This window comes from Nonomuraea sp. NPDC001636 (assembly GCF_040298265.1).
Taxonomy (GTDB): Bacteria; Actinomycetota; Actinomycetes; order Streptosporangiales; family Streptosporangiaceae; genus Nonomuraea.
The window spans coordinates 1-109,957 of the sequence record NZ_JBEOZT010000024.1 but is presented as its reverse complement, the minus strand read 5'-3'; the positions used below and the strand labels follow the sequence as shown (position 1 = coordinate 109,957).

The window sequence follows — 109,957 nt, the reverse complement described above, 5'->3', positions numbered from 1 at the left end:
CATGAACTTCTGCCCGGCCGAGCCGGAGGCGGCGATCCTGGCTTTGCCATCGGCCATGGCGGCGTCGAAGTCGGCCATCACCTTGGTGGCCTGCTCCGTCCTGCCGACGGCGGTGGCGAGCAGGGTGAGGTCGGCGCGCATGCGGGTGAGGTTCGCGGCGGCGTCGCTGCCCTTGGCGACGATGACCGGGGCGATCTTCTCCAGCTGGCCGATGAGGGCGGAGTCGTCGGACTCCATGACGACGAGGTCCGGCTCAAGGGCGGCGATGGAGTCGACGCTGGGCTCCTGGCGGGTGCCGACGTCCTTGACGGAGGCGTCGAGCGGGGCCGCGGTGACCCAGGTGCCGTAGCCCTTGACGTCGGCCGCGCCGACCGGCTGGACCCCGAGTGCGACCAGCATCTCGACCTCCCCCCATTCCAGGCCGACGACGCGGGTCGCGGGGCGGTCGAGGGTGACCTGCTTGCCGCGGGCGTCGGTCACGGTGATCGGGGCCGCAGCGCCCGCCGACGGCTCCCGGGCCGCGGGGGCGGCGGGGGGCTCCGTCGTGCCGCAGGCGGTCAGCAGCAGCATGGCGGCCATGACCGCCGGGAGGGAACGCATGGGGATCTTTCAGCCTTTCGTCGCCAGGTGGCGGCCCAGCGGCCTGGTGCGGACCAGTCCGGTGAGCGGATCGATCGTGGCCTCGACGCGGATGCCGTAGGCCGCGGTGAGCAGGTCCTCGGTGAGCACCTCGGACGGCGCGCCGTCGGCGCGGACCCGGCCGCCCTGGAGCAGCACGACCCGGTCGGCGATCTCGGCGGCCTGGTTGAGGTCGTGCAGGACGACGCCGACGGCCACACCGTGCCGGTCGGCCAGGTCGCGCACGAGTTCGAGCAGCTCGACCTGGTAGCGCAGGTCGAGGAAGGTGGTGGGCTCGTCGAGCAGGAGCACGCCGGCGTCCTGGGCCAGGCAGGTGGCCAGCCACACGCGCTGCATCTCGCCGCCGGACAGCTCGTCCACGGCGCGTCCGGCCATCGCGCGCACGCCGGTCAGCTCCATGGCGTGCTCGACCGCCGCCTCGCCGCCGGGGTCGCCCGCGCGCCAGCGGCCGCGGTGGGGGTGGCGGCCGTAGCCGACCACGTCCTTGACGCGGACGCCGGTCGGGGTGGGACGGCTCTGCGCCAGCAGCGTCACCCGGCGGGCGAAGTCGCGGGCGGACAGGGCCAGGGCGTCGGCGCCGCCGGCCAGCCGGACCTCGCCGGAGTCGGGGCGGTGCAGCCGGGCCAGGGCGCGCAGCAGGGTGGACTTGCCGCTGCCGTTCGGCCCGACCAGGGCGGTGACGGCGCCGGTGGCCAGGCTGATGCAGGCCCCGTCGACGACGGGACGGCCCGCGTAGCCCAGACACAGGTCAGTGCCGGTGAGCGCGGGGCCGGAGGGGCCCGGGAGCAGGGGGTCGGTCGTCATGGCGGGCTCAGGCGTCCTCGGAGCGGCCCTGACGCCAGTAGCCCATGAAGGCCACGGCCTTGCGGTCCATGCCGCGCTCGGAGACCAGGTGCCGGCGCAGCCGCTTGATCACGGCCGCCTCGCCGGCCAGCCAGGCGTAGCAGTGGCCGTCGCCGGTCTCGGGGATCTCCCACAGGATCTCGGCGTCGACGTCGATCTCCTCGGGCTCGGCGCCCGCCGCGCCCGAGGGGAGGAGCCTGGCGGCGGCCTCCGCGACGGCGGGCTCCAGGCGGGCGCCCCATGGGGCGTCGCCGCGGGCGAGCCAGGTGACCCGCACCCCCGGCGCGCCGGCGACCGGGAGGAAGTCCTCCTCGTGCGGCACCTCCAGCAGGGCCTCGCCGGTGACATGGGCGGGCAGGCGCTCCAGGATGCCGACGATCGCCGGGACGGCGGTCTCGTCACCGGCGAGCAGCACGGTGCCGAAGCCGGCGGGCGGCCGGAACTCCAGGCCGCCGTGGAAGCCGTCGTAGCGGCCGTTCGGGCCGAAGATCGCCGCCGCCGAGCCCGGCTCGCAGGCGGCGATCCAGCGGGCGGCCGGCCCGGCGGGCCCGGCGCAGTCGTCGTGCAGGACGACGTCGATGTCGACCTCGGCTGCCTCCGGGCGGACCGCGCGGACGGTGTAGGTGCGCAGCGGGTTGCGCTCGTCGCCCTGGGCGTACCACTGCTTGAACCAGTCGGCTCCGCGCGGGAAGCGCGTGACGCCCGCGCCCGGGGTCGGCAGGACCAGCTTGACGCGCTGGTCGTACCCGTTGTCCGCGAACTCGTGCAGGTCATCCCCGGTGAAGGTGACGCGGAGGAACGACGGGCTCAGCCGCCGCAGGCCCTGAACCCGGACGTCGAAGGCACGAAAAGGGTCAACCACCACAGAGCTCCTTAGTTAGGTTAGGCTAACCTACATTGAATCCTCCGATCAGGAAACCCGCCTCCGAGAGCCGTCGCCTTTACAACGTAGATCACAATCAGCGTGGAAAATTATCGCCGGAGTTGTCGGATCCGGGCCGCGTCGTTCGTAGCCAGGGTGAACAGTCGCCCACGAGGGGCTGTCACGACCAGCACGACCGAGGGAGACGCCGACCGATGCAGCACCACCCGCAGGCCAGGATCCACCGCATGTTCGAGCTCATCGAGCCGATCGCCACCGCCACCTTCTCCGAGGTGGCCAACGAGGCGTTCCTGGCCGTCGGCATGCGCAACTACTGGGACGGCTACTTCGCCGGCCGCGCCGCACCGCTGGGCCTGGCGCCGGCCGAGGTGGTCCACGCGGTCTTCTACAACTTCGCCGACGGCGAGGTGGCCCGCCACATCCCCTGGGTGTGGGGGAAGATCACCCCGCAGGAGGCGATCACCGTGCGCGAACAGGGCAGCACCGCCGCCCTGCGGCAGATGATCGGAGAGCTCGCCGGCTCCCCCGGTCTGGCGCGGGCCGCCGACCTCGCCACCCGCGCGGCGCTCAGCGCCCCGGCCGAGGGCCGGCCCCTGTACGCCGGGCTGCGCGCGCTCGACGTGCCCGAGGAGCCGGTGGCCAGGCTCTGGCACGCGGCGACGCTGCTGCGGGAGCACCGCGGCGACGGCCACAACGCCGCCCTTGTCGCCCACGGCATCGGCGGCACCGAGGCCCACGTCCTCATGGCCGTCTCCCTCGGGATGCGGGCGGAGGAGTTCGGCCGGATCCACCACCTGCCCAAGGCCCGGCTGGCCGCCGTGGTCGACGGGCTGCGCGACCGCGGCCTCGTGGACGCCGCCGGCGGGTTCACCGACGCGGGCCGCGAGACCAAGCGGCGGATCGAGGCGCTCACCGACGAACTGGCCGCGCCGGCGTACGACGTGCTCAGCGCGGACGAGCTCGACGAGCTGGCCGCGGAGCTCGAACCGATCGCCGCCGCGGCGTCGGCGTCCGACCACTGAAAGGACCGGGCCATGACCAGCTCTGCGGACTACCGGACGACCATGCGGGTGAACGCCGCTCCCGACGCCCTCTTCGACGCGCTCACCACCGTCACCGGGCTCGCGGCATGGTGGAACCCGGCGACCGGGTCCGGCACGACCGGCGGCGAGCTCCGGTTCCTTATGAACGCCCCCGAGCCGCTCGTGATCCACGTCGAGGAGGCGACCCGGCCGGCGTCGGTGCGCTGGACCGTCGTCGCCTGCCCCTTCCTGCCCGACTGGATCGGCACACGGCCCACGTTCACCGTCACCCCGGCCGACGGCGGCACGTCCGAGCTCGTCTTCCGCCACCGGGGCCTGAGCCGGGACCTGGACTGCTTCGGCATGTGCAGCCGCAGCTGGCGGCACTACATGACGAGTCTGCGCGACTACCTGGAGGCCGGGGGCGGAAGCCCGTTCGGCAGCCCCGCGGACCGGGCGCGCCGGCGAGCGCAGGCGGCCGGCCCGGCCTCAGGGGTTCTGGAAGGCCACTTCCGGGTCGGCGGCGGACGGGCCGTCCAGCAGGGGCTGCTGCTCGCCGCGGAGGTGCCGGCCGAAGAAGGCGCCGACGTACGACGTGGTGATCTCGCCTGACCGCTTGCCCGACAGGGGCGCGGCAGGGTCGACGATCCCGCCCTGGGCGCCCAGGATGGGCAGGTCGATGAAGGTGAAGTGGCCGGAGTCGGCCACGGTGAGCCAGCGCTTCCAGCCGTCCAGGCGGGGCCAGTCCCGGGTCCAGGTGGTGTCGGCGGCGCCGGGTGAGTGCTGGACCTTGGTGCCGAGCATGAGGAACGGCCGCCCGCCGAGGCCGGAGACCGCGACCGGGGCGAAGAACGAGCCGTCCAGGTTCACCCCGGCGCGGACCCGCCGGTCGGCGGCCATGACACTGGCCGCCGCGTTGCCGCCGAGCGAGTGCCCCGCGGCGCCGATCCGGCGCGGGTCGATCATCTGCCAGTGCCGCCAGGCGGGCGCGGACCGTGCGGGGCGGGTCAGCCGGTCGATCACGAAGGACAGGTCGGCTGCCCGGCCGACCGCGGCCTTGGCCATCAGCGCCTTCTCCGCCTCGTCGGAGGGGGCGCTCTCCACCGTCTCGCACGCGACGCAGGTCAGGGTACGGCCGCCGGGGAAGGTCGTGCCGAACGACTCGTAGGCGTGATCGACGAGGGCGACGACGTACCCCTTGGAGGCGAGGTCCTCGGCGAGCGTGGTCAGGGTGGCCCGGTTGAGGGTGAACCCCGGGGAGAGCACCACGAGGGGGTGCCGGCCGCCGACGGGACGGGCGTTCAGGTGGGCGTTGGTGGTGACGTCGGCGAGCTGCTCGGGCTTGAAGACGGTGTCGAGCCGCTGCCCCTTGAGGAGCAGCCGGGCCTCGTCCACGGTCATGTAGGGCGCGGCGCTCCCGCCGGTGCGCGCCGGGAAGTACACCGAGACCATCAGCTCGCGCGCGGCTGCCGGCACCCACGGGTCGCGGCGGTCGGCGTCGACGAGATGCAGGGTGTCGCGGCCCACTTCGTACTGGCCGGTGGGCTGCGGGATCGCGACGCGCACGTCGGAGGCGCCCGCGGTGGAGACAGCGGCGGCGGCGGGCGCCGCCGCCGCGGCCGCCGCCGGGAGGGCCAGGGTCAGGGCGAGGAGGAGGGGGGCGGGGTTACGGCGAGTTCTGATCATGCACAGAACTGTAGAAATGACGCCACCACCCCCCACATGCCCGAAAGGCAGGCGCGGACCCTTACTTTTGTCAGGGGTCAGGACATTTTTGTCAGGGGTCAGACCGAGCGGGCCGGTCACCCGGCTTGGAGCGGGCCGTGCGCCTCGATCGAGAGGTCCTGCCAGTCGGCCCAGGTCTTGAGCCGGTCGGCGTAGGCCTGCTGGATCAGCGGGTGGAAGCCCTTGCCGAACAGCACCCGCAGCGGCGGGCCGGCCGAGTCGACGAGCTTCAGGAGCGCCTGCGCCGCGGCGGCCGGGTCTCCCGCGGGCATCTTCCCCGCCATCGCACCGAGGCGCTCGCGGAGACCGTCGTAGGCCGGGTCGGTCGTGGCCATGTGGCCGTTGGCGAGCGGGTCGGGGTTGTTGCCGTTCCGGGTGGCGAAGCCGCCGGGCTCGACGATGGTCACCTTGACGCCGAACTCGGCGACCTCGCCGGCGAGCGCCTCGTTCAGGCCCTCCAGGGCCCACTTGGAGGCGTGGTAGGCGCCGCCGAGCGGCATGGCGATGACCCCGGCGGCCGAGGACAGCTGGATGATGTGCCCCGAGCGCTGCTCGCGCAGGTACGGCAGCGCGGCCTGGACCACCCACACCGCGCCGAACAGGTTGGTCTCCAGCTGGTCGCGCAGGTCCTGCTCGGTCAGCTCCTCGACCGCGCCGATCTGGGCGTAGCCGGCGTTGTTCACGATGACGTCGAGCCGGCCGAAGTGCTCCTTCGCCCGCCGCACGCTCTCGAAGACCGCGGCCCTGTCGGTCACGTCCGTCTCCAGCGGGAGCACCGCGTCGCCATGGACGTCGACCAGTTCCTTCAGGCTCGCGGTGCTCCGGGCGGTGGCGGCGACCCGGTCACCGCGCGACAGGGCGGCCGTCACGAAGTGGCGGCCCAGGCCGCGGGACGAGCCGGTGACGAACCAGACCTTCTGCATGCTGTGCTCCTTTCAGCTGTTACACCCCCTGGACGAGACAGCCCCGCACGGATGTGAGCTCAGCCGAGTGTGACCTGCGACACTTTGTCGCCTTTGTCCGGCCGTGGTGATACCAATGGTCGGCGTGACCCGCACCGAGGAGTTCCAGGAGCTACGGCCGCTGCTGTTCGCGATCGCCTACCGGATCCTGGGCAGCGTGAGCGAAGCCGAGGACGCCGTCCAGGAGACCTGGCTGCGCTACGAGGGCGCCGCGGCCCGGCCCGAGTCGCCCAAGGCGTTCCTGTCGGCGACGGTGACCCGGATCTCTATCGACGTGCTGCGCTCGGCCCGCGTCCGGCGCGAGACCTACGTCGGGCCGTGGTTCCCCGAACCGCTGCTGACCGACCCCTACCAGGACCCGGAGCGGTCGGCGGAGCTGGCCGACTCGGTGTCGATGGCGGCGCTGATCCTGCTGGAGCGGCTGAGCCCGCTGGAGCGCGCGGTCTTCGTGCTGCGCGAGGTGTTCGCCTTCAGCTACCGGGAGATCGCCGCCGCCGTGGAGCGGTCGGAGGCGGCCTGCCGCCAGCTCGCGGTGCAGGCGCGCCGCCACATGGACGCGGGCCGCCCCCGCTTCCAGGCCGATCGCCGGTCGCGGGACCAGCTCGCCGGGCGGTTCTTCGGCGCGCTCAGGGAGGGGGACGTCGAGGGGCTGCGGGAACTGCTGGCCGCCGACGTCCGGCTGGTCAACGACGGCGGCGGCAAGATCGGCAGTACGCTGCCCGTCCTCGGCCTCGCGAAGGTGGCCCGGGTGCTGTCCGTCGCCGTCGCGCCGTTCGGCCGGATCGGCGCGGTGCTGGAGGCGCACGAGGTGAACGGCCAGCCGGGCGCGATCATCCGCGACCGCGCCGGCCGGATCGTCAGCATCTGGACGCTCGACATCCTGGACGGACGCATCCAGACCATCCGCTCGATCGTCAACCCCGACAAGCTCCGGCATCTCGGCCCCATCGCCGACGCCCACGCGGTGATCCGCGAGAAGAAGCAGCAGGCACGCGCGGCGGCGCGGGGCGGTGTGCCGGTCACCGGCGTGCCGGACGAGCCTCGGTGACCGGCGGCCCGCCGGCGCAGCGGTCCGCCGGGGCTCGCGCCACGACGGCCGGACCGCCGCGGCCGGCGTTCTAGTCGGTGAGCAGGATGTCGTCCAGGCACAGCGTGTACGGCGCGTCCGCGCCGCCCACCTGGAACAACACCTGGGCCTCCTGGTCCGAGGTCCTGGCGGTGCTCTGGTAGGCGTAGGTCCTGGACCCGGTGCCGACCTCGGGGTAGCCGTCCACGATCGGGGCGGGCTTCGCGCCGCTGTCCTGGAGCACCGACCTGATCTTCACCGGCCGCGTCGCCGACGCCTTGAAGCTCAGCCGGTACGTCCTCCCGGCCTCCACGGCGATGCCGCTCTGCCCGACCATCGCGGCCCACACGTTGTCACCGCCCGCGGGGACCTGGGCGCACAGCCGCCCGCCCGTCACTTCGATCGGCGTGTTCTTGGACGCCCACCAGCCCTTGACCCCGTTGTCCAGCGAGCCGTTCACCACACTCTGGTGCACGGGCACGAGAGAGACGTTGTCCAGGCACAACGTGTACGGCGCGTCCGCACCGCCCACCTGGAACAACACCTGAGCTGCCGAGTCCGACACCTTGGCCGTGGCCGCGTAGGTGAACTTCTTGGAGCCGCCGCCGACCTCGGGGTAGCCGTCCACGATCGCGGCGGGCTTCGTGCCGCCGCCCTGGACCAGCGACCTGATCCTCGTCGTCTTCGTGGCGGTCGCCTCGAAGCTCAACTGGTAGGTCTGGCCGGCCCGGACCTCGATGCCGCTCTGCCCGACCATCGCGGCCCACACGTTGTCACCCCCCGCGGGCACCTCGGCGCACAGCCGCCCGCCCGTCACCTTGATCGGCGTGTTCTTGGACGCCCACCAGCCCTTGACCCCGTTGTCCAGCGAGCCGTTCACCACGGCGTCGCCGGCGGGCGCAGCGGCGTACGCGGGCGTGGCCGCCGCGGCCATCGCCACGAAGGCGCCCGCGGCGATGAGACGCATCGGAAGAGATTTCATGATCGTGGATCTTAGGGGGCCGACATCAGCGTCAACCTAGAGCCAATTCCCGGTCATTCGATTGGGCCAAGTCGCCGCGGGCGGCCGTCCCGACCTGGCGCTCGCACCACCGGAGCGTCAGTGCCGCCGGGCGCAGCGTGCATCATCGGCTGCTCCGGAAGCTCCGGGCCCGGCGGCGAAGCTCGGTCGAACTCACCGACGACACCGCGGAGCACGTACGACATGCCCGCACCCCCAGCTTCATGATCCACATCGCGCACGCCGTCGTGGCCCGGTCCGTCTAGGGTGGGCGCATGGCCGAACGGCGTCTGTTGATCGCACGCAGGCTGCGGCCGGGACACTGGGTCGCCGTCGACGTGTTCGCGGCCGTCGCCCTGAGCGCCGGGTTCTCGGTGGCGGCGGTGCTGGCGCCCGAGTCCGCCCGGGTGCCGCCGTTCGTGGCCGTGCCGGTGATCGCGCTGGCCTGCCTGCCGACGGCGGTCCGGCGCCGGTGGCCGGTGCCGGTGTGCGCGGCGGTCCTGGTGGCGGCGGTGATCGCACCGTTCGCCGGGTGGCAGGAGGCGTTCGTGCCCTTGGCCGTCGCCCTGCACGCGGTGGCGCTGCTGCGGGCGCGCCGCACGGCGGTGACGGCGCTGGTGGCCGCGCTCGCGGTGACCGCCGCCGGCGCCGCGATCGGCGCCCCCTCCTGGACGGAGGCGGCCTCGGCGTGCGCGTTCGCCTGGCTGCTGCTCGGCCTGGCCTGGACGATCGGGCTCGCCGTACGGGAGCAGCGCGCGTACGCCGCCCAGGCCGTCGCACGGACGGCGCAGGCCGCGGCGACGGCGGAACGGCTGCGGGTGGCTCGTGAGGTGCACGACGTCGTCGCCCACAGCATGGGCCTGATCTCCATGCGGGCCGGCATCGCCAACCACGTCGCCGCCACGCACCCCGAGGAGGCCGGGGAGGCGTTGTCGATCATCGAGCAGACCAGCCGCAAGGCGCTCACGGACCTGCGCGGCCTGCTGGGCCTGCTCCGCGACACCCCGGAAGAGCGGGACGACGGCGCGCCGCGCATGGTGGACACGCTGCGCGAGCTGGTCGCGGCGATCCCGGACGGTGACGTGCGGGTGGAGCTCGACGTCGAGCCCGGCCTCGCGCTCGGCGGCGAGGCGGCCCTGGTCGTCCATCGCCTCGTGCAGGAGTCGCTGACCAACGTGCTCAGACACGCCGGCCCGGCCCGGTGCCGGGTGACCGTCGTCACCCGGGCGCGGCGCGAAGTCGTGGTCGAGATCGTCGACGACGGTCGCGGGGGTGCGCCGCGTGCGGGCGGTCACGGGCTGGCCGGGCTGGAAGAGCGGGTCGTCCTGCACGGCGGGACGTTCTCGGCGGGACCGGAGCCCGGCGGCGGCTTCGCCGTCCGCGCGAGACTGCCCTTGCCAAGCGCTTCCGGGGAGGACGACAGGTGAGCACGTTCACGGTACTGATCGCCGACGACCAGGCGTTGCTGCGCGCGGGCCTGCGCAGGCTGATCGACACCGCCCCCGGCCTGACCACCGCCGGCGAGGCCGGCACCGGGCAGCAGGCCGTGGACCTGGCCCGCGACCTGCGGCCCGACCTGGTGCTCATGGACGTCCGCATGCCCGGCCTCGACGGGATCAGGGCCACCGAGCTGATCCGGGCCGACCCGGCGACCGCCGGGACGCGGGTGCTGATGCTGACCACGTTCGATCTCGACGAGTACGTCTACGGGGCGTTGCGCGCCGGAGCCAGCGGATTCCTGCTCAAGGACACCGGCCCCGGCGACCTGCTGGAGGCGCTGCGCATCGTCGGGGAAGGGCAGGCGCTGCTGGCCCCGTCGGTCACCACGCGGCTGATCGCGGAGTTCGCCCGGCGTGAGCCCGCCGCGATCCCGGCCCGGCTGGCGACCGGCCTGGCCCAGGTGTCCGGACGGGAGCGGGAGGTGCTCGTGCTGGTGGCCCGGGGGCTGACCAACCCGCAGATCGCCGAGCGGCTCGGCATCGGGCAGGCGACGGTCAAGACCCATGTCCGCAGCCTGCTGGCCAAGCTCGCCGCGCACGACCGGGCGCAGCTCGTCATCGCCGCCTACGAGGGCGGCGTGGTCACGGCCGGCGGGCGGGCGCCGTCAGCGGCGGTAGGAGACCTCGGGGAAGGCGGCTGACGGGCCCCGCAGCAACGCCTGCGGACGGCCGCGCAACGTCTGCTCGAAGAAGGCCAGCGGGTAGGCGCGCTGGAAGGCCAGCGCCCGCTCGGCCGGGATCGTGCCGACGACCTCCTCCAGCTGCTCCTTCCCCAGCCCCAGCGGCCCGGCCGACAGGGGGATGAGCAGGACGTCGTCGCCGAAGGAGTTGTGCGCCGCCCCCTTGAGCGTCACGTTGAGCCGCCATCCCCGCAACCCGTCCCAGAAGGCACGCAGTGTCGGATTGGTGGCCATGCCGCCCTTCCCGTCGGTGTCGACCACCATGTACGGCCGGTCCAGGCCGGACTTCGCCACCTTGCCGAACACGGCGCCGTCCAGGCCGAGCCCGGCCTTGATCCGCGGGTCGGCGTACATGGCGGAGGAGGTGGCCGCGCCGCCGAGCGAATGCCCGAACATCCCGATCCGCGCGCGGTCGAAGAGCGGCTTCCCGGCACGGCCGGGCACCTTCTCCTCCAGGGCAGGCAGGCTGTCCAGGACGAAACGCACGTCGGCCACCCGGACGTCGACCGCCTTGGCGAAGTCGGTCACCTCGGGCCCCGCCTCCACCCGTCCGCCGGGGAACTCCACGACCGCCGCGTCATAGGGGTGATCGACGGTGACCACCGCGTATCCCCTGCTGGCCAGCTCCTCGGCGACGCCGGTCCCGTAGGCGCGCGAGGCGTTGGCGCCTGGCGAGTACAGGACGACCGGCAGCTCGCCCAGGCTCGTGTCGGCGGGCGCGCCCTCGTGGCCGTCGGTCCTGTCCAGCAGCACCGAGCCCGGCTCCAGGTCGTTCATCTTCAGGTACCGGTCCGCCGCCGCCCTCGGCATCCAGGGGGCGACCGGGTGGGACTGCACGTCCCGGGCCGGGTACCACAGGCTGACCATCAGCTCCCGCCTCCTGCCGGAGCCGTTCCAGGGATCCGGGCGGGACTGATCCACCAGGTGGACCGAGACGGTGCCCACCGGATGCGGGCCCGTCGGCTTCGGGACGGTCAGGCGCTGCGGCGGGGCGGAGCCGCAGCCGGCCAGCGTGAGAGCCAGGACGGTGATGATGAGTGCACGTTTCACCCACTTCACGGTGCCAAGCGCGCACGTCCGCCGCCTCTGGCGTGAGGAGGACCCCCGGCTCAACCCAGGAGGGTAGAGCCCGACGAACCTCGTCTTCAGGGATGACGCCCCGCCGACTCCCTGCTGGGCGGGCCTGTGCAGCAGCCACTTCACGGGGCTCGTGCCCGTCGCCGCCCGCAGGTCGCGGTGAAGGCCGCGGCCGCTCATGCCGGCATGAACAGCCGGCTCCTCGACGGCGAGCGGACGATCGAGCCTCTCCAGTGCCCGGTGCAGCCGGGCGCGATCCCGTCGTCACTCACCTCGACGTCGCGTTCCACGACCTGAGCCTGGCCGCGGATCACCATCAACGGCGAACAGCCGACAGATTGAGATCCAAGCGCGACGGCCCCCGGATTGGCCCCCGAAATGCGAGAAGGGGCTTCGGATGATCTCCGAAACCCCTCCACCTGCACCTAACGAGTGGGCGATACTGGGATCGAACCAGTGACCTCTTCGGTGTGAACGAAGCGCTCTCCCGCTGAGCTAATCGCCCGCCCTGTCGGCGCCTTGCGGTGCTGACGGGGAAAACCATACCGCACTCTCGGGGTGGTGGCGAAACGGAGCGGTCGCGGGGCGATCTTCGGGGGCCCCTGGCGCGAGGGATTCGAGCGAAAGGCGGCGGTTGCCCATCGGCGTGGTGGGTCGGTGTCATACCATCGACGTGTCCCGGAAGACACCGATCGCGATCTTTTCGGTAGAAACGTTCTTGGTCGAGCCCGTCGGGGCAGGCTCTACAACAGCAAAACCCTCGCAAATACGACCCGATTGATGCCGTTTAGCCAGGTAGATGCCTAAATGTCCAGCTGTGATGTGCGTTACAGAAGGCCCTTGAGGCGGAATCTTTCCTACAGGTTTCTTCGTTCCGCGTCATAGCTCAGGACGAAGTCCGTCAGAGCAGTGAAAGCCCCGAAGAGGGGACCTACGACGAAAAGGTTTGGCTGACGATGAACAGCACCACCGTCTCCGCCGAGCTTGGCCTTCGGCTAGTGGTCCCCGACCGTACTACCGTCCCCCTGCTCGCCGGACTGAGCTACACAGCCGACGATCCGTATGCCATCCGCATGGCCTTCCACGTAGGGAACGACGAGCCGGTCGAGTGGATCTTTGCTCGTGAACTGCTGACCGTAGGCATCGTGCGGCGGGTCGGCGACGGCGACGTGCAGGTATGGCCCGCACGCGCCGATGGCGAGCGCACCCTGCACATCAGCCTCACCTCGCCGTTCGGGCAGGCGCTCTTCGAAGTGCCGCTGGCCCCCCTCACGGAGTTCCTCCACCGGACGTACGAGAAGGTGCCCGCGGGGCGCGAGACCGACTTCATGGACCTGGACGCCGAGCTCACCAACATGCTCTGGCCGTCCTGAACCGTCACACCCGAGGCCCCGGCGTCCACCCCGACGCCGGGGCCTCGGCATGTGCGGCGTCAGGACGGGAGGGACGGGAGGGACGGGAGGGTGGCCGCGGCCTGGCGCATGCGTTCGATCTCGATGCTCTGGCCGGAGTAGACGTCCCTGGCCAGCAGGCGCATGCGGTAGTCGCGGCCGCCGGCCAGCTCCTCCCCCGCCATCTTCACCGCGCCCTGGTGGTGCCGGGTCATCAGGCGCAGGAACAGCTGGTCGAACGCGGCCCCCTTGGCCCCTCGCAGGGCGTTCAGCTGCTGCTCGGTGGCCATGCCGTAGCCGGCCGCCGCGCCGTGGTCGTGGCCGGCGGGTGCCGGGCGGCCGAGTTCGGCGAGCCAGACGGTCATGGACCTGATCTCGGGGGTCTGGGCGGCGGTGATCGAGCGGGCGAGCGCGCGGACGACCGGGGTGGTCGTACGGGCCTCGACCAGGGAGGTCATCTCCAGCGCCTGCCGGTGGTGCGGGATCATCGCCTCGGCGAAGCGCACGTCGGCGGCGAGGGTGGGGGCCGGGCTCGGTCCGACGCGTTCCCCGGGGGTGGCCGTCCGGGCTGGGGCTCCGGGGTCGGCGGGCACCAGGACGGGGGCGTCCGTCCCGACGACCGGGATGACCGGGGCAGGCGGCTGAGAACAGGCCGAAAGCGCAAATGTCATCACAACTGTGATGGAGATCGTACGCGGCCACCAACGTGCTGGCATAACTTCCATAGTGGGCCACGAGCGATAAAGGGGACGCGTGTTGATCTTCGCCAAGTTGCGCGGAGCGGTGTTGTGTGCGGCGTTGTTGCTGACTTCGGCGGCGTGCGCGGCGGAACCGCCGCCGGCCGGTGATCCGCGGCCGGCCTCCTCGAAGGAGAGCGGCACGGCGTCGGGCACGGCCTCAGGCACGGGCGAGGTGCTGACCAGCGCCAACGTCAAGCACGTGGCGAACGTCCCGCGCTCCGGCCCGTTCGCCGGGGACGACAACTTCAACACCGACCTGGCCTTTCAGGGCGATTACGCGTTCGTCGGGAACTTCGCCGGGTTCACGATCTATGACATCAGCGACCCGGCCAAGCCCAAGACGGTGAGCCAGGTGTCCTGCCCGGCGCAGCAGAACGACGTCAGCGTGCACGGCGACCTGCTGATCCTCTCGGTCGACGAGCCACGCGGCAGCGCGGGCTGCGACTCCAACGAGGAGACCCGCAACTGGGAGGGTCTGCGCCTGTTCGACATCAGCGACAAGAAGCGCCCGCGCTACGTCGGCGCGGTGCTGACGGACTGCGGCTCCCACACCCACACCATGGTCCCCACCGACGACAAGCTCTACGTCTACGTCTCCTCCCCCGGCCCCGAGCCGGACTCGCGGACCTGCTCGCCGCCGCACCAGAACATCCAGATCGTGGAGATCCCGCTGGACGACCCCAAGTCCGCCAAGGTCGTGGCACAGCCGAACATCTTCCCCCAGGAGCAGAACACCGAGATGTTCGCCGGCTGCCACGACATCACCGCCTACCCGGAGAAGAAGCTCGCCGCGGCGGCCTGCTTCGGCGACGGCGTGCTGCTCGACATCTCCGACCCGGTCAATCCACGGGTGATCCAGCAGATCCGCGACACCGAGAACTTCCAGATCTGGCACTCGGCGACGTTCAACAACGACGCGACGAAGGTCGTCTTCGGAGACGAGCTGGGCGGCGGCAGCCAGGCCACCTGCGACGCCGGCACGCCGCGCACCAAGGGCGCCGACGCCGTGTACGACCTGGTGAACGGCAAGCTGGAGCGCCGGGGCTACTTCAAGATCCCGCGCAACCAGGAGCCGGACGAGAACTGCGTGGCCCACAACGGCTCGCTGATCCCGGTGAAGGGCAAGGACGTCATGGTCCAGTCGTGGTACCAGGGCGGGGTGTCGATCTGGGACTTCACCGACTCGGCCAACCCCAGGGAGATCGGCTTCTTCGAGCGGCGTCCGTACCCGGAGGGCGGCATCGCCGGCTCGTGGTCGGCCTACTACTACAACGGCTACATCTACTCCAGCGACATGCGCGAGGGCCTGGACGTGCTGCGCATCGACGACCCGATCACCGATCCGGCCAAGCAGGTGAAGATGGACGAGTTCAACGTCCAGACGCAGAAGTCGTACTGAGGGACGAAGGGACAGGGCCCCGGAGGCGGGGCCCTGTCGGGGGCGGGTCAGGGGTTGAGGTCGGCGGCGGCGCGCTCGGCGAAGATCCGCATGGCCTTGGCGGTGATCGGGCCGGGCGCGGTGGGCAGCTCGGTCCGGTCGACCAGCCTGATCGGCTGGATGTCGCGGGTGGTGGAGGTGAGGAACGCCTCCTCGGCCTCGTACAGGGCCTGCAGCGGGACGTCGGTCTCCTCGCCGCCGCACCATTCGAGCACCAGCGCGCGGGTGACGCCGGCCAGGCAGCCGGAGGCGAGCGTGGGGGTGATCAGGCGGCCGTCGCGGACGATGAAGATGTTGGAGCCGGTGCCCTCGCACAGGTCGCCCGCGAGGTTGCCGAAGATCGCCTCCCCGGCGCCCTGGTTCTTGGCGTGCAGCAGGGCCTTGGCGTTGTCGCCGTAGGAGGTGCTCTTGACGCCGGACAGCGCGCCGCGCTCGTTGCGCGGCCAGGGGACGACGGCCACGTCGGCGGTCTCGGGGAACGGCTTCTGCTCGTCGACGATGATGATCGACGTGGTGCCCTGGTTGCCCCGGTCGGAGCCGAGCGGGCCGGGGCCGCTGGTGTAGGTGATGCGGATGCGGCCGAGCGGCCAGGCGGGGGCGGCCGCCAGCAGCTTGCCGACGCCTTCGGCGATGGCCTCGACGTCGGGCTCGGGCAGGTCCATGCGCTGGGCCGAGAGGGTGAGCCGGTCGAGGTGCCGGGTGAGCGCGAACGACTCGCCGTCGACGATCTTGATCGTCTCGAAGACGCCGTCGCCGACCATGAGCCCGTGGTCGAACACGGAGACGGTGGCCTGCGCGGGGTCGATCAGTTCCCCGTTGACCCAGACAGGGATGTTCATGCGTTTCCTCCTGAGGATGCCAGTGAGATGAGCCTGGACGCCTTCAGCTCGGTCTCGGACCATTCACGCGCGGGGTCGCTGCCCCACGTGATGCCCGCGCCGGTGCCGAAGCGGATCTCGCCTGCTGAGATCCAGAATGTTCTGATGCCCACGGCCAGCGCCGCCCTGCCCCGGTCGGCGTCGACCCAGCCCACGGCACCACAGTAGGGCCCCCGGGGGACCGGTTCGAGCTCATTGATGATGCGCAGAGCGGACGACTTGGGCGCGCCCGTGACAGACCCGGGCGGGAAAGTGGCGGCGAACAGCTCCGGCCAGCCCGCTCCGGGCGCGAGCCTGGCCCGCACGGTGGAGACGAGGTGGACGAGACCCGGATGCTCCTCGACCGCGCACAGGGAGGGCACCTCGACCGAGCCGACCGCCGCGACCCGGCCCAGGTCGTTGCGGACCAGGTCGACGATCATGACGTTCTCGGCGTAGTCCTTCTCCAGCAGGTCGGCGGCGGTGACGCCGGTGCCCTTGATGGGGCCGGACTCCACGACGTCGCCCTCGCGCGACAGGTAGAGCTCCGGCGAGGCCGACACCACGCTCAGCCCGGGCACGTCGACGACGGCGGCGTACGGGGCCGGGTTGCCCTCGGCCAGCCGCGCGGCCAGCGCCAGCGGATCGGCGCCGGGCGGGACGGGTGCGGACAGGACGCGGCAGAGGTTGGCCTGGTAGACCTCGCCCCGCTCGATGTGGTCGCGGATCGCGCGCACGCCGCGTTCGTAGGCGGCCCGGTCGAGCGAGGTACGCCACTGGCCCGGATGTGGACCGTGCCAAGGGCTCCTGGGCGAGGGCAGCGCGGACGGGCGCACGCGGTCGAAGCGGGCGCAGGTCGCCTTGCCCTCGTAGTCGACGACAACGGCCCACCAGCCCGCGCCGTCGAGGGCGGCGAGGTCGGTCGTCACGTCGCGGAGTCCGGTGGCGAGATGACCGTTTAAGTGGGCGAAACCGTCGTACACATCTCCCATTGTCCCAGCATCTCGACCAGTTCCAGCGCGGAGGGCAGGGGAATCTCGGGAAGGGCCGCGTACACCGTGCGGACGGGGGTGGCCGCGCGCAGCGCCTTGAGCACCAGGTTCGGCGGCACCGCCCGCGCGGCCAGCTCGGGCACCAGCGTCACGCCGAACCCGGCGGCGACGAACCCGAACTTGCCCGACCATTCGGCCACCCGCAGCCCGCCGCGCGGCGTGAACCCGGCGGCGGCGCACGCGGCCACCAGCGGCGTCGGCTGCCCGCGCGGCGCGGCCTCGATCCAGCTCTCCTCGGCCAGGTCGCGCAGGTCCACGTCGGGCTCGGCGGCCAGCGGGTGGCCGGCGGGCAGCGCGACGAGCAGCCGGTCCTGGCAGAGCCGGACGAGCCGGACGAGCCGGGCGTCCTCGGCGGGCAGCCCGGCCGGATAGTCGCTGATCACGGCCACGTCGAGCGCCCCGGCGTGCAGGCGGTCCATCAGCCGCGAGGTCAGCGCCTCCGTCATGCGCAGCTCGACGCCGGGATGGGCGGCCAGGAAGCGCTTCAGCGTGGAGGGCATGAGGTCGACGTTGGCGGTGGCGAACGCGCCCACGCGCAGCGTGCCGCCGCGGCCGGCGTGGATGGCGGCCAGTTCCTCGCCGGCGCGGGCCAGCCGGTCGAGCACGGCGACGGCGTGCCGGTGCAGGGCCGTGCCGGCGGGGGTCAGGCGCACGCCGCGGGCCAGGCGTACGAACAGGGGGCCGCCGCCGGCCCGTTCCAGCGCGGCGATGCGCCGGGAGACCGCCGACTGGGTGTAGCCGAGCAGCTCGGCGGCGGCGGTGAAGGAACCGCTCCTGGCCACCTCGTCGAAGAGGCGGAGGGCTTGGAGGTCGAAGGCATTCGTCTCATGCATGGCTGCCATGCAATCTAGTCGGTGGTGGAATACCTCGCATCCCGGTTGACTGTTCCCGTGATTGCATTTCTCGGACAGGGACGCATGGGCGTCCCCATGGCTCGGCGACTCGTGGAGGCCGGGCACAAGGTGACGACGTGGCGGCGCGGGACCGGTGTGACGGCCGCCGAGGCGGTGGAGGGCGCGGAGCTGGTGATCAGCATGCTCAGCGATCCGGCGGCGGTGCGCGAGGTGCTGACGGCCGCGCTGCCCGGTCTGCGGCCCGGCGCGACGGTGGTGGAGATGTCCACGATCGGCCCGGAGGCGGTGCGCGAGCTGCGGGAGCTGCTGCCCGCGTCGGTCACGCTGGTGGACGCGCCGGTGCTGGGCAGCGTGGGCCCGGCGGCGGACGGCTCGCTGGTGGTGCTGGCCGGCGGTGACGTGTCGGGCTGCCGCGAGGTGCTGTCGGTCTTCGGCGGCGTGCGCGAGACCGGGCCGCTGGGGTCCGGCGCGGCGATGAAGATCGCCGTCATGAGCGCGATCGTGCCCGCGCAGGTGCTGGTCGCCGAGACGCTGGCGTACGGGGCGGCGCACGGCGTGGACCGGGACGCGCTGCTCGACGTGCTGGCCGGCACGCCGCTCGGCCAGGTCGCCGAACGGCTGCGCACGCCCGCCGCCGAGACCCGGTACTCGCTCGGCCTGGCCGCCAAGGACCTGGAGCTGGCGGCGTGGGAGGGCGCGTCGATGGCCACGGCCGCCCGGCGACGCCTGCAGGAGGCGCGAGCGGCCGGGCTCGGCGAACGCGACCTGACGGCGGTGGCCGAGCACGTCGGCGGGGCTCCGCCCGCGCGCGCGGTGCCGCTGAACCTGTCCACGATCCCGGCCACGAACGGCGCGTACTCGCACGCCGTCCGGGTCGGCGACATGCTCTACGTCTCCGGCCAGGCCGCCTTCGACGAGCAGGGGCACGTGGTCGCCCCCGGCTCGCTGAAGGACCAGGCCGAGCACATCTTCGCGGTCACCACGCGCATCCTGGCCGACCAGGGCGCGACCTGGCAGGACGTCGCCTTCATCCGCACCTACCTGACGGACATGGACGACATCCTCCAGCTCAGGGACGTGCGCAGCCGGTACGTCACCGGCACTCGCCCGGCCAGCACGACCGTCGAGGTGTCGAAGCTGTTCCGGCCGGGGCTGGTGATGGAGATGGACCTGATCGTCGCCCTCCCCCGCTGAGCGGGACGGGTTAGTCCAGCGGCCCGGTGACCGACTCCACCGCGGCCACGACGCCGCCCTCGGCCACCAGCCGCACGGCGGACTCGATCTCCGGCGCGAGGAAGCGGTCGGGGCCCGGCGCGGGCACGTTCTCGCGCAGCGCCCTGACCACGGCCGCGGTCGCCGGCGCGGGCTCCAGGGGGGCGCGCAGGTCGAGCGCGCGGGCCGCGGTGAGCACCTCGACGGCCAGCACCCGCGTCAGCCCGTCGACCGATTTGCGCAGCTTGCGCGCCGCCGACCAGCCCATGGAGACGTGGTCCTCCTGCATGGCCGAGCTGGGGATGGAGTCGACGCTGGCGGGCACGGCCAGCCGCTTCAGCTCCGAGACGATCGCGGCCTGGGTGTACTGGGCGATCATGTGGCCGGAGTCGACGCCGGGGTCGTCGGCCAGGAACGCGGGCAGGCCGTGGTTGCGGGCCACGTCGAGGAAGCGGTCGGTGCGGCGTTCGGACATCGAGGCCAGGTCGGCGGCCACGACGGCGAGGAAGTCGAGCACGTAGCCCACGGGCGCGCCGTGGAAGTTGCCGTTGGACTCCACCCGGCCGTCGTCGAGCACGGCCGGGTTGTCCACGGCGCTGGCCAGCTCCCAGCCGGCCACCGTGGCGGCGTGCGCGATCGTGTCACGGGCGGCGCCGGCGACCTGCGGGGCGCAGCGCAGCGAGTACGCGTCCTGGACGCGGGTGCACGCCTGCGGGTCGCGGTGGCTGGCCATGACGCCGGAGCCGGCCAGGATCCTGGTCATGTTGGCGGCGGACCTGGCCAGGCCGGGGTGCGGGCGCAGGGCCTGGAGCTCCGGCATGAAGACGCGGTCGGTGCCGAGCAGCGCCTCCACGCTCATCGCCGCGCTGATGTCGGCGGTCCTGACCAGCTTGGTGAGGTCGGAGATGGCCAGGATGAGCATGCCGAGCATGCCGTCGGTGCCGTTGATCAGGGCCAGGCCCTCCTTGGCGGCCAGCTCGACCGGCTCGATGCCGGCCTGCTTGAGCGCCTCCCCGGCGGGCCGGAGCTCCCCCGCGGCGTCGCGGACGACGCCCTCGCCCATCAGCGTCAGCGCCACGTGGGCCAGCGGCGCGAGGTCGCCGGAGCAGCCGAGGCTGCCGTACTCGTGCACGACCGGCGTGATGCCGGCGGTGAGCAGCGCGGCCAGGGTCTTGGCGGTGCCCGGCCTGATGCCGGTGTGGCCGGTGGCCAGGGTGTGCAGGCGCAGCAGCATGAGCGCGCGCACCACCTCGGTCTCCACCTCCGGGCCGCTGCCCGCCGCGTGCGAGCGCACCAGCGAGCGCTGGAGCTGGGCGCGCAGCGCGGGGTCGATGTGCCGGGTGGCCAGGGCGCCGAACCCGGTGGAGACGCCGTAGGCGGGCACGGGGCTCTCGGCAAGTTCGTCCACCCGCTGGCGGGCGGCCGCCATGGCGGCCACCGCGTCGTCGGTGAGCTGCACGGCGGCGCCGTGGCGGGCCACCTTGATGACGTCGTCGAAGCTCAAAGGCTCGGGGCCGACGTTCACGACTCCGTTGTCGCGCATGATCGTCTCTCTCGCTTAGGTAACCGGCGTACCCGATGTTAGCTCCTTACTCGGGAAGATCGCCGCCAGCCCCTCCCTCCCCTCGTCGGTGAGGACCACCGCGCGCGGCACCGAGCCCCGCCGGTACCAGCCGCGTTCCAGCAGGACGTCGGTGATCGCGGCGCCCAGGGCGCCGCCGAGGTGCGACCGGCGTTCGGTCCAGTCGAGGCATTCCGGAGCGAAGCGCCGCCTGGCCCTGCGGGCGCCCTCGACGTCCACGCCCAGGCCCGTCAGCAGCCGTTCGCCGTCGGAGGTGAGGTCCTGGCGGTCGTAGAAGCCGCCGTCCCTGAGCCGGTCGAGCAGGGCGACGCCGGCGCGTCCGGCCAGATGGTCGTAGCAGGTGCGGGCCTCCTCCAGCAGGCGCGCCTGCCGGGACTGCCGCAGGGAGCGCACCGGCGGGCGGGCGCTCACCCTGGCCAGGGTCTCCAGCACCTCGGCGATCTCGTGCCCGGCCAGCCGGTAGTAGCGGTGGCGGCCCTGCCGGACGACGTCGACCAGGCTGCCGTCGAGCAGCCGGGCCAGATGGGCGCTGGCGGTCGCGGCGCTCACCCCGGCGACCCTGGCCAGCTCGCCGGCGGCCAGGGCCCGGCCGCCGAGCAGCGCCGTGAGCATGGCGGCCCTGGTGGGGTCGGCGATGAGCGCGGCGACGGGCGCGATGTCGGCGTCACGGGCGATGTGCTCCATGCCCACGACGCTAACGCACCGACATTTCGCCCGGGGACGAAGTGTCAGCCGCTGCCCGGGGCCTTCCTTCAGCCGCTCCCCAGGGCCTTCCTGATGATCTCGCGGGCCCGGTCCATCAGCGCGAGGGGCGTGCCGATCAGCACGTTCTTCGTCGCCGACTCCACGCCGGGACGCGGCCGCAGCGGCCCGACCGCCTCGGCCGCCCGCACCGCCGCCGCCATGGCCCGGCGTTCCACGACGGAGGTGCTGTGGCGCAGCTGGGCGAACTCGTAGCGCTCCTCGCTGCGGGCGTGCATGGTGACCGCCGTGCGCAGCTCGGCCAGCTTCTCCCAGAACGCCGGGTCGTCCACGCCCGCCCGGTCGATCTCGACGAGCAGCCGCTTGGCCCGGTTCTCCTCGGCCAGCCGGTCGGCCACCACGCCGGGGCCGCCGTCCACCTTCCTGCGCGCGTAGGGGTGGATGATCTCCTCCTCGGCGGTCTCGTGCACGGCCAGCAGGCGGATCAGCCGCTCGAACGCCTCCTCCACCCGTTCCGGCGGCGCCTGCTCCACCTCGTCGAACAGGTCCCTGATCTGGCCGTGCTGGGCCATCAGCACGTCGATGACATCGTGTTCAGCCACGTCCAGCGGCCTACCCGGGCGCCGGTCGGGCACGCGCCTCCTTACCGAACGCGGATCGTTCGGCGACGCAACGCGGAGGTTGCCCCACCAGGGCGCGGGTAGGCGCAGCGACATGGCCTTCGACCCACTTCAGGAGCGGGGCATCCCGCTGGACGAGCAGCTGCGCGACTGGCGGGAGCTCGACGTCTCGCCCATCGATCCCGACCACGCCGACCCGTACACCCGCTGCCGGATCATCACGATGAACGGCATCGAGACCGAGGCGGTCCTGTTCAGCCACCAGCTCGCCCGCCACTGCACCGACCTGGAGCTGAAGCGGCAGCTCGCCCGGGTGCGCTATATCGAGGCGCAGCAGCAGAAGGCGGTCAACTGGCTGCTGCCCGGCGTCGCGTCGGTGCTGGAGACCACCATCGCCTACGAGCAGGTCGCGGTGGACCTGACGGCGTGGGTGGCGCGCATGGAGCCGGACCCGTACCTGACGCAGGCGTACCAGTTCGGGGTGCTGGAGGACTTCGACCACCTCTACCGGTACGCCAACCTCTACGAGATGATCGAGCACCGCAAGGCCGAGAAGATCGTGGACGGGGTCACCGAGGTCATGCCCGGGCGGCCGACGTACCTGCACCACCGCGACCCGGTCGACAACGTGCGCGAGCCGTACGACCGGCACCGCACCGAGCCGCTGTCGAAACTGCACGCCCTGACCGTCATGGCGGCCGAGCAGCAGACCATGAACTTCTACATGAACGTCGGGCCGCTGGCCATGGAGCCGATCGCCCGGCAGCTCTACCAGGAGATCGCCATGGTGGAGGAGGAGCACGTCACCCACTACGAGTCGCTGGTCGACCCGGGCGAGAGCTGGTGGGAGATGCTGCTCAACCACGAGTACAACGAGTGCTACCTCTACCACTCGTTCATGGAGACCGAGTCCGACCCCAGGGTGAAGGCCGTCTGGGAGCTGCACCTGAACATGGAGATCGAGCACCTGCGGCTGGCCTGCGAGCTGTTCAAGCGGTTCGACGGGCGGGACCCCGACCAGGTGCTGGCTCCCGAGCTGCCGCCGCCGGTGACGTTCGAGCCGAACAAGGCGTACCTGCGGGAGCTGCTGGCCACCCAGATCGACTGCACCACGCTGGGCACCGGGTACGTCCAGGAGGCCCACGAGCGCTTCACGCGCATGCAGGAGGCGGTCATGGGCGGGGAGAAGCCGCCGTCGGAGCGGGTCATCGACGACAATCGGGCGGTGTCGGGGCGGGAGTACCGGCTTGAGACGGAGGGGCCGCATCCGGCGGGCATGCAACTGGGCCGCTGACCGGGCCGCGCCCTCCTCGCGCCCCGCCCCGGGTCCCGCCCCGGGTCCGCCCCGGTTTCGCTCCGGGGCGGTGGGCGTGGCTGGGCCGTACCCGGGACGACCTGCGCGGAAGCGCTCCGGTTTGGGGACTCGGCGAGGATTCGCTAGAGTTCTCTCGTCGCCCGGCACGAGCGGGGCGCACGCGGAAGTGGCTCAGTGGTAGAGCATCACCTTGCCAAGGTGAGGGTCGCGGGTTCGAATCCCGTCTTCCGCTCGGAGCTTCCGGCTCGGTGGCGTGGCCGAGAGGCGAGGCAGCGGCCTGCAAAGCCGTCCACACGGGTTCAAATCCCGTCGCCACCTCTACGAAGGACGATTAGCTCAGCGGGAGAGCGCTTCCCTGACACGGAAGAGGTCACTGGTTCAATCCCAGTATCGTCCACCATCTCTCATCAGCCAGGTCGGCGGGTCGCCGGCCTGGCTGATGCCTTTTCGCAGCCCTTCCCCGGCGCAGGGCCTGGCGCTTTTTCGCGGTCCTTCGGCGCGGGACCTGGCGCCTTTTCGCGGTCATTCCCTGGCGCGGGGGCCTGGCGCTTGTAGCAAGCGTTTGGTTCGATCGGGGCATGGACGTTCAGGAGATCGCCGACCGCCTGGAGATCACCGACCTGCTGGCCCGGTACTCGCGGGCCGTCGACTCCGGCGACTGGGACCTGCTCGACGAGGTGTTCAGCCCGGAGGCGGTCATCGACTACCGGTCCGCGGGCGGGATCAGGGGCGGGCTGGCGGAGGTCAAGAGCTGGCTCGCCGAGGTGCTGCCGCACTGGCCCGGACGCCTGCACCTGATCGGGGCCCCGCGGATCGTCCTCACCGGGGACGAGGCGCGGGTCAGCGCGCCGTTCACCGACACCCTCGCCCCGACCCGCGACATGGCCGCGGCCGACGCCAAGGGGTTCCTGCACGGCGGCGGCTGGTACCACCACCGCATGCGGCGCACCTCCGGCGGCTGGCGCAGCCAGGAGCTGGTGGAGGAACAGAGCTGGCGCACAGCCCGGTGACCCCACCCTGAGATACCCGGCCCGGACGGCTTCCTGCCCCGGCCGCTCCCTGACCGGCCCGCCTCCCGGCTCGGCCGCTTCCCGACGGGGCCATTCCCTGGCCCGGTTGCGTCCCAACCGGGCCGTCTCCCAACCGGGCCGCCCCCAACCGGGCCGCCCCCGAGCGGGCCGTCTCCCGAGCGGGTGGTTTCTGGCCCGGCGGCTTCAGTGTGGCCGTTTGGCGTGGGTGGTGAAGGTGAGGAGGGGGATGGCGGTCTGCTCGGGGTCCTCCAGGATGGGGGTGTGGCCGAGGCCGGGCAGGAGCTCGATCTCGGCCCCCGGGACGACGCGGTAGCCGGACGCGGACGAGGAGCGCCACCGGCGGTCGTCCGCGCCGAAGATCACCAGCAGCGGCTTGCCCAGGGGCGCCAACCGGTCAGGGAGCGGCCGTTCCTGCAGGTACTCGCGGGTGCCCTGCATCGTGGCGGCGAGCGTGTGGAGGGTCATGCAACGCACCTCGTCCAGCAGTTCGTCCGGGGGCTGGTAGCCGGGACGGCTGAAGCCCGGGCTCGCGAACAGGCGGATCTGCTCGTCGGTCGGCGGCCACTGCGAGGGGGCGAACGCGGCCGACGCCGGGGCGATGAAGGCGTCCAGGTCAGGGCCGGTGTTGATGAGGACGAGCGCCGTCACCAGGCCGGGACGCCGTTCGGCCAGGGCGGTGGCGACCGCGCCGCCGCTGGAGTGGCCCACGACCACGGCCTCCCGCACGCCGAGCCGGTCCAGCGCCTCGCCGACCCGGCGCGCCTGGTCGGGGGTGGTGTAGCCGCGGTCGTCCGGTTTGGCGGAGCGGCCGTGGCCGAGCAGGTCGATCCGGATGACGCGATGGGAGCCGGTGAGCAGGGGGACCATCTGGTCCCAGGAGCGGGCCGAGGACGCCGAGCCGTGGATGAGGAGGAGGGCGGGGGCCTCGCGGGGGCCGTCCTGGCAGACGTGGAGGTCGCCGTCGTCCAGGGAGAGGATCGTGCTTTGGGTGGTGTCGCCGTGGGAACTGGTCATGGGGCCACTGTGGCGGCCGTCCGGCGCCGGAGGATTGGACGAATGTTCCCTCGGGTTGCTGCCGGGGCTACAGGTTCGCCGACATCGAGAACCAGATGTAGCCGACGGCGGCCAGGAGCAGGCACACCGATCCGATCGCCGCACCGGCCGAGAGCGCGAAGATCCGTACGGGCCTGGGCTTCCGTGCCGTGAACGCGTACCCGAGGGCGAGGCCGGCGCCGGGGAACACCGCGGCCGCGATGCCGCACTTGGCCAGGAGCTCGGTGGGCATCCAGTCCAACTGCCAGATGCTCCAGGCCACCAGTCCGTAGCCGGTGAGGGCCGCTGCGCAGAGCACGGTCAGCCCGAGGGTGCCGTACTTGCGCGTGCTGGGATCAAGGGAGGACGTCACGGGGCGATGATCGCACGGCTTCGCAGCCACTGGTAGACGCACGGACGGCGGCCGAGCCGGTGGGAGGTAGCAGGCCACACACCTCCGACATGGAGAAGGGGCGGGGTGGGTGGGGCGTAACAGGCCCACATGGCCGCGACGCGGAGAAAGGCAGGTGGAGGGGACGGGGCTAGAGACTTGTCAGGGGGCAGTGGGTGGCGTCTGTGGCGTAGGACAGGAGGAGGTCGCGGGCCGTTTCCGTGTCGAACGGCTGCACCGCGTCCAGCAGGTGCAACCCCAGCCCGTCCTCCAGCGCCACCAAGTTCCGGGCGATCGTCATCGCGTCCCGGGTCAGCGTGAAGACGCCGGTCGCCGAGCCCGCCTCCAGGATCGCGGCGTACAGGGCCACCTGCCGTTCGTACAGCCTGATGTGCTGGGCCGCGTACGCCGGGTCGCGCCGGGCGTGCGCCCCCAGCTCGTACAGCAGCACGCACAGTTCGTCGCCCGGACCGGCGGGCAGGCCGCTGCCGATGGTGATGACCAGGCGGCGCCGCAGGTCGGGCTCGCGGGCGGCGGCGGCCTCGCGGGCGGCGCAGAACCGGTCGACCGCCTCGCGCTGCACCTCCTGCAGCAGGCCGGCCATGCTCGGGAAGTAGTACAGCACCGACCCGGCCGACATGCCGGCGACCTCGGCGACGTCGCGCAGCCGCAGGTCGAGGATGCCGCGTTCGAGCACCGCCCGGCGGGCGGCGGAGACGAGTTCGGCCCGTTTCTCCCGGGCCCGGCTGGGTCGCGCCATGGCCGCGATTCTTCATAGACGCTTCAAAAAACGCAAGCCATCCTTGACGAACGCCGCCGATAGTTCTTTGATACTCGCTCAAGGAACCCCCCAAGGAGGCGTCGTGGCATCAACGGCCGCCCATCCACACCTGCACCGGGGACTCAAGCTCCTCGGCACCCTCCTCCTCACCCTGTCCGCCATCACCCCCGCGTCCTCGGTCTTCATCATCGCCCCCGGCGTGATCTCCCAGGCCGGCAGCGGCGCGATCCTCAGCTACCTGGCCGGCGCCGTCGTGGGCGTGTTCATGGCCTTCGTCTACGCCGAGCTGGGCTCGGCGTTCCCGCTCACCGGCGGCGAGTACGCCATCACCGCCCGGACGCTCGGCCGGCTGCCCGGCTTCGTGGTGCTCGGGCTGATCCTCATCACGCAGCTGCTCATCATCGCCGTCATCGCGCTGGGCGTGGGCGCGTACCTGTCGGTCGTCCTCCCGGGGCTGGACGGGCCGCTGGTGGCGGCCGTGACGTGCCTGCTCACCACCGTCGTGGCGGTCTTCGACATCAAGCTGAACGCCTGGGTGACCGGGGTGTTCCTGGCCATCGAGATGATCGCGCTGGTGGTCGTGGCGGCGCTCGGCCTGTTCGATCCGCAGCGCTCGCCGGTCGAGCTGATCACCCGTCCGGTGGTGGCCGGGGACGGCGGCGCGCTGGTGCCCGCCTCGCTGGGCCTCATCGGCGCGGCGACCGCGGTGGCGATCTTCTCCTACAACGGGTACGGCTCGGCGGTCTACTTCGGCGAGGAGGTGCACGACGCGCCGAAGAGCATCGCCAAGACGGTGCTGTGGGCGCTGGGCGTCACCGTGGCGGCCGAGCTGGTGCCGGTGATGGCGGTGCTGGTGGGCGCGCCGTCGCTGGAGGGCCTGTTCGGCGCGGAGAACATGATGCAGTACTTCGTCACCGCCCGCGCCGGGTCCGCGGCCAACACGGTGATCTCCCTGGCCGTGGCGCTGGCCATCCTCAACGCCGTGCTGGCCATCATCCTCATCACCTCGCGCATGTTGTTCAGCACCGGACGGGACCGCGCCTGGCCCGCGCCGGTCAGCCGCCTGCTGTCGTCGATCCACGCCCGGTACGGCTCGCCGTGGGTGGCCACGGTGCTGACCGGCGTGGTCAGCGCCGCGTGCTGCTTCATCGACGAGCGCTTCCTGCTGGTGGTGACCGGCACCTCGATCGTGGCCGTGTACGCGGCGCTGTGCCTGGGCGCGATCGCCGGGCGGCGCAACGGCACGACCGGCCACGCGGCGTACCGGATGCCGTGGTTCCCGCTCGCGCCGGTGCTGGCGCTGGCCGCGCTGGCGTACGTGATCTACCTCAACGCGCTGGACCCGGCGATCGGCCGGCCCAGCCTGTACGTCACCGCCGGGATCGCGGTGGTGTCGGCGGCGTACTATCTGGGGGTGCTGCGGCGGCGCGGCGGGTGGGATCTGGCTGAACCATGAGAGTGATCATCTTCGGGGCGACCGGCATGGTCGGGCGCGGCGTGCTCAGGGAGTGCCTGCTCGACGAGCGCGTGACGGCCGTGCTCACGGTCGGCCGGTCGCCCACGGGGACGGTCCACCCCAAGCTGCGCGAGCTGGTCCACGCCGACCTGTCGGACCTGTCGGCCGTCGAGGGCGAGCTGTCCGGCTACGACGCGTGCTTCTTCTGCCTCGGCGTGTCCGCGGCGGGCATGAGCGAGCAGGCATACCGGCGGGTCACCTACGACTACACGCTGGCGGCCGGCACCACGCTGGCCCGGCTGAGCCCGTCCTCGACCTTCGTCTACGTCTCGGGGGCCGGCACCGACGAGCACGGCCGCGCGATGTGGGCCAGGGTGAAGGGCGCGACGGAGAACGCGCTGCTCGCGCTGCCGTTCCACGCCTACGTGTTCCGCCCCGGCTACATCCAGCCGATGCACGGCGTGACCTCGCGCACCCGCTGGTACCGGCTGGCCTACGTCGTGGCCGGGCCGCTCTACCCGCTGCTGCGGCGGCTGTTCCCGGCGTCGGTGACGACGACCGAGCGCATCGGCCAGGCGATGATCACCGTGGCCGAGCGCGGCGCGCCCGAGCGGATCCTCGGCCCGGCGGCGATCAACGCCCTGTGACGGCGGCCCGCGGCACCGGTCGCACGGCCCCCGGCATCAGCGGCACGGCCAGCAGCGAGGCGAGCGCGGCCAGCCCCCACACCGCCTCCCACGGGGCGAGGCCGAGCACCACCGGGACGAGCAGCGGGGTCAGGAAGCCCGAGGCGAAGCAGGCGGTGCCCTCCAGTCCGAGCGCGGTGCCCGCCCTGGCCGCGCCCGCCATGGCGGCGATCTCGGTGTAGGCGATGCCGTGCCAGGAGTTGGCCAGCAGGCCGCCGATCGCCAGGGCGGCGACGGTGAGCGGGGTGGGCGCCGAGGTGAGCACCGCGGCGGCGGCCATGACGACGCCGGACAGCGTCCCGATGGCGCGGATCCAGGTGCGCCGCCCGCCGCGGCGGTCGGTGCGCCGGCCGGTCCAGATGCGCGCCGCGCCGCCGCCGAGCTGGGCGACGAGCACGGTGACGGCGGCCAGGCCGGCGCCGGCCCCCTTGATGTCGTGCAGGAAGATCGCGGTGAAGGACAGCACGGCGAACTGCGGCACGGTGAGCAGCCCGCTGGCCAGCGCCACCCGCCACACGTCCCAGCGGCGCAGCGGGGAGGGGCCCGGCTGCGGGGCGGCGGCCGCGGCGGCGGGCGCCGGCTCGTGCAGCCAGCGCCAGGTGGCCGCCGCCGCCAGCAGGCAGAACACCGCCGGTACGGCGTAGACGGCGCGGAAGCCGTACCGCTCGGCGAGCCAGGGCAGCAGGGCGACTCCGACCGCGCCGCCGACGGGGATGGCCGTCTGGCGGACGCTCATGGCCAGCCCCCGCTCGCCGCCGGCGAACCAGGTCATGACGGCCCGCCCGGAGGCGCCGTTCACGCTGCCGCCCAGCGCCCCGGCGGCCAGCAGGCACACCGCCAGCAGGGCCACCCCGGCGTGCTCGGCCGGCGTGACGGCGGCGGCCATCACCGCCAGCAGCGCGCCCGTGGCGGTCAGCCCGGCGAGCAGCACGCGGCGGTCGCCCCACCGGTCGGTGAGCATGCCCCACGCGATGTCTGAGGCGGCCACGCCCAGCCCCAGGCAGGACAGGACCAGGCCGAGCGAGCCCAGCGACAGATGGTAGCCCGAGCGCATGGAGACCGCGGTCAGCGGGATGCCGGAGAACATGGCCGAGAAGCTGGCCTGGGCGCCGACGCCCACGGACAGCACGACCCATCGGTGCCGCGCGCCGAACCGGCGCGTCCCGCCGCGGACGGTGACGAGTGTCGCCACGATGCCTCCAAAGTAACCGGATTCAATGGTTAGCAACCTTGGCAGCGCCGGAAGTAACTTGTCAACGCGGTTACGATGGGAGCCGTGGACTTCACCTTCGTCAGCGGCAACCTCGGCCTCGACCTCGCCGGCACCATCGGCCACCGCCGGGGCGCGCGCATCGACCTGCTGGCCTCCCCCGCCGACCTGGCCCGCTGGACGGTCGCCGCCGGGCTCCTCGACGAGCCGCCCGAGACCGGCGACGACGACCTGGCGCGGGCGACGGCGCTGCGCGAGGCGATCTACCGGCTGGCCACGGCCGCCCGCGAGGGCAGCCCGTACGGCCGGGCCGACCGCGACCTGCTCAACGAGACCGCCCGGCGCCCGCCCGCCGACGTCGCGCTCGAAGAGCGCGGCCTGCGGCGCGGCGGCGGCCTGCCCGGCGCGCTGTCCACGACGGCGCGCGCGGCGATCGAGCTGCTCGGCGGCCCGCAGGCGGAGCTGGTCCGCGAGTGCGAGGCCGACCCCTGCACCCGCCTGTACGTCGACGCCTCCCACCGCCGCACCCGCCGCTGGTGCGACATGCGCGGCTGCGGCAACCGCGCCAAGGCGGCGGCCTTCCGCGCCCGCGCGGGCGCCTGACCGGGATGATGGAATAACGGCGGAGGCCGGGACGCTACGGTACCTGTCAAAGATTCAACAGTCATGGATGGTGACTAAAGTGCAGTTCGGAATCTTCAGCGTGGGCGACGTGACCACCGACCCCACCACCGGCAGGACCCCGACCGAGCACGAGCGGATCAAGGCGATGGTGGCGATCGCGCTCAAGGCCGAGGAGGTCGGCCTCGACGTGTTCGCGACGGGCGAGCACCACAACCCGCCGTTCGTGCCGTCCTCGCCGACCACCATGCTCGGCTACATCGCGGCCAGGACCGAGCGGCTGATCCTGTCCACCGCCACGACGTTGATCACGACCAACGACCCGGTCAAGATCGCCGAGGACTTCGCCATGCTCCAGCACCTGGCCGACGGCCGGGTGGACCTCATGCTGGGCCGTGGCAACACCGGGCCGGTCTACCCGTGGTTCGGGCAGGACATCCGCCAGGGCATCCCGCTGGCCGTGGAGAACTACGCGCTGCTGCACCAGCTCTGGCGCGAGGACGTCGTCGACTGGGAGGGCCGCTTCCGCACCCCGCTGCAGGGGTTCACCAGCACGCCGCGCCCGCTCGACGGGGTGCCGCCGTTCGTGTGGCACGGCTCGATCCGCAGCCCGGAGATCGCCGAGCAGGCCGCCTACTACGGTGACGGCTTCTTCGCCAACAACATCTTCTGGCCCAAGGAGCACTTCATCCGCCTGATCAACCTCTACCGCCGGCGCTACGCCCACTACGGGCACGGCACGCCCGAGCAGGCGATCGTCGGCCTGGGCGGCCAGGTGTTCATGCGCAAGAACTCCCAGGACGCGGTCCGCGAGTTCCGCCCCTACTTCGACAACGCCCCCGTGTACGGCCACGGGCCGTCGCTGGAGGAGTTCACCGCCGAGACCCCGCTCACCGTGGGCAGCCCGCAGCAGGTCATCGACCGGACGCTGGAGTTCCGCGAGTTCTTCGGCGACTACCAGCGCCAGCTGTTCCTCATGGACCACGCCGGCCTGCCGCTGAAGACCGTGCTGGAGCAGCTCGACATCCTGGGCGAGGAGGTCGTGCCGGTGCTGCGCAAGGAGATGGCCAAGGACCGCCCGGCCGGCGTCCCGGACGCGCCGACGCACGCCTCGCTGGTCCAGGCCCGTACGTCCCAGGCCGTCGAGGTCTGACCCCTCCAGGGAAGGAGATCCCCCCATGAAGCTCGTCGTCGTCACGGCCGGCCTGACCCAGCCGTCCTCCACCCGCCTGCTCGCCGACCGGCTGGCCGAGGCCACCCGGCGGCGGCTGGACGGCGCGGCCGAGGTGCGCGTGGTCGAGCTGCGCGACCTGGCCGTGGACATCGCCAACAACCTGGTGACCGGCTTTCCCGGCGCCCGGCTGCGCGAGGTGGTCGAGGCCGTGACGCAGGCCGACGGGCTCATCGCGGTCACGCCGACCTTCAGCGGCTCCTACAGCGGGCTGTTCAAGTCGTTCTTCGACGTCCTGGACAACACGGCCCTGGCGGGCACGCCCGTGCTGATCGCCGCCACGGGCGGCACCGCCCGGCACTCGCTCGTGCTGGAGCACGCGCTGCGCCCGCTGTTCGCCTACCTGCGGGCCGTGGTCGTGCCGACCGCCGTCTACGCCGCCTCGGAGGACTGGGGCGGCGGCGGCGACTCCTTCACCGACGGGCTCGGCGAGCGCATCGACCGGGCCGCCGGCGAGCTGGCCGGCCTGCTGGCGGGCCGCGCTCCCCGGCCGGTCACGGCTGAGGAAGAGGGCGGGGCCGGGGCTGACGACGAGGTCGTCCCGTTCGCGGAGCAACTCGCGGCTTTGCGCCCACTGCGCTAGTTTGCAGCGGTGCTGACCGCTACATGCCTCTCGCTGTCCCTTGCCTTGACCTGCGTTTCCCCCGCAGACCTCAACAATCCACACAAGAAGGACATCGCCATGCAGCTGGTGTCCAGCGCGGAGAACTCCTCGCTGGACTGGAAGGCCCAGTACGGCTACATCGAGGACATCAAGGACGAACGCGGTTACACCGCGGGCATCATCGGCTTCTGCTCCGGCACCGGCGACATGCTGGAGCTGGTCGAGCTCTACACCCGGCGCAAGCCCTCGAACGTGCTGGCCAAGTACCTGCCCGCGCTGCGCAAGGTCAACGGCACCGACTCCCACAAGGGCCTCGGCAAGCCGTTCGTCAAGGACTGGAAGAAGGCCGCGGCCGACCCCGTCTTCCGGCGGGCCCAGGACCACGAGCGCGACCGCGTCTACTTCGACCCGGCCGTCCGCCGGGCCAAGAAGGACGGCCTGCGGGCGCTCGGCCAGTTCGCCTACTACGACGCCATGGTCATGCACGGCCCCGGCTCCGACAAGCTCAGCTTCGGCGGCATCAGGAAGGCCGCGCTGGCCAAGGCCGCCTCCCCCGCCCGCGGCGGCGACGAGGTGGCCTACCTCAACGCGTTCCTCGACGCCAGGAAGGCGGCGATGAAGGCCGAGGACGCCCACGACGACACCACCCGGGTCGACACCATGCAGCGCGTCTTCCTCAGGAAGGGCAACCTCGACCTCAGGCCGCCGCTGACCTGGAAGGTGTACGGCGACAAGTACACGATCAAGCACTGATCAGGCGATCAGGGTAGGTTGGCGTACAAGCCGAACAAACGGGGTTAATCATGTCCAACGGTGCCCGTCATGGTCTGGGAGTGGTCGCTGGGCTGCTCCTTCCTCCGCTGATCGCCGCCTGCCTCATGTACGGCATCGGCGAGCTCGGCCTGACCATGGCCACGCGGTTCACGGTCTCCTGGATCGGGCTGGCCGTGATCGCGGCGGCCGGGGCCGGACTGGCATTCCTGGCCGGCTCGCGCCTGTCGCCGATCGCCTCGCTGCTCGGCGGCCTGGCCTACACCGCGCTCGGCCTGGTGCCCGCGGTGGAGCTGGGCGCCGGGGTCCGCGTCCTCCCCGACGGGCTGGTCACCGGCAGCCTGGGGGCGGGCCTGCAGACCACGATCTACAGCGGGGTCATGCTGTTCCTCGGCGTGGCGCTGCTGGTCGTGTCGGCCTTCCCCTCGCGGTGGCGGTCCCCGGCGCGGCCGTCGGCCTACGCCTCCGACTACGGCTCGGCGGGCTCGCCGTACCTGCCGCAGGGCACGCCGCACGACGTCACCAGGCCGATGCACCGCGAGTGAGCCCGGCCGGGCCTGGCAGAATGCGGCCATGCGCGACTCGAAGATCGTCGACTTCCTGGCCGAGCTGGCCGACAAGGTGCCCGCCCCCGGCGGCGGGGCCACCGCCGCCCTGCACGCGGCCCAGTCCGCGGCGCTGCTCGGCATGGTGGCCCGCTACACCACCGGCGAGCGGTACGCCGGACACGCCGAGACCGTCGCCGCGGTGATCGAGGAGACCGACGCCCTCCGCGCGCGGACGCTGCGCCTCGCCGAGGAGGACGCGGCGGCCTTCACCGCAGTCTCCGACGCCTACCGGCTGCCCAAGGGCGAGGAGCGCAGCGTCTCCATCGCCCGCGCCCTGGCCGGCGCGGCCGAGCCCCCGGCCCTGGTGGTGGCGGCCGCCACGCGCCTGGTCGAGCTGTGCGAGCTGCTGCTGCCGATCGGCAACCGCAACGTCGTCACCGACGTCGCCGCCGCCGCCGAGGCCGCCCGCGCCGCGCTCACCACCGCCCGGGTGAACGTCGAGGTCAACCTGCGGGGCATCAAGGACGAGCAGGTCCGCGAGGAGCTGACGGCCCGCCTGGCGGGCGTGGACGAGGCCGTCGCCACGGCCGACCGGATCACCGCCGGGGTACGCGAGGAGATCGCCCGATGAGGACGCTGACCGGCCGCGACCTGGCCACCGCGATCAAGGCCCAGACGCAGGCCGAGGCCGCCGCCGGGCCGCAGCCCAGGCTGGCCGTCGTGGTGGCCACGGCCGACGAGGCCAGCCTGTGGTACGTCCGCTCGATCGCCAAGGCCGCCGCGGGCGTCGGCGTCGCCTGCGACATCGTCGACCTCGGCGCCAAAGCCGACCCCGGCAGGATCCACGAGACGCTGGCCGGGCTGAGCGCCGACGACGCCGTCCACGGGGTCATGCTCCAGACGCCGCTGCCCGCCGGGGCCTCGGCGCAGGAGCTGGCCGCCGCCATCGACCCGCGCAAGGACGTCGACGGCGCGAACCCGCTCTCGCTCGGCCGCCTGGCCGCCGGGCTGCCCGCGTTCCCGCCCGCCACGGCGGCGGCCGTCATGGCCCTGCTCGACCACTACGAGGTGCCGCTCGAAGGGCGGCGGGCGGTGGTCGTCGGCCGCTCGACCGTGGTCGGCAAGCCGCTGGCCCACCTGCTGCTCGACCGGCACGCCACGGTCACCGTCTGCCATTCGCGCACCCGCGACCTGGCCGCCGTCACCGCCGGGGCCGAGGTGCTCGTGGCCGCGGTCGGCCGCGCCGGGCTGATCGGCGCCGCGCACGTCGCGCCGGGCGCGGTGGTGATCGACGTGGGCACCAACCCGACCGACGACGGCGGGCTCACCGGCGACGTCGACTTCGCGGCGGTCGCGGAGGTGGCCGGCGCGCTGACCCCGGTGCCCGGCGGCGTCGGCCCGGTGACGACCGCGCTGCTGCTGCGCCACACCGCCCGCGCGGCGAACCTGCCCTGAGCCCCGACATCCGAGAGTGGAGACCATCGATGGGTGACGTCCTGATCGTGCAGAACAGCAGGAGCGGCGGCCCGAGCCGGCTCGGCGACTGGCTGGAGGAGGCCGGGTTGCGGCTCGACGTCGTGCTCGCGCACGAGGGCGCTCCGCTGCCCGACCGGCTGGACCGGCACGACGCCATGATCATGCTCGGCGGCGGTTACCTGCCCTCCGAGGACGACCGGGCCCCGTGGCTGGCCGGCGCCCGCCGGCTGGTGGGCCAGGCGCTGGCGGACGGCGTGCCGCTGTTCGGCATCTGCCTGGGCGGCCAGATGCTGGCCGAGGTGGCCGGCGGCGAGGTGACCGGCGACACCGGCGCGCCGGAGAACGGCAGCCTGCCGGTGACGATCCGGCCCGAGGCGGAAGGCGACCCGCTGTTCCAGGGCCTGCCGCCGGTGGTGCCCGCGATCGAGCACCACAAGGACGCCGTCACCCGGCTGCCCGCCGGCGCGGTGTGGCTGGCCGAGACGCGCGCCTGCCCCTACCAGGCGTTCCGGGTGGGCGAGCGGGCGTGGGGGGTGCAGTTCCATCCCGAGGTGCTGCCCGCGCGCGTGCGCGAGTGGACGCCCGACGGTTTCGACCCCGAGGAGGTCTACGCGGGCGCGGTGGCCGACGAGCCGGTCTCCACGCCGATCTGGCGCGAGGTGGCCACGCGCTTCGCCAAGATCGTCCACGCTTGACCGCCCGCCTCCGCGGCCGGAGGCGCTCTGCGGCCCGGCGCACCCGGCGGCCGGGCGGTGGCCGGGCCGGGCGGTGGGCGGCGGGTGGGACGAATGGCCCTAACGTGGGGGGAATGCGGGTAGACAGACTTCACCCTTGGCCGGCCGACGCAGCCGAGGCCGAGGCCGTCCAGGACCGGTTGCGCGGCCGCGTCGAGCTCGCCGGCCCCACGGACTTCCCCCTGGTGGCCGGCCTCGACGTGCACTACCACGGCGACGACGAGGTGACGGCGGCGGTGGTCGTCCTGGACGCGGCGACGCTGGAACCGGTCGAGCGGGCGGTGGCCCACGGCCGGGCCGCCTTCCCTTACGTGCCCGGCCTGTTCGCCTTCCGCGAGCTGCCCACCCTGGTGGAGGCGCTCGAACGCCTCGCCGTCACCCCCGACCTGCTGGTCTGCGACGGCCACGGCCTGGCTCACCCGCGCGGTTTCGGCCTGGCCTGTCATCTGGGCGTGCTGACCGGCCTGCCCGCGCTCGGCGTGGCCAAGACGCCGTTCGTGGGCGAGCACGAGCCGCCCGGCCGGGAGCGCGGGGACTGGACGCCGATCGTGCACGAGGGCGTCACGGTGGGCAGGGCGCTGCGCACGCGGCGGGACACCAAACCGGTCTACGTCTCCCAGGGCCACCGGATCGGCCTGGACACCGCGACGTCCCAGACGCTGCTGCTCACGCCGCGCTACCGCCTCCCCGAGCCGGTGCGCCAGGCCGACCACCTGGCCCGTCACCCCGCCGGGACCTGACCGCGCCCGCCGCAAGGCCGGCGGGACGGGGGCGGGACAGGGAGCGGGCGCGGGGTCAGCGGCGCCAGGCCCAGACGACGAGCCACACGCTGAGCCCGAAGATCGTCATGCCCAGCGGCACGTGCGCGGCCACCGCCCCCGAGCCGCCGAGCATCGACTGCAGGAACCCGAGCAGCAGCACCCCCAGGCTGACCAGGGCGGGCCAGCCCGCGCCGCGCCCCGGCCGCCACAGCAGCACGGCCGCGACGAGCTGGAGCAGCCCGAGCAGGTGGACGGCGCCCGCCCCGGCCCCGTGCAGGCCCGCGCCGGCCCCGCTCATGAGCTGCCCCGCCGTGACGGCCTGCAGGAGCACCGACAACATGCTGAGCGTGGCGAGGGCCTTGAACGCGGTCAGGTACCCGCTCCCCTTGACGACCTGGGTGACCACTGGACTCTCCTTCGACCTCGGGTGGACGCCCCCCAGGATCGCGCCGCCGCCGGAGCCGGGCATCCGCCGCCCGTCGTCATCCTCGCTACGCCCAGCGTCGTACGCTCACGCCGGGTCGTACGCTCACGCCGGGTCGTGCGCCCCCGAGGAGGCCAGCGGCGGCAGGATCGCCTGGGCGTCCGCGCCGCCGAACCAGAGCCCGATCACGAACGCGGCCGTCGCCTCCAGCTGGACGGCCCGGTCGAGGCCGCCGCCGTCCAGCGGGGTGCAGCCCAGGTCGCGGACCAGGCCCCGGACCAGGTCGAGCGCCCGGACGTCGTCGCCGCACAGGGGCACCGCCAGCGGGCGGCCGCCGAACACGGGCGGCGTCATCCGCCACACGTCCACGTGGCACAGGTTGAACGCCTTCACCACGTGCCCGCCCGTGAGGTCGGCGATCCGGCGGGCGAGCGGACGCGTGACGTCGTACCTGTCGGGGGCGGCGGCGTTCGTCACGTCGATGATCGGCTTGCCGCGCAGGGCCGGACCGGCGGCGGCCAGCACGTCACCCAGCCCCGCCTCCCGGACGCCCACCATCACGACCTCGCCGGACGCGGCCGCCTCCGCCCAGCTCCCCCACCGCGCCCCCGGGCGCCCGGCCTGGGCGTTCATGCTCTCCGCGCGGGCACGGGCGCGCTCGGGGTCGCGTCCGCTGACCGTCACCTCGTGCCCGGCCCTGATCCACTGCGTGCCGAGCGCGTCGGCCATGCCGCCGGCGCCCAGGATCCCGATCTTCATGTCGTCCTCCGTGCTGCGAAAGGGCTTTACTAGGACAAGGACTCTAGAAATCCCGTCACGCACCGATCGGTGCCTATCGGAGGCGTTACGTGTTCATCGCCGACTGCCAGGCCAGACTGGCCTTCGACCTGATCGCCAACACCTGGAACGCGGTCGTCGTCTGGTCGCTGCGCCACGGCCCGTGCCGTCCCGGTGAGCTTCGTGCGCGGATCGGCGGGATCAGCCCCAAGGTGCTCACGGAGACGCTGCGCCGCCTGGAGTTCAACGGGCTGGTCGCCCGCCGCGCCTACGCCGAGGCCCCGCCCCGCGTCGAGTACGCGCTGACCGACCTGGGCCGCTCCCTGCTCGGCCCGATCGAGGCGTTCGGCGCGTGGGCCCACGACCACGCCGAGGACGTCATGGACGCCCAGGACCGCTGGACGGGCTCGAACTCCCCCGCTTCATGAGGATTCTTTAACGCAGCGTTACTGAGTAATTACTCTGGGTAGTGAGTCGGTGGTTGTTCCCACCATCCCCAGGAGGTACTCATGCCTGACGTCCAACGCCGCCGCGCCGCCGTCATCGGTGGCACGCTCACCGCGGCCCTGGCCGCCGCGCTCTTCGCGGCGCCCGCGTACGCCGTCGTCGATCCCGCCACCGCGGTCCCGTGCGCGGCCGAGGCCGCCGCGGGCCTGGCCGCCCTGGTGGACCCGGCGGCCCCCCAGGCGCCGACCGAGATCCCCGCGGCGGGCTGCCTGCATCCCTGACCGGCCGGCCACCACGCGGGCGGTGCGGCGAGCCACGCCGCACCCCCCGCCACCGGCCCTCCCCCTCCCCCCCTCCGACAGCTCCGACAGCGCAATCCCCGTGTCCGACCAGCAGCAGTCGAGGAGTCCCCATTGAAGTTCCGAATCCTGACCAGCGCAGCGGTCCTCGCTCTGGCGGCGGCGGCCGCCGTTCCCCCAATCGCCCTCGGGTCAGGGGGCCGAAACGAACCGGGGAGCATCAATGTCCAGGCCATCGTCGACCGGGTCAACATCTTCACGTCGTAGTGAGGCCACCACAGTTGACCGTGGCCGAGTCCGAGTCCGCTCCCCGGCCGCGGAGCACGCTGGAGCACATCGGCTACGTCATGTTCCTCAGCCGGTGGATACAGGCGCCGCTCTACCTCGGGCTGATCGTCGCCCAGGTCGTCTACGTGTGGCGGTTCATGGTCGAACTCGCCCACCTGGTCGAACTCGGGTTCGGCGGCAACCCCCCGGAGACCACGATCATGCTGATCGTCCTCGGGCTCGTCGACGTCGTGATGGTCTCGAACCTGCTGATCATGGTCATCATCGGCGGCTACGAGACCTTCGTCTCACGGCTGCGCATCGACGGCCATCCCGATCAGCCGGAGTGGTTGTCCCATGTCAATGCAAACGTCCTCAAAGTCAAGCTGGCCATGGCGATCATCGGGATCTCGGGGGTGCACCTCCTGCAGATCTTCATCAACGCCGCCCGGCCGGCCATCACCGACAGGGAACTCGTATGGAAAACACTGATCCATCTCACCTTCGTGGTCTCGGCGCTGGCGCTGGCCGTGATGGATCGGATCATGGCGGGCGGGCGGCATCTCCAGCAGGCGCACCGGGACCAGCAGCCCGGCGGCGTCGCGCAGGAGCGGGTCGCCGCGGCCTAGCGATCGCACTGGCGGTCGGCGCGGGGCTGTGGGCCGGCGCGGGCTGGGCGGCGCCGGCGGCGTCCGCCTCGGCCGCGGCGCCTGCCCAGGGGCCGCGGCCGCTCATCGGCGACGTGGTCGTCTTCAACGACGAGATCGTCGAGCCGGTGTCGCTCCCGGTGAGCACCTGCGGCGGCCTGCTGCCGGTGCTCAGCGGCGCGCCCACCGGGTGCGAGGGCACGTCCAGGGTGTCGGACGACGACGCCTGAGCTCCCCGGCGCCCGCCCGCGGGGGCGGGCGGGCGCCGGACCCCGGCCGGATCAGCCATGGAGGCGTTCAAGAACCCTGGCCGGATCAGCCGTAGAGGCGTTCGAGAACCCCGGCCGGATCAGCCGTAGAGGCGTTCGAGAACCCCGGCCGGGTCAGCCGTAGAGGCGTTCGAGGACCTCGGCCACCCCGTCCTGGTCGTTGGAGGACGTGCGGTGCCCGGCCGTGGCCAGCACCAGCGGGTGGGCGTTGGCCATCGCGTAACCGGCCCCGGCGAAGGCCAGCACGGCCAGGTCGTTGGGCATGTCGCCGAACGCCACCACCTCGGCGGGCGCGACCCCGCGGGCCAGGCACAGCTCGGCCAGCATGCCCGCCTTGGTCACGCCCGGCGCGCTGACCTCCAGGAGCCCCGGCACCCCGGAGTGGGTGACCTCGGCCAGCTCTCCCACGGCCGCCGCGGCCAGGGCCGACATCTCGTCGAGGGTGTGCGCGGGCGAGAGCACCAGCAGCTTGACGATCGGCTCGCCCGCCTCGAACGCCGAGGCCACCTCCCGGTAGTGCGCCACGTCGTGCTCGACCCGTCTGGTGTAGCCGGCCTCGGTGAGCACGCCCGTGCCGGTCTCGACGGCGAAGGCCGCCCCGGGCAGGGCCGCGGCCAGGCTGTCGGCGACCTTCCTGGCGGCCTGCGGCTCGATCGTGCGGCTGGCCACGATCCGCGCGGCGGCCAGGTCGTACAGGAGGGCGCCGTTGCTGCAGATCGCCAGGCCGGTCAGGCCCGCCTGGCCGGCGATGGCGTGGATGGAGCGCGGCGGGCGGGCGGTCACGAAGACGATCTCCGCTCCGGCGGCGCGGGCCAGGCCCAGGGCCTGCCGGGTACGCGGGGAGACGACGCCGGCGGAGGTCAGGAGGGTGCCGTCGAGATCGGTGGCCACGATGCGGGGCGGGGTGGCGGGGGTCACGTCCCCACCGTAGATGCCGGCCGGAAGGGGCTCAGGGGTAGGGTGCCCTGGTGTCTTCCAATGCGGGGCGTTTCGCCCGGTCCGGGCCGCGTCCGGACGACCGGGTCGCCTCCGTCTTCCGGTTCGCCTCGGAGCTGGTCGCCTGGGTCGCGGCGCCGTGGGCGCTGCTTCCCGGGTCGGTGTGGCAGGCCGTGTTGTCGGTCGTGGTGCTGATCGGGCTGCCGACGGTGTTCGCCACGCCCGGCGACAAGCGGAGCGTGCTGGTCGCCGTGCCCGGGTTCGTGACCGTCGGGCTGGTCGCCCTGCAGCTCGTGGTGGCGGTGGCGGCGGCGTGGGTGGCCTGGCACGCGGTCGTGGCGGCGGTGGTCACGGTGCTGGCGGTGGTCACCGTGGTGCTGGAGCTGCCGCGCTGGCGCTGGCTACTGACGGGCTGAGCGGCCGCGCGTCCGCAGCTCTCAGAGGCGCATCTCGGCGGGGAGGCGGGTGGCGGCGTTGAGCAGCTCCAGGCCGAGCAGGTCGCCCGAGGCCCCGTAGTCGAGGACGACGTCCTCCGACACGGTCTGCCGTACCGCCTCACCTGGCACGATTTCGTGCTTCATCGCGATATAGGCGATGTTTTGTTCCTTGTTCCAGCTGACGTACACGGTCCGGGTGAGCTGGCGGTCCGGCGGGGCGTCGTCCGGCCGGAGCAGGCCCTCCTTGGCCTCGGGCGAGCCGGCCAGCGCCGCGCGCACCATGGCCAGCGCCACCTCGACCGCCTCCAGCGAGTCGCGCCCGGCCGCCCGGCGCTCGTGCTCCCACCCGGCCAGCCCGTCGATCCGGTACGGGCACGCCCACTCCCCCGCCTCCTCGTACGGCATGCCGACGGCGACGGTCACCTCGCGCGGCGGGACGGTCTCCAGCACCAGCACCCGCTGGGCGATCTCGTACATGCCGCATCATCTACCCAGGCGCCCGCTTCCGGAAGACCCACTGGCCGAGCCATATCATCCGGGGCCGATGCGTTCCGGCTTCCGGCAGCGGCGGGTTAGTGTGCGTTAGGGTCGCAAGGGGGCCTAGATGAACGAGTCGTTCGGCACACGTCTGCGTGCCAGGCTGGACAAATTCGGCCCGCTCTGCGTGGGCATCGATCCGAGCCCGGCGTTGCTCGACGCCTGGGGCCTCGACGACTCACCGGGCGGCCTTGAGCGCTTCAGCCGCACGGTGGCCGACACGATCAGCGACGTGGCCGCCGTGGTCAAGCCGCAGTCGGCCTTCTACGAGCGCTGGGGCAGCCGCGGCGTCGCCGTCCTGGAACGCACCATCGCCGATCTGCGCGAGGCCGGCACGCTGGTGCTGCTCGACGCCAAGCGCGGCGACGTCGACACCACGATGGCCGCCTACGCCGAGGCCTACCTCGACCGGGGCAGCCCGCTGGCCGCCGACGCGGTGACGCTCAGCCCCTACCTGGGGTTCGGCTCGCTGGAGGTGGCGATCACCTCGGCGGTGGCCAACGACGCCGGCGTCTTCGTGCTGGCCCGCACCTCCAACCCGGCGGCGGCCGGACTGCAGCAGCGGGTGGCCGACCTGGTGATCGCCGGAGCCGCCGCGGCCAACGCGGGCCACGAGCCGTTCGGGCCGGTGGGAGTGGTCATGGGGGCCACGCTGCCCGCGCTCGACCACTCCCTGGCCGACCTCAACGGCCCGATCCTGGCTCCGGGGCTCGGCGCGCAGGGCGCCTCGCCCGCCGACGTGGGCCGGCTGTTCGCCCCGGTACGCGGCTCCGTCGTGCCGTCGGTCTCCCGGGCCGTGCTCGCCGACCCGCGACGGCTGCGGTCGAGGACCCTGCAGTACCGGGACGAGTGCGTCACGTACCTGACGTACTGAGCCGGCCGACGGCGGCCAGCACCGCCCGTACCGACGCGGTGAGCACGGAGGTGTCCTGACCGGCGCCCCAGCCGATCACCCCGTCCACCCGGGCCTCCACGTACGCGACGGCGCTGCTGCCCGTCCCCGGGTCCACGGCGTGCTCGGCGTAGTGCAGGACGTCGACCTCGACGCCGTCCCCGGCCAGCGCGGCGGTCAGCGCGGACAGCGGCCCGTTTCCGGTGCCGCGCAGCACCCGCCCCGACTCCAGGACGCCCTCGAACTCGTGCGTCCCAGGCGCGGTCTCGGCCGTGCGCCAGGAGGCGAACCAGGAGCGCTCGCCGGGCGCGATGTAGGTGGCGTGGAACAGCGCCCGCAACTCGTCGGCGGTGATCTCCTCGCCGCTGTCGTCCGTGGCCCGCTGCACCGTCGCGGCGAAGTCGATCTGCAGGCGGCGCGGCAGGTCGAGGCCGTGGCGGGCGCCCAGCAGGTACGCGATGCCGCCCTTGCCCGACTGGCTGTTGACCCGGATGACCGCCTGGTAGCCGCGTCCCACGTCGGCCGGGTCGATGGGCAGGTACGGCACCTCCCACGGCGCCAGCTCCGGCGGCACGCCCAGCTCGGCGGCCCGCGCGGCGTGGTGGGCCAGGCCCTTGCCGATGGCGTCCTGGTGGGTGCCGGAGAAGGCGGTGTAGACCAGGTCGCCGGCGTAGGGGTGGCGGTCGTGCACGGGCAGGCGGTTGCAGTGCTCGACGACGCGCCGGATCTCGTCGATGGCGGAGAAGTCGATCATCGGGTCGACGCCCTGGGAGTGCAGGTTGAGCGCGAGGGTCACCAGGTCGACGTTGCCGGTGCGCTCGCCGTTGCCGAACAGGCAGCCCTCCACCCGCTGCGCCCCGGCCAGCACGGCCAGCTCGGCGCAGGCCACGCCGGTGCCGCGGTCGTTGTGCGGGTGCACCGACAGGATCACCGAGTCGCGGCGGTCGAGGTGGCGGTGCATGTACTCGATCTGGTCGGCGTACACGTTGGGGGTGGCGATCTCGACGGTCGCGGGCAGGTTGTGGATCACCGGGCGGTCCGGGGAGGCGTCCCAGAGGGCGGTCAGGCCGTTGCAGATCTCCAGCACGTAGTCGGGCTCGGTGAGGTTGAACACCTCGGGCGAGAACTCGAAGCGCACCGGGAGCCCGTCGGCCAGGCGGGCGATCTGGCCGGCCGCGTCCATGACGAGCTTGCGCAGGGCGTCGCGGTCGTGGCCGAGCACCACGTTCCGCCAGGTGGGCGCGGTCGCGGTGTAGAGGTGCACGACCACGTCGGGCAGGCCGCGGATCGACTCGAAGGTGCGCTCGATCAGGTCCTGCCGGGCGGCGGTGAAGGCCACCACGGTCACGTCGTCGGGCACCGCGCCGGGCTCGGCCAGCTCCCTGAGGAAGTCGAAGTCGAGCCTGCTGGCCGACGGGTAGCCGACCTCGATCTCCTTGAAGCCCATGCGCACCTGGAGGTCGAACAGGCGGCGCTTGCGCGCCGGGTCCATCGGCTCGGCCAGCGCCTGGTTGCCGTCGCGCAGGTCGACCGGGACCCAGAGCGGGGCGGCGGTGATGCGGCGCGAGGGCCAGGCGCGCTCGCCGGTCAGGGGCACCTCGACCCGCTCGTGCGCGGGCCGGTAGCGGTGGGAGGGCATCGCGCTGGGGCGCTGCCGGTTCCATGCGTACACGTCTTCGTTCCTTCTTCGGCGTTCGGACGACCGGCAGCACCTCGCACACCGCGGCGGGGTGCCGGTCCGGTCAGGCCCCGCCGCGGCGGCCGAGAAGAAGGAGACCGTACGACGACATGGCGGCTACACTAACCACAACACAGGTCCTCAGACAACCTGAGAGGTGCACATGCCGCTCGGCGCCCTCCGCCGCAGCCCCCTGGTCGACCAGGCCGTCCAGCACCTGCGCGAGCAGATCACCGAGGGCCACTGGCCGGTCGGTACCCGGCTGCCCGGCGAGAACGCGCTGGCCAAGACGCTCGGGGTGGGCCGGTCCACGGTCCGCGAGGCGCTGCGGGCGCTGGCCGGGGCCGGGCTGGTGCGGGCGCGTCAGGGCTCGGGGGTGTTCGTCATCGCCTCGGAGCCGGCCGAGGACTGGCCCGCGCGGCTGCGCCGGGCCGCGATCACCGACGTGTACGAGGTCCGCATGATGGTCGAGACCCAGGCGGCCAGGCTGGCGGCGGCCCGGCGTACCGACGAGGACGTCGCGGCGATGGAGGCCGCGCTCCAGGCCCGCGAACGGGCGGCGGGCGAGGACGACGCGGCGTTCGTCGACGCCGACATCGCGCTGCACGCGGCGGTCGTGGCGGCGGCGGGCAACCCCGTGCTCACGGACCTGTTCGCCGAGTTCGCGCCGGCGTTGCGGGAGGGGCTGATCGACATGGTGGGGCTGCTGGAGCTGCGCGGGCACGACCGCAACCCGGGGCACGACGCGCACGCCGCGCTGGTGGCGGCGGTCCGCGACGGCGACGCGGCGGCGGCCGGCGACCTGCTGCAGGCCGAGCTGGAACAGACCCTCGCCCGGCTGCACACGCAACCCGGCGCCTGACCGTCGCCGGGGCAGGCGGTCCCGGGTGCATCAGGCGGCCAGGTCAGGCGGTGGGGCCGGCGTCGGGGCGGATGACGTCCTCGCCTTCGTCGTCCTCCTCGGGCGGCTCCTCCGGGACGGGCTCCTCCAGCTCGTCGGGCGGGTCCGCGGACAGGGGGCGGCGGGTCCTGGGCGATCCCGAGGCGGACCGCTCGGCGACCACGTCGCTCTCCCCCTCCACGCCTCCCACCGCCGCGGGCAGGTCGTCGGGCTTTCGGTTCATGGCCCCCACCTGCCCGTGACGGCGTCCCATGACGCCCGGCCGGACGTCAAGGGACGGGCTAGGACAGCTCCCGCAACGCGTCCTCGATCTCGGCCCTGACCGGCATCGACGTGCTGGCGCCCGCCCGCTGCACCGACAGCGCCGCCGCCACCGAGGCGAAGCGCAGCGCCTCGGCCGGGGCCAGCCCGTCGGCCCGCGCGACCGCCAGCGCGCCGACGAACGTGTCACCGGCGGCCGTGGTGTCCACCGCCTTGACCTCGATCGCGGGCACCCGCAGCCGCTCGCCCGAGCGCGCGCCGTAGAGCGCGCCGCGCGAGCCCAGCGTGATGACGGCCTCCTCGACGCGTTCGAGGAGCGCGTCGAGGGCGGCGTCGGGGTCGGCCTGGCCGGTGAGGTCGGCGGCCTCGTGCTCGTTCGGGACGATCATGGTGACCGCGTCGAGCAGCTCGTCGGGCAGCGGCTGCGCGGGCGCCGGGGTCAGGACGGCGGGCACCCCGGAGACCCGGGCCGCCTCCGCGGCGGCCACGACGGCCTCCATGGGCAGTTCGAGCTGGAGCAGCAGGGCCCGCGACCCGGCGATCGTGGCCAGGTCGCCGCCGGACGGCCCGGTCACGGTGCCGTTCGCGCCGGGCACGACGATGATCGAGTTGCCGCCGGCGTCGTCGACCACGATGTGCGCGATGCCGCTGGGGCCGGGCACCTGGCGCAGGCCGCGGACGTCCACGCCGGCCTCGGCCAGGGTGGAGCGCATCTCGGCCCCGAAGGCGTCGTCGCCGACCGCGCCGAGGAAGGCCACCTGCGCGCCGGCTCGGGCCGCGGCGATGGCCTGGTTGGCGCCCTTGCCGCCGGGCACGGTCCGGAACCGGTGACCGGTGACCGTCTCGCCCCGCTTGGGGGCCTGGGATACGTACGCGACGAGGTCCATGTTGGCGCTGCCGAAAACCGAGATCATGGGGCCATCATCTCCTGAGTACGTCGCGCCAGTTCGCCGAGCCCCACCCCGTCGAAGCCGGTCAGGCTGCTGGCCAGGCTGTCGCGCATGAGCCAGCGGTCCGGTACGCCGCCGTTCAGCGCGCCCGCCACGGACCCCGCCGTGGCCCCGGCCGAGTCGGTGTCCCAGCCGCCGGCGACCGCGCCCGCGATCGTGGCGGTGAAGTCGCCCGCGCCGTGGACCAGCGTGGCGGCCACCAGCGCGGCGTTGTTGATCGTGTGCACCCAGTGCAGCGTGCCATGCCGCTGGTGCAGCAGGTCGATGACACGCTCGAAGTCCGGCTCGCGGGCGGCGTCGGCGACGGCCAGGCTGACCGCCTCGTGCAGGCGTGACTCGCGCGGCACGACCGACAGGCCCGCCTCGACGGCCTCCCGCGCCGATTCGGCGACCAGCGAGGCGGCGCACATGGCCGCGACGAACATCGCGCCGTAGATCCCGTTGGCGGTGTGGGTCAGCCGGGCGTCGCGCCAGGCCAGTTCGGCGGCCGTGGCGGGGTCGCCGGGGTTGGCCCAGCCGTAGACGTCCGTCCTGATGAAGGCGCCGATCCATTCGCGGAACGGGTTGCGGCGGGTGGCCGTCTCCGGCGGCTCGAAGCCGTCGAGCAGGTTGCGGTAGGCGACCCGCTCGGCGGTGAACGTGCGGCCGGCCGGCAGCTCGTCCAGCCACAGCTTGGCGACGTCCTCGGTGGTGAAGCCGCGGCCGTGCCGCTCCAGGACGGACAGCGCCAGCAGCGGGTAGTTGAGGTCGTCGTCCTCGGGGATGCCGTCGATGTTCTCGGCCAGCGAGTTGACCGCGCTGCGCCGGTTCCACGGCCACCTGCGCGCGATCTCCTCTGGCAGGCCCTCGGCGGTGAACCAGCCGGTGATCGGCCAGTTGCCGGTGGCCTCGGCGATCTGCCTGATGCCCGCGCGCGGGATCTTCTCCACCGGCTTGCCCAGCACGCAGCCGGCCGCCCGTCCCTGCCAGGCGCCCAGCAGCCGCGCCGGGTCCGCCTTCGCCGCGGTCCGGGCCGACGGCCAGTCGGGGCAGGCGGCGACGATGGCGTCCAGGTCGGAGGGCTCGGCCAGCGGCGAGGGGATCGCGGCCAGCTCGTCCAGCAGGCTCTCGGCCAGGGGACGCAGCCGGGCCGCTGCGGCCTCGGAGGCGCCGGCGCGCGGCGGGGCGTCGTGGCCGCCCGCCGCGTGCCACCGTCCGGCCAGCTCGCGCACCTGCGGCAGGTCGCCCCTGCCGTCCTCGCCGGCCTGGCGCAGCTCGTGGCCGACCAGGTCCTCCGGCTGGACCCAGGTGAGCCTGATCATCGAGCGTCCAGCTCGGCGAAGGCGGCCTCGTGGGCGCGCCGCCGCGCCAGGTCGTCGGCGTGCACCCGGCGCGCCACCTCGGCGATCGCCAGGCCGGGCGCGACCAGGTCGGTACGGCTGGCCGCCCCCACCTGCTCCACCCACTGCGCGGGCACCGCGGACAGCCCCCCGAGGGCGCCCGCGATCGCTCCGCCCATGGAGGCGATCGAGTCGGCGTCGCGGCCGTAGTTCACGCCGCCGAGCACGGTGTCGCGGACGTCGCCCTTGGCCGCGACCAGGAAGCCCAGTGCCAGCGGCAGCTCCTCGATGCTGTGCACCCGGCTCGGCCGGCGCGCGCCGAGCCCCTGGTCGCGGTAGGTGTCGGCGACCGTGTCGAAGGGCCGTACGGCCGCGCGCAGCACCTCGAAGGAGCCGTCCCAGTGGCCGACGCCGGCCGCGGCCTCGCAGACCGCCTCGATGGCGGCGCGGGTGCCGTCCTTGGCCAGGCGCAGGCAGGCGGCGACCACGGAGTCGACCGTGGCGCCCGGCCGCATGGCCTCGGCGACGGCGGCGGCCATCACGCCGGCGGCCTCGCGTCCGTAGCTGGACTGGTGGGCCCCGGTCAGGTCGACGGCCTCGGCGTAGGCGGCGTCGGGGTCGGCGGCGTTGACGATGCCGACGGGCGCGACGTACATGGCCGCGCCGCAGTTGACGATGTTGCCGACGCCGGCCTCGCGCGGGTCGACGTGCCCGTAGTGCAGGCGGGCCACGATCCACTTCTCGGCCAGGAAGATCCGCTGCAGCGGCAGCGCCTCGGCCTCCAGCTCGGGGATCCACCGCCGCTCGCCCATCAGCTCCGGCACGAAGTGGTCGGCCATCGCGTACGCGCCCAGGTGCCCGCCGACCTTCTCGTACACGCGGATCAGGGCGTGCGTCATCAGGGTGTCGTCGGTGATGTGCCCGTCGCCCTTGTGGTACGGCGCGATCGGCCGGGCGTTGCGCCAGTCCTCGTTGTACGGCGGCACGATGCCCTCGACCCGGCCCCCGTACCGCTCCACGATCTGTTCGGGGGTCCAGCCCTCGGTCGCGCCGCCCAGCGCGTCACCGACCGCCGCCCCCGCCACGCAGCCAGTGGCCCTGTCCTCAAGCGGCGTCATGCGATTCCCTTCGTCAGTTCGATCAGATCCTTGCCCGCCAGCTCCGGCAGGCAGCAGCCCGCCAGCGTGCGGGCCGGCGCGAGCCACCCCTCCGGGATCGCGCCGTACCCACCGGCGGCCCCCGCCAGCGCCCCGGTCAGCGCGGGCGCCGAGTCGGCGAGCGCCGACAGGCAGGCGGCGGCCGGGACGGCGCGGGCCAGGTCGCCCTCCGCCGCCTCGGCCAGCGCCAAGGCGACGGGCACCGTCTGGGCGGCGCCCACGCCGTAGCTGTAGACGTGGTCGAGCAGCGCGGCGTCCAGCGCGGGCACCGCGCCGAACGGGTCGCCCGCCTTCCGCGCCGCGGCCAGCGCCACCCGGGCGTTGTGCCCGATGGCGGTGTCGCCGGGCAGGACGGCGAGCGCCGCCTCCACGGCCTGGCCCACCGAGCCCGACGCGACCGCGGCGGCCACGGCGGCGGCCATGGCCTGGGCGCCGAGCAGGCCGTCCCCGGCGTTGGTCACCTGGGCGTCCTCGGTCGGGTCCTGGCCCAGGGCCCCGAACGCGACCGCGCGCACGGCGGCGGCGTCGTCGAAGTGGTGGGGGTTGTCGTGCCCGGAGGCCGGCGGCTCGACGCCCCTGGCCAGGTTGTCCAGCGCGGTGGCCACCGAGATGCGCGCCCGGACGCCGGTCAGCTCCCGGAACGCCGCGGCCCGCGGCCGGTCGATCGTCAGCAGTGTCCAGGCCAGCCATTCGGCGTCGTCGGACGGCCCGACGGCCAGCGGCGCGATCGGCTGGTTGAGCGCGAACGGCACCGGCAGCGTGGTGACCCGGTGCTCCTCGGCGAAGGCGTCCAGCTCGCGGTGCAGGCGCCGGCTCCAGGGCGCGTGCAGGGCGGCGCGGTGCCTGGCCGCGGGCCAGCCGGCGGCGTCGCCCACGGCGAGCCCGATGAAGGCCCCCCTGATTCTGTCCCCCGACATGATGATCTACAGTCCTTCCGCCAGTTCGTCGGCGACGTCCAGCACGTGTCTTCCGGCCACGACGGGCAGGCATTTCCCGCTCACCGGGCCGATCCGGGCGGCCCATCGGCCGGGCACGCCCTGTTCTCCCTGGATCGCGCCGGCGACCGCGCCGGCGATGGCGCCGATCGTGTCGGCGTCCCGGCCCAGGCTGACCCCGAACGTCACCGTGGCCTCCACCTCGCCGCCGCCCGCCAGGACGGCGCCCAGCGCCAGCGCGACGGCCTCGGGCGCGAGGTCGGTCCAGGGGTAGTGCCGGACCACGACGGCCTCGTGCAGCGCCTCGATGAGGGCCAGCTCGTCGTCCGCGCCCGTCGCGAGCACGTCGCGCGCCCTGACGATCGCGCGGGCCGTCCAGGAGTCGGCGGGGATCACCGACAGCGCGGCGGCCACGGCCTCGGCGGGCGTGCCGCCCGCCATGGCGGCGGCCACGGCCCCGGCGACCGCACGGCCGCCGAGTATGCCCTCGCCCGACCCGCTGACCAGCCCGTCCTGCTCGATCAGGCGGGCCGCCTCGGCCGGGTCGCCGGGGCAGAAGATCCCGTACGGCGCCGCCCGCATGGCCAGCCCGTCGGACCAGCCGTGCTGGTGGACGCGCCCGGTCAGCGGCGGCTCCAGCCCCCGGCGGAGCGCTTCGATCGTGCCCAGCTCGGAGAACCCGGCGCCGCGCATCGGCCCGGTCACCGACGGGATGATCTCCTGCCGGTAGGCCCGCGCGACGTCGGCCGCGGTCAGGGCGTGCCCGTGCCGGACGAGCAGGGAGGCGGCGAAGATGGCGTACTCGGTGTCGTCGGTGCCGCCGCCCTCGATCTCGGTGAGCCGGCCCCACCGCCGCCGGATCTCCGACGGCGACAGGTTCTCGGCGGGGGCGCCGAGGGCGTCGCCGGCCGCCAGGCCGAGCAGACACCCCCGGGCCCTCAGGCGATGAGTCACTGCTGGTACCGCTCCAAGACCTGGTTGCCGTCCTCGACGAGCCGCTTGGCCGCGTCGTCGATGGTGATCTTATTGGCGAAGTACTCCTGGAGGACCGGCGTGGCGACCTTGCTCTTCCACTCGTCGAAGCCGTTCACCTTCAGGAACGGGGCCACGACCAGGTTCTTGGCGGAGGCGGTGGCGACGTCCCAGCCGTTGTCCTGGGTGGTCATCGCCGGGTCGGCGGCGGCCGTCTGGGAGGTCGGCAGCAGCCAGTCGCCCTTGGCGAGCTTGGCCTGGTTGGCGCCGTTGAGGAAGAACGAGATGAACTTCATGGCCTCGTCCGGGTGCTTGCTGTCCTGGGCGATCGACAGCGTCTGCGAGACCGCGCCCTGCTGGGCGCTGGTGCCCTTCGGCGCGGGCAGCGTCACCCAGTCGAAGTCGTCCGGGGCCTGCTCGGCGACCTGCTGGCGCAGGTAGACGCCGGCCGGCAGCAGCGCGAACTTGCCCTTGTAGAAGGCGGGCAGCGGGTCGGCGGTGCCCTGGCCGAGCGCGGCCGGGTCGGCGGACTTGTCCTTGTAGAGCTGGTCGTGGATGCGCTGGAGCACCTCGCGCTCCTCCGGCCCGACCTTGACCGTGGTCTTGCCGTCGGCGGTCTGGAAGAACGTGCCGCCGAAGTTGAGCGCCAGGTTGAGCGTCTTGTTGACCGGCGACTTCATCGGCCAGGCCACGCCGAACGTGCCGCCCTTGGTCATCTTCTTGGCGGCCTCGGAGAACTCGTCCCAGGTCCACGGGTTGTCCGCGGTGGGGACGCGCACCTTGGAGGCGTCCAGGAGCTTCTTGTTGGCGATGATGACCTGCGACTCCTGCAGGAACGGCACGCCGTAGATGCCCTGCTCGCCCTTGCCGCCGTTGAAGGTGACGGTGTCCCAGGCGGACTGCGGGATGTCGCCCTTGAGGTCGGCGGGCAGCTTGCTCGTCAGGTCGAGCAGGTAGCCGTCGGAGGCGAACCCGGCCAGCGCCGGCGAGTCGTTGTGGATCACGTCGGGCGCGGTGCCGCCGGCGAACTGGGTGACGAGCTGGTCGTTGACGTTGTCCCAGCTGCCCTGCACGTAGGTGACCTGGGTCTTGGGGTTGGCCTTGTTCCACTCGTCGACGATCTGCTTGTTGGCCGCGACGGACTCCTTCTGCCAGGCCAGGCTGAGGAAGTTGAGCTTCACCGGCTCGCCGGACGAGGCGGCCTCTCCGCCGCCCCCTCCTCCGCTGCCGCCACACGCGGCGGCGAACGCGACGACGGCCGCCGCCGCCAATGCGGACTTGATTCGCATATGAGCCTCCTACTAGCCCTTCACGGCGCCGGCCATCAGGCCGGACTTCAGTCGCCGCTGAATGATTGCGAAGAAGATCAGGCTCGGGATCGTCGCCATGAGCGACGCCGCGGCCAGCGGGCCGAGCCTGGCCACCCCCTCGGGGCCGGTGAACCGCACCAGCGTGAGCGGGAGTGTCATCACGTCGGGGTCCTGGAGGATCACGAGCGCGAACAGGAACTCGTTCCACGACGAGATGAAAGAGAACAGCAGCGTGGCCACCACGCCGGGCGCGAGCAGCGGCGCCACCACGCTGGCGATCGAGCGCAGCCGGGTCGCGCCGTCGACGGCCGCGGCCTCCTCCAGCTCGCGCGGCACGGCCCGCACGTAGCCCTGGAGCATCCACAGCGCGAACGGCAGCGTGAACGTCACGTGCACGACGACGAGCCCCGGCAGGGTGTTCACCAGCTCCAGATCCCGCAGGATCATGAAGAGCGGGATGATGATCAGAATGAACGGGAAGACCTGGCTGACCAGCACCCACCCGATCGCGACCTTGTTGAGCAGGCTGCGGTAGCGGGCCATGGCGTACGAGGCCGGCAGCGAGATCAGCACGGTGATCACGCTGCTGAACAGCGCCACGACCAGGCTGCGGCCGGCCGCGCCGATCAGGTCCTGCTCGCCGAAGGCGTCGGCGAAGTTGGACAGGGTCGGCTCGCGCGGGAGCCACGTCGGGTCGGCCAGCGCCATCTCCTGGGGCGTCTTCAGCGCCGTCGACAGCAGCCAGAACAGCGGGAACGCCAGGAAGACGATGTACGCGACCAGCGCGACGTACTGCGGGGCGCGTCTCATCGGGTCTCCCTCATCTGGCGCCACAGGTACAGGCCGAGCACCGTGAGCACGACGATCGCCATGGCCAGGCCGAGCATCGAGGCGTATCCGGCCATCCGGTAGCGGAACGCCTCCTCGTAGGCGAACAACATCGGCAGCCGGGTCTGGCCGCCGGGCCCGCCCTGGGTGAGCACGTAGACCAGGCCGAACTGGTTGATGTTCCACACGAAGTCGAGCGAGGTGATCGACACGATCACCGGCCGCAGCTGCGGGAGCGTGATGCTCCAGAACCGCCGCCAGCGGCCCGCGCCGTCGACCTCGCCGGCCTCGTAGAGCTCCTTCGGGATGCCCTGAAGCCCGGCGAGCAGGACCACGGTGGTCTGCGGCATGCCGGTCCAGACGCCCACCACGATGATCGCGGGCAGCGCGAGCGAGAAGTCGGCCAGCCAGTTGACGTGCGTGCCGAGCAGGCTGTTCAGGATGCCCGCGTCGGGGTGGTAGACGAGCTTCCACATCAGGCCGATGACCACCGGCGGCATCGCCCACGGCACCACCGCGAGCACCCGGGCCAGGGTCCTGAAGCGCAGGTTCTGGTTGAGCAGCACCGCCAGGCCGAGCGCGGCCAGGAACTGCAGCACGGTCACCGAGACCGACCAGATCGCGCCGATCCGGAAGGAGGCCCAGAAGTCGTCGTCGGTGAGCAGCCGGCCGAAGTTCTCCAGGCCGACGAAGCTGGTCTCGTGGACGCGCGTGTTGCGGGCGTCGGTGAAGGCCAGGCCGATGCCGTACAGCAGCGGGCCGACGCTGAACAGCGCGACGGGCACCAGCGCGGGCAGCATGAGCAGCCACATCTCGCGGTTCCCGCGCGACTTGGGACGCCGCCGGGTAGGCGGGCGCCGGGGCGGTGCCGCCGTCGTCACGGTCGCGGTCACGTCCTGCCTCCCTCATGTCCGTAGGTCTCGCCCGCCGTCGAGGCCCGCACCACCAGGCGCGGCGGAACGGTGATCACGCGCGGCGCGGCGTCGTCGCCGTTCAGGCGGTCGAGCAGCAGCTCGGCGGCGGCCTTGCCGCGTTCGGCCGAGCCGAGCGAGACGCTCGACAGCGACGGCCAGGACGCGGCGGCCAGGTCGGTGTCGTCCATGCCGACCACCGCCACGTCCTCGGGCACCCGGCGGCCGGCGGCGCGCAGCACGTCGAGGGCGCCGAGCGCGATCAGGTCGTTGGCGCACATCAGCGCGTCGACGTCGGGGGCCCGGTCCAGCAGCTCGGCCACCGCGCGGCCCCCTTGCGCGCGGTAGAAGTCGCCGATCTGGACCAGGTCGTCGTCGTAGGGCAGGCCGAGCTGCTCCAGCGCCTCGCGGTAGGCCGCGCCGCGCGAGGCGCCGGGCCAGGTGTCGGGCGGGCCGTTGACCAGCGCGATGCGCCGGCGGCCGAGCGCGTGCAGGTGGTCGACGGCGAGCTTGACGCCGGTGCGCGAGTCGGCCCGTACGTTGTCCACCGGCGTGCCCTCCGGCACCGTGCCGATGATCACGACGGGCGCCCTGGCCGCGGCCAGCATCTGCAGGTGGGCGTCGGTGACCCGGAGCGGGCTCATGATCAGCCCGTCCACGTACCGCTCGCCCAGGCTGTGCAGCACGTCGATCTCGTCGGCCACGACGGCGTCGGTCGAGTGCAGGACGAGCCGGTAGCCGGCCGCCTTGAGCACCGGCTGGATCTGGCGCAGCATCGCCAGATAGGCGGGGTTGCCGACGTCGGCCATGGCGAAGGCGACCTGGTGGGTGCGCCGCGACTTGAGCGACCTGGCCACGGCGTTGCGCACGTAGCCCAGCTCGTCGGCGGCGGCCATCACCTTGCGCACGGTCTCCTGCCTGGTCGGCAGGCCGTTGAGGACCCGCGAGACGGAGGCGATCGAGACACCGGCGCGCTCGGCGATCGTGGTGATCGTGGGTCCGTCGGCCAAGGCTGTCCTTCCAAGAAGGTAAACGTTTACGGGAAAATGTCTGTAAACGTTTACCGTGTTTCGCACATGAAACCGGGCCCTCACTTCAGGGTCAAGTCACGATCCCATAACGCCAGGTCAGCGGGCATATGGAGGAAGTAGAGCGCCCGCTCCCCCGGGGTTCGGGGAAGCGGGCGCGTCAGCGGCTCAGAGCCCGGGGGACGTTCAGGCCGCCACGCGGGGCGTTCGGCCGCTACGCGGGACGTTCGGCGGGGACGGGGGCGGGCGGCGACTGCCGGGTGAGCAGGCGGATCCCCGGGGCGCCGCTGAGCGCGACCACGGCGGCCAGGACGGCCGGGATGATCAGGGCGACCGGCAGCGACTCCGTGGCCTCGGCCACGTACCCGAGGACCGCCGGGCCGAGCAGCAGCCCGCTGTAGCCGAAGGCCGTCACCATGGCCAGCGCGCGGCCCACCGGTCCACCCGCCGCGCCGACCGCGCTGAACAGCACCGGCACGACCGTGGCCAGCCCCACGCCGGCCAGCGCCCAGCCGGTCCACGCGCACACCACGCGCAGCGGCCCGCCGAGCGCCGGGGCGAGGAGCACCAGGACGTACCCCAGGGTGGCGAAGCCGCCGGCGAGCTGGATCGTGCGCACCGAGCCCAGCCTGGCCCTGATCGGGTCGCCGAGCAGGCGGACGGTCGTCATCGCGACCGAGAAGATCGTGTAGGCCAGCGGCGCGTCGGCCGGGTCGGTGTGCAGCACCCAGCGGGCGTGCAGGGCGGCCCAGTCGATGGCCGCGCCCTCGCTCAGGTGCCCGGCGAAGGCCGCCACCCCGAGCAGCGCGATCAGCGCCCACTTCAGCGTGCCGCCGCCCTCGCCGCCGTCCGCCTGCTCGCCGGCCTGCCGGGCGGCGTCGGGCAGCAGCAGGCGGCAGGCCAGCAGGTACAGGAACGGGACGACGACCGCCCCCGCCACCAGCAGCGCCTGCGGGTCGACCGAGGCCCGCAGCGCGAGGGACGTCAGCACGCCACCGGCCGCCCCGCCCAGGCTCCACGTGCCGTGGAAGGCCGAGATGATGGGCCGGCCGTAGACCCGCTCGACCTCGACGGAGTGGGCGTTGATGGCGACCTCGACCACCCCCAGCCCCATCCCGAACGCCAGCGCGAGCGCCATCAGCGGCCCGTACGAGGGGGCCAGCGCGGGCCCGAGGAGCAGCACGGCCGACAACGGCCCGCCGATCCAGGACACCCGCCGGCTGGACCACCTGTCCACCAGCCGCCCGGCCACCAGCATCGACACCAGCGCGCCGCCGGAGATCAGCAACAGGACGGTGCCCAGCCTGGCAGCGCCGAGGCCGAGGCGGTCGTTCAACGAGGGCAGGCCGGCCGCCCACAGACCCATCACGAATCCGCTCAGGGAGAAGAGACCGAAGACTCCGACACGTGCCCGTCTGGCATCAATGAGGCTTTTGTTCACGCCTAGAGCATAAGCTGGGAGTTGTGAAAAGTGCTACGACGAGCGGCGAACTTCGCGCGCACAACCGGGTCCGGCTGCTGCGCGCGGTGCACGACTGCGCGGCGACCCGTACCAGGTCGCAGCTCACCCGCGACCTCAACCTGGCCAGGGGCACGGCGTCGGTGCTGGTCGCGGGCCTGGCCGAGGACCGCCTGCTGCACGAGGAGCCCGCCGCCGGGCACACCAGGGGACGGCCCACCCAGGTGCCCGGCCCCCACCCGCTGGGCCCGCTGGCCCTGGCCGCCGACGTGCGCGAGGACGCCTGGGAGCTGGCGGCCTGCGAGCTGGGCGGACGGGTGAGCGTGCTGGAGGTCCAGCCGCACGACGGCACCCCGGAGGGCGCCCTGGCCTCGCTCGGCCAGGCGGTGTCCGACCACCTGTCGCGGCGGGTGGTCGGCCTCGGGGTGGCCCTCGCCGGCCCGGTCCGGCACGACGGGCTGGTGGACATCGCCCACCTGGGCTGGCGGTCGGTGGACGTGCCCCGGCTGCTGGGCCTCGCGTGGCGGCCGGCCGGCCCTGACCCGGTCCTGGTGGGCAACGACACGGGCCTGGCCGCCCTGGCCGAGGCCCGGCGCGGACGGCTGCGCGGCGTGCGGATGGGCCTGCACCTGCACGTGGACTTCGACCTCGGCGGCGTCCTCGTCGTGGACGGCCGGCCGCTGGACGGCGCGAGCGGCCCCGGCGCCGAGTTCGGCCACATGCCGCTGGGCGGCGGCGACCGGCCGTGCGCGTGCGGCGCGACCGGCTGCTGGGGCCAGGAGGTGGGCGCGAACGCGCTGCTGCGCCACGTGGGCCTGGCCCACGGCGGCGGCCGGGGCCGCGCGCAGGCGGAGGAGGTGCTGGCCGGCAGCCCGGAGGCGGTCGAGGCCGGGGCCCGCGCGCTCGGCCGGGGCATCGCCGCCCTGGTCAACGCGCACGACCCGGAGGTCGTCACGCTCTCCGGGCACGGCGTCGCGCTGCTGGAGCGCGCGGGCGAGGCCCTGACGGACTCCTGCCGGCCCGCGCTGATGGCCATCCGGCGGGAGCGTCCGCCCCGGATCGAGGCCGCCGCGCTGGGCTGGCGCGCCGCCCTGCTGGGGGCCATGGAGTCGGTGTTCGACGCCTTCCTGACCCCCGAAGGGCTGGAGAGATGGCGCGAAACAGGCCCCGACCAGGGCGCCGACACGCCCGGATCACGAAATGTGACGCATTCCACCCTCAAGAGGAAAATCTTGCAATAACTTCCAGCGGTACGAGCCCCGACCAGGCGATCTTGCGCCCCCCTCCCCCGGCGCTGTACGGATGGAAGGGCCCGGCGCGCTCATGATCATCGACGGGGGTGGGAACGCGTGGATCTCGAACTCGCGCTCCGCATGACCGAGGCCGCTCTGAAGCAGGCCGTCCGGGAGGGCGCGCTGGTCTCGGTGGCGGTCGTGGACGCGGGCGGAAATCTGGTGTCTTTCCAGCGTATGGCGGGTGCGGAGATCGCCGGGCCGGTGCTCGCGCCGGGCAAGGCGTACACGTCGGTGGCCCTTCGCGCGGCCACCGCGGACCTCGCTCCGCTGGTGGCGCCGGGCGGCGAGCTCTTCGGTCTGACTGGTGACAGATTCGTCTGTTTCGGGGGTGGCATCCCCCTCTGGGCGGACAACGGCGAAGGGGAACGGGTGGCCGGGGGCGTGGGGGTCAGCGGCGGCACGATCAGCCAGGACGTCGCGTGCGCCGAAGCGGCCGCCCTGGTGTGGCGGACTCGTTGAGCGGGCGCTTTCCGCAACACGAACCGCTGGTATCCGCCATGATTAGCCACTGCACCACGGGAAACAGTTTCCCGAACCCAACTCCCCGAGGAGAGAACGAGATGGCACTTCCCACTCTCACCCCCGAGCAGCGTCAGGCGGCTCTGGCGAAGGCGGCCGAGGCCCGTGCCGCCCGCACGGCTCTGCTCGCCAAGGTCAAGGCGGGCGAGCTGACCTTCGCCCAGCTCCTGGAGCGCGACGACGACATCGCCAAGAAGATCAAGGTGTCCCAGGCCCTGCGCGCCGTCAAGGGCGTCGGCCCGGCCAAGGCCACCGCGCTGATGGAGGAGGCCGGCGTCGACGAGAAGCGCCGTCTCGGCGGCCTCGGCGCCCAGCAGCGCAAGAAGCTGGTCGACGCGCTCGGCTAGGACCGGGCGGCCGGGTCCGCGCGCCACGTCGCGCGGACCGGCCGGCGACCCCTCGTAGGGCCAGGAGGGGCCGGAGAGCGGCGCACGCTCCACGGCGGGCCCGGCCGAGGGGTCAACCTCAGGCGGTCGGCCTCAGGACCTCAGGACCTCAGGACCTCAGGACCTCAGGTAGGCCAGCACGGCGAGCACGCGGCGATGCTGGTCGCTGTCGTCGGCGTAGAGGCCCAGCTTGTTGAAGATGCTCCTGATGTGCTTCTCCACGGCGCCGTCGCTGATGACGAGCTGCCGTCCGATGGCCGGGTTGGACTTGCCCTCGGCCATCAGCCCCAGCACCTCGCGCTCGCGCGGCGTGAGCTGCGCCAGCGGGTCGTCCTTGCGTCTGCGGACCATCAACTGGGACACCACCTGCGGATCGAACACGGTGCCTCCCGCCGCCACCCGCCGCAGGCCCTCCAGGAACTCGTCGACGTCGACGACCCGGTCCTTCAGCAGGTAGCCCACCGCGCCACGGGCGTCGGCGAGCAGGTCGTCGGCGTAGGAGACCTCGACGTACTGCGACAGGATGAGCACCGGGGCGCCGGGCACCCGGCGCCGGGCCTCGACCGCCGCCCGCAGCCCCTCGTCGGTGAACGACGGCGGCATGCGCACGTCGACCACCGACACGTCGGGTCTGTGCTCGACGATCGCCTCCACGAGGGCGTCGCCGTCCCCCACGGTGGCGACCACCTCGCAGCCGAACTCCTCCAGCAGCCTGACCAGGCCCTCCCTGATCAGAACCGCGTCATCGGCCACGACTACGCGCACGGCACCTCCGCCACGATCACCGTCGGCCCGCCGTCCGGCGACCTGACGGTGAGCTCCCCGTCGACGGCCCGGAGCCGGTCGGCCAGACCGGCCAGGCCGTGTCCCTTGGCGACGTGTGCGCCGCCCACACCATCATCCCCGATCGTGAGCATGAGGACGTCACCGATGCGGAGCAGCTGAACCGTGCAGATGGTCGCGCGGCTGTGTTTGGCCACGTTGGTCAGGGTTTCCGCGCAGACGAAGTAGATCGCGTTCTCGGTCGCCGCCTGGAAGCGGCCCACGATCTGCACGTCGAGGTCGACCGGCACCGTGCAGCGTCCGGCGAGGGCGGCCAGCGCGGGCGCGAGGCCGCGGTCGGACAGGATGGGCGGCGCGATGCCGCGCGAGAGGGCGCGCAGCTCGTCGAGCGTCTCGCGGGTGGCGCTGATCGCCGAGCTGATGGTGGCCGAGGCGGCTTCGGGGTCCTTGGCGAGCTGCCGCTGCGCCCTGGACAGCTCCATGGCCAGGGAGACCAGGCGCTGCTGCGGGCCGTCGTGGATGTCGCGCTCCAGCTTGCGCAGCGCGTTGGCCTCGGCCGACACGGCCGCCGCCCGGCCCTCGGCCAGGTCGTCGATGCGCTCCTGCAACTCGGCGACGCCGGTCAGCAGCGCCCGGCCGAGCCCGGCCCTGACCAGCGCGGCCCCGCGCACCATGAACGGCAGGACGAACGTGAAGACCAGGCCGAGCGAGACGTAGAAGATCGTGTTCACCACGTAGCCGGAGCCCAGCCCGAGCAGCTGGGGCAGCTCCGCGTTGCCGGGGATGCGCGAGGTGACCAGGCCGTAGAGCGGGTAGGTCAGCCCGAGGATCGGGATCGCCCAGAACACCACGGTCACCACGAACGACAGGACGGCGAACGGGAAGTTCAGGATGCCGTGCAGCAGGTCGAGCCACGACTGGCCGTTGGTCAGCGGGTTGACGATGCGGCGGAAGCGGCCCGCCCCCTCGGGCGCCGGACGGTAGCGCGGCCGCACCGGCGGGCGCTTGAGCACGTCGGAGAGCCAGCCGCGCTCGGCGTCGGCGAAGCCCCTCGCGACCAGGAGCGTGCCGGCCAGCAGCGGCACGCCGATCCACACGACCGCGGTGCCGACGCCCGCGGCGAAACCGGCGACCATGGTCACGAAGCCGATGACGGCCGTCGGGAAACCGACCAGCGTGTAGCGGGTGTCGAGAAGGACACGCCTCATCAGGGAGCGCATGCCATGAAGGCTAAGTCCCCCGGCGCAGCGGTACGAGCCGGTACGCAGGCGTCCGGGGGTAGGGCTGGCCCTACCCCCCATGGTGGTGTGATCTTGACCTGAAGACGGCGGCCCGCGGCAGTGTGCCGGAGCGTCCGGGACGGAAGCCTTGAGTCATCCGCTCCCCCGCTCGAAACGAGGCTCCCCCATGACCGTCCTGCTCGATCGTCCCGCCCCGGTACGGGCGCCGCGCGCGACGGCCAGGGACCCGTTCATCGACCTGCTGCGGGTGCTCGGCATGGCGCTCATCGTGCTCCAGCACTGGACGATCCCCGTCCTGTCCTACGAGGGCGGCCGGCTGACCACGGGCAACGCGCTGTCCACGCCGGGGGTGTGGGTGGTGACGTGGCTCAGCCAGGTCATGCCGCTGGTGTTCTTCGCCGGCGGGGCGGCCAACGCGATCAGCCGCGGCCGGTCGGTCAAGAGCGACCAGGCGTGGCTGGCCGGGCGGTTGCGCAGGCTGGCCTGGCCGTTGCTGCCGCTGGCGGCGGTGTGGATCCCGCTGCCCCACGTGCTGCTCACGCTGGGGGTGCCGGAGCAGCCGCTGGCGGTGGGCGCCAAGCTGACCGGGCAGCTGCTGTGGTTCCTGGCCGTGTACCTGATCGCGGTCACGGTCACGCCGTACGCGCTGCGCCTGCACCGCAGGTTCGGCGTGCTGGTCCCCGTCGCGCTGGCGGCCGGGGCGGTGCTGACGGACGTCGTGCGCTTCTCGACCGGCCTGGAGGCGGCCGGTTACGTGAACATCGTCTTCGTGTGGCTGGCCGTCCACCAGATCGGCTTCTTCTACGCCGAGGGCCGGGTGCGGCTGCCCGCGCTGCTGGCGGCCGGCGGGTTCGGCGTGGCGGCGCTGCTGGTCGGGTTCGGCCCCTACCCCGGCAGCATGATCGGCCTGCCCGGCGCCGAGGTGTCCAACATGGCCCCGCCCACGCTGGCCATCATGGCCGTCGGCATCGGCCAGATCGGCCTGGCCGTGCTGCTGCGCCCCTGGCTGGTCCGGCTGCCCCTGCGCCGCGTCCTGGACTGGGCCGGCCCGCGCATCATGACGGTCTACCTGTGGCACATGCCCGCGCTGTTCGCCGTGACCGGCGTGGTCGTGGTCCTGCTGGGCGTGGAGACGCCGGAGCCGGGCAGCCTGTTCTGGTTCGCCGGGTGGCCGGTGTGGTTCGGGATGTTGTGCCTGGTCATGTGGGGGCTGGTGCGGGCGTTCGCGAGGTTCGAGACGCCGCCGTCGCTGCCGTACGGGACCGCCGGCCGCGGGGTCATGCTGGTGGCCGCGGGGCTGGTCGGGGCCGGGATCCTGACGCTGACCGCAGGCGGCTTCGTGCCGGGCGGCGGCCCGTTCCTGGCGGTGCTCGCGGTGCTCGGCGGCCTGCTGCTGACGGCGCCGAAGGCCCGCCCGTAACACCGGCGAAACGCGTCCCGGCCACAATCGGGCGGCATGACGACGATCCGTGACCTGACCGAGGCCGACGTGCCCGCCGTGACCGCCATCTACGCCCACTATGTGACCGGCGGCGTGGCCACGTTCGACGAGACGCCGCCGGGGGCCGACGAGTGGCGGGCCAAGGCGGCGGCGCTCGCCGCGGCGGGGCTGCCCTTCCTGGTGGCCGAGGACGACGGCACAGACGGCGGCACCAACGGCGGCACCAACGGCGGCACGGACGGCGGCGCACTCACCGGCGCGGTCGCCGGCTACGCCTACCTCAGCCAGTACCGGCCCAAGCCCGCCTACCGGCACAGCCTGGAGGTCTCGATCTACCTGGCGCCCGGCCGCACCGGCCGCGGGCTCGGCCGCCTGCTGCTGGGCGAGCTGATCGAGCGGGCGTCGGCGACCGACGCCCGCTCGCTGATCGCGGTGATCGCCGACGGCGGCGAGCCCGCCTCGCTGCGGCTGCACGCCGCCTTCGGGTTCAAGGAGGCGGGACGGCTGAGCAACGTGGGGTTCAAGCACGGCCGCTGGATCGACACCGTGCTGATGCAACTCGACCTCCGGTAGGGGCGGCGGGTTCGACCACCCGGCAAACTTCGGCAGGATAGATACGTGAGCCTTCTCGTTGACCGCCTGCCGGAAGACATCGACGCCGACCCCGACGTCATATTCGACGCGTTCGTCGCCTGGAACGCCGAACGGGGGCTCACGCTCTATCCCGCCCAGGAGGAGGCCCTCATCGAGGTCGTCTCCGGGAGCAACCTGATCCTCGCCACGCCGACCGGGTCGGGCAAGTCGCTGGTCGCCGCCGGGGCCCACTTCGCGGCGCTGACTCGTGACGTGCGCACGTTCTACACCGCGCCGATCAAGGCGCTGGTGTCGGAGAAGTTCTTCGACCTGTGCGCCGTCTTCGGCACCGCCAACGTCGGCATGATGACCGGCGACGCCAGCGTCAACCCGGGCGCGCCCATCATCTGCTGCACGGCGGAGATCCTGGCCAACGTGGCCCTGCGCGACGGCGCGGGGGCCGACATCGGCCAGGTCGTGATGGACGAGTTCCACTTCTACGCCGAGCCCGACCGCGGGTGGGCCTGGCAGGTGCCGCTGCTGGAGCTGCCCAATGTGCAGTTCGTGCTGATGTCGGCCACGCTCGGCGACGTGTCGATGTTCGAGCGCGACCTGACCAGGCGCACCGGGCGGCCCACGGCGGTGGTCAAGCACGCCGAGCGGCCGGTGCCGCTGGTGTACTCCTACCGGATGACGCCGCTGCACGAGACGCTGGAGGAGATGCTCACCACCGGGCAGGCCCCCGTCTACGTCGTGCACTTCACGCAGGCCGCGGCCATGGAGCGGGCCCAGGCGCTCATGTCGATCAACATGGCGACCAAGGCCGAGAAGGAGGCCATCGCCGCGATGATCGGCGGCTTCCGGTTCACCACCCGGTTCGGCCGGGCGCTGTCGCGGCTGGTCAAGCACGGCATCGGCGTCCACCACGCGGGCATGCTGCCCAAATACCGGCGGCTGGTGGAGCGGCTGGCCCAGGCGGGGCTGCTGAAGGTCATCTGCGGCACCGACACGCTCGGCGTCGGCGTCAACGTGCCCATCCGCACGGTCCTGTTCACCGCCCTGTCCAAGTACGACGGCAACAAGGTCCGCCGGCTGCGCGCCCGCGAGTTCCACCAGATCGCCGGGCGGGCCGGGCGCGCGGGCTTCGACACCATCGGCTACGTCGCCTGCCAGGCCCCCGAGCACGACATCGAGAACGCCAAGGCGCTGGCCAAGATCGGCGACGACCCCAAGCGGCGGCGCGGCTACGCGCGCAAGAAGCCGCCGGAGGGGTTCGTCGGCTGGAGCGAGGAGACGTTCGAGAAGTTGCAGCAGGCCGAGCCCGAGCCGCTCAACTCCCGCTTCAAGGTGAGCAACGCGATGCTGCTGGCCGTGATCAACCGGCCGGGCGACTGCTTCCAGGCGATGAGACACCTGCTCACCGACAACCACGAAGACCGCAAGTGGCAGCGGCGGCACATCAGCCAGGCCATCGCCATCTACCGGTCGCTGCTGGCCGGCGGCATCGTCGAGCAGTTCGCCGAGCCCGACGAGCAGGGCCGCCGGGCCCGGCTGACGATCGAGCTGCAGGAGGACTTCGCGCTCAACCAGGCGCTGTCCACGTTCGCGCTGGCCGCCTTCGACCTGCTCGACCGCGAGTCGCCCTCGTACGCGCTGGACATGGTCTCGATCGTCGAGTCCATCCTCGACGACCCCCGCCAGATCCTGTCGGCGCAGCTGAAGAAGGCGCGCGGCGAGGCGGTCGCCCAGATGAAGGCCGACGGCATGGAGTACGAGGAGCGCATGGAGGCGCTCGCCGAGGTCATGTACCCGATGCCGCTCGACGACCTGCTGCTCGGGGCGTACGAGACCTACCGGCGCGGCCACCCGTGGGTCGGCGACTACACGGTCAGCCCGAAGTCGGTGGTGCGCGACATGTTCGAGCGCGCGATGACGTTCGGCGAGTACATCCAGTTCTACGAGCTGGCCCGCTCCGAGGGCACGGTGCTGCGCTACCTGGCCGACGCCTACCGCACGCTGTCGCGCACGGTCCCCGAGCACCTGAAGACCGAGGACCTGGTCGATCTCATCGAGTGGCTGGGCGAGCTGGTCCGGCAGGTCGACTCGTCGCTGATCGACGAGTGGGAGAAGCTGACCAACCCCGAGGAGGCGCTGGAGCGCCAGGCGCAGCTGGAGACCAAGGTGCGGCCGGTCACGGCCAACCCGCGGGCCTTCCGGGTGCTGGTGCGCAACGCCATGTTCCGGCTGGTCGAGCTGTGCGCCGTCGAGAAGGAGGACGAGCTGGAGGAGCTGGCCCCCGACGTCGACTGGGGCGCGGCGCTCGACGCGTACTACGCCGACCACGAGGAGATCTTCACCGACGCCGACGCGCGCGGGCCCGCGCTGCTGCGGATCCAGGAGGAGAGCGGCCTGTGGCGGGTGCGCCAGACGATCAAGGACCCGGCCGGCGACGGCGACTGGGGCATCGACGCGCAGGTCGACCTGACCGCCTCCGACGAGGAGGGCCGGGCCGTGCTGCACGTGCTCGGCCTCAACCGGCTCTGAGCGGCTGCGGAAAGAGAACAAGCCGTGTGCCGGAACGGACTGGCAAGGGCGTTCCGGCACCGGCTTGTCGCTTCATTGTCGGACGGCGAAGTTAGGCGTCCGGTCATGGCGATGTCTCAAGATCGAGACATTCAGCACTTCGCCAGCGTGCAGATCTTGGCGAGCATCGTGCCCGCGTCCTTCCGCTGCCGGCTGAAGTCGGCCTTGGCGGGCTTGCCCCACTCGCCGCCGGCCGTGTAGACGATCAGGGCGTTGGCGCGGCGGGTCACGACGGCCCGCTCGCCGCCGACGGCCGGCTTGCCGTGGTCGTAGGCCTGGCCGGTGACCAGCAGGCCCTCGTCGCCGAGCGCGATCTTGGCCGCGCCGTACCGGTACGCCGCGGTGCCGCAGGCCCGTACGGCCGCCCTGAGGTCGCCGACCGCCTTGCCGGCCGCCTCCGGCGAGGAGTAGAGGATCACCTGCTCGGACTTGGAGTAGTCGGGCACCGACGTGTAGACGATCGTCCTGGCCGCCGTGCGCCCGGCCTGGCCCAGCCCGGCCTTCTGGCACGGGTTCACGACGAGCCGGGCGTTCTTCTTGCCCGACACCGTCCAGCTGTGCTCGGGGTTGGGGTCCTTCTTGGCGGCGTCCTTCTCGTACAGCAGGAAGTTGCCCGGGATGGCCAGGCCGACGGCGACGAACAGTGCTGCGATCATGGGACAAAATGGTAGGGGTGAGCGACGAAGACCTCAGACGCGTGCTCGGGTTGCTCTGCCAGGACGACACCCTGCGCGCACTCGCGTCCCTGGTGCTCGGTGACACCGGCGACCTGCCCCCCAAGGCGCTCGACCGGCTGGCCAGCGGCGGCCTGGCCGAACGCGACGACGACGGCAAGTGGCGGGCCCGGCCGGAGCGCTTCCGCGAGCTGCTGCGGGAGCGGGCCGAGCCGCCCGCCGAGCTGAGCGCCGAGGAGCGGGTGCTGCGCACGTTCCTGGTCGACGGCCGGCTGACCACCATGGGCATGCGCCGCGACAAGCGGCTGATCGTGCTGCGTTACGTCTCGCGGGTGTTCGAGCCGGGCGTGCGCTACCCCGAGGCCGACGTCAACGTGGCCCTGCGGGCCTTCCACGACGACTTCGCGGCGCTGCGCCGCTACCTGGTGGACGAGGGGCTGCTGTCCAGGGAGGGCAACGTCTACTGGCGCAGCGGCGGCCCGGTCGAGGTGTGAGCCGGGCGAGGTGTGAGCCGGGCGAGGTGTGAGCCGGTCGAGGTCCGAGCCGGGCGGCTGACGGGGGTCAGGGGCGGCGCAGGCGGGCGCGGTAGTCGCGGGGCGGCAGGCCGTACTCGCGCCTGAAGGCGCGGCTGAAGTGGAACGGGCTGACGAACCCCGAGGCGGCGGCCACCTGGCCGACGTCCAGGTCGGTCACCTCCAGCAGGCTCGCGGCGTGCCGCACCCGCGCCCGGCGCACGGCGCCCATCGGGGTCTGGCCGGTCTCGGCCGCGAACAGGTGCGCGAACCTGGACGGCGACAGCGCCACGGCGCGGGCCAGCGAGGCGACCGAGTGCTGGGCGCCGGGCTCGGCGGCGATGAGGTCGAGCACCCGGCGCACCCGCTCGTCCCCGCCCTCGGCCCCCGGGGCGGGGACGGCCCCCGCCGAGGCCGTGGCCAGCACCAGCACCTCCTCCACCGCCCCGAGCACCAGCTCCCGGGCGGGACTGCCCATGACGACCACCGGCGCGGGCGGCGCGGCGGACAGCGGCCCGGCGGGCACGGCAGGGGCGGGGGGCACGGCGGGGGCGGGGTGGCCGGGGATCCAGCGGGCGTCCTGGAACGCGCGGTCGAAGGCCCGGTCGACGCGGTCGCGCACCCCGACCGGCACGCCCTCGACCAGGTGGCAGCCGGTGGCCGGCGGGTACGGCGCGAGCCAGGCCGTCCAGGACGGGCGCGGCTGGAAGTGCACCCACCAGAACCGCCATCTCCCCGCCCCCGGCGCGACCCGGTAACGCTGCGCCGAGCCCGGCCCGAGCACCGCCAGGTCCCCCTCCCGCACGGTGAACGCCGCCCCCGCCTGCTCGACCCGCCCCTCCCCCGCCTGGGTCCACAGCAGCAGCCAGCTCGGCGAACCGTGGGGGCGGCGGGTGCCGTACCCGGCCGGCTTGTCGTAGTGGCCGACGATCATCAGCTCGGCAGCAGGAACAGACAGGTTCTCAGCGGTCACGGTCATACCGTCCCACGAGCCGGATCCCTACGGTGAAGGGCATGAGGCTGAACGACTTCCACGACCGGGGGTACGTGCTCGTCCCCGCGCTGCTGGCCCCCGAGGAGGTGGCCGAGCTGCGCGAGGAGTTCATGGCCCTGCACGCCGCCGGCCCGATACCCGGGCATTTCTCGCCCGTCCCCCAGGAACCGGGCGCGCCCTACGACGTCCTGCGCGACTACCCCCGGATCATGCACCCCCACCAGGTGAACGACGTCGCCCTGCGCTACCTGCTCGACGCCCGCTTCGCCGCGATCCTGCGCGAGCTGCTGGGCGAGGAGCCGATAGCAGCCCAGAGCATGTTCTACTTCAAGCCGCCGGGCGCCCGCGGGCAGGCGCTGCACCAGGACAACTTCTACCTGCGCGTCGAGCCGGGCACGTGCGTGGCCGCCTGGGTGGCGCTGGACCGCGTCGACCGCGCCAACGGCGGCCTCGAAGTGGTCCCCGGCACCCACCTGATGGACCTGTTCTGCCCGGAGGAGGCCGACCAGGACCTCTCCTTCACCCGCGAGTACGTCCCGCCGCCCCCGGGCCTGGAGCGGGTGCCCGTGGACATGCAGCCCGGCGACGTGCTCTTCTTCAACGGCAGCCTGGTGCACGGGTCGGAGCCGAACAGCACGGCCGACCGGTTCAGGCGCAGCTTCATCTGCCACTACACCGGCCGCTCGGCCGAGCGCATCTCGTCCTGGTACGAGACGCTGACGATGGACGGCGAGCGCGTGCTGCTGGAGCCGTCGGCCGGCGGCGGCCCCTGCGGCACCGAGGCCACCGGCCCCCACTGATCGCGGCCGGTCAGCCACCGGAAACGTCCGACAGCCGGACGCCCGCTCCGCCCCGCCGTCAGCCGCCGGATATGTCCGACTCCGCCTCGTCCGGGACCACGCAGTCCCACGGGTCGTCGAGCCACCCGTCAGGCAGTTGCACCTTCTGACGCTCGCCCGACTTGCCCCGGGGCGTGTCGGTGTTCGGCGGCCACGGCTGGTCGTGGTCGAGCTTGGCCAGCCCCTCACGGAGCCCGTCGAGCGACTCGGCCGTGGCCAGCTCCCGCCGCAGCGCGCTCCCGACCTCGAACCCCTTGAGGTACCACCCGACGTGCTTGCGGAAGTCGGCGATCGCGTACCGCTCGGTGTCGAAGCACTCGGTGAGGCCGGCCGCGTGGCGCTCCATCGTCCCGGCCACCTCGCCGAGCGTCGGCCTGACCCGCTCGGGGCTGCCGTTGAACGCGTTCTCCAGGTCTTTGAACAGCCACGGACGCCCGAGGCAGCCGCGCCCCACCACGACGCCGTCGCAGCCGGTGCTCGCCACCATGCGCAACGCGTCGTCGGCCGACCAGATGTCGCCGTTGCCCAGCACCGGGATCTCGGGCACGGCCTCCTTCAGCCGCGCGATCGCCGCCCAGTCGGCCACGCCGCCGTAGTGCTGCTTCGCCGTGCGGGCGTGCAGGGCGATCGCCGCGACGCCCTCCTCGGCCGCGATGCGGCCGGCGTCGAGGTAGGTCAGGTGGTCGTCGTCGATGCCCTTGCGCATCTTCATCGTCACCGGCAGCGCCCCCGCGTTCGCCACCGCCGCCCGCAGGATCCGCCGCAGCAGGTTCCTCTTGTACGGCAGCGCCGACCCGCCCCCGCGCCTGGTCACCTTGGGCACCGGGCAGCCGAAGTTGAGATCGACGTGGTCGGCCAGGTCCTCCTCGGCGATCATCCGGACCGCCCGCCCGACGATGTCGGGGTCGACGCCGTAGAGCTGCAGGCTCCTCGGCCGCTCCGACTCGGCGAACCTGATCATCCTGAGCGTCTTGGGATTGCGCTCGACCAGCGCCCGCGTCGTGATCATCTCGCACACGAACAGCCCGGCGCCCTGTTCCCGGCACAACACCCGGAACGGCGCGTTCGTGATGCCCGCCATGGGCGCCAGCACCACGGGCGGCCATGCCCCAATCGGCCCAATCTTCACTCCGTCAGTTGTAGCGCAGCTCAGGCCGGAAGCGGTATTCGCCGATAGGCTGTGAACGGCATCACCAGGGAGGGATCGATGCTTCTTCGCGTGCGCGTGGCGCTGCCCGACCGTCCGGGGTCTCTGGCCCAGGTCACCAAGGCCCTGGGCACGGCGGGGGCCGACATCACCCAGGTCACCGTCCTCGACCGGGGGGCCGGCTCGGCGGTCGACGACATCACCGTCTTCTGCCCCGAGAGCACCCCGCGGGAGGTGCTGGTCAAGAGCCTGGAGAGCGTCGACGACGTCCGGGTGGAAGGCATCTGGACCACCCGCGAGACCGCCGGCACCTATCCCGAGCTGGAGATACTCAAGTACATCACCACGGCGGGCGACCGTGCGCTGACCACGCTCGTCGACTCGCTGCCGGTGCTGTTCAGCGCCGACTGGGCCGCCACCGCCGCCGACCACGGCGTGGTCTACGCGAGCTGGCGCGCCCCGCAGGGCCTGACCGTCCCCAGCCCGGCCCCGCCCCGCCCGTCGGCCCTCACGCTGGACGGCGGCGTGCACGCCATCCACGCCCCGCTCCCGCCGCTCGCCCTGACGTTGCTGCTGGCCCGCTCCGAGGGTCCGGCCTTCCACCGCATCGAGGTCCACCGGCTCACCCGGATCCTGGAGATCTTCCTGAGCCTGCCGGCCACCGAACGCGGCGTCGCCCGCCGGCTCCGCAAGTAGCGGGAAGCATCTGGTCGGAAAAGGCGCTAGAGTTAGGCACGCAACAGCGCGGAAGTGGCTCAGTGGTAGAGCATCACCTTGCCAAGGTGAGGGTCGCGGGTTCGAATCCCGTCTTCCGCTCGGAGTGGTTCGACTCGGTGGAGTGGCCGAGAGGCGAGGCAGCGGCCTGCAAAGCCGTCCACACGGGTTCAAATCCCGTCTCCACCTCCAAGGACGATTAGCTCAGCGGGAGAGCGCTTCCCTGACACGGAAGAGGTCACTGGTTCAATCCCAGTATCGTCCACCACACTCCAAAGGCCAGACCCGGGACAACGGGGTCTGGCCTTTCGGTTGTCCTAGCCCCGCCTGCCTCGATGCCGGGATCCAACCGGCCGCCCTCACGGGCCGGGGAGCTGACGGCCGCGGGGTGGCGGACGCACTTTCCGCAGCGTCCGTACCAGCGGGGTTGCCCGCCCGTCCGGACGGAAGCGGCGGGCCGCGGGACAGAATCGTCCCCATGGACATCGAACGTGCCCGCACGGCCCTCGCCGCCGCCTACCGCGAGTTCACGGCCGCGGTGACCGAGACCGATCCGCTCAGCCCCACCCGGTGCGCCGGCTGGGCCGGGGTGGATCTGCTCTTCCACGTGTTGTGCGACGCCCAGCGAGCGCTCGTCGCGTTCGCCACCCCCGCCGACGGGCCGCCAGACGTGGACCACGTCACCTATTGGAGCTCCTTCCAGCCCGTCCAGGACGCCCCCGAGGGCGCCGGGGGCGGCGCGGACGCTCACGCCTGGTGGGTGCGCAGGTCCGCGTCCGCCTTCACCCGGCCCTCCGGGGTGCTGCGGGTGTGGCAGGACACCGCCCCGGCCGCCGTGCGGGCGGCGCTCGCGGCCGACCCGGCGGGGCATGTCGCCACGCAGGGCCACGTGATCGCCGTGCCCGACTTCCTGGCCACGCTGGCGACCGAGGCCGCCGTCCACCACCTCGACCTGCGGGCCGCGCGGCCGCCCGCCCGGGAGGCGCTGGAACTGGCGGGCGAGACCCTCGACGGGCTGCTCGGCGCGGACCGCCCGGCCCATCTGGACCTGACGACGTACGTGCTCGAAGCCACCGGACGGCTCCCGTCCGCCGACGACCGCTTCCCGCTGCTGGGCTGACCGCCGCGGAGCCGAGGACGGCCGTGCCCTGGCCGTGATCATCCTGCGGCAGGATCTCGGCTCGTGAAGAAGACGATGATCACTGCCCTGGCGGCCTGCGCCTGCGTGCTGACGGCGACCGCGCCCGCCCAGGCGGCCCCCAAGGACCCCGTACGCGCCCTCAAGGCCAAGCTCGCCACCGGGCACGGCGTGCGGTTCACCGAGACGACCATGCTCTCGGGCCCGAACAAGGGCAAGATCCAGAGCCGCAAGGGCACCTTCCAGTTCGGCGCCAAGGGGGTGGCGGCCTCCGACATCACCGCCACCCCCGTGGGCCGGCCCCGCGAGCGGACGATCAGCATCGGCAATGTCAGCTACACCTCCGGCGGCATGTGGGCGGACCGCCTGCCGGAGGGCAAGTCGTGGCTCAAGGGCAAGGCCCTGCTCGGCGGCGGCAGCGGCTTCCACGGGCAGGTGATCAACCCCGTCGAGCCCGCCACGCTGGCGGCGCTGGTCAAGAAGGGCAGGCTGAGCGGCAGCACGCTCACCGGGAAGATCACCTTCAAGGAACTGGAGAAGGTGTCGCGCTGGTTCGGGGCCTCGATCCCGCTGCGCATGCACGACGACACGAAGGTCTCGTACACGCTCACGCTGAACTCCGCCGGGCTGGTGAGCCGGGTGCGGTCGTCGTACGCGGCCACGGGGATCCTCGACACCAACCGGTTCGAGGGCGGCACGATCACCATCGACAGCCGCTTCACCGGGTGGGGCGCCAAGGTGTCCATCAAGGCGCCCGACTCCGACGCGGTGACCACCGACACCGGCGAGTGACCGCCCCTCCCGGGCGCCGGCCGCGCCTGCGGGGTCAGGCGTCGTCCGGGTGCATGCGGAAGTCGTAGCGCGCGGGCAGCGGGTCGGTGGTCAGGCGCGACCAGGTCTCGTGCAGGACGGGCTCGCCCTCCCGCAGGTCATCGACGTCGAAGCCGGCGTCGAACAGCGCGCGGGCGCCGTCCCGGTCCCCGGCGGCGAGCAGGGCGCGGGCGCGCAGCAGGACGGCCCGGCCGGTCGGGGGCAGGGTGTCCAGGACGGCCAGGCACTCGGCGGCCCGGCCGGCCTCCAGCAGCGCGACGGCCGCCTCCGCCGCCAGGCGCTCCCGGACGAGTCCGGCCGTCCGGTGGAGGGCTGTGCGGTACAGGGTGGCCCGTTCGTCCGGGTTCGCGGTGGTGCGGGCCAGGCAGCGGGTCGCCCAGGGGTTCGGGCGCAGCTCGGCGGAGCGCCGCCACGCGCGTACGGCCTCCGCGCGGTCCTCCGCGTGCCAGGCGGCCACGCCCAGGTGGTAGGCCGTCACCCAGGTCTCCGGCGCCCGCTCCAGCAGCCGCCGCCACGGCGCGGACACGAGGCTGTGCCCGGGATCCGCGCCGGGAGAGGGCTCGGGACGGGGGAAGGCGCCGGTGGTGAGCAAAGTCAGCCAGGGCGACTGGCCGGGACCGAGGGTGGACCGGGGGAACGGGGTTCCGGGCGTGGTGAGGCCGGCGCGCGCCACCTCCAGGGCACCCCGGCCGGACCCCTCCGCCAGCATCCGGACGGGCTCCTGGTCGGCGTGCGGCCGCCACTTGCGCCAGGCGGCGGACACCTCGGCGGCCGGCAGCCGGGCCGCCAGCTCCTCCTCGGCCGCCCGCACCGCCTCCGTCCAGTCCGCGCCGTGCACGGCGGCGGGGTCGGCGCGCAGCGGCCCGTACGCCTCCAGCCAGGAGAACTCGCCCCCGCCGGGCAGCGGCACGTGTTCCAGCTGGGTGCGGGCCAGCCCCGCCTGGATCTCCAGGTAGCCGCCGGCGCCGGGCTCGGTGAGCCAGTCCTGCCAGCGGCGGCCGCCCGGCCCGCGTCCCCACAGGAAGAGCTTGCGCCCGCGCAGCGACCGGGTGGAGGTGTGCACGAGGCCCGCGCCGGAGCCGTCGAGCGCGGCGATCCACGGACGGCGGTCGCCGAGCTCGAAGAAGTAGTCGGCGGCGTGGTCTGCGCGGGCCGGGTAGCTGCGGTCCAGGCCGTCCCAGACCGGGATCGGGACCTGTTCGAGCCGCCCGGCGTAGCCGAAGTGCCAGGCGGTGCCGGCCGGGGCGAGCACGCGCGTCCGCCCGGTCTCGGGGACGGCGGTGTTCGACCACCAGTACGCCGGCACCTCGTGCGGGTGCGGGTTGCGCATGCGCACGCCCACGTACAGGAAGTCCGATCCGCGCGGCAGCCAGAAGTCGACCTGGTACGGCAGGTCCCGGGTGCGTTCCCACTCCCATATCCGCACCATCGGCGTGCCGTCGGGCCCCTCGGCGTCCCCGGCGAAGACCGGGCGGCAGGTCAGCGTGGTGTGCCCGGTCGAGCCGGAGTTCCACTCCACGCCGCCGGAGAACCAGGCGCCGGTCAGCCCGAAGTTCGCCGGTTGCAGCACCGGGTTCCGGTAGAGCAGCTCGCCGTGGTCGCGGTGGACCAGGGAGTACAGCCGGCCGCCCCAGCCGGGCAGCACGGTCGCGCTCAGCCGGTCGTTGGCGAGCTGGATCGCCTCGACCCGGCGGGGCCGGCGCGCCCGGTCGTAGCCGTCCTGGACGCGGCAGGGCAGCACGGAGCCGAGCCTGCCGTAGGAGAGCTGGAAGGCCATGTCGGGCGGCGCGCCGGCGACCGTGGCCGCGGGCCCGGCGACTTCGCCGAGGGGCGGCAGCGGGTTGTCCGGGCCGGGCAGCGCGACCGGCAGAGTGATCGTGGTGCGGCGGACGGTCGTCGTCATTTCCCCATCCCCAAGGTGATGCCTTCGGTGACGCGGCGTCCCACCCAGGCGAACAGCACCACCATGGGCAGCACGACCACGCAGACGCCGGCGAACATACCGCCCCAGTTGGTGCCGGTGTACTGCTGCTGCTGGGCGAAGCCGATCAGCGCCACCGGCAGCGTCTCCTTCTCGTCGTCCTGCATCAGCACCAGGGCGAGCATGGTCTCGTTCCAGGAGACGATGAGCTGCAGCACGAACACGGTGACCAGCCCCGGCCGGGCGACCGGCACCACGATGCGCACGAACGTCCGCCACACCCCGGCGCCGTCCAGCGCGGCGGCCTCCTCCAGCTCGCCGGGCAGCGACCGGAAGAAGCCGGTCAGCAGGAAGACGGTGAACGGCATGGCCGTGCCGACGTAGGCCAGGGTGAGGCCGGTCAGGGTGGAGGTGAGCTCCAGGGTGCTCAGCATGAGGAAGATCGGCAGCAGGATGACCTGCGTGGGCACGCCGGTCCCGAGCGCGAACAGCAGCGTCAGCGGCCGTCCCGCGCGGTTCGCCGTCCGGGTCAGCGCGTACGCGGCCGGCGCGGCGACCACCACGGCCAGCACCGAGGACAGCACGCCCACGACCGCGCTGTTGACCGCGGCCCGGCCGAAGTTCCCGACCTCCAGCGCGGTCAGGTAGTTGTCCGGCGTCGGCGGGATCGGCAGCCGCCAGGGATGGTCGAACACGTCGCGGGTGCTCTTCAGCGATGTGATCAGCACCCACGCCAGCAGCGCCACGTCGGCGGCGACGACCGCCCACACGGCCGCCTTCATGGGCGCGAGCCTCGTCGGTCTCATGGTCGTCCCTTTCAGAACCGGACGGCTTCACGGTCGAGCGCCCGCCGCAGCAGGAGCACCACGGCCGCCGCGATCAGCAGGCTGAACAGCGCGCTGGCGGCGGTCATCCCCAGCTCGGGCGGCGAGCCCGAGCCGCCGTACGTGGCCGCGTAGCTGTAGAGGGCGACGGTCCAGGTGCTGGTCGGCGGCGTGCCCGCGGTGCCGCCGCCGAACACCAGCACCAGCTCGAACACCTTGATCGAGCTGATGGTCCACAGCAGCGCGCAGACGCTGAGCACGTCCCAGGTCAGCGGGATCGTGACATGCCGCAGCCGCTGCCAGGACGTGGCCCCGAGCAGCGCGCAGTCCTCGTAGAAGGAGGCGGGGATGCGGTCGACGGCGGCCATGATGATCGTGGTGTAGTACCCGACGGCCGCCCAGATCGCCACGACCATGATGAGCGTGAACGTGTTGTCCACGGCCAGCCACTTGGGCGGGTCGCTCACCCCGAAGACGCCCCTCAGCACGGTGTTGACCAGCCCGTCGGGGTTGAACAGGAAGCCCGCCACGATGGCCGGCACCAGCGCGCTGACGATGTTGGGGAAGAACAGGATGTTGCGGGCGATCAGCCGCCCGCGCATCTCCCTGAGCACCATCGTGAGCGCGAACCCGGCGGCGAACGTCACGCCGCCGCCGACGACCAGCAGCTTCAGGGTGTTGAGCAGCGCGGTGTGGAAGACCGGGTCGCCCAGCAGGCGGGCGTAGTTGCGCAGGCCGACGAAGCGCGAGTCGCCGTACCCGGCGGTCTGCTGGAGGCTGATCCACACCGCGTAGCAGGCCGGGCCGAGGACGAAGAGGCCCAGCAGCGCCAGGGCCGGGCCGACCATGGGGACGAAGGCCCGCTGCCGGGCGCGTACGGCCGGGCCGGGCCGCGTCTCGGGTTCGGCCGCCATCAGCTGCCCTGGTTCTTCCAGAAGCCGGCCTGGACCGCGGTGATCTTGTCCACGAACCCCTGCGCGGTGAGCCTGCCGTTGAACAGCTCGCCCACGGTCGGGTAGTAGACCTTGTCGGTCCAGCCCGGCACGCTCAGCCCGGCCGCGAACGGGTAGGTCTCGGGCACGCTGTCGAGCTGCCGCTTCACCCCGGCCAGCGCCTCGGGCACGAACGCGTCCGCGCGCGGCGACAGCACGGAGGCGGTCCTGGCCAGGTCGTCGGCGAACTGCTTGGTCGTCAGGTACGCGATGAACCGCTCGCCGGCCTCGACGTTCCTGGCCTTGGCCGGCATCGCGAAGCCGAACTGCACGACCTCCTCGCCCTTGGCCGGCCCGCCGACCTCGGGGAAGGGCATGGAGGCGGGCTTGAACCCGGCCCTGGCGTACGAGCCGACCTCGCTGGGCAGCCAGGAACCCATGATCATGAACGCGGCCCGGCCCTGGGCCCAGTTCTTCTGCTGCTCGGGGTATTTGCCGGCGTCGTACCCCTTGAGCAGGTAGCCCTCCTTGGCGAAGCGCTCGATCTGCCGGGCGGCGGCCAGCACCTCGGGCTTCTTCCACGACTGCCCGGTCCGGTCCTCGGCGATGGCCTTGAGGCCGTCCGCGCCGATCGTCCGGTAGAGGTAGTAGTTCATCCAGTAGGAGTCGGACCAGTACTGTTCGCCGTCGGCGGTGAGCGGGGCCGTCCGGCCGCCGGCCTTGAGCCTGCCGAGCAGCGCCAGGAACGCCGTCCAGTCCTTCGGCGGCGTCTCGGTGAGGGTGGCGGCGTCGTAGAACAGGCCGATGCCGGCCACGCTGTAGGGCACCATGTACGGCTGGCCGTCCGGCAGCCGCAACGCCGGGCTCTGCGAGTACTTGGCCGGGATGACGTCCTTGACCTTCTTGCCCGCCTCGCCGGGCACGTCGGCCTCGTACACCTTGGCCAGCCCCCGGGCCACGCCCGGGGTCACCATGAACGGCCGGATCGTGTCGTCGGACTGGTCGACCACGTCCGGCACCTTGGACGTGGTGAGCGCGGCGGGCAGCTTCTGCTTGACCACGTCGCGGCCGGCCCACTCGACCCTGACCTTGATGCCGGTGGCCCGGGTGAAGCGGGTGATCGCGGCCTGCAGGGCCACCTGCTGGGGTTCGCCCTGCTTCCACATCGACCAGTAGACGAGCTCCTTGCCGGCCGCGTCCTGGGCGTCGCCGCCGCAGGCGGTGACCAGGCCGAGGGCCAGCGCGCCGGCGGCGAGCCCGGCGAACGTCCTGCGGATGGGGAGGGATCGGGATGAGCTCATCGAGCGGCACCGCCTGTCCTGTGAGTTTCGGGGGGTGGCCCGGCGGGGCCCGGACGGGGCCCCGCCGGAGGAGGTGTCAGCCGACGGTCCAGCGCTGCAGCGCCGAGCCGGTGTCGGCCTGCTGGGTGACGAGCGCGCCGTCGGCGGTGGAGGCCGTGGTGAGCAGCAGCCCGCTCTTCTGCGAGGCGATCCGGTAGCCGCCCGCGGGGGCGGGGGTGACCTGCCAGCGCTGGTTCGCGGCGCCGGTGCACGTCCACTGGATGATCTGGGCGCCGGCGGCGGTCGAGCCGCCGCCGACGTCCGCGCAGAGCTTGGACAGGCCGTTGGCGATCTGGTAGGAGCCGTCGGGCTGGCGGGTGAAGACCCAGCGCTGGTTGGCGCCGGAGTTGGGGGTCCAGGTGATGAGCTGGGTGCCCGGGGTGGTGGAGTGGTCGGGGTCGTCCAGGGCCTTGCCGGCGGCGGTCAGGGTGTGGGTGCCGCTCAGGTCGCCGCCCGCGGCGCCGGTGTCGGTCAGCGTCAGGGTCTGCTCGGCGGCCGTGCGGCGACCGCCGACCGTCCCGCCGGAGGTGTCGCTCCAGTGGCGTACGGGGGTGGTCTCGGCCGGTCGGGACGCGTCCGCCGTCAGGGCGAGCGCGAGGCCGCTGTAGCGGTTGACCAGCCGGTGGCCGCTTCCACCCGGCACCACGAACCACTGCTGGCCCGCGGTGGGCCCGCCGGCGCCGGGCGCGGTGACGACCGGTCTGGCCCCCCAGGCGCGGCCGGCCGTCGTGGCCGCGTCCACGCCGAGCAGCCCGCCGGTGGAGGCGTTGGCGATGCGGTAGGAGCCGTCGCCGTTGGGGGTGAACGTCCAGTTCTCCAGGGGCGAGCCGGTCGGGGCGGCGGCGGAGGTGGTCGCCGGGCCGCCGGAGACCTGGGCCAGGACGCGGCCCGCCCCGGTGCCGATCCGGTAGGTCCTGGCCGGGTCCGCCGGTGCGGGGGCGGGCGCGGTGGAGGTGACGGTGAGGTTCGCGTACTCGCCGCTGGAGGTCGCGCACTCGATCGAGCAGTACGAGCGGAACGTCCTGCCGACGATGGCCGAGCCGGTCCTGCTGACGTCGTCGAGGAACCAGCGGTACCAGGAGCCGGAGACGTAGCTGCCGGTGTCGCCGATCAGGCGCCACCGCTGGGTCGCCAGGTCGTCGGTGACGTAGAGGCGCTGCGGCTGACGGCCGGAGACGACCTCGGGCTCGCCGAGGTAGAGGCCGAGGTGGGCGTCGTAGGCGATGTTCATGATGAACAGGTCGGACTTCGGCGGCAGCTGCCCGGCGGCGATCTGCTGGTCGACCGTGCCGGTGTTGGCCGGGTCGTAGTCGTCGCCCACGGGCGTGTAGCCCCGGGGGTTCGCCGCGGTGACCGGGACCATGTTGCTCTCCTTGCCGCCCACGCCGGGCTGCGACCAGGAGCCGTCGTACCACTTGGTCCACGAGCCGGTCGCCATCTTGGCCGACATCGGCGCCCGCGCCACGTGCGCCAGGCCGCCGTTGCCGCCGCCCACGCCGCCCTTCGGGATGATCCGCGAGCCGTAGTAGACGTAGAAGTAGCCCGAGACCGGGTCGGCGAACAGGCGTGGGTCGCCGTCGCCGTAGGCGTAGGTCTGGTGGGGGAAGGCCGCGCCGTCGTTGCGCTTCGTGCTGTACGGCGAGGTGATCGCGTGGCCGAGGATGGTCCACACCCGGCCCTGGTTGCGGGAGACGGCGTAGTCGAGCGAGTCGTAGTGCAGGCCGTCGCCGAAGGGCTGGGGGGTGAACTCGTTGTGCACCAGGCCGTACCAGTCGCCGGTGTCGGGGTCCACCCAGACGCCGACCAGGTCGCAGTAGTTCTTGTGGGCGTACCCCGAGCCCGCGCCGGCGGAGGTCGCCTCGACGCCGGTCGGGCTGTTGTTGCAGCGCCAGGTCGTGTCGTTGTTGCGGTCGGCGGAGTTGGCCGGGTTGACCGCGTCGCTGATCGCGGCCGAGCGGGTGGCGGTCTCGAAGTTCGCGCCGGTGAAGAAGTCCCAGTAGCGGGGGTCGGAGGCGCCGTAGAGGGCGGCCGACTGCTGGAAGTAGAAGGTGCCGTCCTTGTCGATGTAGGTGGCCGCCGGGGTGTCGGTGGGATGGGCGTAGCGGCCGGTGGAGCCGACGGTGATCGTGTAGGTGGCGTCGGGCGGTGCGGCCGACGCGGCCGGGACGGCGAGGGAGCCGCCCAGGACCAGCGTCAGGGCCGCGGCGGCGGCGGTGAGCACGTTGCGATGGGGGGACACGGGTGCTCCTTTCTGTCGGGCACGCCACATCGGGCGGGCCCTTGGGGGAACCACGAGCCGGAACCGCGTGGCCGGACCATACGCCAGATTTGACCGCTCAAACAAGGCCCGAATTCGCGTTCCTGCTCTCTTGTCCGGTCAAAAGGCACGTAATGCGCACGACGGTTGACGAGCTCCGCGCCGGGCGGCTACGTTTCGGGGCGATGTCATTGGACCGGTCAAACCCCTTGGAGGCCGCGTGGTCACGATGCAGGACGTGGCCGAGCGGGCCGGGGTCACCAAGCAGACGGTCTCCAACGTGGTCACCGGCCGCGTACGCGTCCGCCCCGAGACCGAGGCCAGGGTGCGCGCGGCCATCGCCGAGCTCGGCTACACCCCCAACCTGGTCGCCCGCTCCCTGGCCACCGGCACCACCATGACCGTCGGCCTGTTCGTGCCGACGGTGGCCAGCTCGTTCTACTCGGCCGTGGTCGAGGAGGCCGAGAACGTCCTGGAGGAGCACGGCTACCACCTGCTGCTGTGCACCACCCGCCTCGACGGCGACCGGGCCCGCCGGCACATCACCGGCCTGACCAGCCGCTCGGTCGACGCCCTGCTGATCGCCGGCGACAACGGCCTCACCGAGCACCTGCCGCTGCTGGCCGACGCGCGTTTCCCCGTGGCGCTGTGCGCGTGGGAGAGCGAGGTGCCCGACACCCTGCCCGTCGTCACGATCGACTACGAGCAGGCCGGCTACCTGGCCGGGCGGCACCTGCGCGAGCTGGGCCACGAGCGGGTCGCGGTGCTGAGCAGCGCGCCGCACGCGCTGCGCGTGCAGGGGTTCCGGCGCGCGTTCGCCCGCGACGGCCTCGACGTCCCGGCCGCGGCCGTCTTCACCGCGCCGGAGCCGACGGCGATGGGCGGCTTCACCGCCGCCACCGCGGCCCTGACCGCCGACCCCGGCGTGACCGCGCTGTTCTGCACCCACGACATCCTCGCGCTGGGCGCGCTGGAGGCGGCCCGGCTCGGCGGCCGCTCGGTGCCCGGCGACCTGTCGGTGGTCGGCCACGACGACATCGACGAGGTACGCGTGACGCACCCCGCCCTCACCACGGTCGCCGTCCCGAGCAGGGAGATGACCAGGCAGGCCATCGAGCTCCTGCTGCGCGCCCTGGACGAGGGCCGCCCGCCGGTCAACTCCCTGCAGTTGCTGCGCTCGACCCTGATCGTCCGGGCCAGCAGCGGCCCCGCCTGACCTCCTGCGGCGCGGCGCAGGCGGCCAGCGTGCGGCGCAGCCAGCGTCCGCAGCCCGGGGCGCTCCAGCCCGCCGCCGCCCCGACGGCGACCCCGGCCAGCACGTCGCCCGGGTAGTGGGCGCCCACGTACACGCGGGAGGCGGCCACCGCGGCGGCGAGCAGCGTGACCGAGGTGGCGACCGGCAGCGGCGCGTCCCTGGCGACCGCCACCGCGAAGGCGACCGCGGACGCGCTGTGCCCCGACGGCAGCGACGAGGACGCCGGCACCCGGCGGCGCCGGATCACCGGGATGAGGTCTGTCAGCGGGCGCGGCCTGCGGATCGCCTGCTTGACGACCATGCTGGTCAGCGGGCTGGCCAGCGAGATCGCCAGCAGCCCGCGGACGCCCGCCCGCTGCAGCCGCGGCCGGCCCGTCATCATCAGGACGCCGGCCACCAGCCCCCACAGGACCGAGTGGTCGGCCGCCGACGACAGGTGCGGCAGCAGGGCGTCGAGCACGGGCAGGTCGGAGCGCGCGACCCGGTCGAAGGCCCGTTTGTCCCAGGCGTCGAAACGTTCGAGCAGCATCATCCAGCCGATCACCTCCGCGACGGCCCTACACCTGCCCGCCGATCATCAGGGTCATGCCCGGGACGGCCTGGCTCCCGTGCTCTCCCTGACCACGAGCTCGGGCTCGACCAGCCGCCGCGCCTCGGGCTCGTGCCCGGCCATGAAGTCGAGCAGCAGGTGGAAGGCGTGCCTGCCGACCTCGCCGAAGTCCTGGCGCACGGTGGTCAGCGGCGGCCAGAAGTAGGCCGACTCGGGGATGTCGTCGAACCCGGCCACGCTGACGTCCTCGGGCACCCGGCGGCCGGCCTCGCGCAGCGCGCGCAGCACGCCGAGCGCCATCTGGTCGTTGGCCACGAACACGGCGGTGACGTCGGGGTTCTCGCACAGGCGGCGGCCGAGCTGGTAGCCCGAGCGGGCGCTCCAGTCGCCGCGCAGCACCTCGGGCGCCTCCCGGCCGGCCGCCTCCAGCACGCCGCGCCAGCCCTCGATGCGGCCGTTGGCGTCGAGCCAGTCGGCCGGGCCGGCGACGTGCCAGACCGTCTCGTGACCGAGGCTGAGCAGGTGACGGGTGACCCGCCGGGCGCCCGCCTGCTGGTCGACCTTGGCCACCGGCACCGGGATGTCGTCGCCGGCGTCGACGGCCACCACCGGCATCTCCGGCGGCAGGTGGCGCAGGCCGTCGGCGGCCGACTCGTGCGGCGCCACGATGATCACGCCGTCGACCGCCTGGGCGCGCAGCCGCTGCACGCCCTCCTCCATCGACCTGCGGCTGAGCGAGGGCAGGCTGGCGATGCTGACGTTGTAGCCGGCTCGCCTGGCCGCCTGCTCGATGCAGTAGAGCGTGGAGGCCGGGCCGTAGAGGGTGGTGTCGATGCTGACCACGCCGAGCACCCCGGACCTGCCCGTGACGAGCTGGCGGGCGGCCTGGTTGGGCCGGTAGTCGAGCTCGCGCACCGCGGCCATGACGCGGGCCCTGGTCTCCGCGCGGACCCGGTCGGGCGCGTTGAGCACGCGCGAGACGGTCATGGCAGAGACCCCGGCGAGCACGGCCACGTCCATGAGCACCGCCGGCCTGTCGCCCTTCGCTTTCACCGCCGCCACCTCCTGTCAGCGGTAACGCTAACAGGCCCGGGGCCCTACCGCGCGACCGCGCGGGAGCCGCGAACGGCCCTCGCGAACCAGCGGCACGCCTGGTCGGCGGCCTGACGCTGCCAGGTAACTGCCAGGAACGGTAGGTAGTCTGCCTCGCCATGAACTGGCAGCGGCACGTCAACAAAGCGCTGGTCAGGTTCACCGGATTCCAGATCGAGCGAGTCGGGAACACGCCCTCTCCCCCGCCCGCTCCCGAGATCAGACCGCCCGCGGATCCGCTAACCGACCGGCTGCTCGAATCCCCGATCTTCCTCCTGTCCCCCGTGCGGTCCGGCTCCACGCTCCTGCGCGCGATACTCAACGCCCACCCCGACCTGCACGCCCCGCACGAGCTGCACGTACGCCGGTTGCGGGTGCAGTTCGGCACTCCGCTGGCGGCCAAGGCGATGGCCGCGCTCGGGCACAACCAGGCCGACCTGGAACACCTGCTGTGGGACCGGGTGCTGCACCGCGAGCTGGTCCGCAGCGGCAAGCGGTACGTCGTGGACAAGACCCCCGCCAACGCCTTCGCCCACCAGCGCATCGCCGCCTGCTGGCCGGACGCCCGCTTCGTCTTCCTGCTGCGTCACCCCGCCTCCATCGCCACGTCCTGGCACGAGGCCAGTCAGGACCGGCGCAGCCCCGACGAGGCCGCCCTCGACGCCCTGCGGTACATGAAGGCCGTGCAGCGGGCCAGGGCCGCGCTGCCGGGACTGACCGTCAGGTACGAGGAGCTGAGCGCCGAGCCCGAGCGCGTCACCCGCGAGATCTGCGCGTTCCTCGGCCTGGAGTGGGAGCCGCGGATGCTCTCCTACGGCGAGCAGCGGGTGCTGGAGAAGGGGCTCGGCGACTGGCGGGACAAGATCAGGACCGGGACCGTCCAGCCCGCCCGCGAGCTGCCCTCCCCCGAGCAGATCCCCGAACCCCTCAAGCCCATCGCCCGGACCTGGGGGTACCTCGCGTGAAGATCCGCTACCTGATGCTGCACGCCTACGGCATGGGCGGCACGATCCGCACGGTGGTCAACCAGGCGAACGCGATGACCGCGGCCGGGCACGACGTCGAGCTGGTCAGCCTGGTACGGCGGCGCGAGGCCCCGCAGTTCGCGATCGACCCCCGCGTCACCGTCACCACGCTGGTGGACCAGCGCGAGGGCAGACAGCCCGACTCCGTCGGCCGCAAGGCGTGGCGGCGGATCCGCGGCAAGATCGTGCCGCGCGGCGAGTTCGCCGCCGACTACTTCACCGAGCGGGTGGAACGCGCCGCGAAGGACTACGTCTCCGGCCTGTCCGGCGGCGTCCTGGTGACGACCAGGCCCGCGCTGAACCTGATCTCCGCCCGCCGCACCCCCGCCGACGTCGTCAGGATCGCGCAGGAGCACATGAACCTGTCCGCCTATCCCGACACGATCCGCAGGGAGATCGCCCGTCACTACGGCAGGTTCGCCGCGGTCACCGTGCTGACCAGGACCAACAAGCTCGAATACCAGCGCCTGCTGCCGGACACGCCGGTGGTGGTGATCCCGAACGCCGTCCACCGCGTGGAGCAGGAACCGTCCGGGCAGGTCAACCCGGTCGTGGTGGCGGCCGGGCGGCTGGTGCCGCAGAAGGGGTTCGACCTGCTCATCGAGGCGTTCGCGCAGGTCGTGCGGGTGCATCCGGAGTGGCGGCTGCGGATCTTCGGCACCGGGCCGCGCCGCAGCCAGCTCACCGGGCTGGTCGCGCGGCACGGCCTGGCCGGGCACGTGACGCTGCCCGGCCGTACCGAGCGGCTGGAGAAGGAGCTGGCCGAGGCGTCGGTGTACGCGCTCAGCTCGCGCTTCGAGGGCCTGCCCATGGTGATGATCGAGGCCATGACGCACGCGCTGCCCGTGGTCGCCTTCGACTGCCCCACCGGGCCGCGGGACGTGCTGACCGACGGCGTGGACGGCGTCCTGGTGCCGCCCAGGGACGTGGACGCGCTGGCCGCGGCGCTGATCCGGGTGATCGGCGACCGGGAGCTGCGGGTGCGGATGGGCGAGGCGGCGGCGACGACGTCGCGGGCGTACGGGCCGGAGGTGGTGATGCCGATGTGGGAGGAGCTGTTCTCCGGGCTGACGCGGGGGCAACGGGTGGCGGGCAACCTCTGGACGGGCCGCTGAGGGGCCCGGCACGGGAAAGATCTACCTGGTGGATCCTCCGGCGCCGACGGGGTTTCTAACGATTCGGTCACAAATTTTGCCTTAAATCGTTAAACGCACGTCAAATCGGACGGCAGCCTGGGGTGCATGCGTAACCGGAAAGCTCGACTCACCGCGTTCGCAGGCGCCTTCGCCCTGGTCACGGGGCTGGGCGTGCCCGCGTACGCGCAGACCACGCCCCCCTCGGTCGCGGCCCCTTCCCTCGCCGCCGCCACCACCGCCGACGCCGCCGACGCCGGGGCGCCCGCCGTGTACGGCCGGGCCGCCTACCTGATGGACGCCCGGTCCGGCGCCGCCCTGTTCGGCAAGGCCGCCGACACCCGCATGCCGATCGCCAGCCTCACCAAGACGATGACGGCGTACGTCGTCCTGCAGTCGGCCAAGCCCACGGACATGGTGGAGATCGCCCCCCAGGACGCGCGGTACGCCGAGGACGGCGGCGGCACCACCGCCGACCTGCGGCCCGGCGACCGGCTGCCGGTCGGTGAGCTGCTCTACGCGCTCATGCTGCCCTCGGGCGCCGACGCCGCCCACGCGCTGGCCCGTACGTACGGGCCGGGCGTGCCGGGGTTCGTCGACAAGATGAACGCCACCGCCCGCTCGCTCGGCATGAACGACACCCGGTACGTCAACGCCGACGGGCTGCCCACGCCGGCGGGCGACGGCTGGTCCACCGCCCGCGACCAGGCCGTGCTGGCCGCCAAGGCCCTCCAGGTGCCGCTGATCGAAGGCGTGGCCGGGACCCGGTACCACGAGGTCGCCGCGACCGGGGAGCACGGCGCGTACGGCTGGCGCAACACCAACCGCCTGCTCGCCGAGCCGGGCGTGATCGGGCTGAAGACGGGGTTCACCCGGGCGGCCGGGTACAGCCTGGCCTTCGCCGGCGAGCGGGACGGGCACCGACTGGTGGGCGTGATCCTGGGCGAGTCGGTCTCCAGCCGCCGCTTCGACACCGCCCAGTCCCTCCTCACCTGGGCCCCCACCCGCCCCGCCCCCTGACCCCTCCTGCACCCCCCACCCCCTCCACATGGCAGGCGTCGGCTGTCTGTCCGCATAATGGACGCTCGTGATCTCTTGGGTTAGTTTGCCCGGCATGAACGTTCGCATCGCGATGAGCGTGCTGTCCGCGGCGCTCGTGCTCGCCGCCCCGCTCCCCGCCCACGCCGCCACCCCTGGCCCCGGCCCGGACCTCGGCTGGGAGCTGAAGGAGACCGGCGTGACCGCCCGCTTCCGCGGTCTCGCGCCCGTGAGCAGGGACGTCGTGTGGGCCGCCGGCACCGGCGGAACCGTCCTGCGCACCGTGGACGGCGGCCGCACCTGGCAGAACGTCTCCCCGCCCGGCACCGAGTCCCTTCAGTTCCGCGACGTGGAGGCGTTCGACGCCCGCCACGCCCTGGTCCTGTCGATCGGCACGGGCACGGACGGCCGCGTCTACCGCACCGAGGACGGCGGCCGCACCTGGACCGAGTCCTTCAGGAACGACGAGCCGAACGCCTTCTACGACTGCATGGCCTTCTTCGACCGCCGCCACGGCCTGGCCATGAGCGACCCGGTGAACGGCAGGTTCCGCCTCCTGGCCACCGAGGACGGCGGCCGGAGCTGGCAGGTGCTCCCGTCCACCGGCATGCCGGACGCGCTGCCCGGCGAGGCCGGTTTCGCGGCGAGCGGCCAGTGCCTGGTGACCGCGGGCGGACGCGACGCCTGGATCGCCACCGGCGGCGGCGAGCGGTCACGCGTGTTCCGTTCGGCCGACCGCGGGCGTACGTGGACCGTCTCCGACACCCCGATCCCGGCCGCCGACCCGGCGAAGGGCGTCTTCGCGCTGGCCTTCCGCGACCGGCACCGCGGGATCGCGGTCGGCGGCGACTACCAGCCCGGCCTGCCCTCGCCGAACGCCGCCGCGGTCACCGGGGACGGCGGCGCCACCTGGCGGACCGCCACGACCCCGCCGCCCGCGTACCGGTCGGGGGTGACGTGGCTGCCGCACCTGCCGTTCGCGGCGATCGCCGTCGGGCCCACGGGCAGCGACGTGACGTACACCGGCGGAGCCCGTTGGGAGACCTTCGACGGCGGCTCGTTCGACACGGTCTCGTGCACCCCGGACCTGTCCTGCTGGGCCTCCGGCGAGCAGGGCCGCATAGCCCGTCTCCGCCTCCGCTAGCACGCGGGGCGCGCGGGCCCACGACGGGCACGGGGCGCGCGGCGGGCGCGGCGGGCCGGGTCAGCGGACGCCGCGGGGCCTGAACTGGATGCTGATGCGCGGCCCCGCGGGCCGGGCGGTCTTGGGGACGGCGTGCTCCCACGTCCGCTGGCAGCTGCCGCCCATGACGATCAGGTCGCCATGGCCGAGGTCGCGGCGGATCGAGGGGCCGCCGCCGCGCGGGCGCAGCAGGAGCGGGCGGGGGCTGCCCACCGAGACGATCGCGACCATGGTGTCCTCGCTGCTGCCCCGGCCGACGGTGTCGCCGTGCCAGGCCACGCTGTCGCGGCCGTCGCGGTAGAAGCACAGGCCCGCGGTGCGGAAGGGCTCGCCCAGCTCCTCGCCGTAGTGGGCGTCGAGCGCCGCTCTGGCCTGGTCGAGGACGGGGTCGGGCAGCGTCTCGCCCTCGTCGTAGAACTTGAGCAGGCGCGGGACGTCGAGGACCCGGTCGTACATGCGGCGGCGCTCGGCCCGCCACGGCACGGTCTCGGCCAGCCGCGCGAACAGCGTGTCGGCCCCCGTCAGCCAGCCGGGCCGCAGGTCGATCCAGGCTCCGTGATCGAGGTACGTCCGGCGGACCGTGGCGCCCAGCCGCCCGACGCCGAGCTCCTCGTCGAGACCCAGCAGAGATGCTTGGAACGCGGCTTTCATGAGGCCGAGTCTATGGCATTGTTCAAACACACATTCGACTAGGGGCGCTGGAAGGCGCCCGGCCTGTGCGGTACGCAGTCCGTACAGGCCGGGCGGGTCGCCGCCGGCGGGCGCGAGGCCCGCGCGGGACGATCATCCGAGCCCTTCCCCGCCCGGACCGTCCCTTAACACGGATCCTGTAACGTCTTGCTGGTGCTGACGCGTTACATGGCCGGGGTGGTCGCGGCCCGGACCGGCGACGAGATGTCCGGGCCCGCCCTCCTGGTGGCCGGGCTCGCCGCCACCGGGTCTCCGCTGCTGGGGGCGTCGCTGCTGGCCGGGCTGACCGTCTCGGCGGCCGTCGGCGGGCCGCTGCTCGGCGTGCTGCTGGACCGCGCCCGCCGTCCTGGCCGGTTGCTGGCGTGCTGCCTGCTCGGGTACGCGGCCGGTCTGCTGCTGGTGGCGGCCGGTGTCGGACGGGTGCCCGGGACGGCGCTGGTGGCGCTGGCCGTGGTGACCGGGCTGGCGGGCCCCGCGCTGACCGGCGGCTGGACGGGACAGCTCCCCCTGGTCTCCGGGCCCGACCGGGGACGGCTGGCACGGGCCACCGCGCTGGACGCCATGACGTACAACGTGGCGGGGCTGGCCGGTCCGGCGGCGGTCGGCGTGGTCGCGGCCGTGGCGGGCGGGACGGCCGCGGTCCTCGTCTCCGTGGCCCTCCTCCTGACCGCCCTCCCCGCCGCCTGGACCCTCCCCACCCGCACCCCCCGCCATTGGCCCACCCCCGCCCACCCCACGAGCGACCTCCCCGCAGGCAACCGGCCGGTCGGCGAGCGGCGGCGCTTCGGCCGCGTCGCCTCGCCGGTACGGGCGGCGGGAGCGGTCGGGCGGGAGATGGCGGCCGGGGTTCGGGCGGTGCTCGGGAACCGGGTGCTGGGGCGGGCCACCGCCGGGTCGATGGTCTCGTGCGCCGGGGCGGGCATGTTCGTGGTGTCGGCGCCGGTGCTGGGGCTGGAGCTCACGGGCGACAGCAGCCGCGGCACGCTGCTGCTGGCCGTCACGGCGGCGGCCGGCCTGGCCGCGAACGGGCTCCTGGCCTGGCGCGGCGGCCCCCGTCGCCGGAATACGGCACCGGCGTGGGACAGAACCCTGGCCTGGTCCACCGCGCTGGTCGGCGCGGGCATGGCGTTGGCCGCCACAGCAGGAACGGCCCTGGTGGGGGCGTACTGGATCGCGGTGGTCGCGGCGGGGCTGGTGGGCATGGGCGAGGGCCCGCAGTTGACGGCGCTGTTCGCGGTGCGGCAACGCGAGGCCCCCGCCGGGCTGCGCAGCCAGGTGTTCACGACCGGCGCCAGCCTCAAGATCACTTCTTTCGCCGTCGGATCGGCGCTGGCGGGCCCCCTGAGCACCCACTCGGCCGCCGCCGCCCTGCTGACCGGCGCAGCCTTACAGGCCGTGGCCGTCTGTGTCCTCCTGCGCCGCCGCGGCTAGCAGGCGTCAGCGGCCGGTCTGGGGGCGGGCGCGGTGGGCGGCGACGCGGGCGCGGGTGGCGCAGCGGGTGCCGCAGTAGCGGCGGGGGCTGCCGCCGCCCAGGTCGAGGTACGGCCGTCCGCACCCCGCGGCCGCGCACAACCCGCCCGGAACACGCTGATGGTCGGCGACCAGCACGGCCAGGGCCATCGCCGACGAGGCCAGGAACCACTCGGCCCACGGCGCGTCGTCGCCGCTGTCGACGTGCAGATGCCAGGACGTCGTGCCCCGGTGGCTGGTCAGCCTGGGCGGCCGGGCGGTGTCGGCGAGCAGGCGGTTGAGCAGGCCCGCCGCCTCCCCGGCGTCATGCGCGCCCAGCACGTCGCGCAGCCGGGCCGCCGCGGCGCGCATCGCGGCCACGTCGGAGTCGTCGAGGCCCAGGTCGCCGTGTTCGCCGTGGCGGCGCAGGACGTCCGTCACCGAGGCGGGCGTCGGCTCTTCGTGCAGCAGCGCCACGCACAGCTCGACGGCTCTGACGGCCATCGCCCTGGTCGAGTGAACCTCCACGCGGCAAGCGTATCCACGGCGGGGCTCCCCCTGCCCCGCCGTGGCACGGACTCAGCCGCCGCAGGCGGCGAAGACGAAGCTGTCCTTGAGTACGGTGTACCGGTCCCTGACCCGCACGACGCCCGTCCCGGTGTCGACCTGGACGATGGTCATCCTGGACGAGCCGGACACCAGGTGCAGCGTGACCTGCGTGTCCCCGGTCCAGTCGATCATGCTGAGCTCGCCGTCCGGCAGCTTGACCTTCCTGCGTCCGGTGACCTCGTCGGTGGCGAGGTCGTAGGTGAGCAGCTCGGTCTTCCTGCCGCGGATCACGACCGCCGCCGTGTGCCCGTCGCCGGCCAGCGCCTGCGGGCCGTTGGCGGCCACGACCTGCGGCGGCGTGACGCGTACGAGGTGCTCGCCCGTCTGGTCGCGGACGACCAGGTCGGTGACGGAGTCGTCGGACTCGATCGAGGACAGCACCTCGTCGCCGTCGCCGCTGAACCCGAGGAAGGTCTCGTCGGCGGGCACGGTGCCGAGCAGGGCGCCGGTCGCGGTGTCGAAGATCTTCGTGGCGGCGGGCCGGTCGCTCTGGACCACGACGGCCAGCCGCGCGCCGTCGCCGGAGAGCTGGAGCATCACCTCGTTCTGGGCGACCCGCGGCAGCGCGTCCCCGGGCAGCAGCGTGACGCCGCCGCCGAGCACGCGCACGGCCAGTCTCCCGGCCTTGGTGAGGTACGCCACGCGCTGCCCGTCGCCGCTGACCGCGATCGGCGCCGGCGAGGTGACGGTGGACCTGCGCCTGGCGTCGAGCGCGACGACCTGGGCGTCGGGCAGCGTCCTGCGCCCGCCGTCGTGCATGACCAGCCGCCACTGCCCGCAGGGCCGGGACGTGCCGTCCTTGTCCGGGCAGCCCTTGACGGAGGCGTACCGGATGCTGTCGTGGCCGTGGTCGTGCGGCGCGGCCTGGGCGGCGGCCGGGACGGCGGTGAGGGTGAGCAGCGCCGCGGTCAGCAAAGGGACGATTCTCATGATGGTCACTCCCCCGGGAACACGATGGTGTGAGGGTCGGGGCCCACCTTGTAGGTGTCGGTACGGCGGGCCTGGCCGGAAGCGGGGTCGACGGTGAGCACCCGTACCACCGTCGACTTCGTGGTGCTGCTGTCGTAGGAGTAGGCGGCGAGCCGTCCGTCCGGGGTCCAGCGGGTGTGGTCGGGCGAGGCGTCGCCGGCGAGGGGCAGGTTCACGCCGTCGGCGAGCCGGGCGGTCTCCAGGTCGTACGTGCGCATCCGGGGCGGGCCGCCCCGGCTGCCGCCGGTGCTGAACGCGGCGACGGTGTGCCCGTCGGGGGACAGCGCGAGGGTGGCGGCGTTGGCGACGAACTGGGGGGCCTGGCTCCTGAGCGTGCGGCCGTCGAGCCCGTAGGAGTACAGCCATCTGGTGCCGTCGCTCAGGTCGCGGGTGGTGAGCACCTCGTCCCCGTCGCCGCTGAGGCCGGCCGGTTCGCCCTTGACGGTCAGGCGGGTGACCCTGCCGGTGGCCAGGGTGAGCACGTCGACGTGGCCCTGGCGGCCGACGAGGAGCCGGTCGCCGGCCGTTGACAGGAAGAGGGCGTCGTCCTCGCCGGGCCGCAGGGACCTGGGCAGTTCCCTGACCGGGCCGCCGGCCGCCGCGCGGACGACCAGGCGGTGGTCGCGGGCCCGCTGGTAGACGATGGTCCGGCCGTCGCCGCTGAGGGCGAACAGGGAGGTCGCGCGGCCTTTGGCGCGGACGGCGGAGTCGCCGACGGTGACCTTGCGGCCGTCACGGAGAAGCAGGTGCCAGTGGCCGCACGCGGACGTGCCCTCGACGGGCAGCTCGCAGGCGGTGACCCAGGCCGCGCGGGCCTGCGGCGGCCCGGTGTGCGCAGGTGCGGCGGCGGCCGGGAGCCCCAGCCCGCCGACGACCGCCGGCGCGAGGAGCGCGGCGGCCGCTGAGGATAGCCTCATGAGTGGTGATCCTTTCGCTCACCTGGTTAGACCCATGGGCACGGTGGCGAGTTGGTCACAGGTAGGCCACGCTTCAGGGCAGCGGGCGCCGCCCGGCGAAGCCCAGATCCGTACGGTGGTACCAGGCGAGCTCGGGCTCCCCCTCGATCCAGCACAGCCGCACCGACGCCCCGCCGAGCACCGAGGGGAAGTCGATCAGCAGCGGCGCGACGCCCTTGACCTCGATCCCCTGCTCGCTCCACCGGGTCAGTGTCTCCTCGATGCGCGCCTCGATCGCCTTGATCTCGGGCAGCCCGCCGAGCCGCGACCCGCCGGCGGCCTCCCGGTCGAAGGCGATCTCGGCCAGGTCGGCGCGGCCCGCGACGATCTCCCGCGCCTCGGCGATGATGCCGGGCAGCAGGGCGCGCGCCTCGTCCAGGGTGAAGATCCGATCCATGCGGAAACGCTACCCGTTCGGCTGGTAGGCGTGGATGAGCAGCCGCTCGGCGTTCCTCATCGGCGTGCTTCCCGGCTACGCGAGCGTGGGGGTGGCCGGGATCGTCGGTGGCGCTGGCCCCGATCATCGCGCTCAAGCTCTTCGACCTGTACGGCACCACCCTCGCCGTGTCCCTGTACGTGGTTGTCGCGCCGGCCGTCACCGCCGTAGGTTTGGCCATCGCCCCGGAAACCCGCGACCTGGACATCGCCGCCGGCGAGAGCGGCACCGCCAGGAGGCTGCCCGGCCAGGTGGGTCCCTTCGCCTGAGTGCGGGGGGAAGACGGGAACGCCGCGAAGGTGTGGGCGGCGGCTGCCACCGCCGCCCACGCGCGCCCCACTCGGACAGCGCTCTCAGACGGCGGTCTCCGGCTCGGTGACCCGCGGGCGCCTGCGCCAGTCGCCCTTGAACGCCGCCATCGAGGCCAGGAACACGACCTGCCCGGCCAGCGCCACGGCGAGCCAGGTGCCCCAGCCGCCCGCGGAGACCACCATGGGCGAGACGACCAGCAGCACCACGATCATGACGCGGACGACCATGCCCCAGATGCCCAGCGCCGAGCCCTGCAGACGCGACTCGACGTCCTCGGCGTTCTCGGAGAAGTTGGCCATCCACGGCACGTACGCGACGCCCATGAACAGGAAGAGCAGCGCGAAGACGGCGGTGACGTGCCCCGGGGAGACGCCGGGGCCGACCATGCTGATGAAGTAGGCCAGGGTGAGGACGGTCAGCGCGGTGCCGGCGGCCGTGAACGGCTTGCGCAGCCGCAGCCGGTCGGAGACCCGGCCGACGACGACCACGGCCACCGCGTTGAGCACGATGCCGAGCGCCACCACCCGGTTGGCCCCCGCCGGCTCCAGGCCGAACGCCTCCACCAGGATCGTCTGCCCGAAGATCGCGAACGTCCAGTAGAGCACCTGCCAGCCGGTGTTGCCCAGGACGTGGGCCCACAGGTGGGGATGGCGGAACAGCTCGCGCACCCGTCCGGCGTCGATCTTCTCCTCCGCCGCGACGGCCTCCTCGGCGTCGAGCACCTGGGCCCGCAGCGCCGCCGACGGCTCGGCGATCTTCCAGACGATGACCGCGCACATGGCCAGCGAGACGACGCCCATGATGATCGCCTGCGACTGCCAGGCGTTGCCGAACAGCGGCAGCGTGAACCCGGCGATGAACGAGGCCAGGAAGGACGCACCGACCGGCCCCCACGTCCAGAACGCGAACGCCTGCGCCCGGCCGAGCCGCGGGGAGAAGTCGCGGACGAGGGAGGCGGTGATGGTGATCCCGGCGCCCTCGATGAACAGCATCAGGCAGCGCACCCAGAACAGGCCGGCCACGGTGTCCACGGTGGCGAGCAGGAAGTTGCAGGCCGCCGTGACGGTGAGGGTGGGCACCAGGAGCGTGACCCGTCCCCAGCGGTCGGACAGGATGCCGCCGACGCCCGCCGACAGGCCGCCGATCAGGACCGATCCCGCGGCGAGCAGGCCGTAGACCGTGAGCGACATGCCCAGGTCCTTCATCAGCAGCGGCAGGATCGTGGCGAGCGTGGTCTCGAAGTTGGCCACCAGGCTCGCCAGCACGGCTATCGCCAGCAGGAAGATCCGCCGGCGACCGACCGGGTACACGCTCAGCTCGCGGACATAGAACGGCTTCATTCCCATCCTCCGGGGACGGTGTGTGACGGTCGCTCTAGAACGCGTTTCTAGTTGCCTCAGAGTTGCCCTTCGCGGGGGTCTCCGTCAACGGCGGCGGCGGTCACGATGTGATCTCGATCACAGCCTTCCTGTTGTGACGGAATCGCACCCGATTCACAGAACAACCACCCGCGAATAGGCATAAACTGCGCGCCTGTGAGCCTGCCTGTACGTGAACGTTCCCCCCGGCCCGGCGGCGGCCGGCACCGCCGCCCCGTGCCCACGTCCCTGCCGCCGGACGCGCCCATGCTCGTGCTGGCCACCCCCGGCGGCACCGGCGGCGTGGCCGAAGAGATCGCGGCCGTGGTGCGGGTCGACAACCCGCAGATCGAGGTGCGGCTGACCGCCGTCGCCGACCTGGCAGACTCGCTGCCCGCGGGCCGCGACGCCGTCGTGGTGCCCCTGCTCACCTGGGACGACCCGGTCGTCATGGCCGAGATCGGCAAGGCCATCGCGGCGGCCGGATCCGGCGCGGTCGCCACCGAGGCGCTCGGCCCCCACCCGCTGCTCGCCGAGGCCCTGCACATCAGGCTGGCCGAGCGCGGCCTGGCCAGGGCCGACCGGGTCCGCCTGCTCAACGTCTCCAGCCCCGTCGACGCCGTCATCCTGGGCACGGTGGGCGGCGAGCGCGCGGTGCACGCCGTCCAGGCCACGGCCGTGCTGCTGGCCTCCAGGCTCACGCTGCCGGTCGTCGCCGCCTCGCTGGACAGCGAGCCCGGCGTGGACGTCGCCGCCCAGCGCCTGCGCGCCGCCGGGGCCGAGCGGCTGGCCATCGCGCCCTGCCTGATCGGCCACGAGGCCCCGGCGGAGCTCGTCGAGCGCGCCGCCGCCGCCGTCGAGGCCGGTCACGCCGAGCCGCTCGGGGCGCACAGTGCCGTCGCCGAACTTGTCGCGCGGGCTTACGGCAGTCAGCTGGCGACTTGACACCCTTGTGAAGATCGCTTCAGTCGCGTTACGTTCTGCGCATGCGGCGCGTGATGGTCATCGGCCAGCGAATCGGACTTCGTGACCTCACCGACGCCGACGTCGTCCCGCTGCACTCCGTCTACGGCGATCCGGCGGCCACGCAGCACATGCCGTTCGCGCCGCGCAGCGTGCAGGAGGTCGCCGCCCTGGTCGGCCAGGCCATGGAGGCGGCCGCCGCCGAGCCGCGCCGCCTCTACGTGCTGGCCGTCGTGGACGCCGACCGGCGGCACGTGATCGGCGTGGCCCGCCTGAAGATCGACCCCGACCTGCCCCACAGCGCCGAGATCGGCTTCGGCCTCCATCCCGACCAGTGGGGCCGCGGCATCGGCACCGACCTGGTACGCCTGCTGCTGTCGTTCGGCTTCAAGCAGCTCGGGCTGCACCGCGTCTGGGGCGCGAGGTCGCCGGCCAACCTGCCCGCCCAGCTCGCCATGCTGACGGCCGGCATGGTCGAGGAGGGACGGATCCGGCACCACGTGCACACCCCGCACGGCTGGCGCGACTCCATCGTGCACGCGGCGATCCAGGACGAATGGACCGAGCGCTAGCGGCGACGAGCGGCACGGCCGGTGGACGGTGAGTGGCGCGCCGCGGAATTGTCGGTGGCACGTCCTACGATGAGCCTCCTCACGGAGGGATAGCCGCATGCCTGACTCGCTGATCGTGCCCCTGTTCGTCACCACCGACCTGCCGCCGCACGCGGACCTGGCCGACTTCGGTGAGCTGCTGGCCCGCACGGCGCGGGTGCTCGGCCCCGACGGCTGCGAGGCGGTCCTGTCCGGCAAGGTGTTCTGGCTCGACCGGCCGGTGCTGCCGGCGCAGCGGCCCGCCGCCGACGACGAGCTGCGCTTCGCCGGGATGCTCGGGCACCTCGTCACGTCCGGGCCCGGCGTCCGCGAGGTGGTGGCCGGCGTGCGGCGGGCGATCGGCGCGGCGGTGACCGAGCGCTACGGCGACGTGGGCGCGGCGCCCGCCGTGTTCGCGATCCGCGACCGCGACGTGCGCGAGCGCACCCCCGACTCGGCCCTCCCGCTCGACAGCCGGCACGCCGCCGAGCTGGTCGGCGCGGCACGGTGAGGACACCCCCGGGCGGGGTAGTCCAGAGGCATGCTCTATGGCAAGGAACACGTGCAGCGCTATCAGGCCACCGACGGCGCGGAGGGGCACGACTGGAACAACACCACCGTCCTCCTCCTGACCACCAAGGGGCGTAACTCCGGCAAGCCGTACACCACGCCGCTGATCTACCAGCGGTTCGGCGACGACTTCCTCGTGGTCGCGTCCAAGGGCGGCGACCCCGAAGATCCCCAGTGGTACAAGAACCTGCTGGCCCATCCCGACGTCGAGGTGCAGGTCAAGGGCGACAGGTTCAAGGCGCGCGCCCGCACCGCCTCGGCGGAGGAGAAGCCCGAGATGTGGCGGACGATGACCCGCACCTGGCCCCAGTACGACGAATACCAGGAGAAGACCGACCGCCAGATCCCGGTGGTCGTGCTCGAACGCACCACGTAGGCGTCAGGCCCCGGTGGTCGTGCTCGAACGCACCACGTAGGCGTCAGGCCCCGGTGGTCGTGCTCGAACGCACCACCTGGGCGTCAGGCCACCAGCAGGGCCTCGTCGGCCTCGGGGAGCCAGGAGCCCGGCGGGCGGCGCAGCCAGTGGCGGGCCCGTCCGAGTTCGGCGACGGCGGCCAGGAGCGCGGCGAGGCCCGGGTGGCGCAGGCCCTTGGGATGCACCAGGTTCTGCAGGCCGAGCGGCACGGGCTCGGCCAGCGGCCTGTTCACCGCGCCCGGGACCCCGCCGATCCCCACGCTGGACAGCACGGGTTCGCGATGCCGGCGCAGGTAGTGCCCCATCTCCGCGGCCCCCTCGGGCGCGGCGTGCGGCCGGGCCAGCCGCAGCCCGAACGCCTCGGCCAGCCGCTCCCCCAGGTCGCTCCACTCCCGCGTGCCGGCGTTCCCGGCCATGACGTCCAGCGGGAAGGCGGCCAGCGCGGCGAGCGGCACGGCGGCCGGCTCCGCCAGCGGGTGGTCCGCCGGCAGGAGCACGGCCAGGGGCTGCAGGCGCACCGGGACCTGGGCCAGCCGGGCGCGCACGTCCGCGGGCAGCCCGGCGAAGCGCCCGAACGACACGTCGAGCCGTCCGTCCAGCATCGCCGCCGCCCCCGCGGTCAGGCCGCCGTGGAAGCGGGCCAGCATCTCGACCCCGGGGGCCAGTTCCCGGGCTCTGAGCAGCGGCTCGGGCAGCTCGGGGCCCTGCATGGTGACGTCCACGAGCAGCGGGCGATCGGCGCCGAGCGCGTCGGCGACGACCTCGTCGTGCAGCGCCACCAGCCGCCGCGCCCCGGGCAGCAGCCGGGCACCGGCGGGGGTCAGCTCCACCCGGCGGGTGGACCGGACGAACAGCGGCGTCCCGAGCCTGGTCTCCAGCGAGCGCACGTCCCGGCTGAGCGCCTGCTGGGCCAGGAAGAGCCGCGCGGCGGCGCGTCCGAAGTGCAGCTCCTCGGCGACGGCGACGAAGACGCGCAGCAGCCGGGGGTGCAGATCCACGACGCCACATTAACCACAAAAGCGCGTCAATCGCGATATTTCGGTGTTGGACCAGGCGCAGACGTCACCGCGACGCTGGAAGCATGATCCGCCGTCTCCTGACCCGCCTCCTCCGTCCAGCGCCGCCCGCTCCGGCCCAGGTCCGCGCGCTGTTCGGGCTGCCACGGCCGCCCGGCACGTGCGGCTGCCTGCTCGACCTCCCGCACGACCCGTCCGCCCATCCGGCGGGCCCCTGAGCCCGGCACGGAACGCGGGGGCACGTCCCGTTCGTTGACCGGGCATGGCTGACATCCCCTACGACCGCAAAGAGCAGTTCAAGCAGATCGAGAGCGGCCTGCTCCCCGGCGAGCAGATCATCGCCGTCTACGACGCGATCGGGGCGGGCACCGGGTTCCTGGGGCTCACGGACCGGCGGGTGATCGTGCAGGACAAGTCGTTCGTGGGCAAGCGGATCGCGATCACCAGCATCCCCTACGCCAAGATCTCGGCGGTGAGCGTCGTGAGCAACAAGTCGCTGGCCGGCGGGTTCTTCTCCTCCGGCGCCATCGCCATCCACGTCGGCACGCACACCTACGAGGTGGACTTCCGCGGCGACAACAAGGCCCACCACGTGCACAACGTCATCCTCCACTACATTTCGCAGGGCTGATCGGCGTCACGCGTGGTCTCCTGGGCAGGGTTGAGCGTATTCTGCCGATGATCACGAAGGGGGCGAGGTGCGGCGTTCCGTACGTGCCCGCGCGGCCGGTCTCGGCGTGCTGCTGGCGCTCCCGGCCTGCGCCGGGCCTCCCGGGCGGGACGTCCCGTCCGCTCCGGCGGTGAGCCTCACGGTCCAGGCCCGCTGCCCCCGGCCCGGCGGCGACGACCTGCGCGCCGAGCCCGTGCGGTCGCCGTGGCGGACGGTCCCGGCGGGCGACGGGCACGGCACGCTCGACCGGCTCGCGGTCGCCCCCGACGGGGCGGTGTGGGCGGTGCGTTCCGTCCAGCGCGAGACGTCCGCCGGGATGGAGACGACGTCCGGCGGGCTGGACCGGTGGGACGGCGCGCGCTGGCGTACGTACGCGCTGCCGTCCCGGATGACGGTCGCCGCGGTCGGGGCGGTCTCGGGCGAGCGGGCGTGGGCCTTCGGGACCGGCGACGACGAACGTCCCGGCCTGGTGGCCGGTGTCGCGGACGGCGCCGTGAGCGCCTCCACGCCGCTCAAGGAGAGCGCCTCGGCCATCGGCCTGCACGGCACCGCGGCGAGCGGCCCGTGGGCCGTGTCCGGGCGCGACGCGCTGCGCTGGGACGGCTCGGCCTGGCGCGCGTACCGGCTGCCCGCCCCGGCGCGGGCCCTCGGCGGCGAGGGCGCGGACGTGTGGACGGTCGGCGAGACCGCGCACGACCCCGCCGCCCGCTGGAACGGCGTCGCGTGGCAGGCGGTGCACCTGCCCGAGCCGGGCGCGCCCGAAGGCGCGCGGTCGGCCCGCACGGAGCTCGGCGACGTGGCCGTGCTCGGGCCGGACGACGTGTGGGTGGTCGGCGGGGTGTCCTGGTTCCCGCCCGACGAGTACGACGAGCAGGGCGAGCCCCTGGAACGCCGCCGCCCGCTGGCGCTGCACTGGGACGGGTCGGCCTGGCGGTGCCGCTGGGGCCCGGAGGGCGCGGCCTTCACCGAGGCCGAGCCCGACGGCCGGGCGGGCCTGTGGGTGCTCGACTCGACCCGCTCCCGGCTGCACCACTACGCGGCCGGCCGCTGGACGACGACGACCGTGCGCGGCACGGTCACCGCCCTGGCCCGCCGCCCCGGCACGACCGAGGTGTACGCGGCGGGCTGGACCGGCCCCGAGGGCGACCTGACCAGGCCCGCCCTCTGGCTCACCCGCTGACCCGCCGCCACCCCTACATGCAGGCGCCGTTGAAGCCGAGCAGGCACGCGGTCCCGGGGCCCACGCGTTCAGTCCCGGCGCAGCGAGGTGTACAGGTCGAGGGTGCGCCGGGCGATGCGCTCCCAGGAGAAGTGCTCGACGGCCCTGGCCCGCCCGGCGCGGCCCATCTCGGCCGCCCGCGCCGGGTCGGCCAGCAGCGCGTTGACCCGCTCGGCCAGGTCGGCGGCGAACGCCTCGGGGTCGTGCGGGGTGCCGTCGGGGCCCTGGTCGATCGGCACCAGCAGGCCCGTCTCGCCGTCGGCGACGACCTCGGGGATGCCGCCGGTCGCGGTGGCCACCACCGGCGTCTCGCAGGCCATGGCCTCCAGGTTGACGATGCCCATCGGCTCGTAGACCGACGGGCAGACGAAGACCGAGGCGTGCGTGAGGAGCTGGATGACCTCCGGCTTGGGCAGCATCTCCGAGATCCACAGCACGCCGTCGCGGTCGAGGCCGCGCACCAGCCCGGTCACCTCGGCGGCGATCTCCGGCGTGTCCGGCGCGCCCGCGCACAGGACGAGCTGGGCCGCCGGGTCGAACGAGCGGGCGGCGTGCAGGAGGTGCACCAGGCCCTTCTGCCGGGTGATGCGGCCGACGAAGATCACGTAGGGCCGGTCGGGGTCGACGCCGTGCTTCTTCAGCACGTCGAGGCCGGGGTCGGGGGCGTACTGGGCGGTATCGATGCCGTTGTGGATGACGGTGACCCGGCCGGGCGGGATCTCGGGGTAGGCGGCCAGCACGTCGCGGCGCATGCCCTCGCTGACCGCGATCACCGCGTCGGCGGCGGCCAGCGCCGTGCGCTCGGCCCACGACGAGACCGTGTAGCCGCCGCCGAGCTGCTCGGCCTTCCACGGGCGCAGCGGCTCCAGGCTGTGGGTGGTGACGACGTGCGGCACGCCGTGGAGCATCTTGGCGACATGCCCGGCGAAGTTGGCGTACCAGGTATGGGAGTGGACGACGTCCGCGCCCTCGCAGGCGGCGGCCATCTCCAGGTCGACGCCGAGCACCTGGAGGGCGGCGTTGGCCCGCTCCAGGCCGCCGGGCACCCGGTAGGCCGACACGCCGGGCTCCTCGCGATCGGCCCCGAAGCAGCGCACCCGGACGTCGGCCAGCTTGCGCAGCTCCCTGGCCAGGTACTCCATGTGCACCCCGGCGCCGCCGTAGACGTCCGGCGGGTACTCCCTGCTGAGCAGATCAACACGCATGCCCACGACCTTACGACGCGCCGGGCCCGGCGCCCTCCAGCGAGCGGCATGTTTTGCGCCGACCATCAACTCCGGCACCGCACTTGTGAACCGTCGCAAGCATAGGGAACACATCGATACAGCCCAATGTCGGTAAGTCCGGCCCCTGCTCAACGCGGATAAGTCAGGACACGGCGGCACAGCACAGTGCGCGGTTTCGTCGATAGATCGGCCATTTACGGGTAGCGTCCTGGACATGAGGTCCCGGAGGGTGCTTGCGGTTGTGCTGGCAGGTGGAGAGGGCAAGAGGCTCATGCCGCTCACGGCGGATCGGGCCAAACCGGCGGTGCCGTTCGGGGGGATGTATCGGCTGATCGACTTCGTGCTGTCGAACCTCGCGAACGGCGGCTTCCTGAAGATCGTGGTGTTGACCCAGTACAAGAACCACAGCCTCGACAGGCACGTCTCCCGTACCTGGCGGCTGTCGGCGATGCTGGGCAACTACGTCACGCCCGTGCCCGCCCAGCAGCGGCTCGGGCCGCGCTGGTTCTCCGGTTCTGCGGACGCGCTGTTCCAGAACCTGAACCTGATCTACGACGAGATGCCCGAGCACGTGATCGTGTTCGGCGCCGACCACATCTACCGCATGGATCCGCGGCAGATGGTCGAGCAGCACGAGGACTCGGGCGCGGACGTGACGGTGGCGGCGATCCGCCAGCCGCTGTCGCTGGCCGACCAGTTCGGCGTGATCGAGACCGATCCCGAGGGCCGCCGCATCGTGGCCTTCAGGGAGAAGCCGAAGGACGCCGTGGGCCTGGCCGACTCCCCCGACGAGGTCTACGCCTCGATGGGCAACTACGTCTTCAAGACCCAGGCCATGATCGACGCGCTGCGCGAGGACGCGCTCGACCCGACCAGCAAGCACGACCTGGGCGGCAACATCATCCCGATGCTGGTCAAGTCCGGCGGCGCGGACGTCTACGACTTCAAGAACAACATCGTGCCCGGCTCCAGCGAGCGCGACCGCGGCTACTGGCGCGACGTGGGCACCCTTGACGCCTACTACGAGGCCCACATGGACCTCATCTCCGCCCACCCGATCTTCAACCTGTACAACGACAAGTGGCCGATCTTCACCGGGCACGACCCGCTGCCCCCGGCCAAGTTCGTGCACAACGACGGCGACCGGGTGGGCCGGGCGATCGACTCGCTGGTCTCCCCCGGCGTGATCGTCTCGGGCGGCATGGCGATGCGCTCGATCCTGTCGCCGAAGGTCGTGCTCCACTCGCACTCGCTGGTGGAGGACTCCGTGCTGATGGAGAACGTCAAGGTGGGCCGGGGCGCGATCGTGCGCAAGGCGATCATCGACAAGAACGTGGTGATCCCCGACGGCGCGCGCATCGGCTTCGACCTCGACTACGACCGCACCCGCTTCGCGCTGACCCGCGGCGGGGTCGTGGTCATCGGCAAGAACGAGATCGTCGACCGTTGAGGCCAGGGCGGGCCGGTCCCCCGTCCGGGGCCGGCCGCGTACCGGGCGGCGGCGGTCCGGATCGGCTCCGGCGGCCCGCGAGGGTGCTCATCGCGTGGGCGGACGGGTCCGGGCCTCGGCCGGTCGGCGGCGGGGGTCGTGGAGCGCCGGACGCCGCGCGGGCCCGGCAACGCAGGATCCCGGGCCACGCACGGCGCGGCCCGGGCTCAGGTGATGCGACCTCAGATGCCGGCGCCCACGCCCAGGCCGTACGCCCAGCCGCCCGGCCAGTAGCCGCGGCCCGGCCAGTAGCCCCAGTTGTAGCCGTCGTGGGGACGCCCGTAGTAGTCCCTGCGGTGCTCGCAGGCGTCGGCGTCACGGTGTCCGGCGGACACGCCCCACGGCGTGATGCGGAGCGCGGTCGAGTCGTCGGACGTGCTCAGGTCGCACTTCTCGTCGTGGACGTTGGCGTTGGCCGCCCCCGCCATGCCGAACAGCGCGGCGACGGCGAACCCGCCGGCGACGATGAGGTTGGCTTTCATGAATCCCCCTGGATCACGAAGTGACATCGCTGCTCACTGTACGTAATCGCCTCCGTACCGCCGTGTAACGCCACGCCAGGAACGGACTCGGCGCTTTCCGGTGCCACCCGGCGAAGTCCGGCCTTCTCCGGCCACTCCGGAAGCCCCGCCGCGGCCCCGGCAGCCCGGCCTTCTCCGGCGGAAGCCTCGCCACGCCTCCGGAACGCCGGTCGGCGGGCCGGGACGCGTAGTCTGCTCCGGACGCCCGTCCGTTCACGGCGGGGTCGCCGTGATCCGTCCGGAGAGGACCTCATGCCGCCCACACCGCCCGGCCCCTTCACCGGCCGTTCCGTCACCGACCTGGCCCGTGACCTGCGCGCCGGCCGGACCACCGCCGGCGAGCTGGCCCGGCTGGCGCTCGACGCGGCCGTCACCCTGGATCCCGCGCTCGGCGCCTTCGTCACCGTGGACCCGGTGGGCGCGGCGGCCGCCGCCCGGCGGGCGGACCAGGAGCTGGCCGCGGGCACCGACCGCGGCCCGCTGCACGGCGTGCCGGTCGCCGTGAAGGACCTCATCGACGTCGCGGGCCTGCCCTGCACGATGGGGTCGCGGCACTTCGCCGGCCACGTCGCCGAGTCCGACGCCGCCTGCGTGACGCTGCTGCGGCAGGCCGGGGCGGTGATCGTCGGCAAGACCACGACGCACGAGTTCGCGTACGGCCCCACCGGCGACCGCTCGGCCAACGGCCCCTCGCGCAACCCGCGCGACCCCGCGCGCATGTCCGGCGGGTCGAGCGGCGGCAGCGCGGCGGCCGTGGCGGCGGGCATGGTGCCGCTGGCGATCGGCACCGACACGGGCGGGTCGGTGCGCGTCCCGGCCGCTCTGTGCGGGATCGCCGGGTTCAAGCCCGCCTACGACGCGATCCCGACCGCCGGGGTGTTCCCCCTGTCCCGGACGTTCGACCACGTCGGCGTGCTGGCCGCCGGCCCGCTGGACTGCCTGATCGCCTACCGGCAGCTGGCGACCGGCGGGCCGCCGCCCGTCCGTGACGGCGCCGGCGAGGCGGCGGCGGTGCGGGTGGGGTGGCTCGACCCCGCGGTCCTGTCGCCCTGCGATCCGCGCGTCGTGGAGGTCGTGCGGGCGGCGGCGGGCGCGGGGCTGGACGAGGTGCCGCTGCCCGGGGAGCTGGCCGAGGAGCTGCGGGAGACGTACGCGACCGTGCAGGGCGCGGAGGCGTCCGCCGTGCACGCCGACCGGATGGCCAGGGCGCCCGAGCTGTTCGACCCCGAGGTGCTCGACCGGCTGCGCGCGGCCATGGACCTGCCCGCCTGGGCCTACGTCAAGGCCCTGGACGAGCGGCCCGCGCTGGCCGCCGCGGCGGAGTCGCTGTTCGGCGAGCACGACGTGCTGGCGCTGCCGGCCGTGCCGCTCGTCGCGCCGCCGCTGGAGCAGCGCCAGACCGAGCTGGACGGGCGTGCCGTCGCCGTCCGGGCCGCGCTGCTGGCCCTGACCAGCCCGTGGAACGTGCTCGGCCTGCCCGCGCTCACCGTCCCGGCCGGCTCGGTGGACGGCCTGCCGGTCGGGCTGCAGCTCGTCTGCCGGCCCGGCCGGGAGGAGCTGCTGTTCCGGGTGGCCGGCTCACTGGGCGGCTGAGGAAAGGTGGGCCCCGGGCCGGCCCGGCGCAGGCCGGACCCGGGGACGGGGCTCGTGTCCGGCCGGGGGGCGCCATTCCCGTCGGCCAGGCCGAAGCCCACGGCCCTTTTCTTTCAGGGCCGTACGTCCGAGTGGCAGGATTCGAACCTGCGGTGCTCCTGCTCCCAAGGCAGGCGGGCTGACCAAACTGCCCCACACTCGGCCGGGAAAATCAACGAAGCCGCCCCGGAGGAGGCCCGGGACGGCTTTCCTGGTCGATTCTCCGCGGAATCACCGGGAAAGCCTTGGCCGCAGCTCAGGCCGGCTGCCGGACGGCCCGAATGGTCGAGGTCCGCACATGGCCGCCGCCTTTCTCGTCGTTCTCCGTGAATGTCGTTCCGGAACGAGATCAACGGTAGACCGGGGGCCGCCGGAAATGCCACGTATTTATCGCCGGTCGCGATCCCGGTCGTTGGTCCAGGCCACCCCGGCGCGCGTTTCCGGGGCCTCGACGCGGAACCGGGGAAGGGCGTCCGGGTAGTTGTCGCGGACGAAATTGACCAGGAATTCGCGGACGTCGCACTTGAGGTCCCAGGAGGACGGCGAGTCGGCGGCGCTCATCAGGGCGCGCAGCTCGACCAGGCCGTTGGGCAGCACGTCGGTGACCTGGAGCGTCCAGTCCTTCTGGTCCCACAGCGGGTTGCCCTGGAGGAACTCGTACAGGGCGTCGCGCAGTTTGGGCACCGGCACCGCCCAGTCGACCCGCAGGAACACCACGGCGAGCACCCGGCTGCCGTGCCTGGTCCAGTTCTCGAACGGGTTCTGGGTGAAGTAGGAGACGGGCAGCACCAGCCGCCGCTCGTCCCACAGGCGCAGCACCACGTACGTGAGCGTGAGCTCCTCGATCCTGCCCCACTCCTCCTCCACCACGACGACGTCGTCCAGCCGCAGCGCGTCGCTGAAGGCCAGTTGCAGCCCGGCCAGCATGTTGCCGATGGTCGGCTGGGCCGCGATGCCGACGATGGCGCCGGCGATGCCGGCCGAGGCCAGCAGCCCGGCGCCGAGCGCCCGCACCTGCGGGAAGGAGAACAGCATGGCGCCGAGCGCGATGACGATGATGACCGCGGCGGCGATGCGGCGCACCAGCGCGATCTGCGTCCTGATCCGCCGCGCCCGGCGGTTGCGCTCGCCCTCGACGAGCACCAGCCGGTCGAGCACGACGTCCGTCAGCGCGTACGTCGCCTGGATGATCAGCCAGGTCACCGTGCCGATGGTGGCCAGGCCGATGACCCGGTCCACCGACTGGGCCAGGCCGCGCTCGTCGGCCGTGTCGCCGAAGATGCCGGGGGCGAAGACCAGGTTGCAGGCCACCGTGGCGGCCACGCAGAACGCCGGCCACGTGCAGTGCTCGACCAGGTGGCGGGCCAGGGCCCATTTTCGTCCGACCCGGATCAGCACCCGGCGGACCACCTCCACCAGGAGCACCGCTCCGACCACCGAGATGACGAGGATCGGCCAGGCTGCCGGCGACTGCACGCTTCGCGCCCCCTATGTCGTAGAACGTCGCTGCAAGGTCACATTGCCCTCAAGCGCCGCTCCATACGCACGGACACGCCGTTTCGGCTAGTGGCCGTTGCCGCAACTGCCCCAGCACGTCGTGGCTCTGGTGCTGGCCAGCAGCCCGAGATCGCGCAGCACGGCCTGGGTGCGCTCGACCTCGGAGGTCAGCCAGAGCCGGAAGTCGTCCCCGCTGAGCGGGATCGAGATCCACCCCGCCTTCCGGCACGCCCGCCGCCACGAGGCCGAGGAGGTCACCTCGTCGCACATGCGCACGGCCGACTCCCTGCTGTCCTCCGGCATGTTCTCGGGCCCGACGGCGGCGGCCCAGTCCGCGAAGTCCACCCGTACGCCGGACTCCAGCAGGGTCGGCACGTCGAGCCCCGGCACCCGGCGGGCGCAGGAGACGGCCAGGGCTCTGACCCGGCCGCCGTCGATGGCCGCGCGCCAGTCGCCGAGCAGGCCCGCCGCGGCCGCCGCCTTGCCGCCGAGCAGTGCCGAGACGGCCTCGTGGCTGCTGGGGTAGCCGGTGTAGTCCATCTGCCTGGTGTCGGCGCCGAGCCCCTTGGCGATCAGGCCGAACAGCAGGTGGTCGGGCTCGCCCTGCGGCCCGCCGGCCAGCATCGTCCCGCTCGGGTCGGCCCGCAGGTGGGCGCCGAAGTCGTCGAAGTCGGCGAACCGGGAGTTGCCGGGCACGACGACGACCTCGACGTCGCCGGTGAGCCTGGACAGCGGGGTGGAGGTGTCGAGCAGCGTCTGCCCGTTGTTCAGCTCGGAGGCCGCCAGCGCGGGCAGGCCGGTCACGGTGATCCGCGTGCCGGTGGGCGACGCGCCGACGCCCGTGGCGCGCGCGGCGGCGGCGAACGCCTCGCCGACCCGGGCCCAGCGGTCGCCGCCCGCGACGATCGAGAACCGCCCCCTCGCGCCGGCGGGGCCGCCGACGACGTGTTCCGTCCCGCATCCGGCCGCGCACGCCGCCGCGCCCAGGGTCCATGCCAAGAACCGCCGACGGCGCATCCGCCCTCCCCCGACCTTCGCGAGTACCGCCATTACCTGAAGTTATTGACAGTTCACTCGCTGTTACACATCGGGATACGGTTAACCGAAATTTCGGCGTATGCCGGAGTCAGTCCTGCTTCGTGGCCACCCCTGCCATCAGGGACGACGGCAGCGACCAGTCGCCCACCAGCTTGGGCCGGTCCGGCCGCCAGTCCACGGCCTGCACCAGGCCGGGCGGGTCGAGCGCGAAGCCGCCGAAGAACGCGCGGATCTCGGCCGGGCTGCGGTCCGCCCCGCCCGAGCCGGACGAGCCGCGGCGGCCCCCGCGCGGGCTCTCCTCCTCCGACAGGCGTCCCATCGAGGTGGCGTGCGAGATCACCAGACGGCTGCCGGGCGCGACCGCCTCGCGCAGCGCCGCCACCGCGCCCTGCGGATCGGCCGCGTCGGGCAGGAAGTGCAGGATCGACACCAGCACGATCGCGACCGGCCGCGACAGGTCCAGGAACCGGCCCGCGCGGGCCAGCACCTCCTCGTGGTCGAGCAGGTCGGCCTCCAGGAAGGCGGCCCTGTCCGCCCCGGCGAGCAGTGCCCTGGCGTGCGCGGCGACGACCGGGTCGTCGTCGACGTAGACGACCCGGGCCGCCGGCGCGACCTCGTGCACGCTGCCCTGCGTCGGCAGCCCGCTGCCCAGGTCGATGAACTGGGTGATCCCCGCGGCGGCGACGTAGCGCACGGCACGCTGGAGGAAGGCCCGGTTCGCGCGGGCCAGCGGGACCGCCTCCGGGACCAGCTCGGCGAGCTGGTCGATCGCCAGGCGGTCGACCGCGAAGTTGTCCGTCCCGCCGAGCATGTAGTCGTACATGCGTGCGAGATTCGGAGTGTGGGGGTCGAACTGCCGCACAGTAATGAATTTATGTGGTACGCAGCCGGATAACACTACCCTGCGAGGATTGTGGCTGAATTTATTCCACAGTCACGCTCTTGGCGAGATTGCGAGGCTTGTCCACGTCCCTGCCGAGGGCGACCGCCGCGTGGTAGGCCAGCAGCTGGAGCGGGATCGTCAGCAGCATCGGGTCGAGCTCGATCTCGTTCTTCGGGATCACGATCACGTCGTCGGCCAGCTTGGCGTCGGGCTCGCGGTGGCCGACCATGAGCACCTGGCCGCCCCGGGCGCGGATCTCGCCGAGCGTGGTGAGGTTCTTGTCCAGCAGCTCGTCGTCGGGGACGATCGCGACCGTCGGCATGTCCGGGCCGATCAGCGCGAGCGGGCCGTGCTTGAGCTCGCTGGCCGGGTACGCCTCGGCGTGCACGTACGAGATCTCCTTGAGCTTCTGCGCGCCCTCGCGGGCCACCGGGTAGCCCCTGACCCGGCCGACGAACATCATGCTCGGGTGCTTGGCGTACTTCTGCGCCAGCTCGGCGATCTTGTCGCCCTGGGCGAGGATCTCCTCGATCTGGCCGGGCAGCCGGCGCAGGCCCTCCACGATGCGCCGCCCGTCGGCCGGCGACAGGTCGCGCACCCGGCCCAGGTGCAGCGCGAGCAGCGCGAAGGCGACCGAGGTCGAGGTGAACGCCTTGGTCGAGGCGACCGACACCTCGGGCCCGGCGTGCAGGTAGATGCCGCCGTCGACCTCGCGGGCGATGGCGCTGCCCACGGCGTTGACGATGCCGATCACCCGGCCGCCCTTGCGCTTGAGCTCCTGGACGGCGGCCAGCGTGTCGTAGGTCTCGCCCGACTGGCTGATCGCGACGTAGAGGGTGTCGGGGTCGACGACGGGGTTGCGGTAGCGGAACTCGCTGGCCGGCTCGGCGTCGGCCGGGATGCGCGCCAGCTCCTCGATGAGCTGCGCGCCGATCTGCCCGGAGTAGTACGCCGACCCGCAGCCGATGATCTTCACCCGGCGGAACGAGCGCGTCTCGCGGGCGTCCATGTTCAGGCCGCCGAGGTGGGCGACGTGGAAGCGCTCGTCGAGGCGGCCGCTCATCGTGCGGGTCATCGTCTCGGGCTGCTCGGAGATCTCCTTGAGCAGGTAGTGCTCGTAGCCGCCGGTGTCGTAATGGCCGGCGTCCCAGTCGACGGTCAGCGGCTCCTTGGCGGTCTCACGGGCGTCGCTGGCGAAGGTGTGGAAACCGTCGGCCTTGAGCACGGCCAGCTCGCCGTCCTCCAGGTGTACGACCTGGCGGGTGTAGCGGACCAGGGCGGCGACGTCGGAGGCGGCGAACATCTCCTTCTCGCCGATGCCGAGCACGATCGGGCTGCCGTTGCGCGCCACGACCACCTCGCCCGGCCGCTCGGCGTCGATCACCGCGATGCCGTACGTGCCGACGATGTTCTTGAGCGTCTTCCTGACCGCCTCCTCCAGGGAGTCGTTCTCCTCGGCGGCGCGGGCGATCAGGTGGGCCAGGACCTCGGTGTCGGTCTCGGACAGGAACGTGACGCCGTCGGCCTCCAGCTTGGCGCGCAGCTCGCCGGCGTTCTCGATGATGCCGTTGTGCACGACGGCGATGCGCTGGTCGGCCGACAGGTGCGGGTGGGCGTTCTCGTCGCTGGGCACGCCGTGGGTGGCCCAGCGGGTGTGGCCGATGCCGTGGTTGCCCTTGAACCGCACCGGCACGACCTTGGCCAGGTCGGCGACCCGGCCCTTGACCTTGCGTACCTTGAGTCCCTTGTTCGACACCACGACCCCGGCGGAGTCGTAGCCCCGGTACTCAAGCCGCTGCAGCCCTTCCAGCAGGATGGGCGCCGCGTCCTTGGGGCCCACGTAGGCCACGATTCCGCACATCGAGGTCTCCTCTTATCCGTAGACGATCCTGCGGAGCTGCCGCAGCGACAGCTCTGGTGCCGCTACCCGCCGTGCGGGTAACTCGGCGGCGATCCGGGGGAAGATCTCGTCGTTGGTCAGGCCGCGGGTCTTGAGCTCGCCGTGACGGCGGCGTACGAACTCCTCGACCGGCTCGGAGAAGTACGACAGCACGTCGGCGACCACGCGGGCCGCCTCTCCCGGATCGAGCGCGCTCGTCCGGGTGAGATGGGCGATGAGGTCTTCGTAGGGATGCCGCGCCGTGGACACAGACGAGGACATTACGCATCTGGAGCGAGACACGCCAACATCCTGCCCGGAATCGGGCAGGATTTAACTCCAGAGCGCTATCACTTCTCTTCGGCCGGTCGTCGAGGGGTGGGCGGCGCGGATCCCGGGATTCTCATCCGTATCATCCGACCCGTCTGACACATCCCTTTCTGGGAATGGTTACGGACGGTGATCGAACAGTGCCGTTCCGTGGGGAGATGTCATGCAGCTTCGGCTTGCCGCCGTCCTGGCCACCAGCTTGTCCGCCGGCGTGTGCGCCGTCGTCGGCGGCCCGGCCGTCCCGGCCGCGCCCGCCGTCACGGGCGGCACGGGCGGCACGGGCGGCACGGGCGGCACGGGCGGCACGGGCGTCCGGGAGCAGGGGCGGCAGGCCGACTTCGCGGCCGCCGCGGCGGAGTTCGGGGTGCCGGTGAGCGTGCTGCTCGGGGTGTCGTACCTGGAGTCGCGGTGGGACGCCAACGGCGGCCGTCCCAGCACGGCGGGCGGCTACGGCCCGATGCACCTGGTGGACGTCGTGCCCGCGGGGCAGGCGGGCCCGGCCGCGGAGGGCTACACGCCGGGCGACGCCAGGGGCGACGACAGCCGCCCCTTGCCCCGCTCGGCGATGCGCCCGGTCAGCCAGCCGGCCTCCCGGTCGCCACAGTCGGCTTCCCGGCCGGCCTCCCGGTCGGGCTCGCAGCCGGCTTCCCGGTCGGGGGCGCGGTCGGGGGCACGGTCGGCGGCGCGGTTGATGGCGGGGGGCGGCACGTCGGCGGCCGCTGTGCCGGACGCGGCCGCTGTGCCGGACGCGGCCGCTGTGCCGGACGCGGCCGCTGTGCCGGACGCGACGCTCGCGCTGGCCGGGCGGCTGGCCGGGGTCGCGCCGCGGGCGCTGCGCCCGGACCCCCGCCCCCACAACAGGGGGGGCGCCGCCCTCCACGCCACCA

General features: G+C 73.0%; 114 protein-coding genes, 8 tRNA genes and 2 pseudogenes (1 of these 124 cut by a window edge). 62 read left to right on the top strand and 62 right to left on the bottom strand.

The window, feature by feature from the left end; translation table 11 throughout:
• The 3 genes in view from ABT158_RS36130 to ABT158_RS36120 are tightly spaced (at most 9 nt apart) and all read right to left on the bottom strand, a layout consistent with a single transcriptional unit that may run on beyond the window.
• A protein-coding gene (locus ABT158_RS36130; protein ID WP_352361322.1) for an ABC transporter substrate-binding protein crosses the window boundary here: on the bottom strand, positions 1–600 show its 5' portion. Its footprint begins 372 nt before the window's first position; the window shows 600 of its 972 coding nt (coding positions 1–600); its start codon is at positions 598–600; its stop codon lies beyond the left edge, outside the window.
• Positions 601–609: 9 nt separating this feature from the next.
• Complete coding sequence (locus tag ABT158_RS36125; protein WP_352361320.1) at positions 610–1,443, bottom strand: ABC transporter ATP-binding protein; 834 nt, start codon at positions 1,441–1,443, stop codon at positions 610–612.
• A gap of 7 nt (positions 1,444–1,450) precedes the next feature.
• A complete protein-coding gene (locus tag ABT158_RS36120) occupies positions 1,451–2,344 on the bottom strand; it encodes a siderophore-interacting protein (protein WP_352361318.1) in 894 nt (297 codons plus the stop codon).
• 215 nt (positions 2,345–2,559) lie between these two features.
• Here ABT158_RS36120 and ABT158_RS36115 point away from each other — a divergent pair, with 215 nt between their 5' ends.
• Together ABT158_RS36115 and ABT158_RS36110 are read left to right on the top strand one after the other, a co-directional pair.
• The gene (locus tag ABT158_RS36115; protein ID WP_352361316.1) at positions 2,560–3,387 is read left to right on the top strand and encodes a MarR family winged helix-turn-helix transcriptional regulator; all 828 of its coding nucleotides are present in this window, start codon (positions 2,560–2,562) and stop codon (positions 3,385–3,387) included.
• Between the two features lie 12 nt (positions 3,388–3,399).
• Positions 3,400–3,792: pseudogene (locus ABT158_RS36110) on the top strand (SRPBCC family protein); the annotation flags it as partial.
• An 84-nt stretch (positions 3,793–3,876) separates the two neighbouring features.
• Here the strand turns inward: ABT158_RS36110 and ABT158_RS36105 are convergent.
• Positions 3,877–5,073: an alpha/beta hydrolase family protein gene (locus ABT158_RS36105; protein WP_352361314.1), complete on the bottom strand. Its 1,197-nt coding sequence runs from the start codon at positions 5,071–5,073 to the stop codon at positions 3,877–3,879.
• Positions 5,074–5,189: 116 nt separating this feature from the next.
• The gene (locus ABT158_RS36100; RefSeq protein ID WP_352361312.1) at positions 5,190–6,035 is read right to left on the bottom strand and encodes an SDR family NAD(P)-dependent oxidoreductase; all 846 of its coding nucleotides are present in this window, start codon (positions 6,033–6,035) and stop codon (positions 5,190–5,192) included.
• A 124-nt stretch (positions 6,036–6,159) separates the two neighbouring features.
• Between ABT158_RS36100 and ABT158_RS36095 the strand changes: the two genes are divergently transcribed.
• A complete protein-coding gene (locus ABT158_RS36095; RefSeq protein ID WP_352361455.1) occupies positions 6,160–7,122 on the top strand; it encodes an RNA polymerase sigma-70 factor in 963 nt (320 codons plus the stop codon).
• Between the two features lie 70 nt (positions 7,123–7,192).
• Here the strand turns inward: ABT158_RS36095 and ABT158_RS36090 are convergent, their stop codons facing one another.
• On the bottom strand, positions 7,193–8,122 hold the full coding sequence (locus ABT158_RS36090; protein ID WP_352361310.1) for a carbohydrate binding domain-containing protein: 930 nt from the start codon (positions 8,120–8,122) through the stop codon (positions 7,193–7,195).
• A 293-nt stretch (positions 8,123–8,415) separates the two neighbouring features.
• Here ABT158_RS36090 and ABT158_RS36085 point away from each other — a divergent pair, with 293 nt between their 5' ends.
• Positions 8,416–9,567 carry a sensor histidine kinase gene (locus ABT158_RS36085; protein ID WP_352361308.1) on the top strand — a complete coding sequence of 384 codons (1,152 nt, stop codon included), beginning with the start codon at positions 8,416–8,418 and terminating at the stop codon, positions 9,565–9,567.
• Positions 9,564–10,280, top strand: a complete 717-nt coding sequence (locus tag ABT158_RS36080) for a response regulator (protein WP_352361306.1) — start codon at positions 9,564–9,566, stop codon at positions 10,278–10,280. Before ABT158_RS36085 ends, ABT158_RS36080 begins: the two co-directional genes overlap by 4 nt.
• Here ABT158_RS36080 and ABT158_RS36075 read toward each other — a convergent pair.
• A complete protein-coding gene (locus ABT158_RS36075) occupies positions 10,245–11,369 on the bottom strand; it encodes an alpha/beta hydrolase family protein (protein ID WP_352361304.1) in 1,125 nt (374 codons plus the stop codon). The two genes, ABT158_RS36080 and ABT158_RS36075, sit on opposite strands and share 36 nt — an antisense overlap.
• 460 nt (positions 11,370–11,829) lie before the next feature.
• Positions 11,830–11,901: transfer RNA gene (locus tag ABT158_RS36070), tRNA-Val, on the bottom strand.
• Positions 11,902–12,352: 451 nt separating this feature from the next.
• Between ABT158_RS36070 and ABT158_RS36065 the strand changes: the two genes are divergently transcribed.
• Complete coding sequence (locus ABT158_RS36065) at positions 12,353–12,769, top strand: SsgA family sporulation/cell division regulator (RefSeq protein WP_020547189.1); 417 nt, start codon at positions 12,353–12,355, stop codon at positions 12,767–12,769.
• 59 nt (positions 12,770–12,828) lie between these two features.
• On the opposite strand, the gene ABT158_RS36060 is transcribed toward ABT158_RS36065, so the two are convergent.
• Positions 12,829–13,458: a DUF305 domain-containing protein gene (locus tag ABT158_RS36060; protein WP_352361302.1), complete on the bottom strand. Its 630-nt coding sequence runs from the start codon at positions 13,456–13,458 to the stop codon at positions 12,829–12,831.
• Between the two features lie 82 nt (positions 13,459–13,540).
• Here ABT158_RS36060 and ABT158_RS36055 point away from each other — a divergent pair, with 82 nt between their 5' ends.
• Positions 13,541–14,926, top strand: a complete 1,386-nt coding sequence (locus tag ABT158_RS36055; RefSeq protein WP_502911597.1) for an LVIVD repeat-containing protein — start codon at positions 13,541–13,543, stop codon at positions 14,924–14,926.
• A 47-nt stretch (positions 14,927–14,973) separates the two neighbouring features.
• Here ABT158_RS36055 and ABT158_RS36050 read toward each other — a convergent pair whose 3' ends face one another.
• Genes ABT158_RS36050 through ABT158_RS36040 form a run of 3 tightly spaced genes read right to left on the bottom strand, consistent with a single transcriptional unit; the run spans position 14,974 to position 17,707 of the window.
• Positions 14,974–15,804, bottom strand: a complete 831-nt coding sequence (locus ABT158_RS36050) for an aminotransferase class IV (protein WP_352361301.1) — start codon at positions 15,802–15,804, stop codon at positions 14,974–14,976.
• Positions 15,801–16,751 (bottom strand): chorismate-binding protein, encoded by a 951-nt coding sequence (locus ABT158_RS36045; protein WP_352361299.1) that lies wholly within the window; start codon positions 16,749–16,751, stop codon positions 15,801–15,803. The genes ABT158_RS36050 and ABT158_RS36045 overlap by 4 nt, the downstream gene beginning before the upstream one ends.
• Positions 16,752–16,780: 29 nt before the next feature.
• On the bottom strand, positions 16,781–17,707 hold the full coding sequence (locus ABT158_RS36040; protein WP_352361297.1) for a LysR family transcriptional regulator: 927 nt from the start codon (positions 17,705–17,707) through the stop codon (positions 16,781–16,783).
• A gap of 21 nt (positions 17,708–17,728) precedes the next feature.
• Here ABT158_RS36040 and ABT158_RS36035 point away from each other — a divergent pair, with 21 nt between their 5' ends.
• Positions 17,729–18,922 carry a Rid family hydrolase gene (locus ABT158_RS36035; RefSeq protein WP_352361295.1) on the top strand — a complete coding sequence of 398 codons (1,194 nt, stop codon included), beginning with the start codon at positions 17,729–17,731 and terminating at the stop codon, positions 18,920–18,922.
• A 10-nt stretch (positions 18,923–18,932) separates the two neighbouring features.
• On the opposite strand, the gene hutH is transcribed toward ABT158_RS36035, so the two are convergent.
• The 3 genes from hutH to ABT158_RS36020 all read right to left on the bottom strand — a co-directional run bounded on the left by hutH (position 18,933) and on the right by ABT158_RS36020 (position 21,826).
• Positions 18,933–20,483, bottom strand: coding sequence for a histidine ammonia-lyase (gene hutH, locus ABT158_RS36030; protein ID WP_352361293.1), 1,551 nt, complete (start codon positions 20,481–20,483; stop codon positions 18,933–18,935).
• 15 nt (positions 20,484–20,498) lie between these two features.
• Entirely contained in the window at positions 20,499–21,206 is a 708-nt protein-coding gene (locus tag ABT158_RS36025; RefSeq protein ID WP_352361291.1) for an ArsR/SmtB family transcription factor, read from the bottom strand.
• A gap of 68 nt (positions 21,207–21,274) precedes the next feature.
• Complete coding sequence (locus tag ABT158_RS36020; RefSeq protein ID WP_352361289.1) at positions 21,275–21,826, bottom strand: hemerythrin domain-containing protein; 552 nt, start codon at positions 21,824–21,826, stop codon at positions 21,275–21,277.
• A 112-nt stretch (positions 21,827–21,938) separates the two neighbouring features.
• On the opposite strand from ABT158_RS36020, the gene ABT158_RS36015 reads away from it, so the two are divergent.
• The 5 genes from ABT158_RS36015 (at position 21,939) to ABT158_RS35995 (ending at position 24,169) form a co-directional block, all read left to right on the top strand.
• Positions 21,939–23,138, top strand: a complete 1,200-nt coding sequence (locus ABT158_RS36015; RefSeq protein ID WP_352361287.1) for a hypothetical protein — start codon at positions 21,939–21,941, stop codon at positions 23,136–23,138.
• Between the two features lie 181 nt (positions 23,139–23,319).
• Positions 23,320–23,391, top strand: a tRNA-Gly gene (locus ABT158_RS36010).
• Between the two features lie 15 nt (positions 23,392–23,406).
• Positions 23,407–23,477: transfer RNA gene (locus tag ABT158_RS36005), tRNA-Cys, on the top strand.
• 7 nt (positions 23,478–23,484) lie between these two features.
• A tRNA-Val gene (locus ABT158_RS36000) sits at positions 23,485–23,559 on the top strand.
• A 178-nt stretch (positions 23,560–23,737) separates the two neighbouring features.
• Complete coding sequence (locus tag ABT158_RS35995; protein ID WP_352361285.1) at positions 23,738–24,169, top strand: nuclear transport factor 2 family protein; 432 nt, start codon at positions 23,738–23,740, stop codon at positions 24,167–24,169.
• A gap of 204 nt (positions 24,170–24,373) precedes the next feature.
• Here the strand turns inward: ABT158_RS35995 and ABT158_RS35990 are convergent, their stop codons facing one another.
• The 3 genes from ABT158_RS35990 to ABT158_RS35980 form a co-directional block, all read right to left on the bottom strand.
• Entirely contained in the window at positions 24,374–25,204 is an 831-nt protein-coding gene (locus tag ABT158_RS35990) for an alpha/beta fold hydrolase (protein ID WP_352361283.1), read from the bottom strand.
• Positions 25,205–25,271: 67 nt separating this feature from the next.
• The gene (locus ABT158_RS35985; RefSeq protein WP_352361281.1) at positions 25,272–25,595 is read right to left on the bottom strand and encodes a hypothetical protein; all 324 of its coding nucleotides are present in this window, start codon (positions 25,593–25,595) and stop codon (positions 25,272–25,274) included.
• A gap of 169 nt (positions 25,596–25,764) precedes the next feature.
• Positions 25,765–26,373 (bottom strand): TetR/AcrR family transcriptional regulator, encoded by a 609-nt coding sequence (locus tag ABT158_RS35980; protein WP_352361279.1) that lies wholly within the window; start codon positions 26,371–26,373, stop codon positions 25,765–25,767.
• 103 nt (positions 26,374–26,476) lie between these two features.
• Here ABT158_RS35980 and ABT158_RS35975 point away from each other — a divergent pair, with 103 nt between their 5' ends.
• Both ABT158_RS35975 and ABT158_RS35970 read left to right on the top strand, forming a co-directional pair.
• Positions 26,477–27,850 (top strand): APC family permease, encoded by a 1,374-nt coding sequence (locus ABT158_RS35975; protein WP_352361277.1) that lies wholly within the window; start codon positions 26,477–26,479, stop codon positions 27,848–27,850.
• Complete coding sequence (locus ABT158_RS35970) at positions 27,847–28,497, top strand: NAD(P)H-binding protein (protein WP_352361275.1); 651 nt, start codon at positions 27,847–27,849, stop codon at positions 28,495–28,497. The genes ABT158_RS35975 and ABT158_RS35970 overlap by 4 nt, the downstream gene beginning before the upstream one ends.
• Here the strand turns inward: ABT158_RS35970 and ABT158_RS35965 are convergent.
• The gene (locus ABT158_RS35965; protein ID WP_352361274.1) at positions 28,484–29,728 is read right to left on the bottom strand and encodes an MFS transporter; all 1,245 of its coding nucleotides are present in this window, start codon (positions 29,726–29,728) and stop codon (positions 28,484–28,486) included. The two genes, ABT158_RS35970 and ABT158_RS35965, sit on opposite strands and share 14 nt — an antisense overlap.
• Before the next feature lie 84 nt (positions 29,729–29,812).
• Here ABT158_RS35965 and ABT158_RS35960 point away from each other — a divergent pair, with 84 nt between their 5' ends.
• The 9 genes from ABT158_RS35960 to ABT158_RS35920 all read left to right on the top strand — a co-directional run bounded on the left by ABT158_RS35960 (position 29,813) and on the right by ABT158_RS35920 (position 36,471).
• On the top strand, positions 29,813–30,349 hold the full coding sequence (locus ABT158_RS35960; protein ID WP_352361272.1) for a CGNR zinc finger domain-containing protein: 537 nt from the start codon (positions 29,813–29,815) through the stop codon (positions 30,347–30,349).
• Positions 30,350–30,428: 79 nt separating this feature from the next.
• Positions 30,429–31,520, top strand: coding sequence for an LLM class flavin-dependent oxidoreductase (locus ABT158_RS35955; protein WP_352361270.1), 1,092 nt, complete (start codon positions 30,429–30,431; stop codon positions 31,518–31,520).
• Between the two features lie 25 nt (positions 31,521–31,545).
• Positions 31,546–32,181 carry an FMN reductase gene (locus tag ABT158_RS35950; protein WP_352361268.1) on the top strand — a complete coding sequence of 212 codons (636 nt, stop codon included), beginning with the start codon at positions 31,546–31,548 and terminating at the stop codon, positions 32,179–32,181.
• Between the two features lie 99 nt (positions 32,182–32,280).
• Positions 32,281–32,955 carry a chitosanase gene (locus ABT158_RS35945; protein WP_352361266.1) on the top strand — a complete coding sequence of 225 codons (675 nt, stop codon included), beginning with the start codon at positions 32,281–32,283 and terminating at the stop codon, positions 32,953–32,955.
• Between the two features lie 80 nt (positions 32,956–33,035).
• On the top strand, positions 33,036–33,518 hold the full coding sequence (locus ABT158_RS35940; RefSeq protein WP_352361264.1) for a hypothetical protein: 483 nt from the start codon (positions 33,036–33,038) through the stop codon (positions 33,516–33,518).
• Positions 33,519–33,546: 28 nt separating this feature from the next.
• The gene (locus ABT158_RS35935) at positions 33,547–34,152 is read left to right on the top strand and encodes a cyclodeaminase/cyclohydrolase family protein (protein ID WP_352361262.1); all 606 of its coding nucleotides are present in this window, start codon (positions 33,547–33,549) and stop codon (positions 34,150–34,152) included.
• Complete coding sequence (locus tag ABT158_RS35930) at positions 34,149–34,976, top strand: bifunctional 5,10-methylenetetrahydrofolate dehydrogenase/5,10-methenyltetrahydrofolate cyclohydrolase (RefSeq protein WP_352361260.1); 828 nt, start codon at positions 34,149–34,151, stop codon at positions 34,974–34,976. The genes ABT158_RS35935 and ABT158_RS35930 overlap by 4 nt, the downstream gene beginning before the upstream one ends.
• A gap of 29 nt (positions 34,977–35,005) precedes the next feature.
• A complete protein-coding gene (locus tag ABT158_RS35925; RefSeq protein ID WP_352361258.1) occupies positions 35,006–35,692 on the top strand; it encodes a type 1 glutamine amidotransferase in 687 nt (228 codons plus the stop codon).
• A 113-nt stretch (positions 35,693–35,805) separates the two neighbouring features.
• A complete protein-coding gene (locus ABT158_RS35920; RefSeq protein WP_352361256.1) occupies positions 35,806–36,471 on the top strand; it encodes an endonuclease V in 666 nt (221 codons plus the stop codon).
• Between the two features lie 55 nt (positions 36,472–36,526).
• Here the strand turns inward: ABT158_RS35920 and ABT158_RS35915 are convergent, their stop codons facing one another.
• Together ABT158_RS35915 and ABT158_RS35910 are read right to left on the bottom strand one after the other, a co-directional pair.
• Positions 36,527–36,898: a hypothetical protein gene (locus ABT158_RS35915; RefSeq protein ID WP_125635486.1), complete on the bottom strand. Its 372-nt coding sequence runs from the start codon at positions 36,896–36,898 to the stop codon at positions 36,527–36,529.
• 123 nt (positions 36,899–37,021) lie between these two features.
• Positions 37,022–37,675, bottom strand: a complete 654-nt coding sequence (locus ABT158_RS35910; RefSeq protein WP_352361254.1) for an NADPH-dependent F420 reductase — start codon at positions 37,673–37,675, stop codon at positions 37,022–37,024.
• 89 nt (positions 37,676–37,764) lie between these two features.
• On the opposite strand from ABT158_RS35910, the gene ABT158_RS35905 reads away from it, so the two are divergent.
• The 4 genes from ABT158_RS35905 to ABT158_RS35890 all read left to right on the top strand — a co-directional run bounded on the left by ABT158_RS35905 (position 37,765) and on the right by ABT158_RS35890 (position 39,583).
• Positions 37,765–38,121, top strand: a complete 357-nt coding sequence (locus tag ABT158_RS35905; RefSeq protein WP_352361252.1) for a winged helix-turn-helix transcriptional regulator — start codon at positions 37,765–37,767, stop codon at positions 38,119–38,121.
• An 81-nt stretch (positions 38,122–38,202) separates the two neighbouring features.
• Positions 38,203–38,421, top strand: coding sequence for a hypothetical protein (locus tag ABT158_RS35900; protein WP_352361250.1), 219 nt, complete (start codon positions 38,203–38,205; stop codon positions 38,419–38,421).
• A 305-nt stretch (positions 38,422–38,726) separates the two neighbouring features.
• A complete protein-coding gene (locus ABT158_RS35895; protein WP_352361248.1) occupies positions 38,727–39,335 on the top strand; it encodes a TIGR00645 family protein in 609 nt (202 codons plus the stop codon).
• A 113-nt stretch (positions 39,336–39,448) separates the two neighbouring features.
• On the top strand, positions 39,449–39,583 hold the full coding sequence (locus ABT158_RS35890) for a hypothetical protein (RefSeq protein WP_352361246.1): 135 nt from the start codon (positions 39,449–39,451) through the stop codon (positions 39,581–39,583).
• A gap of 153 nt (positions 39,584–39,736) precedes the next feature.
• Here the strand turns inward: ABT158_RS35890 and ABT158_RS35885 are convergent, their stop codons facing one another.
• Positions 39,737–40,540 carry an HAD-IIB family hydrolase gene (locus ABT158_RS35885; RefSeq protein ID WP_352361244.1) on the bottom strand — a complete coding sequence of 268 codons (804 nt, stop codon included), beginning with the start codon at positions 40,538–40,540 and terminating at the stop codon, positions 39,737–39,739.
• Between the two features lie 50 nt (positions 40,541–40,590).
• Here ABT158_RS35885 and ABT158_RS35880 point away from each other — a divergent pair, with 50 nt between their 5' ends.
• Positions 40,591–40,974: a hypothetical protein gene (locus tag ABT158_RS35880; RefSeq protein WP_352361242.1), complete on the top strand. Its 384-nt coding sequence runs from the start codon at positions 40,591–40,593 to the stop codon at positions 40,972–40,974.
• Positions 40,975–40,995: 21 nt separating this feature from the next.
• Here ABT158_RS35880 and ABT158_RS35875 read toward each other — a convergent pair whose 3' ends face one another.
• On the bottom strand, positions 40,996–41,472 hold the full coding sequence (locus ABT158_RS35875; protein ID WP_352361240.1) for a DUF2283 domain-containing protein: 477 nt from the start codon (positions 41,470–41,472) through the stop codon (positions 40,996–40,998).
• Positions 41,473–41,599: 127 nt separating this feature from the next.
• Here ABT158_RS35875 and pyrF point away from each other — a divergent pair, with 127 nt between their 5' ends.
• Positions 41,600–42,406 (top strand): orotidine-5'-phosphate decarboxylase, encoded by an 807-nt coding sequence (gene pyrF, locus ABT158_RS35870; RefSeq protein WP_352361238.1) that lies wholly within the window; start codon positions 41,600–41,602, stop codon positions 42,404–42,406.
• On the opposite strand, the gene ABT158_RS35865 is transcribed toward pyrF, so the two are convergent.
• The gene (locus ABT158_RS35865) at positions 42,387–44,063 is read right to left on the bottom strand and encodes a 2-isopropylmalate synthase (protein WP_352361451.1); all 1,677 of its coding nucleotides are present in this window, start codon (positions 44,061–44,063) and stop codon (positions 42,387–42,389) included. The two genes, pyrF and ABT158_RS35865, sit on opposite strands and share 20 nt — an antisense overlap.
• Before the next feature lie 202 nt (positions 44,064–44,265).
• Between ABT158_RS35865 and ABT158_RS35860 the strand changes: the two genes are divergently transcribed.
• Complete coding sequence (locus ABT158_RS35860; protein WP_352361236.1) at positions 44,266–44,964, top strand: FadR/GntR family transcriptional regulator; 699 nt, start codon at positions 44,266–44,268, stop codon at positions 44,962–44,964.
• A 43-nt stretch (positions 44,965–45,007) separates the two neighbouring features.
• Here the strand turns inward: ABT158_RS35860 and ABT158_RS35855 are convergent, their stop codons facing one another.
• From ABT158_RS35855 to ABT158_RS35805, 11 genes are all read right to left on the bottom strand, one after another.
• On the bottom strand, positions 45,008–45,226 hold the full coding sequence (locus ABT158_RS35855; protein ID WP_352361234.1) for a hypothetical protein: 219 nt from the start codon (positions 45,224–45,226) through the stop codon (positions 45,008–45,010).
• A 58-nt stretch (positions 45,227–45,284) separates the two neighbouring features.
• On the bottom strand, positions 45,285–46,178 hold the full coding sequence (gene rbsK, locus ABT158_RS35850; protein ID WP_352361232.1) for a ribokinase: 894 nt from the start codon (positions 46,176–46,178) through the stop codon (positions 45,285–45,287).
• Positions 46,175–47,515, bottom strand: a complete 1,341-nt coding sequence (locus ABT158_RS35845; RefSeq protein ID WP_352361230.1) for an ADP-ribosylglycohydrolase family protein — start codon at positions 47,513–47,515, stop codon at positions 46,175–46,177. The genes rbsK and ABT158_RS35845 overlap by 4 nt, the downstream gene beginning before the upstream one ends.
• Positions 47,512–48,651, bottom strand: a complete 1,140-nt coding sequence (locus ABT158_RS35840; RefSeq protein ID WP_352328141.1) for an ADP-ribosylglycohydrolase family protein — start codon at positions 48,649–48,651, stop codon at positions 47,512–47,514. The genes ABT158_RS35845 and ABT158_RS35840 overlap by 4 nt, the downstream gene beginning before the upstream one ends.
• A complete protein-coding gene (locus ABT158_RS35835; protein WP_352361228.1) occupies positions 48,648–49,607 on the bottom strand; it encodes an ADP-ribosylglycohydrolase family protein in 960 nt (319 codons plus the stop codon). Before ABT158_RS35835 ends, ABT158_RS35840 begins: the two co-directional genes overlap by 4 nt.
• Before the next feature lie 6 nt (positions 49,608–49,613).
• A complete protein-coding gene (locus tag ABT158_RS35830; protein ID WP_352361226.1) occupies positions 49,614–50,579 on the bottom strand; it encodes an ADP-ribosylglycohydrolase family protein in 966 nt (321 codons plus the stop codon).
• Positions 50,576–51,886 (bottom strand): ABC transporter substrate-binding protein, encoded by a 1,311-nt coding sequence (locus ABT158_RS35825; RefSeq protein ID WP_352361224.1) that lies wholly within the window; start codon positions 51,884–51,886, stop codon positions 50,576–50,578. The genes ABT158_RS35830 and ABT158_RS35825 overlap by 4 nt, the downstream gene beginning before the upstream one ends.
• 12 nt (positions 51,887–51,898) lie before the next feature.
• Positions 51,899–52,717, bottom strand: coding sequence for a carbohydrate ABC transporter permease (locus tag ABT158_RS35820; protein WP_352361222.1), 819 nt, complete (start codon positions 52,715–52,717; stop codon positions 51,899–51,901).
• Positions 52,714–53,628, bottom strand: a complete 915-nt coding sequence (locus tag ABT158_RS35815) for a carbohydrate ABC transporter permease (RefSeq protein WP_352361220.1) — start codon at positions 53,626–53,628, stop codon at positions 52,714–52,716. The genes ABT158_RS35820 and ABT158_RS35815 overlap by 4 nt, the downstream gene beginning before the upstream one ends.
• A complete protein-coding gene (locus tag ABT158_RS35810) occupies positions 53,625–54,656 on the bottom strand; it encodes a LacI family DNA-binding transcriptional regulator (protein ID WP_352361218.1) in 1,032 nt (343 codons plus the stop codon). The genes ABT158_RS35815 and ABT158_RS35810 overlap by 4 nt, the downstream gene beginning before the upstream one ends.
• Positions 54,657–54,888: 232 nt before the next feature.
• On the bottom strand, positions 54,889–56,115 hold the full coding sequence (locus ABT158_RS35805; protein ID WP_352361216.1) for an MFS transporter: 1,227 nt from the start codon (positions 56,113–56,115) through the stop codon (positions 54,889–54,891).
• A gap of 23 nt (positions 56,116–56,138) precedes the next feature.
• Between ABT158_RS35805 and ABT158_RS35800 the strand changes: the two genes are divergently transcribed.
• The 3 genes from ABT158_RS35800 (at position 56,139) to mihF (ending at position 58,294) form a co-directional block, all read left to right on the top strand.
• On the top strand, positions 56,139–57,374 hold the full coding sequence (locus ABT158_RS35800) for an ROK family protein (RefSeq protein ID WP_352361214.1): 1,236 nt from the start codon (positions 56,139–56,141) through the stop codon (positions 57,372–57,374).
• Positions 57,375–57,482: 108 nt separating this feature from the next.
• The gene (locus tag ABT158_RS35795; RefSeq protein WP_352361212.1) at positions 57,483–57,887 is read left to right on the top strand and encodes a GlcG/HbpS family heme-binding protein; all 405 of its coding nucleotides are present in this window, start codon (positions 57,483–57,485) and stop codon (positions 57,885–57,887) included.
• A 101-nt stretch (positions 57,888–57,988) separates the two neighbouring features.
• Entirely contained in the window at positions 57,989–58,294 is a 306-nt protein-coding gene (gene mihF / locus ABT158_RS35790) for an integration host factor, actinobacterial type (protein WP_043641121.1), read from the top strand.
• Between the two features lie 156 nt (positions 58,295–58,450).
• Here the strand turns inward: mihF and ABT158_RS35785 are convergent, their stop codons facing one another.
• Positions 58,451–59,098, bottom strand: a complete 648-nt coding sequence (locus ABT158_RS35785; RefSeq protein WP_352361210.1) for a response regulator transcription factor — start codon at positions 59,096–59,098, stop codon at positions 58,451–58,453.
• The gene (locus tag ABT158_RS35780) at positions 59,089–60,336 is read right to left on the bottom strand and encodes a sensor histidine kinase (RefSeq protein WP_352361208.1); all 1,248 of its coding nucleotides are present in this window, start codon (positions 60,334–60,336) and stop codon (positions 59,089–59,091) included. Before ABT158_RS35780 ends, ABT158_RS35785 begins: the two co-directional genes overlap by 10 nt.
• 187 nt (positions 60,337–60,523) lie before the next feature.
• On the opposite strand from ABT158_RS35780, the gene ABT158_RS35775 reads away from it, so the two are divergent.
• Genes ABT158_RS35775 through ABT158_RS35765 form a run of 3 tightly spaced genes read left to right on the top strand, consistent with a single transcriptional unit; the run spans position 60,524 to position 64,915 of the window.
• A complete protein-coding gene (locus ABT158_RS35775) occupies positions 60,524–61,777 on the top strand; it encodes an acyltransferase family protein (protein ID WP_352361206.1) in 1,254 nt (417 codons plus the stop codon).
• 36 nt (positions 61,778–61,813) lie between these two features.
• Positions 61,814–62,371: a GNAT family N-acetyltransferase gene (locus ABT158_RS35770; protein WP_352361204.1), complete on the top strand. Its 558-nt coding sequence runs from the start codon at positions 61,814–61,816 to the stop codon at positions 62,369–62,371.
• Between the two features lie 45 nt (positions 62,372–62,416).
• Entirely contained in the window at positions 62,417–64,915 is a 2,499-nt protein-coding gene (locus ABT158_RS35765) for a DEAD/DEAH box helicase (protein ID WP_352361202.1), read from the top strand.
• 131 nt (positions 64,916–65,046) lie between these two features.
• On the opposite strand, the gene ABT158_RS35760 is transcribed toward ABT158_RS35765, so the two are convergent.
• On the bottom strand, positions 65,047–65,610 hold the full coding sequence (locus tag ABT158_RS35760; RefSeq protein ID WP_352361200.1) for a hypothetical protein: 564 nt from the start codon (positions 65,608–65,610) through the stop codon (positions 65,047–65,049).
• 17 nt (positions 65,611–65,627) lie between these two features.
• On the opposite strand from ABT158_RS35760, the gene ABT158_RS35755 reads away from it, so the two are divergent.
• Entirely contained in the window at positions 65,628–66,122 is a 495-nt protein-coding gene (locus ABT158_RS35755; protein ID WP_502911596.1) for a DUF2087 domain-containing protein, read from the top strand.
• Between the two features lie 67 nt (positions 66,123–66,189).
• Here ABT158_RS35755 and ABT158_RS35750 read toward each other — a convergent pair whose 3' ends face one another.
• Complete coding sequence (locus ABT158_RS35750) at positions 66,190–67,113, bottom strand: helix-turn-helix domain-containing protein (protein WP_352361197.1); 924 nt, start codon at positions 67,111–67,113, stop codon at positions 66,190–66,192.
• 41 nt (positions 67,114–67,154) lie between these two features.
• Here ABT158_RS35750 and ABT158_RS35745 point away from each other — a divergent pair, with 41 nt between their 5' ends.
• The gene (locus ABT158_RS35745) at positions 67,155–67,934 is read left to right on the top strand and encodes a phytanoyl-CoA dioxygenase family protein (RefSeq protein WP_352361195.1); all 780 of its coding nucleotides are present in this window, start codon (positions 67,155–67,157) and stop codon (positions 67,932–67,934) included.
• A 58-nt stretch (positions 67,935–67,992) separates the two neighbouring features.
• Here the strand turns inward: ABT158_RS35745 and dusB are convergent, their stop codons facing one another.
• Positions 67,993–69,102: a tRNA dihydrouridine synthase DusB gene (dusB, locus tag ABT158_RS35740; protein ID WP_352361193.1), complete on the bottom strand. Its 1,110-nt coding sequence runs from the start codon at positions 69,100–69,102 to the stop codon at positions 67,993–67,995.
• 78 nt (positions 69,103–69,180) lie between these two features.
• Between dusB and ABT158_RS35735 the strand changes: the two genes are divergently transcribed.
• From ABT158_RS35735 to ABT158_RS35710, 6 genes are all read left to right on the top strand, one after another.
• Positions 69,181–69,816: an ACT domain-containing protein gene (locus ABT158_RS35735; protein WP_352361191.1), complete on the top strand. Its 636-nt coding sequence runs from the start codon at positions 69,181–69,183 to the stop codon at positions 69,814–69,816.
• A 48-nt stretch (positions 69,817–69,864) separates the two neighbouring features.
• Positions 69,865–69,936, top strand: a tRNA-Gly gene (locus ABT158_RS35730).
• Positions 69,937–69,952: 16 nt separating this feature from the next.
• Positions 69,953–70,026, top strand: a tRNA-Cys gene (locus tag ABT158_RS35725).
• A 1-nt stretch (position 70,027) separates the two neighbouring features.
• Positions 70,028–70,102, top strand: a tRNA-Val gene (locus ABT158_RS35720).
• Between the two features lie 210 nt (positions 70,103–70,312).
• A complete protein-coding gene (locus tag ABT158_RS35715; protein ID WP_352361189.1) occupies positions 70,313–70,954 on the top strand; it encodes a maleylpyruvate isomerase N-terminal domain-containing protein in 642 nt (213 codons plus the stop codon).
• Positions 70,955–71,017: 63 nt separating this feature from the next.
• Positions 71,018–71,764 carry a hypothetical protein gene (locus ABT158_RS35710; protein ID WP_352361187.1) on the top strand — a complete coding sequence of 249 codons (747 nt, stop codon included), beginning with the start codon at positions 71,018–71,020 and terminating at the stop codon, positions 71,762–71,764.
• A gap of 34 nt (positions 71,765–71,798) precedes the next feature.
• On the opposite strand, the gene ABT158_RS35705 is transcribed toward ABT158_RS35710, so the two are convergent.
• From ABT158_RS35705 to ABT158_RS35685, 5 genes are all read right to left on the bottom strand, one after another.
• A complete protein-coding gene (locus tag ABT158_RS35705) occupies positions 71,799–73,706 on the bottom strand; it encodes a DUF5107 domain-containing protein (RefSeq protein ID WP_352361185.1) in 1,908 nt (635 codons plus the stop codon).
• Positions 73,703–74,530 (bottom strand): carbohydrate ABC transporter permease, encoded by an 828-nt coding sequence (locus ABT158_RS35700; protein ID WP_352361183.1) that lies wholly within the window; start codon positions 74,528–74,530, stop codon positions 73,703–73,705. The genes ABT158_RS35705 and ABT158_RS35700 overlap by 4 nt, the downstream gene beginning before the upstream one ends.
• An 11-nt stretch (positions 74,531–74,541) precedes the next feature.
• Positions 74,542–75,462 carry a carbohydrate ABC transporter permease gene (locus tag ABT158_RS35695; RefSeq protein WP_352361181.1) on the bottom strand — a complete coding sequence of 307 codons (921 nt, stop codon included), beginning with the start codon at positions 75,460–75,462 and terminating at the stop codon, positions 74,542–74,544.
• Entirely contained in the window at positions 75,462–76,781 is a 1,320-nt protein-coding gene (locus ABT158_RS35690) for an ABC transporter substrate-binding protein (RefSeq protein ID WP_352361179.1), read from the bottom strand. Before ABT158_RS35690 ends, ABT158_RS35695 begins: the two co-directional genes overlap by 1 nt.
• 76 nt (positions 76,782–76,857) lie before the next feature.
• Positions 76,858–79,059: an RICIN domain-containing protein gene (locus ABT158_RS35685; protein ID WP_352361177.1), complete on the bottom strand. Its 2,202-nt coding sequence runs from the start codon at positions 79,057–79,059 to the stop codon at positions 76,858–76,860.
• A 247-nt stretch (positions 79,060–79,306) separates the two neighbouring features.
• Here ABT158_RS35685 and ABT158_RS35680 point away from each other — a divergent pair, with 247 nt between their 5' ends.
• Positions 79,307–80,293: a LacI family DNA-binding transcriptional regulator gene (locus ABT158_RS35680; RefSeq protein WP_352361449.1), complete on the top strand. Its 987-nt coding sequence runs from the start codon at positions 79,307–79,309 to the stop codon at positions 80,291–80,293.
• On the opposite strand, the gene ABT158_RS35675 is transcribed toward ABT158_RS35680, so the two are convergent.
• On the bottom strand, positions 80,232–80,876 hold the full coding sequence (locus ABT158_RS35675; RefSeq protein ID WP_352361175.1) for a phosphatase PAP2 family protein: 645 nt from the start codon (positions 80,874–80,876) through the stop codon (positions 80,232–80,234). The two genes, ABT158_RS35680 and ABT158_RS35675, sit on opposite strands and share 62 nt — an antisense overlap.
• A gap of 39 nt (positions 80,877–80,915) precedes the next feature.
• Positions 80,916–81,935, bottom strand: coding sequence for a LacI family DNA-binding transcriptional regulator (locus ABT158_RS35670; RefSeq protein ID WP_502911595.1), 1,020 nt, complete (start codon positions 81,933–81,935; stop codon positions 80,916–80,918).
• A gap of 158 nt (positions 81,936–82,093) precedes the next feature.
• Between ABT158_RS35670 and ABT158_RS35665 the strand changes: the two genes are divergently transcribed.
• From ABT158_RS35665 to ABT158_RS35650, 4 genes are all read left to right on the top strand, one after another.
• A complete protein-coding gene (locus ABT158_RS35665; protein ID WP_352361173.1) occupies positions 82,094–82,939 on the top strand; it encodes a sulfotransferase family protein in 846 nt (281 codons plus the stop codon).
• A complete protein-coding gene (locus ABT158_RS35660) occupies positions 82,936–84,114 on the top strand; it encodes a glycosyltransferase family 4 protein (RefSeq protein ID WP_352361171.1) in 1,179 nt (392 codons plus the stop codon). Before ABT158_RS35665 ends, ABT158_RS35660 begins: the two co-directional genes overlap by 4 nt.
• A 126-nt stretch (positions 84,115–84,240) precedes the next feature.
• Positions 84,241–85,152: a D-alanyl-D-alanine carboxypeptidase family protein gene (locus ABT158_RS35655; RefSeq protein WP_352361169.1), complete on the top strand. Its 912-nt coding sequence runs from the start codon at positions 84,241–84,243 to the stop codon at positions 85,150–85,152.
• Positions 85,153–85,246: 94 nt separating this feature from the next.
• Entirely contained in the window at positions 85,247–86,314 is a 1,068-nt protein-coding gene (locus ABT158_RS35650; protein WP_352361167.1) for a beta propeller repeat protein, read from the top strand.
• Between the two features lie 60 nt (positions 86,315–86,374).
• Here ABT158_RS35650 and ABT158_RS35645 read toward each other — a convergent pair whose 3' ends face one another.
• Positions 86,375–87,004: an alpha-ketoglutarate-dependent dioxygenase AlkB gene (locus ABT158_RS35645; protein WP_352361165.1), complete on the bottom strand. Its 630-nt coding sequence runs from the start codon at positions 87,002–87,004 to the stop codon at positions 86,375–86,377.
• 192 nt (positions 87,005–87,196) lie between these two features.
• Here ABT158_RS35645 and ABT158_RS35640 point away from each other — a divergent pair, with 192 nt between their 5' ends.
• Positions 87,197–88,474 carry an MFS transporter gene (locus ABT158_RS35640; RefSeq protein ID WP_352361163.1) on the top strand — a complete coding sequence of 426 codons (1,278 nt, stop codon included), beginning with the start codon at positions 87,197–87,199 and terminating at the stop codon, positions 88,472–88,474.
• A gap of 6 nt (positions 88,475–88,480) precedes the next feature.
• Here ABT158_RS35640 and ABT158_RS35635 read toward each other — a convergent pair whose 3' ends face one another.
• The 4 genes from ABT158_RS35635 to ABT158_RS35620 all read right to left on the bottom strand — a co-directional run bounded on the left by ABT158_RS35635 (position 88,481) and on the right by ABT158_RS35620 (position 91,423).
• The gene (locus ABT158_RS35635) at positions 88,481–89,020 is read right to left on the bottom strand and encodes a CGNR zinc finger domain-containing protein (RefSeq protein ID WP_352361161.1); all 540 of its coding nucleotides are present in this window, start codon (positions 89,018–89,020) and stop codon (positions 88,481–88,483) included.
• A 51-nt stretch (positions 89,021–89,071) separates the two neighbouring features.
• On the bottom strand, positions 89,072–90,031 hold the full coding sequence (locus ABT158_RS35630; RefSeq protein WP_352361159.1) for a hypothetical protein: 960 nt from the start codon (positions 90,029–90,031) through the stop codon (positions 89,072–89,074).
• A gap of 5 nt (positions 90,032–90,036) precedes the next feature.
• Positions 90,037–90,987 carry a TolB family protein gene (locus ABT158_RS35625; protein ID WP_352361157.1) on the bottom strand — a complete coding sequence of 317 codons (951 nt, stop codon included), beginning with the start codon at positions 90,985–90,987 and terminating at the stop codon, positions 90,037–90,039.
• A gap of 73 nt (positions 90,988–91,060) precedes the next feature.
• Positions 91,061–91,423 (bottom strand): DUF2203 domain-containing protein, encoded by a 363-nt coding sequence (locus ABT158_RS35620; protein WP_352361155.1) that lies wholly within the window; start codon positions 91,421–91,423, stop codon positions 91,061–91,063.
• A 107-nt stretch (positions 91,424–91,530) separates the two neighbouring features.
• Between ABT158_RS35620 and ABT158_RS35615 the strand changes: the two genes are divergently transcribed.
• On the top strand, positions 91,531–91,731 hold the full coding sequence (locus ABT158_RS35615; protein WP_352361153.1) for a hypothetical protein: 201 nt from the start codon (positions 91,531–91,533) through the stop codon (positions 91,729–91,731).
• Between the two features lie 84 nt (positions 91,732–91,815).
• On the opposite strand, the gene ABT158_RS35610 is transcribed toward ABT158_RS35615, so the two are convergent.
• Entirely contained in the window at positions 91,816–93,114 is a 1,299-nt protein-coding gene (locus tag ABT158_RS35610) for an MFS transporter (protein ID WP_352361151.1), read from the bottom strand.
• 195 nt (positions 93,115–93,309) lie between these two features.
• Between ABT158_RS35610 and ABT158_RS35605 the strand changes: the two genes are divergently transcribed.
• The 4 genes from ABT158_RS35605 to ABT158_RS35590 all read left to right on the top strand — a co-directional run bounded on the left by ABT158_RS35605 (position 93,310) and on the right by ABT158_RS35590 (position 95,631).
• Positions 93,310–94,077: a sirohydrochlorin chelatase gene (locus tag ABT158_RS35605; RefSeq protein WP_352361149.1), complete on the top strand. Its 768-nt coding sequence runs from the start codon at positions 93,310–93,312 to the stop codon at positions 94,075–94,077.
• Positions 94,078–94,118: 41 nt separating this feature from the next.
• The gene (locus ABT158_RS35600; protein ID WP_352361147.1) at positions 94,119–94,667 is read left to right on the top strand and encodes a GNAT family N-acetyltransferase; all 549 of its coding nucleotides are present in this window, start codon (positions 94,119–94,121) and stop codon (positions 94,665–94,667) included.
• 97 nt (positions 94,668–94,764) lie between these two features.
• On the top strand, positions 94,765–95,196 hold the full coding sequence (locus ABT158_RS35595; RefSeq protein ID WP_352361145.1) for a hypothetical protein: 432 nt from the start codon (positions 94,765–94,767) through the stop codon (positions 95,194–95,196).
• 30 nt (positions 95,197–95,226) lie between these two features.
• Positions 95,227–95,631 carry a nitroreductase family deazaflavin-dependent oxidoreductase gene (locus ABT158_RS35590; RefSeq protein WP_352361143.1) on the top strand — a complete coding sequence of 135 codons (405 nt, stop codon included), beginning with the start codon at positions 95,227–95,229 and terminating at the stop codon, positions 95,629–95,631.
• Between the two features lie 83 nt (positions 95,632–95,714).
• Here ABT158_RS35590 and ABT158_RS35585 read toward each other — a convergent pair whose 3' ends face one another.
• The gene (locus tag ABT158_RS35585) at positions 95,715–96,668 is read right to left on the bottom strand and encodes a LysR family transcriptional regulator (RefSeq protein WP_352361141.1); all 954 of its coding nucleotides are present in this window, start codon (positions 96,666–96,668) and stop codon (positions 95,715–95,717) included.
• An 83-nt stretch (positions 96,669–96,751) separates the two neighbouring features.
• Between ABT158_RS35585 and ABT158_RS35580 the strand changes: the two genes are divergently transcribed.
• The 3 genes from ABT158_RS35580 to ABT158_RS35570 all read left to right on the top strand — a co-directional run bounded on the left by ABT158_RS35580 (position 96,752) and on the right by ABT158_RS35570 (position 98,536).
• On the top strand, positions 96,752–96,904 hold the full coding sequence (locus tag ABT158_RS35580; protein WP_352361139.1) for a hypothetical protein: 153 nt from the start codon (positions 96,752–96,754) through the stop codon (positions 96,902–96,904).
• Positions 96,905–96,948: 44 nt separating this feature from the next.
• A complete protein-coding gene (locus ABT158_RS35575) occupies positions 96,949–97,317 on the top strand; it encodes a PH domain-containing protein (protein ID WP_352361137.1) in 369 nt (122 codons plus the stop codon).
• Positions 97,318–97,384: 67 nt separating this feature from the next.
• Positions 97,385–98,536: a hypothetical protein gene (locus tag ABT158_RS35570; protein WP_352361135.1), complete on the top strand. Its 1,152-nt coding sequence runs from the start codon at positions 97,385–97,387 to the stop codon at positions 98,534–98,536.
• A gap of 68 nt (positions 98,537–98,604) precedes the next feature.
• Here ABT158_RS35570 and glgA read toward each other — a convergent pair whose 3' ends face one another.
• Complete coding sequence (gene glgA / locus ABT158_RS35565; RefSeq protein ID WP_352361133.1) at positions 98,605–99,780, bottom strand: glycogen synthase; 1,176 nt, start codon at positions 99,778–99,780, stop codon at positions 98,605–98,607.
• A gap of 235 nt (positions 99,781–100,015) precedes the next feature.
• Here glgA and glgC point away from each other — a divergent pair, with 235 nt between their 5' ends.
• Entirely contained in the window at positions 100,016–101,251 is a 1,236-nt protein-coding gene (gene glgC / locus ABT158_RS35560; protein WP_352329862.1) for a glucose-1-phosphate adenylyltransferase, read from the top strand.
• A 221-nt stretch (positions 101,252–101,472) separates the two neighbouring features.
• Here the strand turns inward: glgC and ABT158_RS35555 are convergent, their stop codons facing one another.
• Positions 101,473–101,772 (bottom strand): hypothetical protein, encoded by a 300-nt coding sequence (locus ABT158_RS35555; protein WP_352361131.1) that lies wholly within the window; start codon positions 101,770–101,772, stop codon positions 101,473–101,475.
• A gap of 291 nt (positions 101,773–102,063) precedes the next feature.
• Here ABT158_RS35555 and ABT158_RS35550 point away from each other — a divergent pair, with 291 nt between their 5' ends.
• On the top strand, positions 102,064–103,404 hold the full coding sequence (locus ABT158_RS35550) for an amidase (RefSeq protein ID WP_352361129.1): 1,341 nt from the start codon (positions 102,064–102,066) through the stop codon (positions 103,402–103,404).
• 126 nt (positions 103,405–103,530) lie between these two features.
• Here ABT158_RS35550 and ABT158_RS35545 read toward each other — a convergent pair.
• The 6 genes from ABT158_RS35545 to ABT158_RS35520 all read right to left on the bottom strand — a co-directional run bounded on the left by ABT158_RS35545 (position 103,531) and on the right by ABT158_RS35520 (position 109,010).
• Positions 103,531–103,606: transfer RNA gene (locus ABT158_RS35545), tRNA-Pro, on the bottom strand.
• 224 nt (positions 103,607–103,830) lie between these two features.
• Entirely contained in the window at positions 103,831–104,919 is a 1,089-nt protein-coding gene (locus ABT158_RS35540; protein WP_352361127.1) for a mechanosensitive ion channel family protein, read from the bottom strand.
• An 87-nt stretch (positions 104,920–105,006) separates the two neighbouring features.
• Positions 105,007–105,957 (bottom strand): Bug family tripartite tricarboxylate transporter substrate binding protein, encoded by a 951-nt coding sequence (locus ABT158_RS35535; protein WP_352361125.1) that lies wholly within the window; start codon positions 105,955–105,957, stop codon positions 105,007–105,009.
• Between the two features lie 109 nt (positions 105,958–106,066).
• The gene (locus ABT158_RS35530) at positions 106,067–106,840 is read right to left on the bottom strand and encodes an SAM-dependent methyltransferase (RefSeq protein WP_352361123.1); all 774 of its coding nucleotides are present in this window, start codon (positions 106,838–106,840) and stop codon (positions 106,067–106,069) included.
• Positions 106,841–106,901: 61 nt separating this feature from the next.
• Positions 106,902–108,722 carry a glutamine--fructose-6-phosphate transaminase (isomerizing) gene (gene glmS, locus ABT158_RS35525; RefSeq protein ID WP_352361121.1) on the bottom strand — a complete coding sequence of 607 codons (1,821 nt, stop codon included), beginning with the start codon at positions 108,720–108,722 and terminating at the stop codon, positions 106,902–106,904.
• A 12-nt stretch (positions 108,723–108,734) separates the two neighbouring features.
• Positions 108,735–109,010: a hypothetical protein gene (locus tag ABT158_RS35520; protein WP_502911594.1), complete on the bottom strand. Its 276-nt coding sequence runs from the start codon at positions 109,008–109,010 to the stop codon at positions 108,735–108,737.
• A gap of 223 nt (positions 109,011–109,233) precedes the next feature.
• Between ABT158_RS35520 and ABT158_RS35515 the strand changes: the two are divergent.
• Positions 109,234–109,957 (top strand): annotated as a pseudogene (locus ABT158_RS35515) (hypothetical protein); the annotation flags it as partial.

Coding starts and splice junctions, on each gene's coding strand:
- ABT158_RS36125 (WP_352361320.1), bottom strand. CDS start 1,443: ATGACGACCGACCCCCTGCTCCCGGGCCCCTCCGGCCCCGCGCTCACC.
- ABT158_RS36115 (WP_352361316.1), top strand. CDS start 2,560: ATGCAGCACCACCCGCAGGCCAGGATCCACCGCATGTTCGAGCTCATC.
- ABT158_RS36105 (WP_352361314.1), bottom strand. CDS start 5,073: ATGATCAGAACTCGCCGTAACCCCGCCCCCCTCCTCCTCGCCCTGACC.
- ABT158_RS36100 (WP_352361312.1), bottom strand. CDS start 6,035: ATGCAGAAGGTCTGGTTCGTCACCGGCTCGTCCCGCGGCCTGGGCCGC.
- ABT158_RS36090 (WP_352361310.1), bottom strand. CDS start 8,122: ATGAAATCTCTTCCGATGCGTCTCATCGCCGCGGGCGCCTTCGTGGCG.
- ABT158_RS36085 (WP_352361308.1), top strand. CDS start 8,416: ATGGCCGAACGGCGTCTGTTGATCGCACGCAGGCTGCGGCCGGGACAC.
- ABT158_RS36065 (WP_020547189.1), top strand. CDS start 12,353: ATGAACAGCACCACCGTCTCCGCCGAGCTTGGCCTTCGGCTAGTGGTC.
- ABT158_RS36060 (WP_352361302.1), bottom strand. CDS start 13,458: ATGACATTTGCGCTTTCGGCCTGTTCTCAGCCGCCTGCCCCGGTCATC.
- ABT158_RS36050 (WP_352361301.1), bottom strand. CDS start 15,804: ATGAACATCCCTGTCTGGGTCAACGGGGAACTGATCGACCCCGCGCAG.
- ABT158_RS36040 (WP_352361297.1), bottom strand. CDS start 17,707: ATGCATGAGACGAATGCCTTCGACCTCCAAGCCCTCCGCCTCTTCGAC.
- hutH (WP_352361293.1), bottom strand. CDS start 20,483: ATGCGCGACAACGGAGTCGTGAACGTCGGCCCCGAGCCTTTGAGCTTC.
- ABT158_RS36025 (WP_352361291.1), bottom strand. CDS start 21,206: ATGGAGCACATCGCCCGTGACGCCGACATCGCGCCCGTCGCCGCGCTC.
- ABT158_RS36015 (WP_352361287.1), top strand. CDS start 21,939: ATGGCCTTCGACCCACTTCAGGAGCGGGGCATCCCGCTGGACGAGCAG.
- ABT158_RS35995 (WP_352361285.1), top strand. CDS start 23,738: ATGGACGTTCAGGAGATCGCCGACCGCCTGGAGATCACCGACCTGCTG.
- ABT158_RS35990 (WP_352361283.1), bottom strand. CDS start 25,204: ATGACCAGTTCCCACGGCGACACCACCCAAAGCACGATCCTCTCCCTG.
- ABT158_RS35980 (WP_352361279.1), bottom strand. CDS start 26,373: ATGGCGCGACCCAGCCGGGCCCGGGAGAAACGGGCCGAACTCGTCTCC.
- ABT158_RS35970 (WP_352361275.1), top strand. CDS start 27,847: ATGAGAGTGATCATCTTCGGGGCGACCGGCATGGTCGGGCGCGGCGTG.
- ABT158_RS35950 (WP_352361268.1), top strand. CDS start 31,546: ATGAAGCTCGTCGTCGTCACGGCCGGCCTGACCCAGCCGTCCTCCACC.
- ABT158_RS35945 (WP_352361266.1), top strand. CDS start 32,281: ATGCAGCTGGTGTCCAGCGCGGAGAACTCCTCGCTGGACTGGAAGGCC.
- ABT158_RS35935 (WP_352361262.1), top strand. CDS start 33,547: ATGCGCGACTCGAAGATCGTCGACTTCCTGGCCGAGCTGGCCGACAAG.
- ABT158_RS35930 (WP_352361260.1), top strand. CDS start 34,149: ATGAGGACGCTGACCGGCCGCGACCTGGCCACCGCGATCAAGGCCCAG.
- ABT158_RS35925 (WP_352361258.1), top strand. CDS start 35,006: ATGGGTGACGTCCTGATCGTGCAGAACAGCAGGAGCGGCGGCCCGAGC.
- ABT158_RS35920 (WP_352361256.1), top strand. CDS start 35,806: ATGCGGGTAGACAGACTTCACCCTTGGCCGGCCGACGCAGCCGAGGCC.
- ABT158_RS35910 (WP_352361254.1), bottom strand. CDS start 37,675: ATGAAGATCGGGATCCTGGGCGCCGGCGGCATGGCCGACGCGCTCGGC.
- ABT158_RS35900 (WP_352361250.1), top strand. CDS start 38,203: ATGCCTGACGTCCAACGCCGCCGCGCCGCCGTCATCGGTGGCACGCTC.
- ABT158_RS35875 (WP_352361240.1), bottom strand. CDS start 41,472: ATGTACGAGATCGCCCAGCGGGTGCTGGTGCTGGAGACCGTCCCGCCG.
- pyrF (WP_352361238.1), top strand. CDS start 41,600: ATGAACGAGTCGTTCGGCACACGTCTGCGTGCCAGGCTGGACAAATTC.
- ABT158_RS35865 (WP_352361451.1), bottom strand. CDS start 44,063: ATGCCCTCCCACCGCTACCGGCCCGCGCACGAGCGGGTCGAGGTGCCC.
- ABT158_RS35860 (WP_352361236.1), top strand. CDS start 44,266: ATGCCGCTCGGCGCCCTCCGCCGCAGCCCCCTGGTCGACCAGGCCGTC.
- ABT158_RS35855 (WP_352361234.1), bottom strand. CDS start 45,226: ATGAACCGAAAGCCCGACGACCTGCCCGCGGCGGTGGGAGGCGTGGAG.
- rbsK (WP_352361232.1), bottom strand. CDS start 46,178: ATGATCTCGGTTTTCGGCAGCGCCAACATGGACCTCGTCGCGTACGTA.
- ABT158_RS35845 (WP_352361230.1), bottom strand. CDS start 47,515: ATGATCAGGCTCACCTGGGTCCAGCCGGAGGACCTGGTCGGCCACGAG.
- ABT158_RS35840 (WP_352328141.1), bottom strand. CDS start 48,651: ATGACGCCGCTTGAGGACAGGGCCACTGGCTGCGTGGCGGGGGCGGCG.
- ABT158_RS35835 (WP_352361228.1), bottom strand. CDS start 49,607: ATGTCGGGGGACAGAATCAGGGGGGCCTTCATCGGGCTCGCCGTGGGC.
- ABT158_RS35825 (WP_352361224.1), bottom strand. CDS start 51,886: ATGCGAATCAAGTCCGCATTGGCGGCGGCGGCCGTCGTCGCGTTCGCC.
- ABT158_RS35820 (WP_352361222.1), bottom strand. CDS start 52,717: ATGAGACGCGCCCCGCAGTACGTCGCGCTGGTCGCGTACATCGTCTTC.
- mihF (WP_043641121.1), top strand. CDS start 57,989: ATGGCACTTCCCACTCTCACCCCCGAGCAGCGTCAGGCGGCTCTGGCG.
- ABT158_RS35780 (WP_352361208.1), bottom strand. CDS start 60,336: ATGCGCTCCCTGATGAGGCGTGTCCTTCTCGACACCCGCTACACGCTG.
- ABT158_RS35775 (WP_352361206.1), top strand. CDS start 60,524: ATGACCGTCCTGCTCGATCGTCCCGCCCCGGTACGGGCGCCGCGCGCG.
- ABT158_RS35770 (WP_352361204.1), top strand. CDS start 61,814: ATGACGACGATCCGTGACCTGACCGAGGCCGACGTGCCCGCCGTGACC.
- ABT158_RS35760 (WP_352361200.1), bottom strand. CDS start 65,610: ATGATCGCAGCACTGTTCGTCGCCGTCGGCCTGGCCATCCCGGGCAAC.
- ABT158_RS35745 (WP_352361195.1), top strand. CDS start 67,155: ATGAGGCTGAACGACTTCCACGACCGGGGGTACGTGCTCGTCCCCGCG.
- ABT158_RS35735 (WP_352361191.1), top strand. CDS start 69,181: ATGCTTCTTCGCGTGCGCGTGGCGCTGCCCGACCGTCCGGGGTCTCTG.
- ABT158_RS35715 (WP_352361189.1), top strand. CDS start 70,313: ATGGACATCGAACGTGCCCGCACGGCCCTCGCCGCCGCCTACCGCGAG.
- ABT158_RS35705 (WP_352361185.1), bottom strand. CDS start 73,706: ATGACGACGACCGTCCGCCGCACCACGATCACTCTGCCGGTCGCGCTG.
- ABT158_RS35700 (WP_352361183.1), bottom strand. CDS start 74,530: ATGAGACCGACGAGGCTCGCGCCCATGAAGGCGGCCGTGTGGGCGGTC.
- ABT158_RS35695 (WP_352361181.1), bottom strand. CDS start 75,462: ATGGCGGCCGAACCCGAGACGCGGCCCGGCCCGGCCGTACGCGCCCGG.
- ABT158_RS35690 (WP_352361179.1), bottom strand. CDS start 76,781: ATGAGCTCATCCCGATCCCTCCCCATCCGCAGGACGTTCGCCGGGCTC.
- ABT158_RS35680 (WP_352361449.1), top strand. CDS start 79,307: ATGCAGGACGTGGCCGAGCGGGCCGGGGTCACCAAGCAGACGGTCTCC.
- ABT158_RS35665 (WP_352361173.1), top strand. CDS start 82,094: ATGAACTGGCAGCGGCACGTCAACAAAGCGCTGGTCAGGTTCACCGGA.
- ABT158_RS35655 (WP_352361169.1), top strand. CDS start 84,241: ATGCGTAACCGGAAAGCTCGACTCACCGCGTTCGCAGGCGCCTTCGCC.
- ABT158_RS35650 (WP_352361167.1), top strand. CDS start 85,247: ATGAACGTTCGCATCGCGATGAGCGTGCTGTCCGCGGCGCTCGTGCTC.
- ABT158_RS35645 (WP_352361165.1), bottom strand. CDS start 87,004: ATGAAAGCCGCGTTCCAAGCATCTCTGCTGGGTCTCGACGAGGAGCTC.
- ABT158_RS35630 (WP_352361159.1), bottom strand. CDS start 90,031: ATGAGAATCGTCCCTTTGCTGACCGCGGCGCTGCTCACCCTCACCGCC.
- ABT158_RS35625 (WP_352361157.1), bottom strand. CDS start 90,987: ATGAGGCTATCCTCAGCGGCCGCCGCGCTCCTCGCGCCGGCGGTCGTC.
- ABT158_RS35620 (WP_352361155.1), bottom strand. CDS start 91,423: ATGGATCGGATCTTCACCCTGGACGAGGCGCGCGCCCTGCTGCCCGGC.
- ABT158_RS35610 (WP_352361151.1), bottom strand. CDS start 93,114: ATGAAGCCGTTCTATGTCCGCGAGCTGAGCGTGTACCCGGTCGGTCGC.
- ABT158_RS35600 (WP_352361147.1), top strand. CDS start 94,119: ATGCGGCGCGTGATGGTCATCGGCCAGCGAATCGGACTTCGTGACCTC.
- ABT158_RS35595 (WP_352361145.1), top strand. CDS start 94,765: ATGCCTGACTCGCTGATCGTGCCCCTGTTCGTCACCACCGACCTGCCG.
- ABT158_RS35590 (WP_352361143.1), top strand. CDS start 95,227: ATGCTCTATGGCAAGGAACACGTGCAGCGCTATCAGGCCACCGACGGC.
- ABT158_RS35580 (WP_352361139.1), top strand. CDS start 96,752: ATGATCCGCCGTCTCCTGACCCGCCTCCTCCGTCCAGCGCCGCCCGCT.
- ABT158_RS35575 (WP_352361137.1), top strand. CDS start 96,949: ATGGCTGACATCCCCTACGACCGCAAAGAGCAGTTCAAGCAGATCGAG.
- glgA (WP_352361133.1), bottom strand. CDS start 99,780: ATGCGTGTTGATCTGCTCAGCAGGGAGTACCCGCCGGACGTCTACGGC.
- glgC (WP_352329862.1), top strand. CDS start 100,016: ATGAGGTCCCGGAGGGTGCTTGCGGTTGTGCTGGCAGGTGGAGAGGGC.
- ABT158_RS35555 (WP_352361131.1), bottom strand. CDS start 101,772: ATGAAAGCCAACCTCATCGTCGCCGGCGGGTTCGCCGTCGCCGCGCTG.
- ABT158_RS35550 (WP_352361129.1), top strand. CDS start 102,064: ATGCCGCCCACACCGCCCGGCCCCTTCACCGGCCGTTCCGTCACCGAC.
- ABT158_RS35535 (WP_352361125.1), bottom strand. CDS start 105,957: ATGCGCCGTCGGCGGTTCTTGGCATGGACCCTGGGCGCGGCGGCGTGC.
- glmS (WP_352361121.1), bottom strand. CDS start 108,722: ATGTGCGGAATCGTGGCCTACGTGGGCCCCAAGGACGCGGCGCCCATC.